We start from the raw sequence: 84,729 nt of genomic DNA, 5'->3' as shown, positions 1-84,729 counted from the left end.
CATCGAGTTGTTCCATATGGGACTTTTTGTATACACAAAAATAGCTCCATAATCTCTGCGGTAGTTTTACCCACTACAGAAATTATAGAGCCGTTCTTTTCGTCAGTATCGTGATGTTCGGTATAAAATTGGCGACTAAAGCAAGACGGTCGTGCTCCCTAATACAATTACTTGCAAACGAATAGAATCTGGGAAGATGACATATAAGACAACAAAAAATCCCAACCATAGGCGATTGGGATTAGTCTCTTAAGAAGAGATTAATGAGTAAAAGCAACACAAACACCTTCTGGAACAAAGAAATCATGTGATAATTCTGTTAATTTTCCTGTTTCTGGGTCACGTTTGAAGACAGTCGCATTGTCTGAGTCTTGATGGGCTGCGATAATATACTGTTGATCTGGTGTAATATTAAAATCACGTGGATTTTTTCCATTAGTTGGTACGAATTCTACAAGTTCAAGTGTTCCATCTCCTGCTACTTTGTAAACAGCGATTGAATTATGTCCGCGGTTGGAGCCATAAAGGAAGCGACCGTCAGCAGATAGGCGAATAGCAGCTGTTCCATTAAATTCTGAAAAGTCTTCTGGTAAAGTGGAGATGGTTTGCAGGCGTTCAAATTGACCATCTCCATCGTAAATTAAAACTTCAATAGTAGAGTTTAATTCACAAATAAGATAAGCAATTTTGTAGTGAGGGTGGAACACAATATGACGTGGACCAGCGCCAGATGTCGCATGATAAGTCTCTAATCGATTTAGGCGTCCATAATCACTAATTTCATATGTCACAACTTCATCAGTTCCTAAATCACACGTAACCAGATACTTATCGGGTGTTAAATCTGCAAAATGCACATGAGCAGCAGCTTGGTTTTCATGAGGACCGTAGCCGATATGAACATCAGAATCAACTAATTTAAGGCTACCATTTTCTTGTCGTCTATAAACTAATACTTGTCCTTTATGGTAGTTTGCCCCGTAGACAAGGCTTCTTGCTTCATCTACACTCACATAGCATAGAGGAGCACCTTCGGCCACAACGTGATTGAGTAACTGTCCCGCTTTATTAAAGGCTGCAATGCCTCCCTCACCGTGTTCAGTTCCGACAGAATATAGGTTCTGTTGCTTGTCAAAAGCTAAATAAGTAGGATTTGGCTCTTTTGCAATAAGTGTTAAATTTGCCAGTTCTCCTGTGCTAGTATCAAAATCAGCTTTGTAAATTCCTTCTGAGCTACGACGTGTATAAGTTCCAAAATAAACTGTTTGTGTCATCATTCACCTCGAAATATTTGATACTTTCATTATAACACAAAAAGAGATGAAATGGTTTTCACAAATGAAAGCTGCTGTCAGTTTTATGATGAAAAAATAGATAAAAAATAGATTCGAGATAGGATGGGAACAAATGACTTTGATACAATAAAAATAGATTTGCGGGTGGTGGCGCTAACAATCAGGGTTGTCTGTTTGACTTCTGAAAAATGTTTAGTTTTTTGGGAAGAAAGTTTTTATCCTGCATCACGGTTCAATCTTTGTAAGTTCACTATTTTGTTGTATAATAAAAGTAATCTTTACATTGATTAGCAGTCATTTAATTTTATATCTATATTTTAAGGAGTAAGAAATGCATAAGATTTTAGTAGTAGAAGATGACACTACGATTAATCAAGTGATTTGTGAATTTTTGAAAGAAAATCATTATGAGGTGACACCAGTTTTTGACGGGGCAGAAGCCCTACGTGAATTTGAGGAAAAATCGTTTGACCTCATCATTCTGGACGTTATGTTGCCCTCTATGAGCGGTCTGGATGTGTTGAAGGAAATCCGGAAGACGTCGCAGGTACCAGTTATGATGTTAACTGCACTAGATGATGAATATACTCAGCTGGTCAGCTTTAATCACCTTATCAGTGATTATGTTACCAAACCATTTTCGCCACTTATTTTGATGAAACGCATTGAAAATATTTTCCGGAGTACTGTGACAGAATCAGAGATTGTCATTGGAGACTTACGTGTTTCAATTGACGATTGTACAGTTTATTGGCAAGAAGAGAAAATGTCTCCTACTAAAAAAGAATATGAAATTATCCAAGCTTTAGCTCAAAGAAAAAATCATTTGGTGACTCGGGATCAATTGATGAATACAATTTGGGGTTATAGTGAACTGGATAGCCGTGTTTTGGATAACCATGTAAAAAATATTCGGAAAAAAATTCCTGGAATACCTCTTAAAACGATTACTGGTATGGGTTATCAACTTGGAGGAGAAGAAGAGTGAGAATTGCTAAAAAGCATTTTCTTTTGACAGGAACAATAATTTTTATTATCGTGACAACGGTTTTAACAACACTCTATTTTGTGATGCCTGTTTATTATGAGCAAGTCAAGCATCGAGAAGCTAAAAGTGAGTTCTTTCAGATTGCTCAGCAAGTTCAAGGAAAACCGTCAGATGATATAGGAAAGCTTTTAAGTGACTACAATCGAAAGAATACACGCGTCTGGTTTAGTATATTAGATGCGAAAGGAAAACTTATTTATCCACATATTGATTTAGCTAATGAAAAGGGAGAATTCCAATTAACAATTTTACCTTCTGACATGAGTTTGAAAAATCAAACTAAAAGTATGAGCAAGAAGATAAGAACGGCAGAAGGGACCACATTGACCTTACGTGGGGAATATTCGCTCCAACCAATATCGGATGCTACTTACGTGTTGTTAAGTCTTTATCCTTATATCTTATTCTTTTCGTTAACGTTAGGTGGTATAGTGGCTTTTCTTTATAGTCGATTTGCAACCAAACGCATTACAGATATTTCAGAGAGCACGCGAAAAATGGCAACTCTTTCTCCAGATGTGGCTTGTCCTGTCAAAGGGCGGGATGAAATTTCCACTCTCGCTCAAGATATTAACAGTCTGTATAATAATCTTTTGACAAGTATTGAAGCGCTGCGATTGGAAAATGAGAAGGTTGCTGAAAGTGAACGGGAGAAAGCAGAATTTCTACGGATGACTTCTCATGAGCTGAAAACGCCGATTACCAGCATGATGGGAATTGTGGATGGTATGATTTATGGTGTTGGTGACTTCAAAGATAAAGATAAATACCTACATAAATGTCGTGAAATTTTGGAAGAGCAATCAAAACTTGTACAGTCTATCTTGGCAATTTCTAAAATTGAAATGCGGATAGAAGCGGAAGAGGAAGAATTTTCACTTAATCAGCTCTTGGAGGAAAACTTGAGCAGCTATAAGATGTTAGCTGATGTGAAAGGCTATCAATTTACTGTACAGTTAGAAGAGCTTCAAGTGCATGGCAACAAGACTTATTTGCTGAAAGCTATTAAAAATTTACTAGATAATGCTTTCCATTATACATTAGCCGGTGGAGAGATTCTTTTAATGATTAAAGACAATCGGTTAATCATTGAAAATGATGCGGAACATGTGTTGGATGAACAGCAAATCCAGCAAATATTTCAGCCATTTTATCGTCCGGATTACAGTCGTAACCGCAAAGATGGTGGAACAGGTCTGGGACTCTTTATCGTGCAACAGATTTTGGAAAATCATCATTTGCACTATCTCTTTGAAGCTGTTGATGACAAACGAATGCGGTTTACAATTTTTTTCTCAGATAAAGAAAGCTAAAAGTGGGAATCTGTTCATGAATTGAATGGATGACCGCTTTTTGTGTTTGACTCGAGCGTAAGAAGGAAATTCATAAAGGACTACCCTTTCTTCAAGAATTTTTTAGTGAAAAATGCTACAATGAGATAAATAAAGAAAAGGATGTCTGTATGGAACACAAAAAGAAGGATTTCAGCCTATCATGGTTTTTTCGGTGGTTTTTAGACAATAAGGCAATCACTGTTTTTTTGGTGACCTTATTGTTGGGGTTGAATATTTTTGTATTAAGCAAAATTAGTTTTATTTTTATTCCTGTTCTAGAATTTATCGGAGTTATCATGCTGCCGGTGATTTTAGCAGGGCTTTTGTATTATCTCTTAAATCCAATTGTAGATTTTATGGAGAAACATAAGATCAATCGTTTAGTTGCGATTACGATTGTTTTTATTTTGATTGCATTGCTCTTAATTTGGGGCTTGGCTGTAGCAATTCCAAGTTTGCAACATCAGATTGTGAGCTTTGTAAGGAATTTACCAGCTAATTTGCAAAAGTCGAATAAAATCATTCAAGATTTTTTGGAAAATCGAATTTCTGATGATGTCAAGCCTCAATTGGAAGAAATTGCGAATAATTTTTCAGATCAAGTGACAGCTTGGGCGAGTAATTTCTCATCGAAAGCGGTGAACTGGGTTAGTACATTAATTAGTACAGCTTCGCAAGTGATTGTAGCCATTATTATCATGCCTTTTATCCTTTTTTACCTTTTACGAGATGGGAAAAATTTGAAATCTTATTTGACAAAATTCATACCAACAAAGTTTCGTGAACCTGTTGGGCAAATTTTGACAGACGTCAATACACAGCTTGCTAATTATGTTCGTGGTCAGGTGACTGTTGCTATCATTGTAGCGATTATGTTTATCATTTTCTTTAAGATAATAGGACTTCGTTATGCAGTAACGCTTGGGGTGACGGCAGGGATTTTAAATTTGATTCCTTATTTGGGAAGTTTTCTAGCTATGCTGCCGGCTCTTGTTCTGGGGTTAATTGCTGGACCAATTATGCTCTTGAAAGTCATTGTTGTCTTTATTGTAGAGCAAACGATTGAAGGGCGGTTTGTGTCGCCATTAATTCTCGGTAGCCAATTGAACATTCATCCAATCAATGTTCTTTTTGTCCTCTTGACAGCTGGTTCTATGTTTGGTATCTGGGGCGTTTTGCTGGGAATTCCCGTTTATGCGTCTGCAAAAGTTGTGATTGCTGCTATTTTTAAATGGTATAAGAAAGTCAGCGGCTTGTATGAAGAAGAATCCGTAGATGAGACAGGAGAAGAAATTGAACAACAGTGAGAAAATGGTTGCTTCTTTGCAAAAGCAGGATTTGGCACATGCCAATAAATATTTTGAAAGAGCTCTAACAAATGATACAGAAGAAGAATTACTTGAATTAGCCGACTACTTAGAAAGTATCGGCTTTTTCCCTCAAGCTAAGCAAATTTATGAAAACTTAGCTCCCCACTATCCAGAATCCTATATTAGTTTAGCACAGATTGCTAGTGAAGATGGACAAGTGGAAGAGGCCTTTGCCTATCTGGAAGAAATTACTTCTGATAGTGACTGGTATGTGACAGCACTCTTGGTCAAAGCCGATCTCTATCAAATGGAAGGATTGCCAGATGTTGCAAGGGAAAAATTAGCCGAGGCAAAGCAATTGTCTGACGAGCCGTTAGTGACTTTTGGCTTGGCTGAAATAGATTTTGAATTGGGAAACTTGAATCAGGCTATTAAAGAGTATGCTAGTTTAGACAATCGCCTGATTTATGAGCAGACGGGTGTTTCTACTTATCAGCGGATTGGCGTTTCCTATGCAAGTTTGGGGAAATTTGAAGTAGCGATTGAGTTTTTAGAAAAAGCTTTAGAGATTGAATACGATGATGCTGTAGCCTTTGAATTAGCGACTATTTTATATGACCAGAAAGAATATCAAAAAGCTAATCTATACTTTAAGCAAATTGATGCGATTTCGCCGGAATTTGAAGGTTATGAGTATGGTTATGCTTTGTCGCTTCACGCAGAACATCAGACAGAAGATGCATTGCGCCTCACGCAGCAGGGCTTGTCGAAAAATCCATTTGATACACGTCTTTTGTTGCTAGCTTCGCAGCTTTCTTATGAACTTCATGATGAGCAAAAAGCAGAAGATTATCTTTTGAAAGCAAAAGATAATGCGGAAGACTTGGAAGAAATTGCATTGCGTTTGTCTAATCTTTACTTAGAGCAAGAGCGTTTTGATGAAGTTTTGAAATTTGAGGAGCAAGACATAGACAATGTACTGACTAAGTGGAATATTGCGCGTGCCTATCAGGCTTTGGAACAGACAACAGCAGCTTTGGAGCGCTATCGTCTGTTGCTCTCGGATTTAAAGGAAAATCCAGAATTTTTAGAGCAATATATTTATCTACTTCGTGAAATGGGAGATTTTGAAGAAGCAAAACACCAAGCAGAGCATTATCTTCACTTGGTTCCAGATGATGTGGAGATGCAGGAATTGTACAATAGTTTGTAAAAAGAGTAACAAGCACAATCCTATAAGACGCATGGGAATTATGATATAATGATGAGCGTGATATTCAGGAAGGACGAAGAAAATGACTGAAAAATTTGGTGCGGATTTGATTGTGGATAGTTTAATCAATCACAAGGTGGATTATGTATTTGGAATTCCCGGTGCAAAGATTGACCGTGTGTTTGATACCTTAGAGGACAAAGGTCCACAACTGATCGTGGCTCGTCATGAACAAAATGCTGCTTTTATGGCACAAGGAATTGGGCGGATCACAGGAGAGCCAGGTGTCGTGATTGCAACCAGTGGACCAGGCGCTTCAAATTTAGCAACGGGCTTGGTTACGGCGACCGCAGAAGGGGATCCTGTACTAGCTTTAGCCGGTCAGGTCAAACGAGCTGATCTTCTCAAACGTGCACATCAGTCCATGGATAATGCTGCACTGTTTAAGCCGATTACCAAGTATTCTGTCGAAGTGCAAGATGGCAATACTCTTTCAGAAATTATTGCCAATGCGTATCGTCATGCCAAATCAGGAATGCCGGGGGCAAGTTTTATTTCCATTCCGCAGGATGTGGTGGATAGTCAGGTGCAAGTGAAAGCAATTAAACCGCTGACGGATCCGCAGTTGGGTTCTAGCTCGGTGGCTGACATCAACTACCTAGCGCAAGCGATTAAAAACGCTGTGTTGCCGGTTCTGCTCTTGGGAAATGGCGCTTCAAGTGCCAAAGTGACGGCTTCTATTCGTCAGTTATTGGAGCAAGTACAGTTGCCTGTTGTGGAAACATTCCAAGGGGCTGGGATTGTGTCTCGTGAATTGGAAGAAGCTACGTTCTTTGGACGTGTCGGACTGTTTCGTAATCAACCAGGTGATATGCTCTTGAAAAAATCTGATCTAGTCATCGCTATCGGCTATGATCCGATTGAGTATGAAGCACGCAACTGGAATGCTGAAATTTCTGCCCGCGTCATTGTGATTGACGTAGAGCCAGCAGAGATTGATACTTACTTCCAACCGGAGCGTGAGCTGATTGGAGATATTGCAAATACTTTGGATTTATTGCTGCCAGCGATTAACGGTTATCAATTACCAGAAGGGTCGCGGGAATATCTGCAAGTTTTGCGAGATAAAATGGACGGTGATGTGAAATTTGATCGCAGCCAAACTGAAACAGGACGACTACACCCGCTGGATATTGTCGAAGTCTTGCAGGAAAATACGACAGACGACATGACGGTTACTGTTGATGTGGGTACGCATTATATCTGGATGGCGCGTTATTTCAAAAGCTATGAGCCACGGCACTTGCTCTTTTCAAATGGTATGCAAACGCTAGGTGTGGCACTTCCTTGGGCAATTTCAGCGGCCTTGGTTCGTCCCAACACCAAGATTATTTCTGTGTCTGGCGATGGTGGCTTCCTCTTTTCGGCTCAGGAGCTAGAGACAGCGGTTCGCCTGCACTTGCCGATTGTTCATCTCATTTGGAACGATGGTCATTATAATATGGTGGAATTCCAAGAAGAAATGAAATACGGTCGTTCATCTGGAGTGGACTTCGGACCTGTTGATTTTGTCAAATACGCAGAGAGCTTTGGTGCAAAAGGATTCCGAGCAACCTCTCCAGCAGAATTAACACAGTTGCTCCAAAAAGCCTTAAAGGAAAATGGACCGGTTATCATTGATGTGCCAGTGGATTACAAGGATAGCAGCACGCTGGGAGAAACGATTTTACCAGATGAGTTTTATTAAAGAAGAAGTGGGAAAGAACTCGAAATTGTTAAAAGAGTTCGTTTTCCACTGTTTTTTCAAGGAAAGATAGTAAACATTGTCTAGGAGGAGAAATGGCAGAGCTTGTAACATTATTTCACTACAATACTTTGGGAGCTTTAATGGCAGGGCTTTACAAGGGAACGATGATGATTGGAGAATTGCTTCAACATGGTGACTTAGGGATTGGTACTTTAGACTCTATTGACGGAGAGCTGATTGTGCTTGACGGTAAGGCTTATCAAGCCAAGGGAATAGGAGCAAGTCCTGAAGTGATAGAAGTTTCAACAGATATGACGGTTCCTTATGCTGCAGTGGCTTTCCACCAAGCAGAAGCGTGTTTTCGTCAGGATGTTGAGCTGAGCGATGAAGCGTTGAAGAAGCGCATAGAAGCTAGCTATGTCGGGGAAAATCTTTTTCGCTCAATTAAGATTCATGGCGAATTTAGCAGCATGCATGTACGCATGGCTCCAAAATCCTCTTCAGGGAAGAAGTTCGTAGAAATTGCTGCTCATCAGCCTGAGTACCATGCAGAACACGTTTCAGGAACGATTGTTGGCTTTTGGACGCCGGAGCTGTTTCACGGCGTTAGCGTAGCTGGTTATCATCTTCATTTTCTATCTGATGACCACCAATTCGGTGGACATGTCATGGATTTTGTCATGAAAAATGGAGAGGTTGAAATCGGAACGATTGCGGCTTTGGAGCAGCGTTTTCCGGTTCAAGACCAAGATTTTCTCTCTGCAAAATTGAATGTGTCGGAGTTAAAGAAAGATATTGAGAAATCGGAATAAAAGGCGGTGGACAAAGTTAGACAAAAGCTTAAATTCCATTCAAAATTCAAAAGAATGATGCCAAAAAGGCTTAAAATCGTGTTGTTAAAAGCACTGATTTTAAGCCTTTTACTTTTCTAAGAAGTCCTTGTAATGAGAATAAGTTCGTAGCTGTCGCCTCGGTCGACAAAGTGAACGAGAACTGGTTTAAGCTGTCATTCACATTGACGACCTGCTTGAGAACTGATTTACTCTGTCCGAGGGTCGGACAGCTTGCGTGAAAAGAGATTCACTCCGTCCGAGGGTCAGACAGCTTACCTGAAAAGAGATTCATTCCGTCCGAGGGTCGGACAGCTTACCTGAAAAGAGATTCATTCCGTCCGAGGGTCGGACAGCTTGCCTGAAAAGAGATTCACTCTGTCCGAGGGTCGGACAGCTTGCCTGAAAAGAGATTCATTCCGTCCGAGGGTCGGACAGCTTACCTGAAAAGAAATTCATTTCATCCGAGGGTCGGACATATAAAAAATAGTCAGAAAAAGGTGCCAGTTAGTAGACACCTTACATCTTCATGGATTTAATTTTGACTTCATCAGGAGTAACGCGTAGGGTCTTTTGCCCTGTGTAGGTTACAAAACCAGGTTTACCACCTGTTGGCTTGTTAAGTTTTTTGACTTCAATCATATCCACCTGAACGAGATTGGACAATCTCGCCTTAGAAAAGTATGCTGCCAATTCCGCAGCATCTGTCTTGACCTCATCACTTGGTTGCAGATTGCCTGTGATGACCACGTGACTGCCGGGAATATCCTTGGCATGAAACCAAAGTTCCTCTTTTTTAGCCATTTTAAAGGTCAACTCATCATTTTGCAGATTGTTTCGTCCAACCAGAATAACTGTCTGTCCATCAGTAGACAAATATTTCTCTGGTTTTTTCCGTTTTTGGATTTTTTCACGCTGACGTCGACGAATAAAGCCTGTCTGAATCAATTCTTCTCGGATTTCTGTAATTTCTGTGAGATTAGCTTGTGACAAAGCTGTTTCTACACTCTCCAAATATTGAATGGTTTCTTTAGTTTCTTCAATCAGTCCCGTTAAATGCTTGACCGCTTCTTTCAGCTTTTGGTATTTCTTAAAATAGCGCTGAGCATTTTGGTTAGGGGTCAAAGCTTTATCCAACACAATAGTAATTTTCTCGCTTGTGTAGTAATTGTCCAGTTCTACTTGGTCTTGATTGTTTGGAACTTGGTGCAAAAAAGTAGTGAGGAGCTCTCCTTTTTGGCGAAATTCCTCCGCATTTTCAGTCGCGACTAATTCCTGCTCTTGTTTTTTTAATTTCTTGCGATTTTTTTCTAATTCATTCTCCACTCGATGAATCAGTTCACTGGCTTGCTGATTAACACGGTCGCGTTCCGCCTTGTCTTGATAGAAGTCGTCTAGCAGCTGCGATAAGCTCGGAAATTCTTTCTGACTATCCGCAAAAAGAATGGGCGCAAAGGATTTAGTTGTCAGATGAGCTTGCGTGGGACTGGCAAAGAAAGCACGGAAGGTTTTTAGTTTGTCACTCGTTAAGCACTGACTGAGCTCGGTCGCTGTATCGCGCCCCAAGCCTTGAAATAAGTTTTGTAAAGAACGAGCCGATAAATCCTCTGTCTGGAGAATTTCAAATAACTTTCCATCAGAAATCGTAAATGGATTACGGTTGCCTGTTTGAGGTGGAGTGACATAGGTTGAGCCCGGCAGAATCGTGCGATAACTATTCTGCGAGAAGCCGACATGTTTAATGGCCTCAATGATGTTGCCACTTGCCTTGTCCATTAAGATGATATTGCTGTGTTTGCCCATGATTTCGATGACCAGTGTTACTGCCACGTTATCTCCAATTTCATTTTTGTTGGAGACAGAGATTTCCAAAATTCGGTCATTGTCAATCTGTTCAATGCTTTCAATCGTAGCACCTTGCAGGTATTTCCGCATGACCATAATGAATGTATTAGGCACTGCTGGATTTTCAAAGGCGGTACGGGTTAGTTGAATGCGACTAAAAACAGGGTGAGCGGATAAGAGTAATTTGTGATTTTGCCGATTGCTGCGGATTTGCAGCACTAATTCCTGCTCAAAAGGTTGGTTGATTTTTTGAATACGACCATATAGCAACTCTTGCCGCAATTCCTCTGTCATGTGGTGTAAAAAAAATCCGTCAAAGGACATGTTTTTCTCTCCTTGAATGATACTAAAGAAAATTATAACAAAAAATAGCAAGAAAAGGTTGGAAAATTATTGTCAGAAAAGTTTGACAAAATACTTGACATTTGTTTCAGAAACATCTAAAATAATATAAAATTAGAAAAGTAATAAAATAGTTGTTGGCAGAGAGCTTGTGGTTGGTGAAAACAAGTAGCAGCGTTTTATGAAATTGGGCTAATGGATAGAAGTTGAATTTGAAACGATAAAAATTCGGTGAGCACACCTTACAGTGCAACTTGTTGTTAGACAAGATAGAGATGTGGGAGAAGTCTATTATTTTTCCCATAATTGAGGTGGCACCGCGATTTACGCCCTCACACAGGATGAACTGTGTGTGGGTTTTTCTTTTATTGTTTCATTTCCCTTAAAATGGAGGAAAAATATGTTTAAACGATGGCGACTCTGGCTTTTACTCGAATAAAAAATAGAAAAATATGAAATGGAGAACAGATATGAAAAACAAACGGTTAATGGGAATGATTGCTCTTTTAGTGGTATTAGTTGTCGGAGGCATTATTTATTCTAGTGTAACTGGCGAGAAAGCGACGAAGACAAGCAATACAACAAAAACAGTAAAAGTTGGTGTGCTGCAATATGTCAGTCATCCGTCACTTGATTTGATTTATAAAGGGATTCAAGAAGGATTGGCACAAGAAGGTTATAAAGGCAAGAAGATCAAGATTGACTTTATGAATGCAGAAGGTGACCAAAGCAAAGTGGCAACAATGAGCAAGCAATTAGTCGCAAATAACAATGATGTGCTGATTGGAATTGCAACGCCTGCGGCTCAAGGGTTGGCTAGTGCAACAAAAGACAAGCCAGTTGTTATGGGAGCAGTGACTGATCCAGTTGGGGCGAATTTAGTAAAGGATTTGAAAAATCCGGGAGGCAACATTACAGGTGTGTCTGACCACAATCCAGCTAAGCAGCAATTGGAGCTCATCAGACAATTAACACCGAATGTGAAAACAATTGGCGTTCTTTATTCAAGCAGTGAAGACAATTCAAAAACGCAGGTAGAAGAATTTACAGCTTTGGCTGAAAAAGCAGGTTATAAAGTGCTTCCTTATGCTGTACCTTCTACAAATGAGATTGCTTCAACCATGAATGTGATGACAGGAAAGGTAGATGCTATTTGGATTCCAGTTGACAACACCATTGCTTCAGCTTTTTCAACAGTTGTTTCCAGCAATCAAACGGCTAAAAAACCTATCTATCCAAGTGCGACAGCTATGGTAGAAGAAGGCGGTCTGGGCTCGGTTGTTGTCGATCAAAAAGATCTTGGAGTGGCGACTGGAAAGATGACAGCGAAAATTTTGAAAGGTGCCAAACCAGCAGACACAGCTGTTGAAATCTTTGCTACTGGCAAATCAGTTGTGAACAAAAAAGTGGCTGCTCAGCTAGGAATAACGATTCCAGATGATGTTCTGAAAAAAGCAGGACAAGTCATTGAGTAATCCGATTGATAAGAAACGATATTTTTAAAAGTTAGGACAACAGTATGATTATTTCAATTGTCTCACAAGGACTTGTTTGGGCTATTTTAGGCTTGGGGATTTTTATGACTTTCCGCATTTTAAATTTCCCTGATATGACTACAGAAGGATCTTTTCCATTGGGCGGAGCAGTGGCAGTTACGCTAATTAGTAAGGGAATCAATCCTTTTCTAGCAACTGCTACTGCCATTCTAGCTGGCTGTCTGGCAGGCATGGTAACAGGGCTTCTCTATACTAAGGGGAAAATTCCTACTCTCCTTTCAGGGATTTTGGTCATGACTTCCTGCCACTCCATTATGCTCATGCTAATGGGGCGGGCTAATCTTGGACTTCTCGGAACGAAGCAAATTCAGGACTTTTTGCCATTTTCTGTCGAATTAAACAATCTTCTGACAGGATTGATTTTTGTTAGCTTGGTAATTGCAGCATTGCTCTTTTTCTTAGATACAAAATTGGGTCAAGCCTATATTGCCACGGGTGATAATCCGGATATGGCAAGGAGTTTTGGCATTCACACAGGACGAATGGAGTTAATGGGGTTGGTGCTGTCTAATGGCGTCATTGCCCTAGCTGGAGCCCTTATTGCCCAGCAGGAAGGTTATGCGGATGTCTCGCGTGGGATTGGTGTCATCGTTGTGGGGCTTGCCAGTCTCATTATCGGAGAGGTGCTTTTTACTAGCCTGACATTGGCAGAACGCCTATTGACGATTGTTGTCGGGTCTATTTTCTATCAATTCCTGATTTGGGGCGTGATTGCGCTTGGCTTTAATACCAGCTATCTTCGCCTTTACAGTGCGGTTATCTTGGCAATTTGTCTCATGATTCCGACTTTCAAAAATAAATTCTTTAAAGGAGTCAAGTTAAGCAAATGACAGCAATTGTAGAATTAAAAAACGCGACAAAAATTGTCAACACAGGTATTGAGGAAGAAAAAGTTATTTTAAATGATGTTTCACTGGATATTTTTGAGCATGACTTCATTACCATTTTAGGTGGAAATGGGGCAGGGAAATCCACGCTTTTCAATGTCATCGCAGGAACATTGCCATTGACGAGTGGCAGCATCCATATTCTAGGTGAAAATGTGACCAGTTATTCGCCAGAAAAACGGGCTAAGTATCTATCACGCGTTTTTCAAGACCCAAAGATGGGAACAGCTCCGCGTATGACGGTGGCAGAAAACCTATTGATTGCTAAATTTCGTGGTGAAAAACGTCGTTTGGTGCCACGTCGTCTGAGTCATTATCGCAAAGAATTTCAGGAAACAATAGACAAAATCGGCAATGGTTTAGAAAAACACTTGGATACGCCGATTGAATTTCTCTCTGGCGGACAAAGACAGGCATTGAGTCTTTTAATGGCGACTCTCAAACGCCCTGAGCTGTTGCTTTTGGATGAGCATACAGCAGCGCTTGACCCCAAAACCAGTGTGGCATTGATGAGTCTGACAGATGAATTTGTGAATCGTGACCAACTGACTGCTCTCATGATTACTCACCACATGGAAGATGCTCTTAAATACGGCAATCGCTTGATTGTCATGAAAGACGGACAAATTATCCAAGACTTACATCAAGAAGAGAAAGCGAAAATGACAATCGCGGATTATTACAGCTTATTTGAATAAAAAAATTCCAATCTCCTAGTTGAGGTTGGAATTTCTTTTTTGCGCTTCTCTGATAGTGTTGGGAACCAGACGAATCCGCTTAATATCTGAAATACGAATAATCGTTGACATACTTTTCTGGAAGTTTTTAACAATCAATTGCTGACGCTCTTTGTCATATTTGACAATGTCACCAGTAAAACTTTTATCTGAAAAAATGACATGTACACCCGATTTTTTTTGCAAAGCTGTTTCAATCGTTTGCAAAATATTGGCATTGTCCTCCTCTACCTCTTGCGTATCTTTTTTGTAATTGATAAATTCACTTGCTCGCTCTAAAATCATTTCGAGAAATTTTTTCATAGCTAAATTCTCCATAACTTGTTACAATATATTATATAACAAACTCGCTAAAAAAGTAAATTTTTTACGAATAAATCAAGAAAGAAGAAAAAGGAGACAAAAATGTCAGAATTCAAATTTGAGATAGAAGAAAAGTTATTGGTGTTATCAGAAAATGATAAAGGCTGGACGAAAGAGCTGAATCGAGTGAGTTTCAATGGTGCGCCAGCTAAATATGATATTCGTAGTTGGAGTCCTGACCATACAAAAATGGGGAAAGGGATTACGCTCTCCAATGAAGAATTTCAAGTATTAGTGGATGCTTTTAAAGCTTAGCAAAGCGCAAATAGAATCAAGGTAAGAGAGTGAGAGGCAGTCGCACTGTGGGCAATTGTTGATGGCTCTCTTTTTGCTGTAGAAAATAAGGAAATTTTACACAAAAACTTGAAAATACGCTTTCAAAATGTTATACTATTAAATATAGAGATTGTATATATACATATAGTGAGCTTAGAATTTTAGGAGGTTTAGGATGCTTGAAATTCAGAAGTTAGAAAAAAGTTTTGGGCAAAAACAAGTACTATTTGGTGTTGATTTCAGGGCTGAATCAGGACAAATCCTCGGTCTGATCGGAAAGAACGGTGCTGGGAAAACAACGATTTTCCACAGTATTCTGCGTTTTTTAGAATACAGCGGAAACATTACATTTGATAAGCAACCGATTTCTCAGGAGACCTATCGGAAAATTGGTTATTTGCCAGAAGAGCGAAGTCTGATGTCTAAGTTAACCGTTTATGAGCAAGTGCGGTATTTGGCAAATTTAAAGGGAGTGCCAAATGCGGTTGTGAAAGAAAAATTGCCTCAGTGGATGGAGCGCTTGCAAGTCAAAGGCAAAGTGACTGATAAAATCAAGAGCTTGTCTAAAGGGAATCAACAAAAAGTGCAGTTGATTATCACACTTTTGCATGAGCCAAATTTGATTATCCTAGACGAGCCATTTAGTGGTTTGGATCCTGTAAATACCGAGATTTTGAAACAAGTCATTATTGAGGAAAAAGAGCGAGGAGCAACCATTATTTTCTCTGACCATGTGATGACCAATGTGGAAGAATTGTGTGATGATGTTGTCATGATTCGTGATGGGAAAGTCATTTTGGATGGCAGCGTGCAGGAAGTTCGTAATCAATATGGCAAAACACGTCTGTTTGTGTCTAGCTCGCTGTCTCAAACGGAATTAGAAGCACTTCCTCATGTGACGAAAGCCAGCCTAACCAATCAAGGAACATGGCGTTTAGTCTTAGATGACGAAGCGGCTGGTAAGGAATTGTTTGACTTGCTGACTAAAGGACAATATATTGAAACTTTTGACCAACAAGCTCCAACAATTGATGAAATCTTTAAGTTAGAATCAGGGGTGGAAGTATGAAACAGACTTTAATTGTTATCAAAGAAACCTATCTTCGTCATGTCAAATCATGGAGTTTTGTCTTTATGGTCATATCCCCTTTTATCTTTGTAGGATTGAGTTTAGGTGTTGGCTACCTTTCTTCTATGTCAAGCAGTAATTCTAGTCGGGTCGCAGTTGTATCAAACAATGCTCAAGTGAAGGAAGTTTTGAAAGATACTAAGAATCTGGACATCAATTATAAAGATGAAGCAACAGCTAAGAAAGCTGTAAAAGATGGCGATGTTGGTGGATATTTGCTAGTATCAGAAGCAGAGGGGCAAATCAAGGCAACTTATTTTGCAGATACGAGCATGAGTAGTGCTACAAAAATTGAAATTACACAGAAACTGATGCAGTTGCAACAGGTTGCAAATATTAGCCAAGCTAATTTATCAGCTAATCAAGTGAAGCTACTTTCAAGAGCTATTGATTTCAAAGAAAAGATTGATGAGAAGAAAGAAGCGAAGAAGGCCACTCAAACGATTGTCGCAACAGCAATTGGTCTTGTACTTTATATGATTCTCATTGTTTACACAAGCTCCACTGCTCAAGAAATTGCAAGCGAAAAAGGGACGAAGATTATGGAGGTTATTTTCTCCAGTATCAAGGCTTCTGAATATTTCTATGGTCGAATGGCAGGAATTTTTGCGGTTATCTTGACCCATGTCAGCATTTATGTAATCGGTGCAGTGCTGTTGCTTGCTTTTTCAGACCAGATTTCTTTTGTAAAAGAATTCTTAGATGCCAATCCAAATCTGATGAAGCATTTGGGAGAGGCAATTTCCTTTAATACTATTGCTTTTATCACCTTGAGTGTCTTTATGTTTGTGGTTTTATCTGCCTTTTTAGGCTCAATGGTAACGAGGATTGAAGACGTTGGGAAAGCTGTTCAGCCTGTTGTGATGCTGATTATTTTGGGATTTTTGGGAGTGACGGCTCTTGGAAACGCTGGTGACACAATTTTGCTTAAAGTTGGTTCTTTTATTCCATTCATTTCGACCTTCTTTATGCCCTTCCGTGCGATTAACGGTTATGCAAATGGGCTAGAAGCTTGGATTTCATTTGCCATTGCCTTTGTCTTTACCTTAGGAATGACAGTTTATATCGGTCGGATTTACTCCAGTTTAATTTTACAAACAGATGACATTGGCATTTGGAAGAGCTTCAAAAAAGCTTTAGCTTATCATTAAAAATCGTTCTCCACAAGTATTCTTGTGGGGATTTTTTTCTTGAAAAGGTATGTAGTCAATCGCTGTTGAAAAACTTTAAAAATGATATAATAGGACTATATTTTGACAAAAAGGATGCTCATGAAATTACTTTATACGGATATTCGCAATCCCTTAACAAACATTCTAACAGGAGAAGCAGAGCGTTTAGCACAAGCAGGCAAGCGCGTGTTTTATATTGCACCCAACTCTCTTTCATTTGAAAAGGAAAGAGCCGTTTTGCGTCTTTTAGAAAACCGTGCTTCATTTGCCATTACGGTGACACGTTTTGCGCAGATGGCGCGTTATTTTGTCCTCAATGATGTGCAGCAAGGCAGACCATTAGACGATATTGGTTTGGGAATGCTCTTTTATAAGGTCTTATCTGAAATGGAAGAGCATGATTTGCAGGTGTACGGCGGCATTCGGACGGATGCGCAGTTTATTCAGCAATTGGTTGAGCTTTATCATGAGTTGCAAGAAGCTCAAATGACTGTTGCAGACTTGGACTATCTGGATGAAGACGAGAAAAAAGCAGATTTAATCAAGATTTTACAAGCTGTTATGCATCAGCTGAATCAGAGTGAATTTACTTCTGAGTCAAATATCATGGCCTTTGCCAATCACATTATAGCAGCTGATGTAGATAAAGAATTGCAAGGATTGGCTTTGGTCATTGACAGTTTTACACGGTTTTCTGCTGAGGAAGCTTATTTGGTAGAGCTGCTGCATCGTAAAGGTGTGGAAATCGTCATTGGTGCTTATGCAAGTGGAAAAGCTTATCGTGCGACTTTTCGAGAGGGCAATCTCTATCAGGCTAGCGTGGATTTCTTGCGCTATTTGGCAGATAAATATAAGGTAAAACCTGAATATAGACCGTCAATACAGCCAGATGATGCTTTTGGAAAGATTTCAAAACTGCTAGAAAGCCGCTATGATTTCTCAGATGTTGAGTTGGAATTGACGGAGCAAGACCGCTCGCATGTACAGATTTGGTCGACTGTCAATCAAAAAGAAGAACTGGAATATGTGGCAAAGAGCATTCGCCAGCGAGTTCATGACGGTGCTCGCTACAAGGATATTCGCATTCTTTTGGGAGATGTGGAAGCCTATCGTTTGCAGTTAAAGACGATTTTTGATCAGTATCAGATTCCCTTTTATCTGGGGCGAAGCGAGTCTATGGCACATCACCCTTTGGTGCAATTTATCGAATCTTTAGTGCGTTTGAAACGCTATAATTTTCGGACGGAGGATTTGCTCAACCTTGTGAAGACAGGTCTTTATGGTCGTTTAACGCAAGAAGAGCTGGATTTGTTTGAGCAATATATTCGCTTTGCGGATGTAAAAGGGATTAGTAAATTTTCTAAGGATTTTACTCACAATCAGCATCAAAAATTTGACTTGATTCACATCAATCAATTAAGAAAAAAAATAGTCACTCCGATCTTGGAATTTTTCAAATCTCGCAGTCAAACAGCGACAGGTCTGCTCCAGAAATTTCATCACTTTTTGACAGAGATTGCTTTTTCTCAGAATTTTGCTTCTTTAGTAGATTTTACGAACCCGCAAGACCAAGAAAGACAAGAAGAAGTCTGGAAGGCTTTTTGTCATGTTTTGGAACAATTTGCTAGTGTCTTTTCAGCTAACAAGGTCAAGCTAGATGATTTTTTGACTTTAGTGCAGTCAGGAATGCTGTTATCCAATTATCGGACTATTCCAGCAACGGTAGACGTTGTGACCGTTCAGTCTTATGATTTGATCGAGCCTTTGTCAAGTCCTTTTGTCTATGCTGTTGGTTTGACTCAAGACTATTTTCCAAAAATTGCGCAAAACAAGAGCCTCTTGTCAGATGAAGACCGATTACGATTAAATGAAGCAACTGATGAGCATTCGGAGTTGCTGATTGCTGCTCAGGAAAATCTCCAGAAAAATCGTTTTGTCGCCTTGTCACTTCTGAATGCTGCAACGGAGAGGTTGGTGCTCTCCACTCCTCAGATTGTCAATGAAATAGAGAACAACATTTCTCCATATTTGTTAGAATTGCATGAACGACCAATTGAGCTGCCGATTGAAGTGAAGCGTCCGCAGGCAACAAGTGATGATATTGGAACTTATCGAGCTCTGTTGGCGAGGGTTATTGAGTTGAATCAAGGGGATATTGATCGGGAGCGTTCTCTGACTGAGAAAGAACAGACTTTTTGGTCAGTCGTCGTACGGGTTTTGCGCAAAAAATTGGAAAGCGAAGGTATTTCGATTCCTAATGTAACGTCAAGTCTTGAAACAGAAACCTTGTCAACGCAGACATTACAAGTTCTTTATCCGCCTCATCAAGCATTTCAGCTATCTACTTCAGCTTTGACAGAATTCTATCGCAATCAATATGCTTATTTTTTGAAGTACGTCTTGGTTTTGCAGGAAGAAATGACGATTCATCCAGATGCGCGCAGTCATGGAAATTTTCTGCATCGTGTGTTTGAAAAAGTTATGCAAGAGCAGTCTAGTGAGTCATTCGATCATCGTCTAGAAAAAGCCATTCAAGAAGCGAGTCAGGAAGCGGAATTTGAAGCTCTTTATACAGAAAATGCAGAAGCATTATTTGCTCACGAAGTTTTGCTGGACACCGCGCGTGCGACAGGACGGGTTTTAGAGAGAAATGATTTAGTCGAAACCATTCAAGAAGAGGCTGTTTTCGGACAGGAAGAAACAAATGTTCTAACCTTGTCAGACGGACGCAATCTTCAAATTCGAGGGAAAGTTGACCGCATTGACCGATTGAGAAGTGACGGTAGTCTGGGAATTGTGGATTATAAATCAAGTGACACAAATTTTGATTTTCAAAAATTCTTCAATGGTCTAAATTCTCAATTGCCTACATATCTAATGGCGTTGAAGCAAGAAAAGTGGGCGAATGATGAAGTACAGACTTTTGGTGCCATGTATTTGCAGATGGCCAATCCACTTGTGCCTTTAGCCAAGACGAAGTCGCAAGGCGACGCTGTCAAAGAAGCAATGAAGAATCTAGAATACAAAGGTCTGTTCTTGTCTGAGCAGGCTCGTCAGCTGAATGGTTTGTACGATAAAAAGAAAGTGAATCTGTTGAGTCAAGAGGAGCTGGAGACATTGTTGGCTTATAATGCACTCTTGTATCGCCGTGCTGCTGAGCAGATCTTGGCAGGGCATTTTTACATCAATCCTTATACGGAGAATGGCAAAAGTATTGCACCTTTTGTGGAGCAGTACAAGTCCATTACGGGATTTGAAGCGAACCTTCACCTCTCTAGCGCTCGCCGTTTGGTTAAGTTAGATAGCCACCCGACAGGTGAAAAAAAACGTCAAGCATGGATAGAAAAGATGAAGGAGGAGTTAGAAAAATGAAGCAAATTCCATTTTTGAGTCAAGCAGAGATTCGTGCTTTGCAGGATCAAGAAGCACAGTCTGACAAAGCTCAAAAACGTACACCAGAGCAAATCGAAGCCATTTACTCCTCCGGTCAAAATATCCTTGTATCTGCTTCTGCAGGCTCAGGAAAAACCTTTGTTATGGTGCAGCGGATTATTGACCAAATTCTGCGGGGAGTTCGCATTGACCAGCTCTTCATTTCGACTTTTACCGTTAAAGCAGCCAGTGAATTAAAAGAGCGCTTGGAGAAAGAGTTATCCAAGGTCTTGAAGGCAACAGATGATGAGGAGCTCAAACAGCATTTGGCACAGCAATTAGCTGATATTCCGAATGCTGACATTGGTACCATGGATTCTTTCACCCAAAAGGTCCTCAATAAATATGGTTATCTCCTAGAATTGGCGCCGAATTTTCGCATTTTACAAAGCGCAAGTGAGCAGTTATTGCTGCAAAATGAAGTTTTCGAGCAAGTTTTTGAAGAATTCTATCAATCTGATCAGGCTGATTTATTTAAAAAATTAGTCAAAAACTTTATCGGTCAAAGAAAAGATTTGCTCGGTTTTCGAGAGCAGGTTTATAAGATTTATGCTTTTTTGCAATCCACCAGTAGTCCAATAGCATGGTTGGGAAAAGACTTTTTGAAAGGCTATGAGCGTGCGGATTTTCAAGAAGAAAAAGCGCGACTTTTAGCACAAATAAAAGAAGCTCTTTATGACCTAGAAGATTTTTTCCATTATCATTTGGCGAATGAAGCCAAGGAATTTCCAAAAGCAAAATACCTTGAAAATGTTCAGAGCGTGCTTGATTGTCTGGCAAGCTTACAAGGACAGTCCTCTGAGGAAGCTTATCTCACAGCACTTGATAGAATTGTAGAGATTTCACGCGCAAGCAATGGCAAAGCCTTGACAAACAGCGGACGCAAAGAAGAATTAAAAGAAATCATCAACACCTATAATGAAAAGCGCAAAGAAAAAATTCAAGTTTTACGAGATTTGGCAGATCGATTTTATCGCTTTGAATTTCAAGTGACTTATCATGAGGAAGCAAAGGAAATCCTGCTTGTCTTACAACGGTTTATGAAAGCATTTGTTGAAAGTTATTTGAACCGCAAAAAAGAAGAAAATGCGTTTGAGTTTGCAGACATCAGTCATTTTGCTATTCAGATTTTGGAAGAATTTCCTGATGTGCGCCATTTTTATCGAAATAAATACCATGAAGTTATGGTGGATGAGTATCAAGACACCAACCATACGCAAGAACGTATACTAGAACTGTTATCAAATGGGGGTAATCGCTTTATGGTGGGGGATATTAAGCAGTCTATTTATCGTTTTCGTCAGGCTGATCCGCAGATTTTTAATGAGAAATTTAAAACCTATCAAGACGATAGCCAGCAAGGGAAATTGATTGTTTTGAAGGAAAATTTCCGCAGTCATGTGGAAGTCTTGGAAGCCACGAATGATGTTTTCAAACGTCTCATGGATGAGGAAGTGGGAGAAATTGATTACAATGAGACGCATTATCTGGTAGCTGGAAATCCTGATAAGAAAGAGCCAAATCCACAATATCAGACGGAGTTTCTCATTTATGACGGAACACTTGAGACGAATAATGAGGAGAATGACAAGGATGTTTCTTCTGTTTCTGCAGGAGAAGTAGCGCTGGTCATTAAGGAAATTATCCGTCTGCACAATGAGGAAAATGTCCAATTTGAGGATATTACTTTGCTAACAGCTTCACGCACACGCAACGATATGATTCTAGCTGAGTTCGCTAAATATGGTATTCCTGTCGTTTCAGACGGTGGTGAGGACAATTACCTTCAGTCTGTTGAAGTCATGGTGATGTTAGACACCTTGCGTACAATTAACAACCCTCTCAATGATTACGCTTTGGTGGCACTTCTAAAGTCACCAATGTTCACCTTTACTGAGGATGAATTGGCTCGTTTGGCCTTGCAAAAAAAGGTGACTGAAGCTAATCACGTTGTTCATCAGGAAAATCTCTATGAGAAATTGAAAAACGCTTTGAGTGGACACGGCCAACATCCCGAACTCATTACACCTCCTATTTTAAAGAAAATCCAGCAGTTTCAAGAAATACTGCTGGATTGGCGAGAATTTGCAAAAATAAATTCGCTCTATGATTTGCTTTGGAAAATCTATCAAGACCGCTTTTATTATGACTATGTAGGAGCCCTACCAAATGGCGCAGGGCGTCAAGTGAATCTCTACGCTCTTACTTTGCGAGCAAATGACTACGAAAAGATGAGTTTTAAAGGTCTATCTCGTTTTATTGGGATGATTGACAAAATATTGGAAACACAGAACGATTTGGCGAGTGTCGTCGTTGCGGCTCCGAAGCATGCAGTCCGCTTGATGACAGTTCATAAGAGCAAAGGTTTGGAATTTAAATATGTATTTTTGCTTAATACGGATAAAGCCTTCAATCGTAAGGATAGCAGCTCTGCCTTGATTCTCAGTCGTCAAAATGGCGTCGGTATCAAGTATGTCGCGGACGTAGCGGTAGATGTAACTGATAAGTTGGCGCCTAATCATGTTCGTTTGTCTATCGATACTCTTCCTTATGTGCAAAATGAGCGTGAGATTCATTTGGCGAGTATTTCTGAGCAAATGCGTCTGCTCTATGTTGCTATGACGCGGGCAGAAAGAAAGCTATATCTGGTTGGCAAAGGTCGTCAAGAAAGCTTGGAGAAAAAGACCTTCCCTGCTCCTGAAAATGGTCGTTTAGCAGCCTCCATTAGGCGAACTATGACAAGTTTTCAAGACTGGATTTGGGCTTTGCAAACCGTCTTTAAGAATGATGACTTAACCTTTTCAACCCGATTTGTGACGGATAGCGATTTAACAAGTGAGAAAATAGGTCAGCTAAAGCTGAAGGAACGGATTGTCGAGGAGAACTTAGCGCACAATCGCCAGTCTGAGGATATTCGCAGGGCTTTGGATATTTTGGAAAATGTGGACAGGCTAAATACTCAGTATCGAGCTGCCATCCATTTGCCAAGTGTTCGGACACCGAGCCAAATCAAGAAATTTTATGAACCGGTCATGGATACAGACGGCGTTGAAATTATGGAGAAAAAAACTCCAGATTTTATTGGAAAAACTTCTTTTGAACTACCAGACTTTGCTAAAAAAGCCCCTGTTACAGGAGCGCAAATCGGTAGTGCTATCCATGAACTGATGCAGCGTATTCCTTTGGATCAAGCCCCTACGATAGTTATTTTGAGAAAAGTTTTAAAACAGGTTCAGGCAGAAGAAAGTGTTAAAAAGAAGATTGATTTGCAAAAGATAGCTGGTTTCTTTGAGACAGAGCTTGGTCAACTGCTCTTGAAGCAGGCGGATAAAGTTTATCGTGAAGCTCCTTTTGCTATGTTAAAGCAAGATCAAGCGAGCGGACAGGATTTTGTAGTCCGTGGAATTTTGGACGGTTATCTACTGTTGACGGACCGAATCATTCTCTTTGATTATAAGACAGATCAATATACAAATCCAAGTGAATTAGTGGATCGCTATCAAGCACAATTATCACTTTATGCTGAAGCTCTTCGTCGTTCGTATGGTATTGAAAAAATAGAAAAATATCTAGTGCTGCTAGGCGGAGTTCAACTTCAAGTAGTAAAAGTAGACTAGATAAGATTTTTAGAGAATTGGGCTGATGAATGCTCCCAATTCTTTTTTACAAAAATAGAATCCTCTATTTCCGAATATTTGAGTTGTAAAAAAATAAAAAAGTTCACAAATTAGCTGGTTTTTTAGAAAGAGTTATTGAAAATTTCAGAAAAATACGGTAAACTAGTATGTAACCAGACGATGGAGGAATGATATTTGAAATTATATCCTGTTGTTGCAATTCAATCTTATAAACTAAATCAAAAGGCGACTTTGTGTGGCCTTTTTTGTAAAGCTGTCTAGACCTTTATGAAAATTTTCATTTAAAAAAGTTTACTCTTTTATCGACTATTTAGTAGGAATGGAATGAAAAGTTTAAAATTTTAACAAAATCTAGTTATTTTTGCTAATAGTGGGCATTATTTGAAGAAATGTTCGGTTTTGAGAATTTTTTGTAATAATAATGGAAATTTACTTGAAAAGCAATAGGAAAAATAGTAAAATAGAATCATAGAAAACGCTTACAAAACGAGGTGAAAAAATGGATAGACAAGAAGCATTGAGAACTTTTACCACAGGTGAAAATTTCCATTTGCAGCACTATTTGGGGGCTCATCAAGATGAAGTAGATGGGCAAAGTGGCTATACATTTCGTGTATGGGCACCGAATGCTCAGAGTGTGCATCTGATTGGAGACTTTACCGACTGGTATGAAAATCAAATCCCTATGGCACGTAATGAAGGTGGCGTATGGGAAGTGTTTACGGATTTACCTAAGGAAGGAGACATTTACAAATACAACATCAAACGAAGTAGCGGGCAAGAAATTTTGAAAATTGATCCGCTGGCAGTTTATTTTGAAAAACGTCCTGGTACAGGTGCAGTAATTCGGACGATTCCAGAAAAGAAATGGAAAGATGGTCTATGGTTAGCTCGCAGAAAACGTTGGGGATTTTTCTCACGTCCAGTGAATATTTACGAAGCTCATGCAGGTTCCTGGAAGAAAAATGAGGATGGTAGCCCGTATTCATTTGCTCAATTAAAAGATGAACTGATTCCTTATTTGGTTAAAATGAATTATACTCATGTGGAATTCATGCCACTAATGGCGCATCCACTTGGATTGAGCTGGGGTTATCAGCTAATGGGATATTTTGCACTTGAGCACACGTATGGAACGCCTGAAGAGTTTCGTGATTTTGTTGAAGAATGTCATGTCAATAATATCGGAGTTATTGTTGACTGGGTGCCGGGTCATTTTACTATCAATGATGATGCCTTGGCTTATTATGACGGTACACCTACGTTTGAATATCAGGATCATGACCGTGCCCATAATTACGGCTGGGGCGCTCTCAATTTTGACTTAGGAAAGAATGAAGTGCAGTCTTTCTTGATTTCTAGTATCAAGTTTTGGATTGACTTTTATCACTTAGACGGAATCCGCGTGGATGCTGTTAGCAACATGCTCTACCTAGATTATGATAGTGGTCCATGGCAACCAAATATTGACGGGGGCAATCGCAACTACGAAGGCTATTACTTCCTTCAACGCTTGAACACGGTTATCAAACTGGCTCATCCAGATGTCATGATGATTGCAGAGGAAAGCACGAGTGATACAAAGATTACAGGTATGGCAGAAATGGGTGGTCTTGGATTTGACTACAAGTGGAACATGGGCTGGATGAATGACATTCTGCGCTTCTACGAAGAAGACCCAATTTACCGCAAGTATGATTTTAATCTAGTAACCTTTAGTTTTATGTATGCTTTCTCTGAAAATTTCTTACTGCCATTCTCTCATGACGAAGTGGTGCATGGTAAGAAGAGCCTCATGCATAAGATGTGGGGAGACCGCTACAATCAATTTGCTGGTCTGCGAAATCTCTATACATATCAAATGTGTCACCCAGGGAAGAAGCTTCTTTTCATGGGTAGTGAATGGGGACAATTCTTAGAGTGGAAATGCGAAGAATCTTTGGAATGGCGTGATTTGGCTGATGATATGAATGCCAAGATGCAGCATTTCACTTCTCAGCTCAATCAGCTTTATAAAGAAAATCGTGTTTTATGGGAAAATGACTTGAGTTGGGACGGTTTAGAGATTATTGATGCGGATAATACAGATCAAAGTGTGCTTTCCTTTATTCGGAAAAATGACAAGGGAGATATGTTAGTTTGCGTCTTTAATATGGCTCCGGTAGAGCGCAAAGACTTTACCATTGGTGTTCCGGTAGCAGCCATATATGAAGAAATTTGGAATACGGAATTAGAAGAATGGGGAGGTGTGTGGAAAGAGCACAATCAAACGGTTCAGTCTCAAGAAGGCTTGTGGAAGGATTATCCTCAGACGTTGACCTTTACTTTGCCAGCATTAGGGGCAAGTATTTGGAAGATTAAACGTCGTGTGAAATCAGCAAATGTAAGTAAAAAGTCAAAAAAGGAGTAACAAATGAAGAATGAAATGCTAGCTTTGATTCTTGCCGGTGGGCAAGGAACGCGTCTTGGAAAACTCACTCAAAGTATTGCCAAACCAGCAGTACAATTTGGTGGACGTTACCGTATCATTGACTTTGCTTTGTCCAATTGTGCGAATTCAGGGATTCATAATGTTGGTGTCATTACTCAATATCAACCATTAGCTTTGAATAGTCATATTGGGAATGGCTCTAGTTGGGGACTTGACGGCATTAATACAGGAGTATCCATTCTCCAGCCTTACTCAGCAAGTGAAGGAAATCGTTGGTTTGAAGGAACGAGCCATGCGATTTATCAAAACATTGATTATATTGATACTATCAATCCTGAATATGTCTTGATTTTGTCTGGTGATCACATTTACAAAATGGATTATGATGATATGCTTCAGTCTCATAAAGATAACAATGCCAGCTTAACAGTGGCTGTTCTAGATGTCCCTCTGAAAGAAGCAAGTCGTTTTGGTATTATGAATACAGATGCCAATAACCGCATTGTCGAGTTTGAAGAAAAACCAGCTGAACCTAAGTCTACCAAGGCTTCTATGGGGATTTATATCTTTGACTGGAAACGCCTGCGTACTATGCTGGTAGCTGCTGAAAAGAGCAATGTAGATATGTCTGACTTCGGTAAGAATGTTATTCCAAATTATCTAGAGTCTGGCGAGAGCGTCTACGCTTATGAATTCAACGGATACTGGAAGGATGTCGGCACGATTGAATCTCTCTGGGAAGCTAATATGGAATATATCGATCCCAATAATGCCTTAGATAGCCGTGATCGTCAATGGAAAATTTACTCACGGAACTTGATTTCCCCACCAAACTTCCTTGGAGAGAACGCTCATGTTGAAGATTCTTTGGTTGTGGACGGCTGTTTGGTAGATGGCACGGTTAAACATTCGATTCTTTCTACGGAAGCTCAGGTGCGTAAAGATGCAGTTGTAGAAGATTCTGTTGTTATGAGTGGAGCTATCATTGGTCAAGGAGCAAAAATCAAACGTGCTATTATCGGTGAAGGAGCTATCATTTCTGATGGTGTAGAAATTGATGGAACAGACGAAGTACAAGTTATCGGATACAATGAGAAAGTGGGGGTACCATCAGATGAAGATTGATAAATATTCAGCAATTTTAGGAAATACAGTTGGATTTCATGATATGTCTACTTTGACAAGTCATCGTCCAGTTGCCAGCTTGCCTTTTGGTGGGAAATATCGGTTGATTGACTTTCCATTATCCAGCTTAGCAAATGCAGGGATTCGGAGCGTCTTTTGCATTTTCCAACAAGATAATATTAGTTCTGTCTTTGACCATATCCGTTCTGGACGTGAATGGGGGCTGTCTACTCTTTTGAGTCACTACTATCTTGGTATTTATAATACGCGCGTAGAAAGTTCTACTGTTGGTAAAGAATACTACGAGCAATTATTGACCTATTTAAAACGTTCGGGCAGCGATCAAACGGTAGCATTGAACTGTGATGTTTTGGTGAACATCGACTTGAACCAAGTCTTCCACTTACATGGTACAACTGATCAACCGATTACAGTTGTCTATAAAAAATTACCAAAAGAAGAAATTTCCGAAGTCAACGCTGTTTTGGAAATTGATGAAACAGATCATGTGAAAAATCACCATCTTTTTGATGATAAAAAAGATCAGGATTTGTACAACATGTCAACGGATATCTTTGTTGTGGATACACCTTGGCTGATTGAAAAGTTAGAAATAGAAGCACAAAAAGAATTTCCTCAAAAATTACGTTATGTTTTACGTGATTTAGCTACTCAGGAAAAAGCGTTTGCTTATGAATATACGGGTTATTTAGCAAATATTCATTCTGTCACTTCGTACTTCAATGCCAATATTGATATGCTTGATTCGCAAAAATTCTATTCTCTTTTCTCCCCAAATCAAAAGATTTATACTAAAGTAAAAAATGAAGAGCCAACTTATTATGCAGTCGGTTCTAAGGTTTCAAATTCTCAATTCGCTTCTGGTAGTATCGTGGAAGGAGAAGTGATTGATTCTGTCATTTCTCGTAATACCCGCGTTAACAAAGGAAGTAGTGTTAAAAGCAGCATTCTCTTCCCACGTGTCCTTATTGGTGAAAATGCTGTTGTAGAAAATGCTATTTTAGATAAGGGTGTTGAGGTTGCTGAGAATGTGACCATTCGAGGAACAGTTGATAACCCAGTTGTCATTAAAAAGGGTGAAAAAGTAACAGAGGATAGAATTCAATGAAAATTTTATTTGTAGCAGCAGAAGGGGCACCTTTTTCTAAAACAGGAGGTTTGGGAGACGTCATTGGCGCTCTCCCTAAATCTCTTGTGAAGGCAGGTCATGAAGTGGGCGTCATTCTTCCATACTATGATATGGTGGATAAAAAGTTTGGCGACCAAATGGAAGACTTGTTCCATTTTGAAGTAAAGGTCGGTTGGCGTGGTCAATATGTAGGCGTGAAACGTACCGTTTTAAATGGTGTGACCTTCTACTTTATAGACAATCAATACTATTTCTTCCGTGGACATGTTTATGGCGATTTTGATGACGGCGAACGCTTTGCCTATTTCCAAATGGCAGCTGTTGAGTTAATGGAGCGAGTGGATTTTATTCCAGATGTTCTCCATGTGCATGATTATCATACAGCGATGATTCCATTTTTGGTGAAAGAAAAATACCATTGGATTCAGGCTTATCATGGTATTCGGACTGTTTTAACCATTCACAATTTAGAATTTCAAGGGCAATTTTCGGATGGGATGCTCTGGGATTTGTTTGGAGTAGGATATGAGCGTTATGCAGATGGTACTTTGCGTTGGAATGATTGCCTCAACTGGATGAAAGCAGGGATACTGTATGCAGATCGTGTGACAACCGTGTCACCAAGTTATGCACGTGAAATTATGACACCAGAGTTTGGTTGCGGTTTGGATCAAATTTTGCGGATGGAGTCGGGTAAAGTCTCAGGTATTGTCAATGGAATCGATACAGATATTTATAATCCAGAAACAGATGCGTTACTGGATCATCATTTTAATAAAGATGATTTATCTGGCAAACTTGCTAATAAGCGTGCGTTGCAAGAAAAAGTTGGTCTGCCTGTGCGAGATGATGTACCTCTAGTAGGGATTGTATCACGTTTGACTCGGCAAAAAGGTTTTGATTTAGTTGTGGATCAATTACACAATTTACTACAAGATGATGTACAAATTATCCTTTTAGGAACAGGAGACCCATCTTTTGAGCAATCATTTGCTTGGTTTGGTCAAGCCTATCCAGAAAAATTATCTGCCAATATCACTTTTGATGTGAAATTAGCGCAAGAAATTTATGCAGCTTGTGATATGTTCTTAATGCCAAGTCGCTTTGAGCCATGTGGATTGTCCCAAATGATGGCCATGCGTTATGGAACATTACCACTTGTACATGAAGTTGGTGGTCTTCGTGACACCGTTCAACCCTACAATGCTTATGAAGGAACAGGAACTGGATTTAGCTTTAATAATTTCTCAGGTTACTGGCTGAAATGGACATTTGACATGGCTATTGACGTATACCACAATGATAAAGATACATGGTATAACCTTCAAAGACAGGCTATGGAACGCGATTTTTCATGGGATACAGCTAGCCAAGCTTACAGTCATTTGTACCAATCTCTTCATTGATAGAAAGGAGTTTGCCGTTAAGAAATGAAACTAACAAAAGAGCAGTTTCTTCATGATTTTAAGGATATTTTGCATGAAGAACAATTGATTAAAGTAGAAGATGCCACTCCGGCAGAACTGTTTCAAACCTTAGCACGTACAATTCGCAAATACATCACTCCTATGTGGTTGGAGCGACGAAACAAATTAGTAGAAGACAAGCAAAAAATTGCTTATTACTTTTCGATTGAATTTCTACCTGGGCGGATGCTGGAAACTAATTTGCTAAATCTTGGAATCCTCGATGTTGTCAAAGAAGGTTTTGACGAATTAGGTATTGATTTTACAGCTGTAAAACGGGCTGAACACGATATGGCATTAGGGAATGGCGGTCTTGGTCGCCTTGCAGCAGCTTTTATGGATTCGCTTGCAACTACAGGCTATCCGGGATTTGGTAATGGAATCCGCTATCGCTACGGACTTTTCAAACAAAAAATTGTGGACGGTTACCAAGTCGAGTTGCCTGATGATTGGTTTGGTAGTCTAGGAAACGTCTGGGAAACGCGGAAAGATCACGATGTTGTAGATGTCAAAATTTTTGGGAATGTCTATCTTCAAGCCAACAAGGAAGGTCGGATCGTTCCTGTTTATGAAAATTCACAAACTCTTCGTGCAGTACCTTACGACGTGCCACAAATTGGTTTTGAAAATGATACTGTCAACAATCTTCGTTTATGGGATGTTGAAATTCCTGAAGAATATGAACTAGAATATCCAACGATTGAAGCACGCCGCAAAGTGCAAGATATTACGGCTATTTTGTATCCAGATGATTCAAGTTACGAAGGAAAAGAACTGCGCTTGATTCAAGAATATTTCATGACTAGTGCGGGTTTGCAGACGATTATCAAATCTTATCGGAAACAAGGCCTGCCTTTAGAGCAAATTCCTGAAAAGGTATCGGTCCATATCAACGATACCCATCCAGCGGTTGCACCAGCAGAATTTATGCGGCTTTTACTTGATGACTGCGGTCTTGAATGGGCGGACGCCTGGAATGCAACAGTGAAGACGATGAGTTATACCAATCACACTATTCTTTCAGAAGCTTTAGAAAAATGGGATGCGGAACTCTTTAAAAATGTTCTTCCTCGTGTTTACCAAATCATTCTTGAAATTGACAATCGCTATGTTTCTGATATGGCTGCACGCGGTATTGATCCGCAAGTGATTGAAAATACTCGGATTGTCAAAGATAATCAAGTCCACATGGCGCATCTCGCGATTATTGGTGGACATTCAGTCAATGGAGTGGCAAAACTTCACACAGAGTTGCTCAAAGAAGATACGTTGCGTGATTTTTATGCTATTTATCCTGAAAAATTCAATAATAAAACGAATGGCATCATTCAACGTCGCTGGTTGCAAATTGCAGATGAACCATTGTCAAATGAAATTGACCGCTTGATTGGCAACGGCTGGCGGACGGATATTCATGAACTTCGCAGACTTTTAGACTACAAAGATGATCGGCAAGTTTTGAGTGAATTTTATAATGTCAAGCAAGAAGCCAAGGCGCGCTTAGCAGTTTTCATCAAAGAATCTACAGGAGTGGAAGTGTCAACGGAAGCTATTTTTGATGTACAAGTGAAACGGCTTCATGCTTATAAGCGTCAATTGCTCAATTTGCTCCATATTCTTAAACTATATTGGGATTTAAAAGACAATCCTAATAAAGATATGGTGCCACGTGTCTTCATTTTTGGTGCCAAGGCAGCGCCGGGTTATCATTTTGCCAAATCTGTTATCAAATTGATCAACGAAGTGGCAAATCTCGTAAACAATGATGAAAGCTTGCAAGGCAAACTAAAAGTTGTTTTCCTTGAAAATTATCGTGTCAGCTTGGCTGAACTCATCATTCCCGCTGCAGATGTGTCAGAGCAAATCTCGCTTGCTTCTAAGGAGGCTTCCGGCACATCTAATATGAAATTCATGATGACAGGCGCCATTACTTTGGCAACCCTTGACGGAGCCAATATTGAAATCAAAGATGAAGTCGGAGATGACAATATTGTAATTTTCGGTATGGACAAAGATGAAGTCTATGACCATTATGCCCGTCATGATTACTACTCACGTGGTGTTTATGAAAGCAATCCTGTGGTTCGCCGTGTGGTGGATAGTTTTGTGAATGGAACTATTCCAAATGTCCGAAATGAAGGTTCTGAGATTTATGAAGCTTTGATTACGCACAATGACGAATACTTTCTTCTGGAAGATTTTGCTTCGTACGTAGCGGCTCAAGAAAAGATTGATCAACTCTATCGTGACAAAGGGAAATGGGCGCATATGAGCCTTATTAATATCGCAACATCTGATAAATTCACATCAGATGATACGATTGAACAATACGCCAAAGAAATTTGGAACCTAAAAAAGTAATAAGCTAGGGGCTGGAACTTAACCAGCCTCTTTGTTGAAAAAGTGAATTGTAGTTTTTGTCTATATTTAATCGATAAAGATTGCCTATAATATACATATATAGGGAAACAAAATTCGATAATTGGAAATAGCTATTTCCACATCAACAAACTGATAGTGGGATCAAGTTCGTTTTACTACTATTCTAAAACCACAATTGTTGCAGGATAGCCTACTTTTTTGGAAATTGAAAGAAATCCGTATAAAACGTTTCCAAAAGACAAAAACATTTGACAAAAAGAATTTTTAGGACTAAACTAAGTAAGTAAATTTTAAACATAAAGGAGAATTCATCATGAATTTAACATTTTTTGGATTATGTCTTGCCTGTATGGGTGTTTCACTCGCTGAAGGGTTTTTAATGGCAAATCTATTTAAATCAGCATCACGTCAGCCAGAAATCATTGGTCAGTTGAGAACACTTATGATCATGGGGATTGCCTTTATCGAAGGTACTTTCTTCGTAACACTTGCGATGTCATTCATCATTAAATAAGAAAAGAAAGTTATCCTTTAGAAAAGGGGGTGGAGTTCGTTGGAAGAAAGTGTAAATCCAACCATCACTTTAGGTCCTGTGACCTTTGATTTGACTCTACTTGCTATGTCTCTTCTAACCGTACTTATCGTATTTGCTTTCGTCTATTGGGCTAGTCGGAAAATGACGCTGAAGCCTTCTGGTAAGCAAAACGTCTTAGAATACCTCTATGATTTTGTCATTGGCTTTACAAAGGGCAATATTGGCGATAAGTATATGAAGAATTACTCTCTATTTATCTTTTCCTTATTCCTTTTCGTTGCAGTAGCTAATAACCTTGGCTTGATGGCAAAAGTGCAGACAACCAAGGGATATAACTTGTGGACATCTCCAACAGCCAATCTTGCATTTGACTTAGGATTTTCATTCTTGATTACCTTGATTTGCCATGTCGAAGGGATTCGTCGTCGTGGAGTGAAGGCTTATCTTAAAGCTTTTGCGACACCTGCTGGAATGACACCGATGAATATTTTGGAAGAATTCACCAATTTTGCTTCTTTGGCTTTGCGGATCTATGGTAATATCTATGCAGGGGAAGTTCTGTCTGGCTTGTTATTAACTTTGTCACAACAAGCTGCTGCTTGGTATCCAATAGCATTTGTCTTGAATCTTGTTTGGACAGCTTTTTCAGTCTTTATTTCATGTATTCAAGCCTATGTATTTACCATGTTGACATCTATGTATCTAGGTAAGAAAATTAATGGTGAGGAATAGAAGGGAGAAAAGAGATGAATATTACTTTAAGTAGTCTTATTGGGGATTTTATCCTTGTAGCAGGCTCATTTCTTCTGTTAATCGTTTTAATTAAGAAATTTGCCTGGGATAATATTACAAGTACTTTTGAGCAACGGGCCAAAAAGATTTCGGATGATATTGATGGCGCAGAATCTGCTCGTCAAAAAGCAGAAGATTTGGCTCAAAAGAGAGAAACAGAATTAGCAGGTAGTCGTCAAGAAGCGACAACAATTATTGAAAATGCCAAGGAAACTGCCGAGAAAAACAAGGCAGGAATCTTGGCAGATGCAGCTGATGAAGCTGGACGTTTAAAAGAAAAGGCTAATCAAGAAATCGCTCAAACCAAAGCAGAAGCCATGAACAGTATCAAAGGTGATGTAGCCGATTTGACTGTAAATCTTGCTAGCAAAATTTTAGGTCAAAAATTGGATCAAGAAGCTCACAAAGAGCTCATTGACCGCTATATTGACAAGCTAGGAGATGCTTAATGGACAAAAAAAGATATGCGGTAATTGAAAAATATACCACACCCTTTGTCCAACTCGTGATTGAAAAAGGTCAGCAAAAAGATGTTTTTGAAAAACTTCAACAAATCAAAGACATTTTTAACAATACCCATTTAGCTGCTTTTTTGTCACATATTGGTGTTGATGATACAGAAAAAGAAAGAAGCCTTCGCTATTTTCAAGAATCTGATTCATCCTTGATTGACAATTTCATTGAAGTTATTATTCATAATCATCGTGAAGATCTTTTTTATGATATTTTAGTAGAAAGTCTTCACCAGCTTGAAAAGATTAGTAATGAATTTGAAGTGACAATCAAATCAGTTCAAGGTTTATCGGAGGAGCAAAAATCTAAAATTATTCCGATTATTGAGCGAAAATTTGGATTGCAGGTTCGTTCTTTAAAAGAAGAACTGGATGCAAGCCTCATTGGTGGCTTTATCATCACAGCTAATAATAAGACAATTGATGCAAGTATTAAACGTCAATTACAAACAGTAAAAGAAAATTTGAAATAGAAAGTGGTGTGAATTTTGGCGATTAACGCACAAGAAATCAGCGCTTTAATTAAGCAACAAATTGAAAATTTCCAGCCAAATTTTGACGTCACAGAAACAGGGGTCGTCACATATATTGGTGATGGGATCGCCCGTGCTCATGGTCTTGACAATGCAATGAGTGGTGAGCTGTTGATTTTTGAAAATGGCTCATACGGTATGGCACAAAACTTAGAATCAACAGATGTAGGGATTATCATCTTAGGTGATTTCACAGATATTCGCGAAGGGGATACCATTCGTCGTACTGGTAAAATCATGGAAGTGCCCGTCGGAGATGCTTTGATTGGTCGGGTTGTTGATCCGCTTGGTCGTCCGGTTGATGGGCTTGGCGAGATTAAGACAGACAAGACGCGTCCAGTTGAAACACCTGCTCCGGGAGTTATGCAACGGAAATCTGTATCAGAACCGCTTCAAACAGGTTTGAAAGCGATCGATGCTTTGGTGCCAATTGGTCGTGGGCAACGGGAATTGATTATCGGAGACCGTCAAACTGGTAAAACAAGTATTGCGATTGATGCGATTTTGAACCAAAAGGGACAAGATATGATTTGTATCTATGTTGCCATTGGTCAGAAAGAATCAACGGTTCGTACGCAAGTAGAAACACTTCGTCAGTATGGAGCGCTGGATTACACAATCGTTGTCACAGCGTCGGCTTCTCAACCTTCACCATTGCTGTTTTTAGCACCTTATGCAGGTGTAGCAATGGCAGAGGAATTTATGTATAGTGGCAAACACGTTTTGATTGTCTATGATGATTTATCAAAACAAGCGGTTGCTTATCGTGAACTGTCACTCTTGCTTCGTCGTCCACCAGGTCGTGAAGCTTTCCCAGGAGACGTATTCTATCTTCATAGCCGTCTTTTGGAACGTTCTGCCAAAGTTTCGGATGAATTAGGTGGTGGTTCTATTACAGCGCTGCCGTTTATCGAAACGCAAGCAGGAGACATCTCCGCTTATATCGCAACCAATGTAATTTCAATTACAGACGGTCAAATCTTCTTAAGCGACAGTCTCTTTAATGCAGGTGTTCGACCTGCTATTGATGCCGGTTCATCTGTATCACGTGTAGGTGGTTCTGCACAGATAAAAGCGATGAAGAAGGTTGCCGGAACCTTGCGTATTGACCTTGCTTCTTATCGTGAACTGGAAGCATTTACCAAGTTTGGTAGTGATTTGGATGCTGCGACACAAGCGAAATTGAATCGTGGTCGTCGGACGGTAGAAGTCTTGAAACAACCGGTTCATGAACCATTACCAGTTGAAAAACAAGTCGTTATTTTGTACGCCTTGACACATGGTTTCTTGGATAGTGTACCGGTTGATGATATTCTTCGTTTTCAAGCAGAACTGTTTGATTACTTTGATGCTCATCATGAAGACCTCTATGAAATCATTCGTACAACAAAAGACCTTCCAGAGGAAGCAGTCTTAGATGCTGCAATTACTGAATTTATCAATCAGTCTAGCTTCAAGTAAGAATAGAGGTGTCAGATGGCAGTTTCATTAAATGATATAAAAAATAAAATTGCATCCACAAAAAACACCAGTCAAATCACAAATGCTATGCAAATGGTATCTGCTGCTAAGCTAGGAAAGTCAGAAGAAGCGGCCAAGAATTTCCAAATCTATGCTTCTAAAGTCAGAAAGTTATTGACAGATTTGCTTCATGGGCATGAAGTGCAAAATTCCAAATACCACCCTATGTTGATTAGTCGTCCGGTGAAAAAAACAGCCTATATCGTTATTACATCGGATCGCGGCTTAGTGGGTGGTTATAATGCGACCATTCTCAAATCCATGATGGAACTTTTTGCAGAATACCATGATAAAGATGATTTCGTCATCATTTCAATCGGTGGTATGGGCTCGGACTTCTTTCGTGCGCGTGGTATTCAACCAATTTATGAACTACGTGGTTTAGCTGATCAACCAAGCTTTGATGAAGTTCGTAAAATCATTAACAAAACGGTTGAAATGTATCAAAACGAATTATTTGATGAATTGTATGTTTGTTATAATCATCACGTCAATAGTTTGACCAGCCAAATGCGTGTTGAACAAATGCTTCCAATCGTGGATTTGGATCCAAATGAAGCAGACGAAGACTACGTTTTGAATTTGGAATTGGAATCTAGCCGAGATGTCATTTTGGATCAATTATTGCCTCAGTTTGCTGAAAGTATGATCTACGGGGCAATTATTGATGCGAAAACAGCAGAAAATGCGGCAGGAATGACCGCGATGCAGACAGCAACAGATAACGCGAAAAAAGTTATCAATGATTTGACCATTCAGTATAATCGTGCTAGACAAGCAGCTATCACGCAAGAAATTACTGAAATTGTGGCGGGTGCAAGTGCACTAGAATAGTGTCACAGAAAATAAATATAAAGAGGAGAAAAGAATGAGCTCAGGCAAAATTGCTCAGGTTATCGGACCAGTCGTTGATGTTGCGTTTGCAGCTGGTGATAAATTACCTGAGATAAATAATGCACTTGTAGTCTATAAAAATGACGAAAAAAAATCAAAAATCGTCCTTGAAGTAGCTCTTGAGCTTGGTGACGGAGTGGTTCGGACCATTGCTATGGAATCAACTGACGGGTTGACTCGTGGCATGGAAGTCCTAGATACTGGTCGTCCAATTTCTGTCCCCGTTGGGAAAGAAACACTCGGTCGCGTCTTTAACGTTTTAGGAGATACCATTGACTTGGAGGCTCCTTTTGGTGAAGATGCAGAACGTCAACCAATCCACAAAAAAGCTCCAACTTTTGATGAGTTGTCTACTTCATCAGAAATCTTAGAAACAGGAATTAAGGTAATTGACCTCCTTGCACCTTATCTAAAAGGTGGGAAAGTCGGACTTTTCGGTGGTGCCGGTGTTGGAAAGACAGTCCTGATTCAAGAATTGATTCACAACATTGCCCAAGAACACGGTGGAATTTCTGTCTTTACTGGTGTTGGAGAACGAACGCGTGAAGGGAACGACCTTTACTGGGAAATGAAAGAATCTGGCGTTATTGAAAAAACAGCCATGGTCTTCGGTCAAATGAATGAACCACCTGGAGCACGTATGCGTGTGGCTTTGACTGGTTTGACCATTGCCGAATATTTCCGTGATGTTGAAGGTCAAGATGTGCTTTTATTCATTGACAATATCTTCCGTTTCACGCAAGCAGGTTCTGAAGTATCTGCCCTTCTTGGACGCATGCCTTCAGCCGTTGGTTACCAACCAACACTTGCGACAGAAATGGGACAATTGCAAGAACGGATTACATCAACCAAGAAAGGTTCTGTAACCTCTATCCAAGCTATCTATGTGCCAGCCGATGACTACACTGACCCTGCGCCAGCGACAGCGTTTGCTCACTTGGATTCTACAACCAACTTGGAACGGAAATTGGTGCAATTAGGGATTTACCCAGCAGTTGATCCACTTGCTTCTAGCTCCCGTGCACTTGCTCCTGAAATTGTCGGAGAAGAGCACTATGCTGTAGCAGCAGAAGTGAAACGTGTTCTTCAACGTTACCATGAATTGCAAGATATTATTGCAATCCTTGGTATGGATGAATTGTCAGACGAAGAAAAGACTTTGGTTGCGCGTGCGCGTCGGATTCAATTCTTCTTGTCACAAAACTTTAATGTTGCTGAACAATTTACTGGGCAACCAGGTTCTTATGTACCAGTTGCTGATACAGTTCGTGGCTTTAAAGAAATCCTTGAAGGAAAATATGATCATCTTCCTGAAGATGCCTTCCGTGGTGTTGGTTCCATCGAAGATGTTGTTGCTAAAGCTGAAAAAATGGGATTTTAAGAGGTGACCTATGGCTCAAATGACAGTACAAATCGTGACACCTGATGGTCTAGTTTTTGACCACCATGCAACGTTTGTTTCCGTTAAAACTCTTGATGGAGAAATGGGGATTTTACCGCATCATGAAAATATGATTGCTGTTTTGGCTGTCGATGAGGTCAAAGTGAAGCGGATTGATGATGAAGATCATGTCAATTGGATTGCTGTGAATGGTGGAATTGTCGAAGTAGCTGATAATGTAATCACCATTGTTGCAGACTCTGCCGAACGTGCTCGCGATATTGACATCAGTCGTGCTGAAAGAGCAAAATTACGTGCTGAACGTGCTATTGAAGAAGCACATGAAAAGCATTTGATTGACCAAGAACGTCGTGCCAGAATCGCTCTTCAACGTGCCATTAACCGAATTAACGTTGGAACAAGATTATAAAAAAGGCCAATTGGCCTTTTTTATAATGGCTTTTTTGTTATCGGTACATGATTCGTGTCCGATAGTTTGCTCTCATCTATTTTTTTGGTATAATGGGAATATGATTCAGTTAATTTTTACGCTTAGTAGCCATATGATCTTTATTTTTCTTTCATTTCACTTACTTTCTACTGTTGTGAATTGGGAAAAACTATTGAAAGTGAATGCTGACAATGCTTTTAGAATTCGTTTTTTGATTTTATTGCTTAGTATTGCATTAGGCTTTTTGCTCAGCTCTTTCTTCCTCAGTCTCTATACATTAGGACGTGATGTGTTTAATAGCAATTTATAAGATGAGAAAAGTAATAAAATAAGTGTTTTGGAGAAAATATGGATAAAATTATTATACAAGGCAGTTCGAATCCATTAGTTGGTTCGGTTAAAATTGAAGGTGCCAAAAATGCTGTTTTGCCTTTGCTTGCAGCAACTATTCTAGCGACGACAGGGAAAACAACTCTAACCAATGTTCCGGTTCTATCAGATGTGTTTACGATGAACAATGTGGTTCGTGGATTGAATACAAAAGTGACTTTTGAGCAAGAAGAAAACCGGATTACGGTGGATGCTACACAGCCGTTGAGTGAAGAAGCGCCTTATAAATATGTGAGTAAAATGCGTGCTTCAATTGTTGTATTAGGACCTATTTTGGCGCGTAATGGTCACGCAAAAGTTTCCATGCCGGGTGGCTGTACGATTGGAAGCCGTCCTATTGACCTTCATTTGAAAGGTTTAGAGGCAATGGGAGCAGAAATTAAGCAGACGGCTGGATTTATCGAAGCAAAAGCTGACCAATTGCATGGAGCTCATATCTATATGGACTTTCCAAGTGTAGGGGCGACACAAAACATTATGATGGCAGCAACGTTAGCAGACGGTGTGACCGTTATTGAAAATGCAGCTCGGGAGCCTGAAATTGTGGATTTAGCTGTTTTGTTAAACAAAATGGGGGCTAAAGTCCGTGGAGCAGGTACGGAAACATTAACCATTACTGGGGTTAAGGAATTGTCTGGGACAAGTCATAGCGTGGTGCAAGATCGTATCGAAGCTGGAACTTTTATGGTAGCAGCTGCTATGACAGGTGGCAATGTTCTTGTGCAAGATGCTATCTGGGAGCATAATCGTCCCCTCATTGCGAAACTGATGGAAATGGGTGTGTCTGTTACCGAAGAGGACGAAGGAATTCGGATTTGTTCGGATTTATCCAAGTTAAAAGCGGTCAATGTGAAGACTCTTCCGCATCCAGGTTTCCCGACAGATATGCAGGCGCAATTTACAGCTTTGATGACGGTTGCCAAGGGTGAGTCTACCATGATTGAGACTGTTTTTGAGAATCGTTTTCAACATCTGGAAGAAATGCGTCGGATGGGTTTACATTCAGAAATTATGCGGGACACAGCTCGTATCGTTGGTGGTCAAGCCTTGCAAGGGGCAGAGGTGATGTCAACAGACTTGCGTGCGAGTGCCGCGCTGATTTTAACAGGCTTGGTTGCAGAAGGTGAAACAAAAGTAGGACAACTAACTCATTTGGACAGAGGATATTATCAGTTCCATAAAAAGTTGGCTGACTTAGGTGCTTCTATTAAGCGAGTGAAGGAAGAAGACGATGAATAATGATTTGAAATATGTTGGAAAACAAGTCGGAATTGTTCTGATAGTCTTTTTGTTGGGTTTGATTTTGTTTGCACTCGGTTTAGTTGTTGGTTATGGTGGAAAAAATCCATGGGCTATTTTATCGCCAGATAAGTGGCAGGAGATTATCAGCAAATTCACAGGACAATAGACAATAATATTGATAGGAAAAAGGGAGTGAGACAGAGGTCGTGATTTCGTAGAAATTGGCTTTGAGTCCCGCTTCCTATTTATTTAAAAGGGGGAGAAATGGCGAGAAAGAAATCCAATCAGAAAGTAGCACAAAGTGTAGCTGGTCTGGTTATAGCACTGGTTATAGCGCTGGGAGGTTATTCTTTTAGCAATCATCATGGTAGTACGAAGCCTTCTGACAGCACTGCTATTAATCGAAGCATTCGGACGAATCATGCAGCACCCAGTCAAGAATTAGCACAGAGTGTTTTGACAGAGTCCGTTAAACGGCAACTCAAAGGAAAGATTGAATGGAATGGGGCAGGAGCCTTCACAATCAATGAAAATAAAACAACATTGGATGCTAAAGTTGCAAGCGTTCCTTATGCGGATAATAAGACTAAACTCGTCCGAGGTCAGACCGTTCCGACGGTTGCAAATGCTCTTTTATCCAAAGCAACTCGCCAATATAGAAGTCGTGAAGAAACAGGAAATGGCTCCACGACTTGGACACCTGCTGGTTGGCATCAAGTCAAGCATTTATCAGGCGAATACAATCATGCGGTTGACCGTGGGCATTTGTTGGGGTATGCTTTGATTGGCAACTTGAAAGGCTTTGATGCTTCGACCAGCAACCCGAAAAACATCGCTGTGCAAACAGCTTGGGCTAATCAAGCAAATACTGGTTATTCTACGGGTCAAAATTTTTATGAAACAAAGGTTCGCAAGGCACTAGACAAAAATAAACGAGTTCGGTATCGAGTGACTTTGATTTATGCCAATGAACAGGATTTAGTGCCAGTTGGTTCGCATATTGAAGCTAAATCAAGCGATAGTAGCTTGGAAATAAATGTCTTTGTTCCCAACGTACAGACAGGACTTCGGCTAAATTATCAAACAGGAGAAGTGACTGTTACCAACTAGATTATTGCTAGTGTTGCATTTATATCATCTTTTTGTTATACTATTTTTACATGAGGTCGGACAAAAATTATCTCAGCCTCTATCTAATTTAGTGATAAGCGAATGACGCAGTAGGTGATTGGACTCTTTATTCGCTTTTCAAGCTCGAAAGAGCACCTAATCACCTTTGCGGGGGTGGGACTACGAACTTAAATTTTTCAAGATAAGTTCTGTCCCACTCCCCCATTTTGTCTAAAAAGTACGTTGGTGCTTTTTTATTGTGGATTTGTTTTATGAGGAGAAAGGAGAAACATGAAGTATATTTGGTCTTATTTGAAAAAATATCCTAAATGGTTGATGCTGGATTTCTTTGGTGCTGTCTTCTTTGTCGTGGTGAATCTCGGTTTGCCGACTGTTTTGGCACGAATGATTGACGAAGGGATTAATCGAGGAGACAGCAATCGTTTGTATTATTGGGCAATTGTGATGCTTATTGTGATTTTGTTGGGAATTTTGGGGCGGATCGTGCTTTCTTATGCAGCTGGTAAGTTGACAACGAGTATGGTGCGTGATATGCGTAATGACATCTACGACAAATTGCAAGAGTATTCCCATCATGAATACGAGCAGATTGGTGTTTCATCCTTAGTGACACGGATTACCAGTGATGCTTTTGTTTTGATGCAGTTCGCAGAACAATCCCTAAAAATGGGTGTCATCACACCAATGATGATGATGTCTAGTGTGATGATGATTTTTTTCACTAGTCCTTCCTTGGCTTGGATTGTTGCAATTTCTGTTCCTTTCCTCGGCATTGTCGTTTGGTATATAGCAGTCAAGACTCGTCCTTTATCAGAAAAGCAACAAAAAACTTTAGATAAAATCAATCAATACGCACGTGAGAATTTAATGGGGCTGCGCGTTATTCGTGCTTTTGCTCGAGAAGAATTTCAAGAAGAGCGTTTTGCTTCACAAAATGACATTTATGCGAATAATTCGAATCGTCTGTTCAAGTTAACTGGTTTGACAGAACCTCTTTTTGTTCAAATTATCATCGCGATGATTGTTGCCATTGTCTGCTTTGCTTTAAAACCACTAGGTACAGGAGATTTGCAAATTGGCGATTTAGTTGCTTTTATCGAATACAGTTTTCATGCATTGCTGTCATTTCTGTTGCTGTCTAGCTTGTTTACTATGTATCCTCGTACAGCTGTTTCGAGTGAACGGTTGAAAGAAGTAATGGAAATGCCCATTTCGATCAATCCAAACGAAGATGGTGTGACTGAGACAGACAGTCATGGTTATTTAGAGTTTGACAATGTTACCTTTGCATATCCTGGTGAAACAGAGAGTCCAGTCTTGCATAATATTTCCTTCAAAGCAAAACCTGGTGAAACAATTGCCTTTATTGGTTCAACAGGTTCAGGGAAATCATCTCTGGTGCAGTTAATTCCACGCTTCTATGATGTAACTTTAGGAAAAATTTTAGTGGATGGGGTAGATGTGCGTTCTTATAATCTAAAAGCACTGCGGCAGAAGATAGGCTTCATTCCACAAAAGGCTTTGCTGTTTACGGGAACAATCGCAGAAAATCTGCGGTATGGGAAAGAGCATGCCAGTTATGAAGAATTGACACAAGCGGCAGATGTAGCACAAGCTAGAGATTTTATCGAAAGTAAGGAAGAACGCTTTGAAGCCTATTTAGCTGAAGGGGGAAGCAATCTCTCAGGTGGGCAAAAGCAACGCCTTTCTATCGCACGTGCTGTTGTGAAAGAACCAGATATTTATATCTTTGATGATTCATTTTCTGCATTGGACTATAAGACCGATGCCATTCTTCGAAGTCGACTCAAAGAAGTTACGCAAAATGCTACTGTATTGATTGTAGCACAACGCGTGGGAACCATAATGGATGCAGATCAGATTATTGTTCTGGATAAGGGAGAAATCGTCGGACGCGGAACACATGAAGAATTGTTGCGACAAAACGACATCTATCGCGAAATTGCTAATTCTCAGCTTAATAGTCAATCACTAACAGAAGAATAGGAGGGAAAGATGAAACAACATAGTTTTATGCGCTTGTGGAGTTACTTAAAAGTTTATAAACTCTCAGTAATCCTTGCTATCTTTTTGAAGGTGGTGAGTATTGTGATGAGCGTGCTAGAGCCTTTTGTACTTGGTCTTGCTATTACAGAATTGACACGAAATGTGCTGGATATAGTAAAAGGAGTCGAAGGTGCTAGTATAAACACAACATATGTCTTTGGGGTAATGGCACTTTACCTTTTGCGTGGTTTGTTCTATGAAATTGGGTCTTACTATTCTAATTATTTTATGACCAATGCAGTGCAAAATACAGTACGTGACATGCGCAATGAGTTGAGTTCTAAAATTAATCAAATTCCAGTTTCTTACTTTGATAAGCATCAATTTGGAGATTTGCTAGGGCGCTTTACCAGTGATGTAGAGACTGTTTCAAATGCGCTTCAACAATCATTCTTACAAGTTGTAAATGCGGTTTTGACCATTACCTTAGTTATCGGAATGGTCTTGTATCTTAATTTTCAACTGGCTTTGATAGTGATTGCTAGCATTCCGTTGACCTATTTGGGGGCAAACTTTATTTTGAAAAAATCACAACCGTATTTTAAAAAGCAAGCAGATACGCTAGGTGTCATGAATGGATTTGTTCAAGAAAATCTAACTGGTTTTAATGTGCTGAAACTCTATGGCCGTGAAGAAACATCTTCAGACGATTTTCGAGAAATCACGCAAAACCTCCAAGAAGTCGGATTCAAAGCTAGTTTTATTTCTGGCTTGATGATGCCAATTTTGAACGCAATTTCAGATTTGACTTATCTGCTTGTAGCAGTTGTTGGTGGTCTGCAAGTCATTTCTGGACAATTAACGATTGGGAACATGCAAGCATTCGTACAATATGTGTGGCAAGTAAACCAACCAATCCAAAACCTAACGCAATTGGCTGGGCAATTGCAGAGTGCTAAGTCTTCGCTGGATCGTGTCTTCCAAGTCTTGGATGAACCAGACGAAGTAACTGATGCGAAAGAGCGGCTGGAACATAATTTGACAGGTCAGGTCAGCTTCAAGCATGTTGACTTTCAATACGTGGAAAACAAACCGCTCATTCGAGACTTCAACTTAGAGGTTAAGCCGGGCGAAATGGTGGCGATTGTCGGTCCAACCGGTGCCGGAAAGACCACCCTTATCAATTTGCTCATGCGTTTTTATGATGTAACATCTGGTTCGATTGCTGTTGATGGTCACGATATTCGCAACTTATCACGACAAGAATACCGCAAACAATTTGGTATGGTCTTGCAAGACGCTTGGCTTTATGAAGGAACAGTCAAAGAAAACTTGCGCTTTGGAAATCTGAATGCGACAGATGAAGAGATTGTGGAAGCCGCCAAAGCAGCTAATGTCGATCATTTCATTCGGACGCTTCCAGGTGGCTATAATATGGAAATGAATCAGGAATCCAGCAATATTTCGCTAGGACAAAAACAATTGCTGACCATCGCGCGAGCACTATTAGCCGATCCAAAAATCTTGATTTTGGATGAAGCGACTTCGTCCGTTGATACGCGCCTAGAGCTCTTGATTCAAAAAGCGATGAAGAACCTCATGCAAGGACGAACAAGCTTTGTCATTGCTCACCGCTTATCGACGATTCAAGAGGCAGATAAGATTTTGGTTCTCAAAGATGGACAAATCATTGAGCAAGGAACTCACGAATCGCTTCTAGCTGATAAAGGTTTCTATTACGACTTATATACAAGTCAATTTGCAAAGAAAGAAGCCTAACGAATAAAGGAGCAAAACAAAACTCCAACGAAACAATAAAAACACGAACTCTGTCTTGACTAGTTGCTAGCTAATCTGGACGAGTTCGTGTTTTTCTATCCTTAGCGGCACAAAGCTAAAATGCAATTGCTCTGTTCCACAACTATTTTTTGCTAAATCTTCAAAATTGCATCATATTTCTTCCGTCCGCCCCGCGGACGAAGTGAACTAGTTTTGATTTATATTGTCAGCCAAGCGGATGGGGTGGATTAGTTTTGATTTATACTGTCAGCCCGGCGGACGAAGTGAACTAGTTTTGGTTTATTGTGTCAGCTGGGCGGACGAAGTGAATGAGTTTGGGTTTATAGTGTCAGCCGAGCGGACGAGGTGAATGAGTTTTAGTTTCCTCCGTCTCCCTGGTCGACAGCACAAATCAGTTTGGTTTTGCTTTATCGTCCCGGTCGACAGTAAGAATCAGTTTTAATTTACTTTGTCGCCCCAGTCGACAGCTTCAATCGTTTGCTCCGAATCGTTCATTCCGTTAAGTGAAATTACGCCTTATCAAAAGAGGTTAGTAAGCCAAACAATGAAATAAAACCCAAGAAAAATAGCGTGCCATTTCCAATAGAGTACAATCAGTCCGATTGTTTCACGTATCCAAGCCGATGGGAGAAAATAAAGTGCTGTTCGGGAACCTATACTACGTCCTTTCAAACCAAGCTTTCGCATGTAAATACCCGCTCGCAAAGAGTGGAAAGAGTTGGTGACGACCAAGCAATAGTAATTTTCCTTACTTTTTTCGTCTAAAATAGTTTTGCTAAACTGCAAATTTTCTAAGGTATTGGTTGACTGCCGTTCAATTATAATATCTTCTTGTGGAATACCTACTTGCCTTAAATATTGTGCCATTGCTTCTGCTTCGGTTATTGGTTCATCGACACCTTGTCCTCCAGAAACGACAATTTTGGGATGGTTATGAAATTTTTCATACATCGTCTTCCCCTTTTCGAGCCGTTGAGCGAGAAGAGGTGGAACCTTGTCTCCTATCAAACCAGACCCTAAGATGATGATGTAGTCTGGATGTTTTATGACGGGCAATACATTATAAACAAAACCGTAAAGGATATAGGTCACATAAAGATAGCTACCATAAATTAGAAGTCCATTTGTAAGAGATAGGGTTTTATGAAGAAAGATAAAATGAGGAAAGAAAAAAGTAAGCGCTAGGGAAAGAGCAATAGCGAGTCCATAAAAGAGGGAGAGGAGGTTTGCTAAACGCCTGCCTTCAAAGGTCATCATCTGTCTGCCATTAAAAATGAGATAAATGGTTGAAATTATAACACTCAAAGGAATGAAAAGTGCTAAGATGAGCAAAGAAAGCATTGCCAGATTTCTATTGACAAGTTGTTCCATATGCATCACAAACAAACCAGAAACGATAGCGGCAAATAAAATTAAAACGATACTAAGCAAATACGCATTGAAGAGTCGCCTTGGCTCTATATAAAACAAGACAAGAAAAAGAAGAGTAGGAAGAAGCCAAATAAGATGCAATACCATAATGTGATAACAATCCTTTCAATCAATTTCCTTTTTAGTATAGCATAAAAGTTCCTGTAAAAAAGTAAATTTAAAAAACAATGGACTTAAAAATTGAAATATTATTAAAAAATATGGTATAATATTTTTATGTCTTGGGGTCGTTACGGATTCGACAGGCATTATGAGGCACATTTTGCGACTCATCGAGCGGATGTAAAGCGCCAGTTAAATATAACTGCAAAAAATAATAATTCTTACGCTTTAGCTGCCTAAAAAACAGCCAGCGTGACCAGATTCGGATCGCTCGTGTTCGATGACCGGTCTTAATAATAGCGAGATACGATTAAGCCTTGTCTAGGGGCTTGATAAGAGACTGATAGACTCGCTTGGCTTGGACTTGAGTTATGTGTCAAAGCGAAGTTAAATCCAATACATAACCTATGGTTGTAGACAAATGTGTTGGCAGGTGTTTGGACGTGGGTTCAATTCCCACCGGCTCCATTGTTAAATATGGAAGATTACTCAAGAGGCTTAAGAGGCTGTGTTGGAAACGCAGTAGGCGTGTGAAAGCGTGCGTGGGTTCGAATCCCATGTCTTCCGTTTTGTTACAAAACGCTCGTTAGTGGCGTTTTTTTCTTACTAGAAGATAAAATGAGTGAAGAGAACGGATTCACTCATTTATTTTTTTGAAAAATATTGAAATTTTTCTGAAAAGTAGTAGACTGTTACTAGAAAGTTTGGAGGTTTCTTGTGAAATTATACGTACAATTGATGATTATTTTTTCGATTTCTTTGATAGGAGAAGGGATTTCCTATCTTTTTCATTTGCCTATTCCAGGAAGCATTATTGGCCTCATTCTTCTTTTTTTGGCTTTGCAATTTAAAATTTTCAGATTGCGGCATGTGAGTATGGTGGGAAATTTTTTATTAGCCAATATGACCATTTTATTTTTGCCACCAGCGGTTGGAATTATGGATAAATTTCATGTCATTGCGCCTTATCTGCTGCCGATTGTTTTGATTATTGTTGGGGCGATTGTGATCAATGTGGTTGTCATTGCCGTGGTTGTTCATTTTATCAAAAATCGCTTTGAAGGAGATTACGGAGAAGGAGAAACAAGAAATGTCTAATTTGTGGGGCAATCCTTTATTTGGTTTGGCTTTATCGATCTTTGCTTATCTGGTAGGAATGTTGATTTTTCGCAGATTTCCGCATCCTTTGACAACACCTTTGCTTCTAGCCACCATATTTGTCATTGTATTTTTAAAATTGACAGGAATTTCTTATAAACATTACTACATAGGTGGAACGTATTTGAATAATCTCATTGTGCCGTCAACGGTTGCACTGGGAATTCCTTTGTATAAAACATTTCATCTCATGAAACACCATGCCAGAAGCATTTTGATTGGTACTTTTGTAGCAGTGGTAGTGAACACCAGTTTTACGGCCTTGGTCGCCAAGGCTTTTGGAATGGATTTTTTCTTAGCAATTTCACTCTTTCCCAAATCAGTAACAACAGCTATGGCGGTTGGAATTACAGATAAAATGCAAGGGCTGACGACGGTGACGTTGGTGGTCGTAGTAGCAACGGGAATTTTGACAAGTGTGATAGGACCGACTGTTTTAAGGATTTTAAAAATCAAAGATCCTGTTGCAGTAGGCTTAGCTCTTGGAGGAACGGGACATGCTGTTGGGACAGGGACAGCCTTTAAATACGGACAAGTTGCAGGTGCTATGGCTGGTCTAGCCATTGGCGTGACAGGGATTATGTATGTGATTGTCAGTCCAATTGTTGCAAGTATTATTTTAAAATAGCAAAAAACGAGAATGACTGTGCTGTGACTATTTTTTGAAAGCAAGTATGTTTTCTGCCCCATTTCTTAAAAAACATGATATAATAGAGAGTAAAAACTTTTTGATAGAAAGACAGTTATGGATTTAAAAGATTATATTGCAACCATTGAAAATTACCCGCAAGAAGGGATTTTATTTCGTGACATTAGCCCATTGATGGCAGATGGAAATGCCTACAGCTATGCTATTCGTGAAATTGTCCAATATGCTACGGACAAGAAAATTGACATGATTGTCGGTCCAGAAGCGCGTGGATTTATTGTTGGATGTCCGGTAGCTTATGAGCTTGGAGTTGGTTTTGCTCCAGTACGTAAGCCTGGGAAATTGCCTCGTGAGGTTATCTCAGCTAGTTATGAAAAAGAGTATGGTGTAGATACCTTAACAATGCACGCAGACTCTATCAAGCCTGGACAGCGTGTACTGATTGTTGATGACCTTCTTGCAACAGGAGGAACGGTTAAAGCAACAATTGAAATGGTTGAACGTTTAGGTGGTATCGTTGCAGGTTGCGCTTTCCTTATTGAATTGGATGAATTGAAGGGACGCGAAGCTATTGGTAACTACGATTACAAAGTTCTCATGCATTATTAAGGTATAAGTAAAAGCTATATCTTGTTGTAGAAAAAGTATAATTGAAAACTATATCTCCTTTCAGTATAATAAAAGCAGAAAGAAAAAGGAGATATTTTCATGCCTATTAAAATTGATAAGAAATTACCAGCTGTTGACATTTTAAGATCTGAGAATATCTTTGTTATGGATGATGAGCGTGCAGAACACCAAGATATTCGTCCTCTGAATATCTTGATTTTGAATTTAATGCCGCAAAAAACAGTAACAGAAACGCAGTTGTTGCGTCATTTAGCAAATACGCCATTGCAACTTCGGATTGAATTTCTTTATATGACTTCTCATACCTTCAAAACGACACATGCGGACTATATGGAGACGTTTTATAAGACTTTTGATGAGATCAAAGGTCGTTATTTTGACGGTTTGATTGTCACTGGAGCGCCAGTCGAGCATTTGCCTTTTGAAGCAGTAGATTATTGGGAAGAATTTCGACAAGTTATTGACTGGTCCAAATCGCATGTTTACTCTACCTTGCATATTTGTTGGGGAGCGCAAGCAGCTCTTTATGCTCGTTATGGCATTGCCAAACACCAGATGAAGCGCAAGTTGTCCGGTATTTATAGTCAATCCATATCAGAAAAACCAAATTTGCTGTTTCGTGGTTTTGATGATGAATACGCAGCTCCTCATTCGCGTTATACAGAAGTTCGCAAAGAGGATATTTTAAACAAGAGTAATTTGGAAATTTTAGCTTGTGGAGAAGAGGTTGGTGTCTCCGTTGTGGCAAGTCGTGATCTTCGCGAAGTGTATAGCTTTGGTCATTTGGAATATGGCCGCGAGACCTTGGCAAAAGAATATTTGCGTGATGTAGACGAAGGGCTGAATCCGCATATTCCAGAAAATTATTTCAAAAATGATGACGTTACTTCAGTTCCCTGTTTACGATGGAATCTGGCTGCAGCGCTGTTTTTCAACAATTGGATTAATTATGCTGTTTATCAAGAAACGCCATTTGACTGGGAAAATGCAGCAAATGACGCTTCCTTGTTTGCTTATTTATAAGAGGTGTTATGACTTATTTATCAGCGTATAAGACGGGCAATTTAGTATTGCCAACTGAGCTTCTTTTTCATTTTCATGAAATATTTGATAATAGTGATGACTTTTTGGTCTGGCAATTTTTCTATTTGCAAAATACAACGTCGCTAGAAGAGATTTCTCCTGTTCAGATTGCAGAAAGTATCGGGAAATCCGTTGCAGAGGTCAATCGCTCTATGTCAAATTTGACAGAAAAAGGATTGTTGCAGTATAAAACAATTGCACTCAATGGTGAAATTGAAGCAGTTTTTGATGCGCTGCCAGCGCTTGAACGATTAGATGAAATTGTAGAAAGTCGCTCAAGCGTTGCGCAAACTGTTTCTCAAAATGTTTTAAAAGACTTGGTCGAGACTTTCCAGCAAGAATTAGGTCGCCTCTTGACACCGTTTGAAATTGAAGATTTAACAAAAACGATTCAAGATGACAAGATCAATCCTGAACTTGTTACTGCTGCTCTTCGTGAAGCTGTTTTTAATGGAAAGGCAAACTGGAGATACATCCAAGCTATTTTACGGAATTGGCGCCGTGAAGGCATTACAACAGTAGCACAGGTAGAAGCGAAGCGAGAAGAACGTGAAGCGGCAAATCCGCAAAATATCACTGTCTCAGATGATTTTTTGAAGGCTATGGATTTGTGGCGAGATTAAGATGTCGGAGTTTGTTCCCTTGGAATAGACTCTTTTTTTAGTTCCTTAAAAATGATATACTAAGTGAAACGATTATTTTAGAAATGAGTTATCATGCAAGTAAAGAATATCTCAAAACGTTTGAGAAAAGTAGCTGGTTTTGTACCACAGGATGCCAAAATCTTGGATGTAGGAAGTGACCACGCTTATTTACCGATTTATCTAATTCAGCAGGGAAGAACTTCCTCGGCTATTGCTAGTGAAGTTGTTGAGGGACCTTATCAGTCTGCGGTGACGAATGTAGCAGATAATCAGATGTCCGATAAAATTGATGTTCGCTTGGCAAATGGTTTGGCAGCTTTTGATGCAGAAGATCAGATTGATGTTATCGTTATTGCAGGAATGGGAGGAGGATTGATAGCAGATATTTTAGACAATGGCAGTGCAAAATTGGCATCTGTTAAGCGCCTGATTCTTCAGCCTAACAATCGGGAAGATGAACTTCGCAGGTGGTTGTGTGGTCATAATTTTCAAATTACAGAAGAAGCTATTGTGGAAGAAAATGGGAAATTTTACGAGATAATGATAGCTGAACAGGGGCATCAAGTGTTGAATGCTGAACAAGAACGCTTCGGACCTTATCTAATGAGGGAGCAATCAGCTGTTTTTCTAGATAAATGGCAGCGAGAAGTAGACAAGCTGGAAAAAGCTCTGGCTAAAATCCCTGAGAAAAATCTAACGGAACGCTCTGCTATGTCCCAAAAAATCAAGCAAATCAAGGAGGTACTGCATGCTGGCAAGTGATGTTATTAACCGTTATGAAGCATACTGTCCTAAGGATCTGTCCATGACGGGAGATGTCTGCGGACTGCAAATTGGAACTCTGAATAAGGAAGTTAAGCGAGTACTGATAGCTTTGGATATCCGCGAGCAGACAGTTGCAGAGGCGATTGAAAAAGATGTAGATTTGATTTTGGTTAAACACGCACCGATCTTTCGGCCTATTAAAGATTTAGTGGCAGACCGACCTCAGAATCAGATTTACATCGATCTGATTAAGCACGATATTGCAGTCTATGTCAGCCATACCAATATTGATATTGTGGATGACGGTCTCAATGACTGGTTCTGTGATCTACTAGAAATCACTGATACGGATTATCTTAGCGAAACGGTTCCTGGACACGGCATTGGTCGTATTGGCAAGATTGCACCTCAGACTTTTGGAGACTTTGCAGGCAAGGTTAAGGAAACTTTTGGTCTGGATAGTCTGCGTTTGGTGACTTATTCGGCTGTGGATCTGGAGCGAATGATTGAGAAAGTGGCAATCTGTGGTGGCAGTGGTCAGTCCTTTTACAAGGAGGCTTTAGCAAAGGGCGCTCAGCTTTATATTACAGGTGATATTTACTACCATACAGCACAGGATATGCTGAGCGAGGGGCTTCTAGCTTTGGATCCGGGTCACCATATAGAAGTGTTCTTTGTAAAAAAATTGGTTGAAAAGTTTCAAGACTGGAAAGTAGAAGAGGGTTGGGAAGTTGAATTTTTAGCCAGTCAAGTTTCTACAAATCCTTTTAAACATATCTAAGTAGGAAATTGTATGAAAAAAGTAGCGATTATCGGAGCGGGGATTGTTGGATCAACTGCTGCCTATTATCTATCAAAAAATCCTGTTTATCAGGTAACAGTTTTTGACCATGGAATAGGTCAGGCAACCAAAGCAGCAGCTGGTATTATCAGTCCGTGGTTTTCTAAGCGGCGCAATAAAGCATGGTATCGTATGGCGCGACTGGGAGCAGATTTTTATCTGGATTTGATAGCTGATTTACAGAAGGACGGTTTTGCAACGGAGTTTTATCAGCAGACTGGCGTCTTTTTGCTGAAGAAAAAAGAGGAGAGCTTGGAGGCACTCTATGACTTGGCAGACCAACGGCGAAAAGAGTCACCGCTCATTGGCGACTTGCGGCTACTTTCACGGGCGGAAGCAGCAGAGTACTTTCCAAATCTTAAAGGTTTTGACCGGCTGCTCTATGCTTCTGGAGGAGCACGCGTGGAAGGCTCATTATTGACTCAGACTTTGCTTACGGCTAGCAGTGCAGAAGTAATTCAAAAGAAAGTAAGTTTGGACATTCGAGATGGGGCTTTCTGGGTTGATAGTTGTTGTTTTGACCAAGTTATATTGGCAACAGGAGCTTGGTTGCCCGAGTTTTTGAGTCCATTAGGTTATCAAGTGGATATTCGTCCACAAAAAGGGCAGTTGCGAGATTATCAGACTGCTCTGGTGACAGATGATTATCCAGTCGTTATGCCAGAAGGAGAGCTAGATATTATTCCTTTTCAAAATGGCAAAATCAGTATGGGAGCTACACACGAAAATGAAATGGGCTATGACCTTAAAGTAGATCAGGTCATGTTAGATAAAATGGAACAGGAAGCTCTCTACTATTTTCCTAGGTTATCTCAGGCGAAAGTGGTGAACGAACGGGTCGGAATTCGAGCCTATACTAGTGATTTTTCTCCTTTCTTTGGTCAGGTGCCAAATCTTCCGCAGGTATTTGCAGCTAGTGGCTTAGGCTCTTCTGGTTTGACGACAGGTCCGCTCATCGGATATCATTTAGTTCAGATAATTCAGGGAAAAAACGGTAGTTTAAATCCAGCGGATTATCCCATTGAAATCTACATTAAGAAAGAGAAGTAGATGACAGAGAATATTTTAAATTGGGTCAATGTTTGTGTGAAAAAAGAGAATCAAGTTCTTTTGCTCAATCGACAGCATGATGATTTTAAAGGTTGGATTCAGCCAGGTGGAAAAGTTGAGTTTCCAGAATCCTTTTTTGAAGCAGCAGCTCGTGAGTTGAAAGAGGAAACGGGATTGACGGCTTTGAAATTACAGCTTAAAGGTATTTCAGGTTTTACCAATCCAGCAAAAGCAGAGCGTTATGTCTATTATGATTTTCTCTGTGAGGATTTTGAAGGGAAACTGCTAACGGAATCACAAGAAGGTCAGCCCAAATGGTGGTCAATTGATGAACTGGAATCGTTATTCATGCAGGACGACATCAGAGATAGGCTTCCTTTGTACTGGCGAAAGGGCTCCTTTGAGCGGATTCACTATTGGGATGAAGAGAACCATTGCATCAAAGAAACCAAGACGATATTGTATGATGAAAGATAATGAGGAGATGAAGTTGTTATGAACTGGTTGCAGGAGCAGCCTGTGGTGCTGCAGGCTTTTTTGGCGGGACTCTTTACATGGGGCTGTACCATTGTGGGCTCTGCGGTTGTCTTTTCTTTAAAACAGTCAGTCGTAAGCTGCTGGATATTATGATGGGATTTGCAGCTGGTGTCATGATTGCAGCTTCATTTTGGTCGCTCTTGCAGCCTTCAATTGAGTATGCAAAAGGTAACTATGGAGTCTGGTCTTGGATGCCAGCCGCCCTTGGTTTTCTGTTGGGTGGTTTCTTCTTGCGCTTTATTGATGCGGTAGTACCCCATTTACACCTTAGCAAGAAGGATGTATCTGAGGCAGAAAGTCTGCCGGAGCACAGCCGGAATAAACTGTCCAAAACGGCCCTGTTTTTTCTGGCTATTACCATACACAATTTTCCAGAAGGCTTGGCAGTAGGAGTGGCCTTTGGTGCCTTATCCAGCAATTCCAGTCCAGAAGTCTTTATCGGAGCCGTAGGTCTGGCTTTGGGAATTGGTCTCCAAAATGTGCCGGAAGGGGCAGCCTTGTCCATTCCTATACGGACAGACGGGGAATCGCGTCTTAAGGCTTTTTACTGGGGCTCGATGTCAGCTATTGTTGAGCCTATCGGAGCGGTTCTTGGCGCTTATGCGGTTATGGCAATGACGGCTATTCTCCCCTATGCCCTGTCTTTTGCGGCGGGAGCCATGATTTTCGTCGTCGTGGAGGAGCTGATACCAGATTCTCAGACAAATGGCAATACAGATGTTGCGACTTTAGGTCTCATGGTGGGCTTTGTATTGATGATGGTATTGGATGTGGCTTTGGGATAGCAGATACTTTTTTGAGACCAATCGTATATTTTATCAGCCTATTTAGATAACAGCAGTTCTATTTTGGCAGATTTTTGGTTTCGTTTTTGATTTTCATTAAGTGTGAAAGGCCTTGAATGAAAGTACTCTCTTTCTTGAAGGATGACATCCGCTTTCAAAAATGGTAAAATAAGGAGAATACATTTAAGAGAGGAAACTCATTATGAAAGGTATTATCCTTGCAGGTGGTTCTGGTACACGTTTATATCCTTTGACTAGAGCTGCGTCTAAACAACTCATGCCGGTTTATGACAAACCCATGATTTATTATCCATTGTCAACCCTCATGCTGGCTGGTATCAAGGACATCTTGATTATCTCAACACCGACAGATCTCCCTCGCTTTGAGGATTTGTTGGGTGATGGCTCGGAGTTTGGTATCAAACTTTCTTACGCTGAGCAACCAAGTCCAGATGGTTTGGCCCAAGCCTTTATCATCGGTGCTGACTTTATCGGAGATGACCATGTGGCTTTGATTTTAGGTGATAATATTTATCATGGCCCAGGCCTTAGTAAAATGCTGCAAAAAGCTGCTTCTAAGGAAAACGGAGCGACTGTCTTTGGTTATCAAGTAAAAGACCCAGAGCGTTTCGGTGTGGTTGAATTTGATAACAATATGAATGCAATCTCTATCGAAGAAAAACCAGAACAGCCACGTTCTAACTATGCAGTTACAGGTCTTTATTTCTATGACAATGACGTAGTAGAAATTGCTAAAAATATCAAGCCTAGTCCACGTGGAGAGCTGGAAATCACTGATGTCAATAAGGCTTACTTAGACCGCGGCGATTTGTCTGTTGAGCTTATGGGACGTGGTTTTGCTTGGTTGGACACCGGTACACACGAGAGCTTATTAGAAGCTGCTCAATACATCGAAACCGTCCAACGTATGCAAAATGTTCAAGTAGCAAACTTAGAAGAAATTGCCTACCGTATGGGGTATATCACCAAAGAACAAGTGCATGATTTGGCACAATCACTTAAAAAGAACGAATACGGTCACTACTTATTACGTTTGATTGGAGAAGAATAAGACATGTCTGAACAATTTTTTGAAAAAAAATTAGCAGTTCGTAAGATTGAAGCCATTCCTGGCATGCTGGAATTTGATATTCCAGTTCATGGGGACAATCGTGGCTGGTTCAAGGAAAACTTTCAAAAAGAAAAAATGGTACCCCTTGGTTTTCCAGAAAGCTTTTTTGCTGAAGGTAAGCTCCAAAACAATGTCAGCTTTTCCCGCAAAAATGTGCTCCGTGGTCTTCATGCAGAACCTTGGGATAAGTACATTTCTGTCGCAGATGGCGGAAAAGTTCTCGGTTCTTGGGTTGATTTGCGTGAAGGGGAAACATTCGGAAATACCTACCAAACGGTCATTGATGCCAGCAAAGGGATTTTCGTTCCTCGCGGTGTAGCAAATGGCTTTCAAGTATTGTCAGATACGGTTTCTTATAGCTATTTGGTCAATGACTACTGGGCATTGGAATTGAAACCTAAGTATGCCTTTGTCAACTATGCTGACCCCGCTCTTGGCATTGAATGGGAAAATCTTGACCAAGCAGAAGTATCTGAAGCAGATAAGAATCATCCAATGCTTAAGGATGTTAAACCTTTGACCAAAGATATGTTATAATACCCTCAGAAAATAGGAGAAAATCTTTTCATGACTGAATATAAAAATATTGTAGTGACAGGTGGTGCTGGTTTTATCGGCTCTAACTTTGTCCATTATGTGTACAATAACTTTCCAGATGTGCATATCACAGTTCTGGATAAGCTAACTTATGCTGGTAACCGTGCTAACATTGAAGAAATTCTAGGCGACCGCGTGGAGTTGGTTGTTGGAGATATTGCAGATGCAGCGATTGTTGACCAAGTGGCTAAGAATGCGGATGCTATTGTTCACTATGCGGCTGAAAGCCATAATGACAATTCACTTAATGACCCACGGCCATTTATTGATACGAACTTTGTCGGAACTTATACGCTTCTTGAAGCGGCTCGTAAATACGATCTTCGTTTCCACCATGTATCTACTGATGAAGTTTATGGTGACCTTCCTCTTCGTGAAGATCTTCCAGGGCATGGTGAAGGACCGGGCGAAAAATTCACCCCAGAAACCAAATACAATCCAAGCTCACCTTATTCTTCAACTAAAGCAGCTTCTGATTTGATTGTCAAGGCTTGGGTGCGCTCTTTCGGTGTTAAGGCCACCATTTCTAACTGTTCAAACAACTACGGACCATATCAACACATCGAAAAATTCATTCCGCGTCAGATTACCAATATCCTTTCAGGCATTCGTCCAAAACTTTATGGGGAAGGAAAGAATGTTCGTGACTGGATTCATACCAATGACCATTCATCAGGGGTTTGGACCATTCTCACAAAAGGGAAAATCGGTGAAACCTACCTAATCGGTGCAGACGGCGAAAAGAACAACAAAGAAGTGCTAGAGCTCATTCTCAAAGAAATGGGACAACCAGCTGACGCTTACGACCATGTAACAGACCGTGCGGGTCACGACCTACGCTATGCTATTGACGCTAGCAAGTTGCGTAATGAACTAGGCTGGAAACCAGAATTTACCAACTTTGAGGCTGGATTGAAAGAAACAATCAAGTGGTACACGGATCACCAAGATTGGTGGAAAGCTGAAAAGGAAGCTGTCGAAGCCAACTATGCTAAGACACAAAAAGTATTAAAATAATCACTATTGAAGCTTTGTCTTTAAAGGAGAATCATGAAACATAAAATTTTAGTAACAGGTGGAGCCGGATTTATCGGAACGCATACCGTTATTGAGTTAGTCAATGCTGGACACGAAGTTGTTATTGTTGATAATTTAGTGAACAGCAGCAAAAAAAGTGTAGAAGTTGTAGAACGAATTGTTGGTCAAAAAATTCCATTTTATCAAGTGGACATTCGTGATAAGAAAGCCTTACTTGAAATCTTTAAAACAGAACAACCAACAAGTGTGATTCATTTTGCGGCGTTGAAGGCAGTTGGTGAATCAACACAAATTCCACTGACTTATTACGAAAACAACATTACAGGAACATTGACATTGCTACGTGTTATGGAAGAAGTCAATTGCAAAAATATCATTTTCAGCTCTTCTGCAACTGTCTATGGAGACCCTCATACCGTTCCGATTTTAGAAGATTTTCCTCTGTCAGTCACCAATCCTTACGGACGTACAAAACTGATGATTGAAGAAATGCTGACAGATATTTATAAAGCTGATTCAAGCTGGAATGTTGTCTTGCTTCGGTATTTTAATCCAATTGGTGCTCATGAAAGTGGTGATTTGGGTGAAAATCCAAATGGCATTCCAAATAATCTCTTGCCATATGTGACGCAGGTTGCTGTTGGAAAATTAAAAGAAGTGCAAGTATTTGGTAATGATTATCCAACAGTTGACGGTACTGGTGTTCGTGACTATATTCACGTGGTGGATTTGGCAAAAGGACATGTGGCTGCTCTGCAAAAGATTGAAGGAACTGCTGGTCTAAATATCTATAACCTTGGTACCGGCAAAGGATATTCTGTTTTAGAAATTATCCAAAATATGGAAAAAGCAGTCGGCAAACCAATCCCTTATAAGATTGTTGACCGCCGTCCTGGTGACATTGCCACTTGTTATGCCGACTCTACAAAAGCAAAAGAGGAGTTAGGCTGGGAAGCACAATTTGATATTACACGCATGTGCCAAGATGCTTGGCATTGGCAAAGCAAACACCCAAATGGATTTGATGACTAAATAAAAAATATGTCAAATAGTAGACGAGACTGGGATAGTAGTTTCTCAGCCTCGCTTTTTGCATAGAAATAAGCTTGATGCACAGTAGTTGATTGCTCAAAACATTGCGTTGAAGTTGCGAATAATGCTTGCGAGGTATTTTCTATTCAAGCTTGTAAGAAGTATCTAATCAACCTTGTGGAAGTTGACCAGAACTCGCTGTTCTGAAGTTTTTGCATGATGACTTGAAAGTAAATTTACTAAAAAATTAGAAAACCAGTTAAGCATTTTTCTGGTGGAATAATGTTCTTTGTGTTAAACTAAAAATATGGAACATCATTTTAATCATAAAGCAGAATCATTCGATTCTCCAAAAAATATATTTATTGCCAATCTTATTCGCCAAGAAGTGGAGAAACAAATTGTAGATTTCTCTGACAAGTGCATTTTAGATTTTGGCGGTGGTACAGGATTGGTGAGCCTGCCATTGGCAACTCAATCCAAGTCAGTCACGCTTGTTGATATTTCAGATAAAATGCTTGAGCAAGCTCGCCTAAAAGTGGAAAAGCAAGCCATTGATAATGTTTATTTGTTGCAGCAGGATTTGTTGATAACCCCATTAAACCAATTATTTGACATCATCGTGGTTAGTCGTGTTCTTCATCATATGCCAAATGTTGAGAAGACTCTAGCGATGTTTAGAAATCATCTTGTAGAGGACGGACAGCTTTTTATTGCAGATTTTGTTAAAACAGACGTAAATCATCATGGCTTTCATCTTGATGAATTGGAAGAAAACTTATCTCAGAATGGTTTTCTGCCTGTCAAATCTCAGATAATTTATAGTGCAGAGGAACTCTTTTTAGAGAATTATGCAGAGCTTTTCTTGACATTAGCACAAAATCACTCGTTTGCATGATGAGTGATTTTGGTTTGTCTTTATAGTAAATTTCTTGATTCTTTTATGGAAATAGTAGAAAATGCCGCGTGGATATAGTATAATGGGATTATTGTGAATTAGAGCTATTTCTAACAGAAAGGGAGAAGAATGACAATATCAGTAATTATTCCTTGTTATTATGAAGAAGAGACGATTCCACTATTTTATGCGGAAATGGAAAAAATTAAATCACAAATAGATGATAATTTTGAATACATCTTTGTCAATGATGGTTCAAAAGATAGAACTTTACAAGTTCTACGCGACTTAAATCAAGCAGATAAAAATGTTCACTATCTTTCTTTTTCGAGAAATTTTGGAAAAGAAGCAGCTCTGTATGCAGGTCTCAAACATGCAACTGGTGATTTAGTGACTGTCATGGATGCGGATTTGCAAGATCCTCCGGGACTTTTACTCACAATGAAATCTATGCTGGAGAAGAATCCAGATTTGGATTGTGTAGGGACACGACGGACAACGCGTGATGGGGAATCTCTGATCCGTAGTTTTTTTGCTAGGATGTTTTATAAATTAATCAATAAAATTAGTCAAGTTGAAATGGTGGACGGTGCGCGTGATTTCCGTCTCATGCGCAGGCAAATGGTAGATGCCATTTTAGAAGTTTCTGAGTACAATCGTTTTTCTAAAGGGATATTTGCATGGGTTGGTTTTGAGACAGAGTATTTAGAATATAAAAATGTAGAACGAGTTGCAGGAAAAACCAGTTGGAGTTTCTGGCAATTATTGAATTATTCTTTAGAAGGGATTATCAACTTTTCAGATGCCCCTTTGACAATAGCTTTTTTGGGAGGTGTTGCTGCCTGTTTATTGGCATTCTTCCTTATCATGATTGTCATTGTTCGTACGTTGATTTTTGGCGATCCAACATCTGGCTGGCCTTCTATGGTGTCGATTATTCTTTTTCTAGGTGGTTTTCAGTTGTTGACAATTGGCATTCTTGGTAAATACATTGGGAAAATTTTCATGGAAACCAAAAAAAGACCAATTTACGTGATTAAAGAGAAGAGCGAGTAGAAAGCAGATTTTTTCTGCTTTTTTTGATATAATGAATTTATTGAATGTTTATTATTCAGAAAGGAATTTCAAATGATTTTAATTACAGGAGCTAACGGACAGCTTGGGACAGAACTTCGTTATCTTTTAGATGAACGCAACGAAGAGTATGTGGCAGTTGACGTGGCAGAAATGGATATTACAAATGCCGAAATGGTTGAGAAGGTCTTTTCCGAAGTGAAGCCAAGTCTTGTCTACCACTGTGCTGCCTATACAGCTGTGGACGCAGCAGAAGATGAAGGTAAAGAACTGGATTATGCAATCAATGTCACAGGAACTGAAAATGTTGCTAAAGCAGCAGAAAAGCATGGTGCAACACTTGTTTACATTTCTACAGACTATGTTTTTGCTGGAGATAAGCCAGTTGGGCAGGAATGGGAAGTAGATGATCAACCAGACCCTCAGACAGAATATGGTCGCACAAAGCGCATGGGAGAGGAATTGGTTGAGAAATATTCTAGCCGTTTCTACATTATCCGCACAGCTTGGGTCTTTGGAAATTATGGAAAGAACTTTGTTTTCACTATGCAGAATTTAGCGAAAACACATAAAACCCTGACTGTTGTGAATGACCAACACGGTCGTCCAACTTGGACACGTACGTTGGCTGAATTTATGACGTACTTAGCAGAAAACCAAAAAGAATTTGGCTATTATCATTTGTCAAATGATGCCACAGAAGATACGACTTGGTATGACTTTGCAGTGGAAATCTTAAAAGATACAGATGTCGAAGTTTTGCCAGTAGACTCTAGTAAGTTTCCAGCGAAAGCGAAGCGACCACTCAACTCTACCATGAGTCTAGCTAAAGCTAAGGCAACCGGCTTTGTCATCCCAACTTGGCAAGATGCTTTGCAAGAATTTTATAGGCAAGGAAAGAAATAGCATATTTTTATCAATTGTAGTAATTGGTGTTAGCCGATTTTTGGAGAGGATTATTTTCATCTTCTCTTTTTTTGATCTTTAGAGTAATGAAGATATGAAGTTAAAATTTGTGGTAATGACTTTAATTTTATATTTTACTTTTTGAGATAACGTATGAAGTGTTATTTGATGTTCTAACGTCAAGGATGGATAAGAGTTTTCCAGAAGAAATCTTGTGAAACAAAGCTCATTCTGGTTTTCTTAAAACTGAGCAACTCCCTACTCAATAATCAAGGTTAAATCAGAGAAGTAGGTTAATTGAAACTTTTTGAATTTCCAAGTAACATTTTATACCGGGATAGTTAACTATTTTGCGATGCTTGTTATATGAATCCTTCCAATCAGTTTTTAGGTAATTTTCTACTAAATCAGGTGAGTCATTTGGATAGGATAAGTTTTAGTAATAGCTATTTTTCTGGAGTAATGTGGAGAATTGGGGGCTAGATACTTCAACTTACATACGAGTACCTTCATCTAATTTATTCGTAACAGAGATTATAGAATTCAAAAATAGAGGTAATCGATTGATTGTTTTTCCTTATACACAAATCTCCTAGAAAATGGTATAATTAAGAAACTATAATGTGGGAGAGAGTTAGAATTTGAAAGAAACAACCCATCAAAAAGTATTCTTTTGGAATATATTTGGCAGCCTGTCATCAGCTGTCGTTTCGGTCATTCTTTTAGTTGTTGTTACTCGTGTATTGTCAAGTGAATCAGCTGATTTATACAGTTTCGCTTATGCGATTGCCAATTTATTAGTAATTGTTGCTAGTTTTCAGGTGAGAGATTTTCAAGCGACTGATATTCAAGAAAAGTATTCTTTTGATGCTTATCTTGTAACAAGAATTTTATCTAATATTTTGATGGTACTAATTCTTATCGGCTATATTATCGTAACCCCTTCAATACATAACAATATGGATATTATTTTTGGAGTATCTTTCTTTCGCGTTAGTGAAGCATTGTCGGATGTCTTTCAGGGATTGTTTCAACAAAGAGAACGACTTGATATTGCAGGTAAGTCCTTATTTATCAGAAATAGTCTATCAACCCTTGGATTCTTTATAAGTTTGATTATTTCAAGAAATCTACTATTATCGGTGATTATTCAAATAATTATTGCTTTTTTCTGTATCGGATTATTTGATTACCCACAATCAAAAGCATTTCATAAAATTAATTTTTTTAAAGTAAATGTAAAAGATATTTTTAGTATTTTAAAAGATTGTTTTCCGCTTTTTATCAACGCCTTTTTACTGGTTTCTATTTATAATCAGCCTAAATATGCTTTGAATGATATCTTTAATAAAGGCTTTATTGGAGCAGGTGTGCAAAGGGATTTCAGTGTTCTCTTCACCCCGATATTTTCCATGAATCTTATGATTGTATTCTTGAGGCCAATGATTACCCAGCTTGCAATTTTTCGAGAAGAAAAGAAAATAAGTCATTTTATAACTTATAAAAACAATCTGTTTAAAACGTTATGGTTAACGAGTGTATCTATCTTTTTATTAGGAACATTTTTAGCGATACCTATTTTAGATATTGTTTATGGTACTGACTTAAAGCATTATCATTCTAGTTTTTTGATTTTGTTATTTGGAGGGGTAGCAAGTACTTTTTCTACAGTGTGTGATAATATTCTAACTGTTTTTCGTAAACAACATTATTTGACTATCTCTTTTTTAACGGGATATCTAGTATCTGTGTTGACTGCAAGACCGTTGGTTATGAACTACGAGGTTTTTGGGGCCGCTTTATCATTTCTTTTTTCAATGGTAGCGTGGCTAAGTGTATCCTTGATTATATATTTTGTAACAAATCCCTATACATGGTTTAGAAAGAAAAACAAATGATGAAATTTTCAATTATAGTTGCGGCTTATAATGTGGCAAACTATTTAAATGAATGTGTTGAAAGCTTAGCAAAGCAAAATTTCCCTATGTCGCAGTTTGAGGTATTAATTATTAATGACGGTTCAACGGATGAGGCTACGGGCCCACTCAGTGATGCTTTATCTGATAAATATGATGTTGTTAGAGTTATTCATCAAAAGAATGGAGGCCTGTCTGCAGCTAGAAATACAGGTATTCAAAATGCTGTGGGAGACTACTTGTTGTTTGTTGACGGTGATGACTTTTGGAGTGACAATCATTTTCTCAAAAAGTTGAGTGATAATATTGAACAAAACAAGAGCGATATAGTAATCTTTTCGTATAATAAATTCTATAGTATAGATGATATCATTCAGGTTGGTTTTGAAACTGTTCCTTCTTTTGGACTTTTCAGTGATCATGTCTTGGATTTAGTATCAAAAGAAGTTTTGACTGCTCCTGCGTGGAATAAGTGTGTAAAGAAAGAGTTATTTAATCAAGGATTGGGCTTCCCTGTAGGGTTTTTATCAGAAGATTGTCTTTATTGTGCAAATCTTTTGAAAATGGCAGGTAGTTTTTCTATTCTTAATTCGGATAATTACATGTATAGACAAAACCGAGATGGGAGTATTACTAATATAGTGAAAGAGAAGAATGTCTATGATATTTTAAAAAGTATTGACATTGGATTAAAAGGTATTGAAACATATAATCAAAAACTTAAGACTGCACTTGAGGTTTATTTCACAATATCTTATATTTCAATATTGCCTTTTGTTAATCAGTATCTTCACAATAAAGATATTGGAAGTTTACTGAAAAAATATCAATATCTATTAAAATTTTCTAAAAAAATAAACAATAGGACATTCAAATGGGTTGGTATTTTTACGAAGATTATGGGACTTAGCATATCAATCAAACTTTTTCCACGTTTGATAGGATATTACAAAAAGAGTTAATTAAGTGAATGAAAGTAAGGGAAGTATAAATGTCTAATAATCTAGCAGTTTCAGTTATTATTCCCGTTTATAATGCGGAAAAAGGCATTAGAAAATGCCTAGATTCGCTTTTAGAACAAACTTTTAAGAATTTTGAAATCATATTATTGAATGACGGATCGACTGATAATTCTTTAAATGTGCTTCAAACCTATGCCAATCATTATCCATTCGTTCGAGTGATTGATAAGGAAAATGAAGGTGTGGCAAAAACAAGAAATAGAGGGATTCTCTTAGCTAAAGGGGATTATATTGTTTTTATTGATAATGATGATTATGTAAACAGTGATTATCTGCAAGTATTTTATGAATCCATCTCCAAAGACGAAATGGACATTGTACTTGGTGGTTATAGACGTGTTAACCAAGAATATAAAATTATTTTTCAACAAGATTTGATTGACACAGATTGGTCGAAATATATTGTGGTAGCTCCTTGGGCTCGCATTTATCGAACATCTTTCTTGAAAGAAAATCAAATTCAATTTTTTGACTATCCAATCGGTGAAGATGTTGTCTTTAGTTTAAATGCCTATAATAAAACAGATAAAATCAAAATTATTGATTATAATGGTTATAATTGGTTTTTTAATGAGTCTAGCATTTCAAATACGTCTCAAAGAGGATTTAATCCTAAGATTGATATAGTTTACTTTTTATCACAATTGAAAGAAGTCGCTGGTGATTCGATTTATTTGAGGTACTTTATTAAACGTTATTATATTTGGTATTTGTTGTTTTCAGGCCGTTCTGCATCAAGTTCTGAGTTTATGAATCAGTATAGAATAATAAAAGAATGGATTGGACAAGAGCAAGTGGATTCTAATCTATCACCTCTGTCTAATAAGGTTCATGGTGAGAGATTTCAGATAATTATATTCATCTTGCTTTTTAGAAGCTTAGAATCTTTGAGACTGATGCCACTATTTTCAAAAATCTACTGTAAAGGAAAGAAAACGTAATTGAAAGTTTTAATGATTATTCCTGCTTATAATGAAGAGGAAAGTATTTTAAATACCGTTTTAAGCATTGTCGAATATCGGAAAAAAGTTGATTTTGAATTGGATTATGTCGTCATAAACGACGGTTCGACAGATCACACCAAAGAGATTCTTGATGAAAATGGGCTGAATGCAGTTCATCTTGTGATGAATCTTGGAATTGGTGGAGCCGTTCAGACAGGTTATAAGTATGCTTTAGAGCATGGCTATGATGTTGCAGTTCAGTTTGACGGGGATGGACAGCACGATATCAGTTCTTTGGCATCTTTATTGGAGCCTATTTGTAAGAATGAAGCGGATTTAGTAATTGGGTCACGTTTTGTTGGAAATAAAGCATCAGAATTTCAGACGACTTTTATGCGTCGATTTGGTATTACGATTATTTCTGCTTTTATTAAATGTACAACTGGAAAAAGAATTTTAGATACCACATCTGGTTATCGCTTGGGCAATCATAAGATTATTCGACAGTTTGCGATGCGCTATCCTATTAAATATCCAGAACCAGAGTCTATCGTTCATATTTTAAAACGAAAATATAGAGTAGTAGAAGCTCCGGCAAATATGTTTGAGCGTTCTGGTGGAGTTTCTTCCATAACGCCTATCAAATCAATTCGGTATATGATTGAAGTTTGTTCATCTATTTTGATTGCTGCTTTTATGAAAGAGAGTGAATAATGTCTATTTTGTCTATTGCTATGCTGGTTGCTTCTATTTTATTTTTATATTTTGTGTTTAGAAATATCAATAGGAATAACATATTGTTTGAGCAAGCTTTTATGTGGATTGTGATTGGTTTTGTATTGATTATTATTTCAATTTTTGATTTCATTCCAGTTTATTTTGCTCAACTTTTAGGTTTTGAATTGACCTCAAATTTTTTGCTTTCTCTGGCAGTTTTTTTCTTGTTGATTATCGTATTTTTTCATACAATTGCTATTTCTAAACAAAAGGAGCAAATCAAGCAGTTGGTGCAAGAATTATCAATTACAAAGCAAAAAATTTCTGAATTAGAAAGCGAAAAAGATGAAAAATAACCATACTTGGGTCATTTGCGCTTATGGTGAAAGTGAGTTTTTGGAAGCCTGTATTTTATCTCTGAAAGCTCAAACAGTAAAATCAAAGATTATCTGTTATAGTTCAACCCCTCTTGAGTCTATCAAGCTACTTTGCCAAAAATATGACCTTCCTTTTTATACTAAAGAAGGAGGAGGGATTGGGAAAGATTGGAATAATGCCCTCTCTTTTGTTGATACGCAGTTTGCGACCATTGCTCATCAAGATGACTATTATGAGCCAACTTACCTAGAAGCTGTGCTGCAAAAAATAGAGCAATCTAAAGATGTTTTAATTGCTTATACAGATTACTTTGAAGAAAAAAATGGTGTCAAAATTTTAGCTAATAAAAATCTAAAAATCAAGACATTTATGCTCAAAGTATTGAATATAATGCCAGCTAGCCATTTTTGGAGAAATCGAGTATTAGCTTTAGGAAATCCTATCTCATGCCCAGCTGTTACCTATAATCTGGCTCGGATCAAGGAGTTTCGCTTTGATGAAAAGATGCGGGTCAGTCTAGATTGGTATGCCTGGTATAAGATTAGTGAATATAAGGGACGATTTGCTTTTATCTCTGAAAAACTTATGTGTCACCGGATTCATGAGGAGTCAGAGACGACCAAAACCATTTCAGACAATACTCGAACCAAAGAAGATTTATATATGTATCAGCTCTTTTGGCCTAAATGGATAGCCAAGCTGATTAATCGTGCCTATATAAAAAGTCAAGATTCTAATTCTAATGACTAGACTTGATATGATAAGGAAAGTGTATGAAAGATTTAATATCTGTCGTTGTGACATGCTACAACCATGAAGACTATATTGAGCAATGCTTGCGCAGTATTTTTAAGCAGAGCTACAGAAATATTGAACTTTTTGTTTTAAATGATGGCTCTACAGATAAGTCTGCTCAGATTATCCAAGAAACTCTGAGAGATTCTCCTTTTCCAACACAATTTAAAAGCCATGAGAATATGGGTTTGGTCATGACCCGCAATAAAGGCTTAGGTCTGATTAATGGAGAATTTTTTCTTTTTGTGGATAGTGATAACTTTTTAGATGAAGCTTATATTGAGAAATGCCATCAAAAGCTCTGTCAAGCAGGCGCGGACATCGCCTATAGCGATTTATATGACCCAGAAAGAGAAAAAATATATTTAAAGGGACAGCCCTTTGATTTATCCTCTTTTTTGGAGAGGAGTTATATCGATAGTTGTTCCTTGGTTCGAACAGAAATAGTTAAAGGGGTAGTTTATGATGTGGAACTCAACTATAAGAAGCTAGAGGATTATGAGTTTTGGCTTAATTTAATTATCAACAGACAAGCTGTTCCAATCTATGTTCAAGATACGAAATTAAATTATCGAGTTCTTGAAAGCTCCATGTCTCAGAGAAATTCTACCAAGTATTATTTTGATGTTTATCTTTATGTTTTAAAAAAATATCTAGATAAAATACCTCAGGAAGTTTATCAGGCTCTGAGCGACAATATCTTTACTTTAGAAGGACGGCTAGATGATTTAATCCAGCATACTGCCAAGGTAGCTGACTATGTTTCTGAATTAAAAGGAGAATTAAGCACTTCAAAAGAAACTATCAAAACTTTGAAAATAAATGTGAAAAAGATTAAATATCAGAGAGATGAAGCGATTGAAGAGCAGTTTGAAATTCGCCGTTCTATTTCCTATCGTTTAGGAAATGCAATGATTACACCTCTAAAATATATGGGGCAGATTATTCGGAACCCTAGAAACATAAAAGGTGTTCTTAGTCTGATGAAACAGCAGCTAATTCGACTGAAAAGAAAAGCAAAATCTCCTAAGACATATTATTATCAACTATTGCGCAATTCTCAACGTAAGCAAATTGCAAATTTAAATGGGGGAAAAGTGCTCATTTATGTTATTTTTGAATCTGAAAGACGTTTACAGCAATATAAAATCCTCTTTTTAGAGAAATTAGCGGTTTTAGCTGATGAGACTTTGATTGTAGTGAATGGGGGGGTGCTTGCAGAAGATATAAAAATTTTAGAGAAATATGGTCAAGTGTTAACAAGAGATAATATTGGCTATGATACAGCAGCTTTTCGTGAGGGAATTTTGTCTCTTGGAAAGGATAAGTTGCAACAATATTCTCAGTTAATGCTAGTGAATGATACTAATATTGGTCCAATGAGAGATTTAACAGCAGTCTTTCAAACTATGATTGAAAAAAATCTTGATTTCTGGGGCATTTCTTACGGAGAAACTCAAGAAGATATTACAGGATTTAATAAGTATGGATATATTCCTGAACATTTGCAGTCGTATTTTCTTGTTATCGAGCCGCTGTTATTACATTCAAATGCTTTCTATGACTACTGGGAACAGCTGACAGATACAGACTCACGTGATGAAGCCATTGGTAAACATGAAACTATTTTTACAAAGTATTTTGCAGACTTAGGCTATCGTTATGATGCGCTAGTTCATGAAAATAGAGATTCTGCTATGTATATTCATCCCTTGAGAATGTTAGAAGCAGGCAGTCCACTAATTAAATACACTGCTTTGCGCAACTACGATGACCAGCAATTTTTATGGCAAGGATTGGAAAGAGAATCTGAAATACCGGATTTGTTAGACTATATTCAAGAGAATACGGATTATCCTATCCGTATTCTTGAAAACATTATTCAAAAATTCAAAGATATACCACGTGATCAATATATCTTAATTATTGACGGAGTGGAGAATATTATTCCGCAATGTACCCGCTATCGTGTTTTGAATAAGGCTGAACAGCTTAGAAAAAACGGTTTTGCTGTTAAGGTAGTAAATGCCTCTGAGTTTCAGGTTTCGCAAGCTCAATATGCTAGTCATATCATTATTTATCGCGCTCCTTGGTCTATCCAATTGCAACTTCTATGCGATTTGGCTAAGAGCGAAAACAAACCAGTATATTTTGATATTGATGACTTAGTATTTGATACAATTTATACGGATCAGCTGAGCTATACACAAGGCTTGTCCGAAAAGGATAAAAGCAACTATGATGCTGGGGTCAGAAACTATGGAAAGATGTTGGCGGCTTGTGATGGAGCCATTACTTCAACTAATCAACTGAAAGAAGAATTACTCAAGTATCAGGATACAGTTTTGTTAAATAGAAATTTAGCTTCGAGTGAATTGATGGAAGTTAGCTCATGTTTTATCAAGGATTACAATCAGCAAAGCCAACAAGTTAAGATTGGCTATTTCTCAGGGTCAATTAGTCATAACGAGAACTTTGAATTGATAAAGCCGGCTCTTAAAAAGCTGCTAGAAGCGTATCCGTTTATCGAACTTCATATTGTAGGACATCTAGATATTCCGACAGATATGAAAGTTTATGAGCAACAGATTATTGTTCATGATTATGTTGATTGGAAGACTTTACCACAGTTGATTAGTCAGGTAGACATTAATTTGGCACCTCTGGTAGATTCAATTTTCAACCGTGCTAAATCTGAAATCAAATGGTTAGAAGCAGCAATGGTTAAAGTTCCTACAATTGCTAGTGATATAGGTGCTTTTGCAGATATGGTGATAGATGGTCAGACGGGGCTTTTAGCCAAAGAGGATGAATGGAAAGAGAAGCTGGACAGCTTGATTTTTTCAGCTGAACTGCGGCAGAGATTGGCAGAAAATGCCTATCATTTTGTTTTAGAAAATTGCAGTTTAGATAACAAAGATGAAATGGTGACATATTTTGAAAAGAATAAAAACAATAAAAGTTGAAACAATCTTCTTGATATTAGCAAGTATTTTTATCCTGACGTTTATGATTGTCCAGCCAATCAATCGTGTACCTGATGAAAGTAATCATGCTCGGATGACTTGGGAAGTTTTTCATAAGCCCACATCCGAAACTTATAAATGGATGGAGAAGATTCCTGCTACACCAGATGTTTCTCCTAAGGACTACAAACAATTATTTACTAAAAAAATTGCTTTATCAAAAGAAACATTTTCTTTTAGATTCAATCTAAAATCCCTCTCTTTTCTTCCTCAGTTAATTGGAATGACTCTTGGAAGTTTCCTTTATCCCTCTGTTGGTGTAATTGTCATGATGGGACGTCTTTTTAATGCTTTGGCTTACATTATAGGAATTTACTTTCTTATTAAGTATTTTAAATATGGTAAGAAAGCTCTGCTTTTTATTTCCCTTTTGCCTATTATGGTTCAGCAAGCTGCTTCACTGTCTTATGATGTGATGAACTACTTAGAGATTATGCTGGTAATTGGCTTTTTCACTAATATTGCTTATAAAAAGAAATTTACAAATAAGAATTTGCTTGAATTGTTCTTTATTTCAATTGGACTCTTTATAACCAAGCCTAATAATTTACTTTTGCTGGGACTATTGCCGTTTATTGATTTTGAATTTGAAGGTTTTTTATCAGCTCTAAATAGAGGTTTTTTAGCAACAAAAAATTTTGTTGATCGTTATCGCTATGTTTTCTATATATTGGGATTTATTGCGTTTTTCTTAGCACTTCATCTGGCTTTTCGCAATCAAGGCGGATTAATGCATTACGGTAGGATTTTGCTTAATACTCTCTTTAAACAGCGTCTAAATGGTGATTTGAATACAATTTTGACAATTGGGATATTTGGATTCTTGGGAAATTTCACTATCCAATTACCGCTTTGGTTAATTTTTATTGATGTTGCAGTACTTATCATCATTTTCTTGCAATCCCAAAAGGATTTTATGAGTCGGAGCTACACTGTTATATCTTGTTATCTTTTTGTAGTGCAGGTTATTGCTGTTATCTCTATTATGTATTTACAGTGGACACCGATTGTCCTTGGTAAAAATGCACCAGTGTCAGTAGGGGCTCAAGGCCGCTATTTCACGCCTTTTCTCATTTTGCTACTACCAACAGTCGCAAATCTTGGTGTATTGGAGATAAAAGAAGAAAAAGTTAATAGACTAATGGTTGGTACCTTGATTGTCAACTTCCTGATTTCTCTGTATTTAATGGTACCATTTTATTGGAATTTATTAGGATAAGCTATGAAAAAAACTATATTATTCATTTCCCCAACGGGAACACTAGACAATGGTGCAGAAATATCAATTGTTCATTTGATGGAATATCTAGTGCAAACGGGCCATACCGTCATCAACGCTATTCCCGACTACCATGTGTCAGTTCAGCAGGATTATATAGCAAAACTTGCTAAAAAAGGTATCGAAACACTAGCTTTGCCATCTGTTAAGTGGTGGTGGGAAGATGCACCAGGTGGTTTACCAGGAACTCATAACGAAAGAGTTATATCCTATCAGGAAAATATTGCTGCACTTAGGAAAATCATTACAGACAAACAAATTGAATTAGTCATTACGAATACAGTTAATATGTTTCAAGGAGCAATAGCCGCTGCTTGTGAGAATATTCCGCATTTTTGGCTGATTCATGAATTTCCTAATGGAGAATTTGGCTACTATAAAGAAAAAATTGGTGTCATAGACTCTTTAGCAGATGAGATATTCACTGTCACAGGTAACCTTCAAAAATCAATATCTTCTTTCTTGCCTCAACGTGAAGTTAAATCATTTATTCCATATAATGAAGTCGTATCAATAAAGTTAAAACTAGGAAACAAGAAAAGGTTTGTTTCTGTTGGCCGAGTAAATGATAATAAAAATCAGTTAGAACTGATTCAAGCTTATCAAAACTTAGAGAATGCTTCGGATTATGAGCTTGTATTTATTGGTGGTTGGGATGAAACTTATAAAAAGAAATGTGATGATTATATCCAAAAGCACCGATTAACAAATATTTTGTTTTTAGGACACAAAGATAATCCTTGGGAAGAGTTGACATCAGAAGATATCTGTGTCTTCACTTCCAAGATTGAAACTTTTGGTTTAGTTTACATAGAGGCCATTTTAAATGGAATTCCAACGATTATATCTGATAATCAAGGATATATGACAGCCTATAATTTATTTGAAGTCGGTACCATTTACCAACTAGGGAATATTGGACAGTTGACGAGTGCTTTGCAAGATTCTATAAAAACTTTCTCACAGCAAAAAGATTTTGTTGTAAAACAAAGAGAGAGAATTCAAGATATTTATCGAGTTGAAAATAACTATGAGGAGTTGTTAAGTGCAATAGCAAAAGATAAAGTAATAAATAAGAAAATATTGTATTATTTTAATAGTCTATTTGAATTCACAAAAGTATCTGAGAATAAAAGTACATCTCTATTAAAAAAAATTATAAGAAGAATAAAATAATAGATATTTTTGAAAAACAGTAAATGATAAATGAAATGGCATTTACTGTTTCTTTCTAGCACAAACCGCCAATAAAGTGATATAATAGATTAGATTGCAAAATCTTGAATTGAGGGAAATCATGAAACATATATTCATCATCGGAAGTCGTGGACTTCCTGCTAAATATGGTGGATTTGAAACCTTTGTTGAGAAATTAGTCGAGAACCGTGTATCTCTTCAAATCCAATACCATGTAGCTTGTTTATCAGATGATGAAGTCTATCATCATTTTGATTACAAAGGCGTAGATTGTTTTACGATTAAAGCACCAAAACTTGGCCCAGCTCGCGTTATTGCTTATGATATGATGGCAATCAACTACGCACTTACATTAGTCAAGCAACAACAGATTGAGCGTCCTATTTTCTATATTCTAGGAAATACAATCGGAGCTTTTATCGCACCTTTTGCTCGAAAAATTCACCATGCTGGTGGTCTCTTTTATATCAATCCTGATGGACTTGAGTGGAAACGTGCCAAGTGGTCTAAGCTCGTTCAAAAGTACCTCAAATATTCTGAGAAAGTGATGACCAAGCATGCCGATTTGGTGATTTCGGACAATCAAGGAATTGAAAGCTATATCCAGAAAGCTTATCCATGGGCTAAAATGACCTTTATTGCTTATGGAACCGATTTGTGTTTGTCATCTTTAACTGCTCAGGATGAAAAAGTCCGACACTTTTTTGATACATGGGCAAGTAAAAAAAAAGATTATTATTTGATTGTTGGGCGTTTTGTTCCAGAAAATAACTATGAAATCATCATTCGTGAGTTTATGAAGTCACAGACGCAACGAGACTTGCTGATTGTCTGCAATCATCAAGGTAATGCTTATTTTGAAGAACTACGACAAAAAACAAATTTTGACCAAGATGAGCGGATTAAGTTTGTCGGTACTGTTTATGATCAAGAATTATTGAAGTATATTCGCAATCAAGCGTTTGCTTATATTCACGGTCATGAGGTCGGCGGCACCAATCCTGGACTGCTGGAGGCGCTAGCTCAGACAGATTTGAATTTAGTGCTGGGTGTGGACTTTAATCGACAAGTGGCAAAAGAAACAGCTCTTTACTGGGATAAGAAAGAAGACAGCCTAGTTGATTTAATTCATCAGGTAGATAAACAGTCCGACTTTTCAGATCTAGGTCAAGCTGCCAAAGAAAACATGGAAGAACACTACACTTGGGAAAAAATTGTGGGTGAATACGAGGAATTATTTTTATCATGAAAGTGACCATTCTCATGTCCACCTACAATGGTGAACGGTTTTTAGCAGAACAGATTGAAAGTATTCGGCAGCAGACCTATACAGACTGGCAACTGTTGATTCGAGATGACGGTTCTAAAGACAAGACGCGTGAGATTATTCAAGATTTTTGTCAAAAAGATAATCGCATTCATTTTGTCAATCCTGATAGTGTCGAAAATCTTGGTGTTATCAAAAGTTTCTTTTATCTTTTGAAATATCAAACATCAGATGTTTACTTTTTTAGCGACCAGGATGATGTCTGGTTGCCGAAGAAAGTAGAAATGCAGCTAAAAGAAGCGCTTAAACACGATGACAGTCAACCTTTACTGGTGTATACGGATTTAAAAGTTGTAAATCAAGAGTTAAATGTTGTACATGAAAGTATGATTCGTACACAGTCTGACCATGCAAACACGGAACTGCTTCAAGAATTAACAGAAAATACTGTTACAGGCGGCGTTTCGATGATTAACCAAGCTCTGGCTGACTTATGGACAGGTCAAGAAGTTCATGACCTTCTCATGCATGACTGGTATTTAGCTTTGTTAGCAGCAGCATTTGGTCACTTAGTCTATATAGATCAACCAAGTGAACTGTATCGACAACATTCCAATAATGTTTTAGGTGCAAGAACCCTCAGAAAAAGGATGCAAAATTGGATTCGCCCACATATTCTTTTTGCCAAGTATTGGAAATTGATTCAAGATAGCCAAGAACAAGCAAGGAATTTATTGGCCTTGTCTCTAACTGCTCAAAATAAAGAACTGATTGAAAATTTTGTGACAATCATGGAAGTTTCTTTTACGGAGCGTTTGCGTCGTCTTAAAAAATACGGCTATCGAAAGAATCGTGCCTTCCATACTTTTGTCTTCACCACTTTGATTCTCACAAAATTTGCTTATAAGGAGTAATGATGGACTTATTTAGTCGAAAAAATATGATTCTCTTACGCGAGATGATTAAAACGGATTTTAAATTACGGTATCAAGGAAGTTTGATTGGGCATTTATGGTCCATTTTGAAACCTTTTATGCTATTTACAATTATGTATTTAGTATTTGTTCGATTTTTGAAATTTGACGATGGAACTCCCCATTATGCAGTAGGATTGTTGCTAGGGATGGTAACTTGGAGTTTCTTTACAGAAGCTACCAATATGGGAATGCTATCGATTGTTTCACGTGGAGATTTGCTGAGAAAATTAAATTTCTCTAAATCAATTATCGTTTTTTCAGCCATTGCCGGTGCAGCTATTAACTATGCAATAAATATTTTAGTAGTCTTTGTATTTGCTCTGATTAATGGCGTCTCTATTAATGTGGGGTGGCTGGTTATTATTCCTTTATTTATTGAATTGATTTTACTAGCTACAGGAGTTGCATTGCTTTTGTCGGCTTTATTTGTTAAGTATCGTGACATTGGACCAATTTGGGAAGTTGTCTTACAAGCTGGTATGTATGCTACACCTATTATTTATTCTTTAACATTTATTCTTCAGCGCGGACAAATAACCATCGCTAAAGTGATGATGCTTAATCCTTTGGCACAAATTATTCAAGATTTGCGTCACTATATTGTTTTTTCAGGAAGCATGAGAGGCTGGGATTTGATTAACAATCGCTTGCTTGCATCTTTTCCTTATCTATTGCCCGTTTTGATTTTTGGATTTGGACTGTATATTTTTAATAAGAATGCTAAGAGATTTGCGGAGATTTTATAATGTCGAATGATATTGCAGTAAAAATTGATCATGTAAGTAAATTTTTTCGTTTACCAACCGAGGCGACTCAAAGTTTAAGAACTAGCTTGGTCAATCGATTTAAAGGAATTAAAGGTTACAAAGAACAACATGTATTAAAAGACATCTCCTTTGAGGTTGAAAAGGGTGATTTCTTTGGAATTGTTGGCCGAAACGGTTCTGGTAAGTCAACACTTCTTAAAATCATTTCAGAGATTTATGTTCCTGAGAAAGGAACTGTCACTATTGATGGAAAACTAGTTTCTTTCATTGAGCTGGGAGTAGGCTTCAATCCTGAACTGACTGGTAGGGAAAATGTCTATATGAATGGTGCTATGCTTGGATTTTCTACTGAAGAAGTAGATGCTATGTATGAAGAAATTGTTGAATTTGCAGAATTAAGTGAATTTATGAATCAAAAGCTAAAAAATTATTCCAGCGGTATGCAAGTTCGTTTAGCATTTTCAGTTGCTATCAAAGCTCAGGGAGATATTCTCATCCTTGACGAAGTGTTAGCTGTTGGAGATGAAGCTTTTCAACGTAAGTGTAACGATTACTTTATGGAACGCAAAAAGTCTGGAAAAACAACAATTCTAGTAACACATGATATGAATGCAGTAAAAAAATATTGCAATAAAGCTGTTTTAATAGAAGATGGTCTCATCAAAGTAGTTGGCGCGCCTGATGATGTTGCTAATCAATATAGCCTAGATAATGCGAGCCAAAAAAAAGCTTTGAACGATGATTTTACTGCAGAACATGAAGCAGTTTCTGAGTTAAAAGTCAATCTTTTGAGTCCTGCACAGATTACGCCTCATCAAGAAATCAAATTTGAAATTTCTTATCAAGTTAATCAGGCTATTCCAACTTATATCGCTTTTTCCTTGACTGATATTGATCGAAATATTTGGATTTACAACGATAATTCTTTTGATGATATGACAGAAGGGATGGGTGAAAAGAAATTTTTGTATACATGTTCTCTTGCTGAAGTTAATGATATCAAGCTTAAATTGCAAGTTTCTGTTCGGGATCAGCATGATCAAATCGTTGCTTTTGCGGATTCCAAGAATACTCCCATTATTTTGGTTAACCGTAAAGACATAGCGGATGATGATGTATCGGCTAAAGATTCTGCAACAGGTTTGATTCAGCGAAATGGAACTTGGAAAATTTCACAATAGAGCAGGGTGATTCTATGGAACGAATGCTACTTTATACTCATTTTAATAAATTAAATCAAGTGAGTAACCATATATTTTATCAATTAACACAATTAAAACCTTTATTTTCTACAATTATCTTTATTTCAAATAGCCCATTAAAAAAAGATGATAAAACGAAACTGCAAAAAGAATTGGATATTGAGATAGTGATTGAACGGAACAATATAGGTTTTGACTTTGCAGCTTGGCGTGATGGAATGCAATACATTGGTTTTGACAAAATAAAAGACTATGATTCACTAACTATTATGAATGATACTTGTTTTGGACCATTATGGGATTTGCGAAAAATCTATGAAGATGCTGAAAAAAATAAAGCAGTTGATTTTTGGGGAATGACCAATTTCCGTAAAACAAAATATTTTAAAGAGCATTTACAAAGTTATTTTGTATCGTTTAAACAATCCATGTTAAAATCAGAAGTTTTCCAAAAATTTTGGTCGCAAATAAAAGATTTTACAGATGTTCAAAGTGTTATAAATCAATATGAAACGCAGTTTACAGCTTATTTTCAAAAGAAAGGTTTTAACTATCAAGCTTTTTATGATACTTGTAAAGAAGAAGTAGGAGAGTTGTTGCATCCTGATTTTTCCTATTATAAGCCACAAACTATTCTTGAAAAAAAAGTTCCTTTTTTAAAAGTAAAAGCTATTGATGGCAATCCCTTTTTAGCTAGTTCTCTTTTGGAGATAATTAAAAGAGAGTCGTCTTATCCCATCTCTTTGATTAAAATGCATATGTTTGAATATTTTTCCCCAGATGCTCCCTATCTTTTACAAGGAAAAATTCTTGCTCAGCACAATGAAGTTACTTCGGCACATAAAGATGTTGTATTGCATATTCATGTTACAAATTTATCAATATTTGAACAGTGGATGAATAAAATAGTTGTTCAATTTCCTCAATTTGAGTATTTGATGACAACGTCTGATATAAAAATATTTGAGTATTTGAATTCTTATTTAAAAGACTCTTCTATTAAGAATCAGATACGGTTGACTCAAGAGCAACATCCATTATTAGCTATGTTTGCTCAAGCGGAAAGATTAAAAACATACAAATATATTGGACATTTGTCTACTCATACTTTGATTCCTGAAGTAGCTGGTTTAGACCAATGGATGCGGGATGATTTAGTTAACATGATAACTGAGAATATGAACTATAGTATCAATGCTTTGGAACATTGTTCTAATTTAGGGCTTGTTATACCTGATCTTCCGAGTGTGGTTAGAAATGGTTTATTTTATCAGAAACCTCTTAAAGAGGATATGGAAAAACTATGGAAATTATTGTCCTGTCGAAAATCTTTTAAGTTTACTGATGCAGTAACTCTGACAAGAGTTTACGGTGGGTGGATGTGGTTTAAGTATGAGGCTGTAGAATCCCTATTTAAAACTAGTTTCAAAACCTTCAGTAGCTATTCTCTTCAAGAGCAATCAACTATTTTAGAAAATTTACTTGTTTATGTAGCTTGGGACAAGAGTTATGATTTTCAAATTATCCCTTTATCACAGTCTTTTCCATCTCTTTTAGACTTGCAAAGACTGGATTATCAGTTAATGAAACAGCAAGAACAGTTAATACACAAAAAAAGTTTTACAAAACGACTTGCAAGATTCTTTGGTAAGGAAGTATGATGAAATTTTTACGAAAAAATTATGAGCAAATTAGTTTTATTCTAATTAGCTTTTTAATGCTTGATGTGTCCATTGTTAATCTTAGTATGGCATTGAATAGTCATGTTGATTTAACTACTTATCCTTTTTTATGGATTGAGATTCTATTATCTACCTTTTTCTTATTTGGTATCAGTTTCCTAATTTCTAACTTATCATATAAAAAGCTTACAACATGGTATGTTATTATATATGGTTTATACACTATTTTTTCTTATTTACTTGAGGTGACTAGAAATGTCAATAATCCTTCATTTAAATTTGAAAAAATTTTTCAAAATCATTTTTTACAACTGTATTTTTTACCAGTTTTATTAGTGATATCTATCATGGTTGTTCTTTATAAAACAATTCCAAAGTTGGATAAACTATCTTTATTTAAAGGATTACACATTGATAAAAGTGATTCAAGTGGAATGGAGAATCTTCTTTTATCACAATTGTTATTATCCCTTGTGTTTTCTGATAATAAATTTTTAAGTGTATTAACAAAAACAGAATTTTTGAGTAGATTTTATGAAAAAAAGCTCCAAATCAATGAACTGTTCGTATTTTCTCTCACTAGTCTAGTATTTTTAATATTTGTGTTTGGCTCTGTATTAAGTCTTTTAGTAGTCCAAGGAATGAAAGATCTTAGTGAGAATAAAAATAGTTTTTCGGTTGCTACTTTATTTAGTGCAATATTTGCTGTAGTATTCAACTACACAATCCAAAATAGTATTCGAGCAGATATATCAGTTTTAGATTTACGTTTATTTGCAGGGGCTAGTCTCTTTCAAATTAGTATCTTTTTTATAACTTTCATTTGGCTATATGCAGTTTTTAATAGTTTCCTCTTACCAACTATACTAATTTTAGTAGTGGGAATAGGAAGTTCCATTGCTAGTGCTTTAAAATTTCAATATCGTCAAGAACCCATTTTGCCAAGTGATATCGTTTGGTTGCGAAATCCAAAAACATTGCTTGATTTTATTGGTGGAAATTATATTATTTATATTTTGTTAATTTTTTTACTAATAGCCTCTCTTTATTGGTCTTTGAGAAAAAAGATTTTACCAAACAAAACAGTTCCAAATATAAAATATCGAATGATTTTGCTTGTATTACCAACTGTCTTTTTCTTTGGTATTTTACAAGTGTTCTCTTCTAAAAAGGATGGGAAAATTGCTGATAATATTCCAGTAATGTCCATTTTAAATAATTATCATGATTTAACTTGGTTTGGAAACACTGTCAATTCACAGATGCGCTCTGTATCTTTTGTGTGGTTTTCACAGATGTCAGATACGACTATGACTCAACCGAAAAAATATTCCAAGGAAATCATTAAGAATTTGGAAAATAAATATAAACGTATCGCGGCTAACTACAATCAATCCAGAACGGAAAAAATTGAAAATCAAACGGTTATTTATCTTTTGAGTGAAAGCTTTTCTGATCCTGCCCGTGTAGAAGGAGTTACTATGTCAGAAAATCCAATTCCAAATATTCAAGAAATCAAAAACAAATCAACAAGTGGTTTAATGAAATCAGATGGATATGGTGGTGGTACTGCCAATATGGAATTTCAGACATTAACGGGGCTTCCTTTCTATAATCTTTCTCCTTCTATTTCAGTCATCTACACAGAAGTAGTGCCGGGAATGAACAAGTTTCCATCAATTAGTGATTTTTATAGCCGTAAGAACCGTACCGTTATTCACTTAGCTTCACCAAGCAATTATTCCAGAAATATTATTTACAATGACTTAGGGTTTAATAAATTTATTCATTATGGGACTAAGGGACTAAAAGGTGATCAGATTGGTGGGAATTATAGTGATAAAACAACATATAACCAGATTTTAAATAATTTGAAGGAAAATCAAAATCAATTCTTTTCGGTTATGACGATGCAAAATCATATGCCTTGGACAGAGCCGAATCCCGTGAATATCTCTGCCGACTATACTGTTTTTTCAGATGCAGATAACCAAACTTTATCCAACTATGTGAGGATGTTATACCACACAGACGTGGCCACAAAGGATTTTCTTGATCAACTTTCAAAAATAAATAAAAAAATTACAGTTGTTTTTTATGGAGATCATTTACCAGGGCTTTATCCACAGTCGGCTTTCAAAAATAATCCAGATAGCCAATATTTGACCGACTATTTTGTGTGGAGTAATTATGAGACGCCTAAATTGGACTATCCGATTGTAAATTCAAGTGACTTCACAGCTCTATTATTAGAACAAACCAATTCAAAAGTGTCACCTTATTATGCTTTATTAACAGAAGTTTTACACAAAGCAAGTGTTGATAAAAAAGATTTGGATGAGGAGGGGCGGCAAATTGCAGAAGACCTGAAACTTGTTCAATATGATATGGTGGCGGGTAAGGGCTATTTGTCAAAAGATTTTTTTAAAGTACATAGTGAGTAAAAAGCTATAATAAGTAGCTCTACAAATCTCTATAGTTGGCTAAAAATTCAACTATGGAGTTTTTTCTTATGAAATGAGTTATGAATAGAATATAACAATATGTAAAATTGATTTTGTCATTATTTTTTGTCGAAAAGAATTCTTCATCTTTTTATGACATGAAAAGAAATTGGCATCAAGAACAATAAAATTTTCTTTGGTATGTTAAAAGTTAAGATGCTTTATAGATTTAAAAACAGATTTAATTACTAAACGAGTTAATTAGTTAATTCGATGATTACAACAAAGTTAGAGTTCAAAATAAAAAGGACTAAATCCAATACAGGCTTCAGTCCTTAAATCAACTATTTTAGCTTTTTTAGTTTTTAATCAAAATAGAGCAGATCTTTACTTGTACTTGTAAAGACTTCAAAGCCTTCTTTTGTGACATACCCGCAGTCTTCAATACGAACGCCAACTTTTCCAGGAATATAGATACCAGGCTCAACAGAGAAGCACATACCTTCTTCGATAACCATATCATTTCCTTCCATGATAGATGGAAATTCATGTACGCTCATACCGATACCATGTCCCAGACGATGATTGAAATATTCACCATAACCGGCTTTTTCGATGACTTCGCGTGCTGCGCGGTCTACTTCATGAGCTGTTACTCCGGGCTTGATGAAGTCAAGAGCTGCCCGTTGAGCTTCAAGCGTTAGATTGTAAATGTCTTTTTTAAACTGATCTGGTTTTCCAACAGCAACTGTCCGTGTCATATCGCTGGCATAACTATTGACCATACAGCCAAGGTCAAATAGAAGCAGGGCATTGTTTTCGACTTTGTTTGCACCAGGAATGCCATGCGGATTAGCAGCATTATCACCTGTTAAAACCATAGTTTCAAAGCTCATCTCATATCCGAGTTGTTTGATACCAAAGTCAATTTGAGCAATAATATCTGTTTCTGTTTTATCGAGAGAGATAGTATCAAAACCAATCTTAACAGCTTTATCTGCGTATTCTCCTGCGACAAACATTTTCTTGATTTCATCGGCCGATTTGATGAGGCGCATACGATTGATACATGGGGTTAAGTTTGTAAATTCAGCTTGTTCAAAAACGGTCCGCAATCCATTGTATTTGGTCAAAATCAAGTTATCAAACTCAACAGCAACTTTGCGGGCGCTGTCCGCTGGTAAGGCTGCTTTGATTTTTTTCCAAGGATTCTCAGAGTCAACATAACCCACAACTTTAAAATTGACAATCGCACTAGCACGTTCTACTTCAAGAGCAGGCACAAAGAGTAGTGGTTCATGATTTGTGAAAATAAAAAGAAACATCTGACGTTCGTGAGGGTCGCTATAAAATCCTGTTAAATAATTGATTGTAACAGGATCAGAAACCACGGCAACATCTGCTTTTTCTGTTTCCAGATAAGAAATAATTTGATTTATTTTAGTCATTCTAGTACCTTCTTTCTACCCCTCTATTTTTGCAAAAAAATAGGTAAAAATCAAGAGGACAGTAAGAACTTTTTTTCACTTCAGAAATTTTACAGATTGGGTACATTTTTCTTGTAAAATCATTGGTAAAATTGCTAAAAATTTGCCTAAAAAACAAGATTTTTCAAAAAGTTATCAAAATGCTTGAAAGTGTTTCCAATAAGTGATAAAATGAGTTTGGTAGGAATGTGAAAACGGTATTTTCAATATAGAAAGGAAGAAGCATGAACACAGACGATACAGTAACCATTTATGATGTCGCGCGTGAAGCGGGAGTTTCAATGGCAACCGTTAGCCGTGTGGTAAATGGAAATAAAAATGTAAAGGAAAATACAAGAAAAAAAGTCTTGGAAGTGATTGACCGCTTGGATTACCGACCAAATGCGGTAGCGCGTGGCTTAGCTAGCAAAAAGACGACGACTGTTGGAGTTGTCATTCCAAATATTACAAGCAGTTATTTTGCAACGCTTGCAAAAGGGATTGACGACATTGCAGAGATGTATAAATACAATATTGTTTTAGCAAATAGTGATGAAGATGATAACAAGGAAGTTTCTGTTGTCAATACTCTGTTCTCAAAACAAGTAGATGGTATCATTTTTATGGGCTATCATTTGACAGAAAAGATTCGCTCCGAGTTTTCTCGTTCGCGGACGCCAGTTGTGCTTGCAGGCACGGTTGATGTGGAGCATCAATTACCAAGTGTGAATATTGACTATAAGCAAGCGACCATGGATGCAGTTGAACGTCTTACAAAAAATAATCAAAAAATTGCTTTTGTAAGCGGACCTTTGGTGGATGACATCAATGGTAAGATTCGTTTAGCTGGCTACAAAGAAGCTTTGAAGAAAGCCAAACTTACTTATAGTGAAGGATTGGTTTTTGAGTCAAAATACAGCTATGATGATGGTTATCAATTAGCAGAACGGGTCATTACTTCCAAAGCCACAGCAGCTTTTGTGACTGGTGATGAGCTGGCGGCTGGGCTGTTAAATGGTTTATCAGACAAGGGTGTAAATGTACCAGAAGATTTTGAAATCATCACTAGCGATGATTCGCAGGTAGCACGCTTCACTCGTCCAAATTTGACAACTATTGGTCAACCTTTGTATGACCTTGGTGCAATTAGTATGCGCATGCTGACTAAGATTATGCACAAGGAAGAGCTGGAAGAACGTGAAGTGGTATTAGCTCATGGTCTTATTGAGCGCCGTTCAACAAGAAAGTAAGTAGAGTTAGACAGAACTTGAAATTTTCAATTTTAAGTTTGTTGTCCAATCATTTTGCTACTCGTTTATTATGAGAGTAGTTTATGTCTGAGATACTAGTGTCTCAGACTTTTTTGTTTTCAAGAGGCTTTATACCTTTGTGGTTTTATTT

70 protein-coding genes, 1 tRNA gene, 1 other RNA gene, 1 pseudogene and 1 other annotated feature are annotated in these 84,729 nt (G+C 38.2%); of the genes and pseudogenes, 68 read left to right on the top strand and 5 right to left on the bottom strand.

All coding sequences use genetic code 11. The features are described 5' to 3' along the window. Positions 1 to 260: 260 nt before the first annotated feature. Positions 261 to 1,274 carry a lactonase family protein gene (locus tag RG565_RS07965; RefSeq protein ID WP_049533592.1) on the bottom strand — a complete coding sequence of 338 codons (1,014 nt, stop codon included), beginning with the start codon at positions 1,272 to 1,274 and terminating at the stop codon, positions 261 to 263. 352 nt (positions 1,275 to 1,626) lie between these two features. Here RG565_RS07965 and RG565_RS07960 point away from each other — a divergent pair, with 352 nt between their 5' ends. The 6 genes from RG565_RS07960 to budA all read left to right on the top strand — a co-directional run bounded on the left by RG565_RS07960 (position 1,627) and on the right by budA (position 8,759). Next, positions 1,627 to 2,283, top strand: a complete 657-nt coding sequence (locus RG565_RS07960) for a response regulator transcription factor (RefSeq protein WP_049533591.1) — start codon at positions 1,627 to 1,629, stop codon at positions 2,281 to 2,283. Further along, complete coding sequence (locus RG565_RS07955) at positions 2,280 to 3,656, top strand: cell wall metabolism sensor histidine kinase WalK (RefSeq protein WP_247937308.1); 1,377 nt, start codon at positions 2,280 to 2,282, stop codon at positions 3,654 to 3,656. Before RG565_RS07960 ends, RG565_RS07955 begins: the two co-directional genes overlap by 4 nt. 149 nt (positions 3,657 to 3,805) lie before the next feature. Beyond that, positions 3,806 to 4,984, top strand: coding sequence for an AI-2E family transporter (locus RG565_RS07950; protein ID WP_247937309.1), 1,179 nt, complete (start codon positions 3,806 to 3,808; stop codon positions 4,982 to 4,984). Next, positions 4,971 to 6,200, top strand: coding sequence for a tetratricopeptide repeat protein (locus RG565_RS07945; RefSeq protein ID WP_268732172.1), 1,230 nt, complete (start codon positions 4,971 to 4,973; stop codon positions 6,198 to 6,200). The genes RG565_RS07950 and RG565_RS07945 overlap by 14 nt, the downstream gene beginning before the upstream one ends. Positions 6,201 to 6,282: 82 nt before the next feature. Continuing rightward, positions 6,283 to 7,947, top strand: a complete 1,665-nt coding sequence (alsS, locus tag RG565_RS07940) for an acetolactate synthase AlsS (RefSeq protein ID WP_247937311.1) — start codon at positions 6,283 to 6,285, stop codon at positions 7,945 to 7,947. Positions 7,948 to 8,039: 92 nt separating this feature from the next. Beyond that, on the top strand, positions 8,040 to 8,759 hold the full coding sequence (gene budA, locus RG565_RS07935; RefSeq protein WP_268732173.1) for an acetolactate decarboxylase: 720 nt from the start codon (positions 8,040 to 8,042) through the stop codon (positions 8,757 to 8,759). 537 nt (positions 8,760 to 9,296) lie between these two features. On the opposite strand, the gene fbp62 is transcribed toward budA, so the two are convergent. After that, positions 9,297 to 10,946 carry an Rqc2 family fibronectin-binding protein Fbp62 gene (gene fbp62, locus RG565_RS07930; RefSeq protein WP_268732174.1) on the bottom strand — a complete coding sequence of 550 codons (1,650 nt, stop codon included), beginning with the start codon at positions 10,944 to 10,946 and terminating at the stop codon, positions 9,297 to 9,299. A gap of 118 nt (positions 10,947 to 11,064) precedes the next feature. Then, positions 11,065 to 11,301, top strand: a binding site (T-box leader). Positions 11,302 to 11,434: 133 nt separating this feature from the next. Between fbp62 and trpX the strand changes: the two genes are divergently transcribed. The 3 genes from trpX to RG565_RS07915 are packed head-to-tail and all read left to right on the top strand — an operon-like array spanning position 11,435 to position 14,105. Next, positions 11,435 to 12,439, top strand: a complete 1,005-nt coding sequence (gene trpX, locus RG565_RS07925; protein ID WP_268732175.1) for a tryptophan ABC transporter substrate-binding protein — start codon at positions 11,435 to 11,437, stop codon at positions 12,437 to 12,439. Positions 12,440 to 12,483: 44 nt separating this feature from the next. After that, positions 12,484 to 13,350, top strand: a complete 867-nt coding sequence (locus tag RG565_RS07920) for an ABC transporter permease (protein ID WP_268732176.1) — start codon at positions 12,484 to 12,486, stop codon at positions 13,348 to 13,350. Beyond that, positions 13,347 to 14,105, top strand: coding sequence for an ABC transporter ATP-binding protein (locus RG565_RS07915; RefSeq protein ID WP_247905729.1), 759 nt, complete (start codon positions 13,347 to 13,349; stop codon positions 14,103 to 14,105). Before RG565_RS07920 ends, RG565_RS07915 begins: the two co-directional genes overlap by 4 nt. A 15-nt stretch (positions 14,106 to 14,120) precedes the next feature. On the opposite strand, the gene RG565_RS07910 is transcribed toward RG565_RS07915, so the two are convergent. Continuing rightward, the gene (locus RG565_RS07910) at positions 14,121 to 14,462 is read right to left on the bottom strand and encodes a hypothetical protein (RefSeq protein ID WP_049513661.1); all 342 of its coding nucleotides are present in this window, start codon (positions 14,460 to 14,462) and stop codon (positions 14,121 to 14,123) included. 87 nt (positions 14,463 to 14,549) lie between these two features. On the opposite strand from RG565_RS07910, the gene RG565_RS07905 reads away from it, so the two are divergent. The 24 genes from RG565_RS07905 (at position 14,550) to RG565_RS07790 (ending at position 45,876) form a co-directional block, all read left to right on the top strand. Then, a complete protein-coding gene (locus RG565_RS07905) occupies positions 14,550 to 14,762 on the top strand; it encodes a YdbC family protein (RefSeq protein ID WP_003025304.1) in 213 nt (70 codons plus the stop codon). 196 nt (positions 14,763 to 14,958) lie between these two features. Continuing rightward, positions 14,959 to 15,852, top strand: a complete 894-nt coding sequence (locus RG565_RS07900) for an ABC transporter ATP-binding protein (protein ID WP_151380480.1) — start codon at positions 14,959 to 14,961, stop codon at positions 15,850 to 15,852. Continuing rightward, on the top strand, positions 15,849 to 17,063 hold the full coding sequence (locus tag RG565_RS07895) for an ABC transporter permease (RefSeq protein ID WP_247937315.1): 1,215 nt from the start codon (positions 15,849 to 15,851) through the stop codon (positions 17,061 to 17,063). Before RG565_RS07900 ends, RG565_RS07895 begins: the two co-directional genes overlap by 4 nt. Positions 17,064 to 17,183: 120 nt before the next feature. Then, entirely contained in the window at positions 17,184 to 20,456 is a 3,273-nt protein-coding gene (rexB, locus tag RG565_RS07890) for an ATP-dependent nuclease subunit B (protein WP_247937316.1), read from the top strand. Next, positions 20,453 to 24,133: a helicase-exonuclease AddAB subunit AddA gene (gene addA, locus RG565_RS07885; protein WP_247937317.1), complete on the top strand. Its 3,681-nt coding sequence runs from the start codon at positions 20,453 to 20,455 to the stop codon at positions 24,131 to 24,133. Before rexB ends, addA begins: the two co-directional genes overlap by 4 nt. A 520-nt stretch (positions 24,134 to 24,653) precedes the next feature. Then, on the top strand, positions 24,654 to 26,564 hold the full coding sequence (glgB, locus tag RG565_RS07880) for a 1,4-alpha-glucan branching protein GlgB (RefSeq protein WP_003028051.1): 1,911 nt from the start codon (positions 24,654 to 24,656) through the stop codon (positions 26,562 to 26,564). A gap of 3 nt (positions 26,565 to 26,567) precedes the next feature. Continuing rightward, on the top strand, positions 26,568 to 27,710 hold the full coding sequence (locus RG565_RS07875) for a glucose-1-phosphate adenylyltransferase (protein ID WP_003028052.1): 1,143 nt from the start codon (positions 26,568 to 26,570) through the stop codon (positions 27,708 to 27,710). After that, positions 27,700 to 28,839 carry a glucose-1-phosphate adenylyltransferase subunit GlgD gene (gene glgD, locus RG565_RS07870; protein ID WP_003028053.1) on the top strand — a complete coding sequence of 380 codons (1,140 nt, stop codon included), beginning with the start codon at positions 27,700 to 27,702 and terminating at the stop codon, positions 28,837 to 28,839. Before RG565_RS07875 ends, glgD begins: the two co-directional genes overlap by 11 nt. After that, positions 28,836 to 30,266 carry a glycogen synthase GlgA gene (gene glgA, locus RG565_RS07865; RefSeq protein WP_268732177.1) on the top strand — a complete coding sequence of 477 codons (1,431 nt, stop codon included), beginning with the start codon at positions 28,836 to 28,838 and terminating at the stop codon, positions 30,264 to 30,266. The genes glgD and glgA overlap by 4 nt, the downstream gene beginning before the upstream one ends. Before the next feature lie 24 nt (positions 30,267 to 30,290). Continuing rightward, on the top strand, positions 30,291 to 32,687 hold the full coding sequence (locus tag RG565_RS07860; RefSeq protein ID WP_247937320.1) for a glycogen/starch/alpha-glucan phosphorylase: 2,397 nt from the start codon (positions 30,291 to 30,293) through the stop codon (positions 32,685 to 32,687). Between the two features lie 334 nt (positions 32,688 to 33,021). Further along, positions 33,022 to 33,222 carry a F0F1 ATP synthase subunit C gene (locus tag RG565_RS07855; RefSeq protein WP_003025282.1) on the top strand — a complete coding sequence of 67 codons (201 nt, stop codon included), beginning with the start codon at positions 33,022 to 33,024 and terminating at the stop codon, positions 33,220 to 33,222. A 39-nt stretch (positions 33,223 to 33,261) separates the two neighbouring features. After that, a complete protein-coding gene (gene atpB, locus RG565_RS07850; RefSeq protein WP_247937321.1) occupies positions 33,262 to 33,975 on the top strand; it encodes a F0F1 ATP synthase subunit A in 714 nt (237 codons plus the stop codon). A 14-nt stretch (positions 33,976 to 33,989) separates the two neighbouring features. Next, entirely contained in the window at positions 33,990 to 34,484 is a 495-nt protein-coding gene (atpF, locus tag RG565_RS07845; RefSeq protein ID WP_049513642.1) for a F0F1 ATP synthase subunit B, read from the top strand. After that, entirely contained in the window at positions 34,484 to 35,020 is a 537-nt protein-coding gene (locus RG565_RS07840; RefSeq protein ID WP_247937322.1) for a F0F1 ATP synthase subunit delta, read from the top strand. Before atpF ends, RG565_RS07840 begins: the two co-directional genes overlap by 1 nt. Positions 35,021 to 35,035: 15 nt before the next feature. Continuing rightward, entirely contained in the window at positions 35,036 to 36,541 is a 1,506-nt protein-coding gene (atpA, locus tag RG565_RS07835) for a F0F1 ATP synthase subunit alpha (RefSeq protein ID WP_195672922.1), read from the top strand. Between the two features lie 15 nt (positions 36,542 to 36,556). Next, the gene (locus RG565_RS07830; protein ID WP_003028065.1) at positions 36,557 to 37,435 is read left to right on the top strand and encodes a F0F1 ATP synthase subunit gamma; all 879 of its coding nucleotides are present in this window, start codon (positions 36,557 to 36,559) and stop codon (positions 37,433 to 37,435) included. Between the two features lie 34 nt (positions 37,436 to 37,469). Continuing rightward, the gene (gene atpD / locus RG565_RS07825) at positions 37,470 to 38,876 is read left to right on the top strand and encodes a F0F1 ATP synthase subunit beta (protein ID WP_003025268.1); all 1,407 of its coding nucleotides are present in this window, start codon (positions 37,470 to 37,472) and stop codon (positions 38,874 to 38,876) included. Between the two features lie 10 nt (positions 38,877 to 38,886). Next, positions 38,887 to 39,306 carry a F0F1 ATP synthase subunit epsilon gene (locus RG565_RS07820; RefSeq protein ID WP_003028068.1) on the top strand — a complete coding sequence of 140 codons (420 nt, stop codon included), beginning with the start codon at positions 38,887 to 38,889 and terminating at the stop codon, positions 39,304 to 39,306. A gap of 100 nt (positions 39,307 to 39,406) precedes the next feature. Beyond that, positions 39,407 to 39,637, top strand: coding sequence for a DUF1146 family protein (locus RG565_RS07815; RefSeq protein WP_018543445.1), 231 nt, complete (start codon positions 39,407 to 39,409; stop codon positions 39,635 to 39,637). A 38-nt stretch (positions 39,638 to 39,675) separates the two neighbouring features. Beyond that, entirely contained in the window at positions 39,676 to 40,956 is a 1,281-nt protein-coding gene (murA, locus tag RG565_RS07810; protein ID WP_247937323.1) for a UDP-N-acetylglucosamine 1-carboxyvinyltransferase, read from the top strand. After that, positions 40,949 to 41,125, top strand: coding sequence for a DNA-directed RNA polymerase subunit beta (locus tag RG565_RS07805; protein WP_247937324.1), 177 nt, complete (start codon positions 40,949 to 40,951; stop codon positions 41,123 to 41,125). The genes murA and RG565_RS07805 overlap by 8 nt, the downstream gene beginning before the upstream one ends. 98 nt (positions 41,126 to 41,223) lie before the next feature. Further along, a complete protein-coding gene (locus RG565_RS07800) occupies positions 41,224 to 42,069 on the top strand; it encodes a DNA/RNA non-specific endonuclease (protein ID WP_247937325.1) in 846 nt (281 codons plus the stop codon). Between the two features lie 291 nt (positions 42,070 to 42,360). Then, positions 42,361 to 44,097: an ABC transporter ATP-binding protein gene (locus RG565_RS07795; protein WP_247937326.1), complete on the top strand. Its 1,737-nt coding sequence runs from the start codon at positions 42,361 to 42,363 to the stop codon at positions 44,095 to 44,097. Between the two features lie 9 nt (positions 44,098 to 44,106). Then, the gene (locus RG565_RS07790) at positions 44,107 to 45,876 is read left to right on the top strand and encodes an ABC transporter ATP-binding protein (RefSeq protein WP_247937327.1); all 1,770 of its coding nucleotides are present in this window, start codon (positions 44,107 to 44,109) and stop codon (positions 45,874 to 45,876) included. Positions 45,877 to 46,416: 540 nt separating this feature from the next. Here the strand turns inward: RG565_RS07790 and RG565_RS07785 are convergent. Beyond that, the gene (locus tag RG565_RS07785) at positions 46,417 to 47,415 is read right to left on the bottom strand and encodes a YdcF family protein (RefSeq protein ID WP_247937328.1); all 999 of its coding nucleotides are present in this window, start codon (positions 47,413 to 47,415) and stop codon (positions 46,417 to 46,419) included. A 136-nt stretch (positions 47,416 to 47,551) separates the two neighbouring features. Between RG565_RS07785 and ssrA the strand changes: the two genes are divergently transcribed. The 34 genes and pseudogenes from ssrA (at position 47,552) to RG565_RS07615 (ending at position 81,862) form a co-directional block, all read left to right on the top strand. Next, positions 47,552 to 47,901: a transfer-messenger RNA gene (gene ssrA / locus RG565_RS07780) on the top strand. 8 nt (positions 47,902 to 47,909) lie between these two features. Continuing rightward, positions 47,910 to 47,997 (top strand) — tRNA-Ser (locus tag RG565_RS07775). A gap of 150 nt (positions 47,998 to 48,147) precedes the next feature. Beyond that, positions 48,148 to 48,528: a CidA/LrgA family protein gene (locus RG565_RS07770; RefSeq protein WP_003037448.1), complete on the top strand. Its 381-nt coding sequence runs from the start codon at positions 48,148 to 48,150 to the stop codon at positions 48,526 to 48,528. Beyond that, complete coding sequence (locus RG565_RS07765) at positions 48,521 to 49,216, top strand: LrgB family protein (protein ID WP_003027725.1); 696 nt, start codon at positions 48,521 to 48,523, stop codon at positions 49,214 to 49,216. Before RG565_RS07770 ends, RG565_RS07765 begins: the two co-directional genes overlap by 8 nt. 117 nt (positions 49,217 to 49,333) lie before the next feature. Then, positions 49,334 to 49,846 carry an adenine phosphoribosyltransferase gene (locus RG565_RS07760; RefSeq protein ID WP_003025236.1) on the top strand — a complete coding sequence of 171 codons (513 nt, stop codon included), beginning with the start codon at positions 49,334 to 49,336 and terminating at the stop codon, positions 49,844 to 49,846. Positions 49,847 to 49,945: 99 nt separating this feature from the next. Beyond that, positions 49,946 to 50,890 carry a homoserine O-succinyltransferase gene (metA, locus tag RG565_RS07755; RefSeq protein ID WP_195322775.1) on the top strand — a complete coding sequence of 315 codons (945 nt, stop codon included), beginning with the start codon at positions 49,946 to 49,948 and terminating at the stop codon, positions 50,888 to 50,890. Between the two features lie 8 nt (positions 50,891 to 50,898). Next, positions 50,899 to 51,573, top strand: a complete 675-nt coding sequence (locus tag RG565_RS07750; protein WP_247937329.1) for a DnaD domain-containing protein — start codon at positions 50,899 to 50,901, stop codon at positions 51,571 to 51,573. 93 nt (positions 51,574 to 51,666) lie between these two features. Further along, the gene (locus tag RG565_RS07745) at positions 51,667 to 52,356 is read left to right on the top strand and encodes a tRNA (adenine(22)-N(1))-methyltransferase TrmK (protein WP_151380126.1); all 690 of its coding nucleotides are present in this window, start codon (positions 51,667 to 51,669) and stop codon (positions 52,354 to 52,356) included. Further along, positions 52,343 to 53,140: a Nif3-like dinuclear metal center hexameric protein gene (locus tag RG565_RS07740; RefSeq protein WP_247937330.1), complete on the top strand. Its 798-nt coding sequence runs from the start codon at positions 52,343 to 52,345 to the stop codon at positions 53,138 to 53,140. The genes RG565_RS07745 and RG565_RS07740 overlap by 14 nt, the downstream gene beginning before the upstream one ends. Positions 53,141 to 53,152: 12 nt before the next feature. Beyond that, on the top strand, positions 53,153 to 54,250 hold the full coding sequence (locus tag RG565_RS07735) for an FAD-dependent oxidoreductase (RefSeq protein WP_308937466.1): 1,098 nt from the start codon (positions 53,153 to 53,155) through the stop codon (positions 54,248 to 54,250). After that, the gene (locus RG565_RS07730) at positions 54,251 to 54,727 is read left to right on the top strand and encodes an 8-oxo-dGTP diphosphatase (protein ID WP_247937332.1); all 477 of its coding nucleotides are present in this window, start codon (positions 54,251 to 54,253) and stop codon (positions 54,725 to 54,727) included. An 18-nt stretch (positions 54,728 to 54,745) separates the two neighbouring features. Continuing rightward, a pseudogene (locus tag RG565_RS07725) lies at positions 54,746 to 55,572 on the top strand (ZIP family metal transporter). Positions 55,573 to 55,774: 202 nt separating this feature from the next. Next, positions 55,775 to 56,644 (top strand): glucose-1-phosphate thymidylyltransferase RfbA, encoded by an 870-nt coding sequence (gene rfbA, locus RG565_RS07720; RefSeq protein ID WP_106083263.1) that lies wholly within the window; start codon positions 55,775 to 55,777, stop codon positions 56,642 to 56,644. A gap of 3 nt (positions 56,645 to 56,647) precedes the next feature. Then, positions 56,648 to 57,241, top strand: coding sequence for a dTDP-4-dehydrorhamnose 3,5-epimerase family protein (locus RG565_RS07715; RefSeq protein ID WP_204982803.1), 594 nt, complete (start codon positions 56,648 to 56,650; stop codon positions 57,239 to 57,241). Positions 57,242 to 57,271: 30 nt separating this feature from the next. Beyond that, complete coding sequence (gene rfbB, locus RG565_RS07710; protein ID WP_003039992.1) at positions 57,272 to 58,318, top strand: dTDP-glucose 4,6-dehydratase; 1,047 nt, start codon at positions 57,272 to 57,274, stop codon at positions 58,316 to 58,318. Positions 58,319 to 58,351: 33 nt separating this feature from the next. Next, complete coding sequence (gene galE, locus RG565_RS07705) at positions 58,352 to 59,371, top strand: UDP-glucose 4-epimerase GalE (protein WP_247937333.1); 1,020 nt, start codon at positions 58,352 to 58,354, stop codon at positions 59,369 to 59,371. Between the two features lie 307 nt (positions 59,372 to 59,678). Then, complete coding sequence (locus tag RG565_RS07700) at positions 59,679 to 60,269, top strand: class I SAM-dependent methyltransferase (protein WP_247937334.1); 591 nt, start codon at positions 59,679 to 59,681, stop codon at positions 60,267 to 60,269. Positions 60,270 to 60,398: 129 nt separating this feature from the next. Then, positions 60,399 to 61,325, top strand: coding sequence for a glycosyltransferase family 2 protein (locus RG565_RS07695; protein ID WP_247937335.1), 927 nt, complete (start codon positions 60,399 to 60,401; stop codon positions 61,323 to 61,325). 72 nt (positions 61,326 to 61,397) lie between these two features. Continuing rightward, positions 61,398 to 62,249, top strand: coding sequence for a dTDP-4-dehydrorhamnose reductase (gene rfbD, locus RG565_RS07690; RefSeq protein ID WP_247937336.1), 852 nt, complete (start codon positions 61,398 to 61,400; stop codon positions 62,247 to 62,249). A gap of 641 nt (positions 62,250 to 62,890) precedes the next feature. Further along, positions 62,891 to 64,147: a lipopolysaccharide biosynthesis protein gene (locus RG565_RS07685; protein ID WP_247937337.1), complete on the top strand. Its 1,257-nt coding sequence runs from the start codon at positions 62,891 to 62,893 to the stop codon at positions 64,145 to 64,147. After that, positions 64,147 to 65,127, top strand: coding sequence for a glycosyltransferase family A protein (locus RG565_RS07680; RefSeq protein WP_247937347.1), 981 nt, complete (start codon positions 64,147 to 64,149; stop codon positions 65,125 to 65,127). The genes RG565_RS07685 and RG565_RS07680 overlap by 1 nt, the downstream gene beginning before the upstream one ends. A gap of 29 nt (positions 65,128 to 65,156) precedes the next feature. After that, positions 65,157 to 66,128, top strand: coding sequence for a glycosyltransferase (locus RG565_RS07675; RefSeq protein ID WP_247937338.1), 972 nt, complete (start codon positions 65,157 to 65,159; stop codon positions 66,126 to 66,128). After that, the gene (locus tag RG565_RS07670) at positions 66,129 to 66,845 is read left to right on the top strand and encodes a glycosyltransferase family 2 protein (RefSeq protein WP_247937339.1); all 717 of its coding nucleotides are present in this window, start codon (positions 66,129 to 66,131) and stop codon (positions 66,843 to 66,845) included. Beyond that, a complete protein-coding gene (locus RG565_RS07665) occupies positions 66,845 to 67,204 on the top strand; it encodes a DUF2304 domain-containing protein (protein ID WP_048800168.1) in 360 nt (119 codons plus the stop codon). The genes RG565_RS07670 and RG565_RS07665 overlap by 1 nt, the downstream gene beginning before the upstream one ends. Next, entirely contained in the window at positions 67,194 to 67,976 is a 783-nt protein-coding gene (locus RG565_RS07660) for a glycosyltransferase family 2 protein (RefSeq protein ID WP_247937340.1), read from the top strand. The genes RG565_RS07665 and RG565_RS07660 overlap by 11 nt, the downstream gene beginning before the upstream one ends. 23 nt (positions 67,977 to 67,999) lie before the next feature. Then, complete coding sequence (locus RG565_RS07655; protein ID WP_247937341.1) at positions 68,000 to 70,987, top strand: rhamnan synthesis F family protein; 2,988 nt, start codon at positions 68,000 to 68,002, stop codon at positions 70,985 to 70,987. Continuing rightward, positions 70,959 to 72,266, top strand: a complete 1,308-nt coding sequence (locus RG565_RS07650; RefSeq protein WP_247937342.1) for a DUF2142 domain-containing protein — start codon at positions 70,959 to 70,961, stop codon at positions 72,264 to 72,266. The genes RG565_RS07655 and RG565_RS07650 overlap by 29 nt, the downstream gene beginning before the upstream one ends. A 3-nt stretch (positions 72,267 to 72,269) precedes the next feature. After that, positions 72,270 to 73,502: a glycosyltransferase family 4 protein gene (locus tag RG565_RS07645; RefSeq protein ID WP_247937343.1), complete on the top strand. Its 1,233-nt coding sequence runs from the start codon at positions 72,270 to 72,272 to the stop codon at positions 73,500 to 73,502. Positions 73,503 to 73,623: 121 nt separating this feature from the next. Beyond that, positions 73,624 to 74,772, top strand: a complete 1,149-nt coding sequence (gene cps2T, locus RG565_RS07640) for a beta 1-4 rhamnosyltransferase Cps2T (RefSeq protein ID WP_247937344.1) — start codon at positions 73,624 to 73,626, stop codon at positions 74,770 to 74,772. Next, positions 74,769 to 75,704, top strand: coding sequence for a glycosyltransferase family 2 protein (locus RG565_RS07635; RefSeq protein ID WP_268732178.1), 936 nt, complete (start codon positions 74,769 to 74,771; stop codon positions 75,702 to 75,704). The genes cps2T and RG565_RS07635 overlap by 4 nt, the downstream gene beginning before the upstream one ends. Positions 75,705 to 75,706: 2 nt before the next feature. After that, the gene (locus RG565_RS07630; RefSeq protein WP_247937348.1) at positions 75,707 to 76,513 is read left to right on the top strand and encodes an ABC transporter permease; all 807 of its coding nucleotides are present in this window, start codon (positions 75,707 to 75,709) and stop codon (positions 76,511 to 76,513) included. Beyond that, complete coding sequence (locus RG565_RS07625) at positions 76,513 to 77,715, top strand: ABC transporter ATP-binding protein (RefSeq protein ID WP_126466664.1); 1,203 nt, start codon at positions 76,513 to 76,515, stop codon at positions 77,713 to 77,715. The genes RG565_RS07630 and RG565_RS07625 overlap by 1 nt, the downstream gene beginning before the upstream one ends. A gap of 14 nt (positions 77,716 to 77,729) precedes the next feature. Next, on the top strand, positions 77,730 to 79,397 hold the full coding sequence (locus RG565_RS07620; protein ID WP_268732179.1) for a rhamnan synthesis F family protein: 1,668 nt from the start codon (positions 77,730 to 77,732) through the stop codon (positions 79,395 to 79,397). Beyond that, positions 79,397 to 81,862, top strand: coding sequence for an LTA synthase family protein (locus tag RG565_RS07615; protein WP_247937349.1), 2,466 nt, complete (start codon positions 79,397 to 79,399; stop codon positions 81,860 to 81,862). The genes RG565_RS07620 and RG565_RS07615 overlap by 1 nt, the downstream gene beginning before the upstream one ends. Positions 81,863 to 82,227: 365 nt before the next feature. Here RG565_RS07615 and RG565_RS07610 read toward each other — a convergent pair whose 3' ends face one another. Further along, a complete protein-coding gene (locus RG565_RS07610; RefSeq protein WP_195322792.1) occupies positions 82,228 to 83,310 on the bottom strand; it encodes a Xaa-Pro peptidase family protein in 1,083 nt (360 codons plus the stop codon). Positions 83,311 to 83,573: 263 nt separating this feature from the next. Between RG565_RS07610 and ccpA the strand changes: the two genes are divergently transcribed. Then, positions 83,574 to 84,578, top strand: coding sequence for a catabolite control protein A (gene ccpA, locus RG565_RS07605; protein WP_247937346.1), 1,005 nt, complete (start codon positions 83,574 to 83,576; stop codon positions 84,576 to 84,578). The last annotated feature ends 151 nt before the right edge of the window (positions 84,579 to 84,729 follow it).

It is taken from the genome of Streptococcus sp. IsoGale021, from assembly GCF_031142795.1.
GTDB classification, from domain to species: domain Bacteria; phylum Bacillota; class Bacilli; order Lactobacillales; family Streptococcaceae; genus Streptococcus; species Streptococcus hominis.
Note: the sequence above shows the minus strand (reverse complement) of the source record. Positions and strands in the feature narration are given on the sequence as shown.

Coding starts and splice junctions, on each gene's coding strand:
- RG565_RS07960 (WP_049533591.1), top strand. CDS start 1,627: ATGCATAAGATTTTAGTAGTAGAAGATGACACTACGATTAATCAAGTG.
- RG565_RS07840 (WP_247937322.1), top strand. CDS start 34,484: ATGGACAAAAAAAGATATGCGGTAATTGAAAAATATACCACACCCTTT.
- RG565_RS07615 (WP_247937349.1), top strand. CDS start 79,397: ATGAAATTTTTACGAAAAAATTATGAGCAAATTAGTTTTATTCTAATT.
- RG565_RS07900 (WP_151380480.1), top strand. CDS start 14,959: ATGCTTGAAATTCAGAAGTTAGAAAAAAGTTTTGGGCAAAAACAAGTA.
- budA (WP_268732173.1), top strand. CDS start 8,040: ATGGCAGAGCTTGTAACATTATTTCACTACAATACTTTGGGAGCTTTA.
- trpX (WP_268732175.1), top strand. CDS start 11,435: ATGAAAAACAAACGGTTAATGGGAATGATTGCTCTTTTAGTGGTATTA.
- RG565_RS07680 (WP_247937347.1), top strand. CDS start 64,147: ATGAAATTTTCAATTATAGTTGCGGCTTATAATGTGGCAAACTATTTA.
- RG565_RS07635 (WP_268732178.1), top strand. CDS start 74,769: ATGAAAGTGACCATTCTCATGTCCACCTACAATGGTGAACGGTTTTTA.
- RG565_RS07855 (WP_003025282.1), top strand. CDS start 33,022: ATGAATTTAACATTTTTTGGATTATGTCTTGCCTGTATGGGTGTTTCA.
- RG565_RS07660 (WP_247937340.1), top strand. CDS start 67,194: ATGAAAAATAACCATACTTGGGTCATTTGCGCTTATGGTGAAAGTGAG.
- RG565_RS07820 (WP_003028068.1), top strand. CDS start 38,887: ATGGCTCAAATGACAGTACAAATCGTGACACCTGATGGTCTAGTTTTT.
- RG565_RS07750 (WP_247937329.1), top strand. CDS start 50,899: ATGACTTATTTATCAGCGTATAAGACGGGCAATTTAGTATTGCCAACT.
- cps2T (WP_247937344.1), top strand. CDS start 73,624: ATGAAACATATATTCATCATCGGAAGTCGTGGACTTCCTGCTAAATAT.
- RG565_RS07800 (WP_247937325.1), top strand. CDS start 41,224: ATGGCGAGAAAGAAATCCAATCAGAAAGTAGCACAAAGTGTAGCTGGT.
- rexB (WP_247937316.1), top strand. CDS start 17,184: ATGAAATTACTTTATACGGATATTCGCAATCCCTTAACAAACATTCTA.
- rfbD (WP_247937336.1), top strand. CDS start 61,398: ATGATTTTAATTACAGGAGCTAACGGACAGCTTGGGACAGAACTTCGT.
- RG565_RS07620 (WP_268732179.1), top strand. CDS start 77,730: ATGGAACGAATGCTACTTTATACTCATTTTAATAAATTAAATCAAGTG.
- RG565_RS07740 (WP_247937330.1), top strand. CDS start 52,343: ATGCTGGCAAGTGATGTTATTAACCGTTATGAAGCATACTGTCCTAAG.
- addA (WP_247937317.1), top strand. CDS start 20,453: ATGAAGCAAATTCCATTTTTGAGTCAAGCAGAGATTCGTGCTTTGCAG.
- RG565_RS07965 (WP_049533592.1), bottom strand. CDS start 1,274: ATGACACAAACAGTTTATTTTGGAACTTATACACGTCGTAGCTCAGAA.
- RG565_RS07915 (WP_247905729.1), top strand. CDS start 13,347: ATGACAGCAATTGTAGAATTAAAAAACGCGACAAAAATTGTCAACACA.
- atpF (WP_049513642.1), top strand. CDS start 33,990: ATGAATATTACTTTAAGTAGTCTTATTGGGGATTTTATCCTTGTAGCA.
- atpD (WP_003025268.1), top strand. CDS start 37,470: ATGAGCTCAGGCAAAATTGCTCAGGTTATCGGACCAGTCGTTGATGTT.
- RG565_RS07715 (WP_204982803.1), top strand. CDS start 56,648: ATGTCTGAACAATTTTTTGAAAAAAAATTAGCAGTTCGTAAGATTGAA.
- RG565_RS07910 (WP_049513661.1), bottom strand. CDS start 14,462: ATGGAGAATTTAGCTATGAAAAAATTTCTCGAAATGATTTTAGAGCGA.
- RG565_RS07655 (WP_247937341.1), top strand. CDS start 68,000: ATGAAAGATTTAATATCTGTCGTTGTGACATGCTACAACCATGAAGAC.
- RG565_RS07695 (WP_247937335.1), top strand. CDS start 60,399: ATGACAATATCAGTAATTATTCCTTGTTATTATGAAGAAGAGACGATT.
- RG565_RS07860 (WP_247937320.1), top strand. CDS start 30,291: ATGAAACTAACAAAAGAGCAGTTTCTTCATGATTTTAAGGATATTTTG.
- RG565_RS07920 (WP_268732176.1), top strand. CDS start 12,484: ATGATTATTTCAATTGTCTCACAAGGACTTGTTTGGGCTATTTTAGGC.
- glgA (WP_268732177.1), top strand. CDS start 28,836: ATGAAAATTTTATTTGTAGCAGCAGAAGGGGCACCTTTTTCTAAAACA.
- RG565_RS07760 (WP_003025236.1), top strand. CDS start 49,334: ATGGATTTAAAAGATTATATTGCAACCATTGAAAATTACCCGCAAGAA.
- rfbB (WP_003039992.1), top strand. CDS start 57,272: ATGACTGAATATAAAAATATTGTAGTGACAGGTGGTGCTGGTTTTATC.
- RG565_RS07895 (WP_247937315.1), top strand. CDS start 15,849: ATGAAACAGACTTTAATTGTTATCAAAGAAACCTATCTTCGTCATGTC.
- RG565_RS07795 (WP_247937326.1), top strand. CDS start 42,361: ATGAAGTATATTTGGTCTTATTTGAAAAAATATCCTAAATGGTTGATG.
- RG565_RS07950 (WP_247937309.1), top strand. CDS start 3,806: ATGGAACACAAAAAGAAGGATTTCAGCCTATCATGGTTTTTTCGGTGG.
- RG565_RS07815 (WP_018543445.1), top strand. CDS start 39,407: ATGATTCAGTTAATTTTTACGCTTAGTAGCCATATGATCTTTATTTTT.
- RG565_RS07790 (WP_247937327.1), top strand. CDS start 44,107: ATGAAACAACATAGTTTTATGCGCTTGTGGAGTTACTTAAAAGTTTAT.
- RG565_RS07700 (WP_247937334.1), top strand. CDS start 59,679: ATGGAACATCATTTTAATCATAAAGCAGAATCATTCGATTCTCCAAAA.
- RG565_RS07630 (WP_247937348.1), top strand. CDS start 75,707: ATGGACTTATTTAGTCGAAAAAATATGATTCTCTTACGCGAGATGATT.
- fbp62 (WP_268732174.1), bottom strand. CDS start 10,946: ATGTCCTTTGACGGATTTTTTTTACACCACATGACAGAGGAATTGCGG.
- metA (WP_195322775.1), top strand. CDS start 49,946: ATGCCTATTAAAATTGATAAGAAATTACCAGCTGTTGACATTTTAAGA.
- RG565_RS07905 (WP_003025304.1), top strand. CDS start 14,550: ATGTCAGAATTCAAATTTGAGATAGAAGAAAAGTTATTGGTGTTATCA.
- RG565_RS07875 (WP_003028052.1), top strand. CDS start 26,568: ATGAAGAATGAAATGCTAGCTTTGATTCTTGCCGGTGGGCAAGGAACG.
- RG565_RS07610 (WP_195322792.1), bottom strand. CDS start 83,310: ATGACTAAAATAAATCAAATTATTTCTTATCTGGAAACAGAAAAAGCA.
- ccpA (WP_247937346.1), top strand. CDS start 83,574: ATGAACACAGACGATACAGTAACCATTTATGATGTCGCGCGTGAAGCG.
- RG565_RS07625 (WP_126466664.1), top strand. CDS start 76,513: ATGTCGAATGATATTGCAGTAAAAATTGATCATGTAAGTAAATTTTTT.
- RG565_RS07645 (WP_247937343.1), top strand. CDS start 72,270: ATGAAAAAAACTATATTATTCATTTCCCCAACGGGAACACTAGACAAT.
- rfbA (WP_106083263.1), top strand. CDS start 55,775: ATGAAAGGTATTATCCTTGCAGGTGGTTCTGGTACACGTTTATATCCT.
- RG565_RS07665 (WP_048800168.1), top strand. CDS start 66,845: ATGTCTATTTTGTCTATTGCTATGCTGGTTGCTTCTATTTTATTTTTA.
- murA (WP_247937323.1), top strand. CDS start 39,676: ATGGATAAAATTATTATACAAGGCAGTTCGAATCCATTAGTTGGTTCG.
- RG565_RS07830 (WP_003028065.1), top strand. CDS start 36,557: ATGGCAGTTTCATTAAATGATATAAAAAATAAAATTGCATCCACAAAA.
- RG565_RS07765 (WP_003027725.1), top strand. CDS start 48,521: ATGTCTAATTTGTGGGGCAATCCTTTATTTGGTTTGGCTTTATCGATC.
- RG565_RS07785 (WP_247937328.1), bottom strand. CDS start 47,415: ATGGTATTGCATCTTATTTGGCTTCTTCCTACTCTTCTTTTTCTTGTC.
- galE (WP_247937333.1), top strand. CDS start 58,352: ATGAAACATAAAATTTTAGTAACAGGTGGAGCCGGATTTATCGGAACG.
- RG565_RS07675 (WP_247937338.1), top strand. CDS start 65,157: ATGTCTAATAATCTAGCAGTTTCAGTTATTATTCCCGTTTATAATGCG.
- RG565_RS07735 (WP_308937466.1), top strand. CDS start 53,153: ATGAAAAAAGTAGCGATTATCGGAGCGGGGATTGTTGGATCAACTGCT.
- glgD (WP_003028053.1), top strand. CDS start 27,700: ATGAAGATTGATAAATATTCAGCAATTTTAGGAAATACAGTTGGATTT.
- glgB (WP_003028051.1), top strand. CDS start 24,654: ATGGATAGACAAGAAGCATTGAGAACTTTTACCACAGGTGAAAATTTC.
- RG565_RS07730 (WP_247937332.1), top strand. CDS start 54,251: ATGACAGAGAATATTTTAAATTGGGTCAATGTTTGTGTGAAAAAAGAG.
- alsS (WP_247937311.1), top strand. CDS start 6,283: ATGACTGAAAAATTTGGTGCGGATTTGATTGTGGATAGTTTAATCAAT.
- RG565_RS07805 (WP_247937324.1), top strand. CDS start 40,949: ATGAATAATGATTTGAAATATGTTGGAAAACAAGTCGGAATTGTTCTG.
- RG565_RS07745 (WP_151380126.1), top strand. CDS start 51,667: ATGCAAGTAAAGAATATCTCAAAACGTTTGAGAAAAGTAGCTGGTTTT.